Below are 115343 nucleotides of genomic sequence, written 5' to 3'. Positions count from 1 at the left end.
CTTCTCTCCAAACTACTTCTTTCATTCGGTAAAACTATTCTAAAAAGGAAGCTCGTCTTGCACCTAGCCCTTATTGGCTTTTTGGGAAAATATGGTATAATAGAGTTAATTTTGGTGGATGGAGTTGAGTTTTGAGAAAAAACTATCGCGTCAAGAGCGAAAAAGATTTCAAGGCGATTTTTAAAGCTGGGCAGAATTTTGCCAATCGAAAGTTTGTCGTTTATAAATTAGAAAAAGAACAGCGCCATTTTCGAGTGGGGATTTCAGTCAGTAAAAAGCTGGGCAATGCAGTTGTCCGTAATAGTATCAAAAGAAAGATTCGTCATGTCTTGATTCAGCATCGGGCAGACTTGACCAAGGATGACTTTGTTGTTATTGCTCGTAAGGGAGTTGAAACTCTAGACTACCATCAAGTGGAACAAAATTTATTGCATGTCTTAAAAGTTGCAAAAATTTATCAGGAAGGATTTGTTTGTGAAAAAGAAGAATAAGATAGGATTTCTTTTAGCGGCTTCGCTGCTTATTTTGACGGCTTGTGGCACCAGCGAAGTGACCGCTAATTCAAGTGATTTTTGGGAGAAATTAGTTTATTTCTTTGCGGAGATGATTCAATTCTTGTCCTTTAATGGAAGTACAGGGATCGGGATTATTCTTTTTACCTTGATTATTCGGACAGTCTTGTTGCCAGTCTTTCAATTTCAGACGACCTCATCCCGAAAGATGCAGGAAGTTCAGCCTCATATCAAGAAGCTTCAGGAAAAATATCCAGGCAAGGATATGGATAGTAAGACCGCTTTAGCAGAGGAAACCAGCAAGCTTTACAAGGAAATGGGTGTCAATCCCTATGCCGCTTTTCTTCCCTTATTTATCCAAATGCCAGTTCTTTTGGCACTTTTCCAAGCTCTGACACGGGTTGAATTTCTGAAAACAGGTCACTTCCTCTGGCTCAATCTAGGAGCAACAGATCCGACCTTTATTCTTCCGTTGTTGGCGGCTCTCTTTACTTTCTTTAGCACTTGGCTATCCAATAAAGCCTTGCCAGAAAAAAATGGTGGAACGGCAGTGATGACCTACCTGATGCCAGTATTGATTTTCTTCTTTGCGGTGTATGCAGCCAGCGGGGTTGCTCTTTACTGGACAGTCTCCAACGCCTATCAAGTTGGTCAGACCTTGCTTTTGAGCAATCCTTTTAAGATCATTGCTGAACGTGAAGCGAAGGCAAAGGCGGAGCGCCAATTGGAAATGAAGAAAAAACGTGCCCTTCAAAAAGCACAGAAAAAGAAAAAGTAAAAAGGAGGACTCTTGCAGATGGTTATTTTTACAGGAGCAAGTGTTGAAGAAGCGATTCAAAATGGACTAAAAACGCTGGATATCCCACGAATGAGAGCACATATTACCGTTGTTTCGCGTGAAAAGAAAGGTTTTCTCGGTTTATTTGGCAAGAAGCCTGCGCAGGTAGATGTGGAGCCGATTGCTGAAACGACTGTGGCCAAAGCCAACCAACAGGCGGTAAAAGGAGTTCCTGAGGAAATCAATGCGCAAAACGAGCCGGTACAAAGTGTTAGTGAAGCAACAGTCGACTTGGGACGAGTGGTGACGGCTATCAAGAAGGCCGAAGGCGAAGGTGAAGCTGTTTCAGAAAAAGTCAAGGCTGAAATTCTTAAAAATGATAAAGATGCCAGTACCATTCTGGAAGAAACAGGTGCAATTGATTTCTTAAAGACCAGTCAAGCGGTTGATGAAGCACAGACTCAGAAAGACTCAGAGGAAGATAGCTCTTTAGCAGAAGTGGCACCTAGTCAGCAAGAGCCAGCTGAGTCATCCTTCTTTGACTTGGGTATCCAAGTTGAGGATGATTGTGATATTGAGGAAGTTGTCGCAAGTGTGACCACATATGTGCAAAAGATTGTGGATGAAATGGATGTTGAAGCGACTCTTTCTAGCAGCCACAATCGCCGGACAATCAATATGCAAATTGATACGAATGAGCCAGGGCGCGTGATTGGTTACCACGGTAAAGTCTTGAAAGCCTTGCAGCTGTTAGCTCAGAATTATCTTTACAATCAATATTCCAAGAGCTTCTACATTTCTATCAACGTGAATGACTATGTGGAGCATCGTGCAGAAGTTTTGCAAAGCTATGCGCAAAAATTGGCTCAGCGTGCTCTAGAAGATCGTCGCAGCCAACATACGGATCCTATGTCCAATAGTGAGCGTAAAATCATCCACCGGATCATCTCAAGAATTGATGGTGTGACTAGCTATTCAGAAGGCGATGAGCCTAACCGCTACGTTGTTGTAGATATTGATTCGGAATAAATCTTAACCAGCTGCTCAGCTGGTTTTTAGATACAGAAAGGAGAAAATTCTATGTCACTTTTTCCAGCTATTGAGTCGTTTTTGACTGTTCAAGGAAGTAAATACATTTCACCAGACAAGGCAGGGGAACTGCGAGAGACAATGTTGGATTTGAAAGCTAGAGGTCAGGCCGCTCGGCAGGAGTTTGCGAACTTGGTCCGAGACTTTCAGGCTCTCTATCCTAAGCTGAGTCTGGAGCGGACCAGCAATTGGATGAATCAGGCTCAGATTTTACGCCCACATTTTTGGAATTATCTAAGAGGCTATGGGGAAATCACAGAGCCCATGTTCGCTCTGCGCTTGTATGGAACTGCAGAAGATTTCGGAGTGTCGCTGGAGGTGAGCTTCATGGAGCGCAAGAAAGATGAGCACAGCCTCAGCAAGCAAAATCGGGTGCTGAATCTGCCCATTCAACCGCCAGCTTATTATTTTGCCCAGAAAGATGGTGTGAGTCAACGCTTCGAGGCTACTGAGGCAAATAGGCAGCATCTAAGCCAGCAGGTGGCTACAGGATTAGTCCGCAAGGTTTTGATCAAATATGATGTCAATCTTTCCGAGGCTAGAAGCCAGCAGGAAGTTCTGTCGGAGCTTGAGCAGGCTATGACTGCCTTGATTCCCTTCTATGAAGCGACACGATTTGAATGATTTCGTTTCCAAAAAGAAACAATTCGTCCAATACTATTGACAAACAGGAGAGAATCCGATAGAATAGTAAGGTATGTTTAGTAACTGATCACTTTATAGCCGGCTAAACGAATACAAAATCTATGAGGAGGTATTCATCGTGAAACGTACTTATCAACCAAGTAAACTTCGTCGTGCGCGCAAACACGGATTCCGTAACCGTATGTCAACTAAAAACGGTCGTCGCGTATTGGCAGCTCGTCGTCGTAAAGGACGCAAAGTTTTGGCTGCATAATCCAAACGATTACCATAAAGAAACCAGTGGAGACTCGAGACCGCTGGTTTTTCTATTGCTCTTGTAAAACGAGCTTGTATGGTTTAAATATGGCTAGTAGTGCTATGAAGAAATGAGACTCAGAGAGTCCGTGCCGGATAGGAACTTTACATGAAATGGAAGGTAAACGGGCTAGTCTAGGTGGTTTCTAGGTGTATCTTATCTAGTTTGAATAAAAGAAAAGAGAGTGGGACAGAAATCGGTAATTGGTTAGAATTCGATTTCGTCGTCCCACCTCCGCACAGTTGAGTAGGGCTATAAAAGCTGATGCAATCAGCGTAATAGAGCCCACTCAACCGCTGCGTCTTGCTCGACAATCCAAAGACAATTGAGAGGCTAGGACTTTTGTCCCAGCCTCTTTTTGATAATTATATTGGCATGTAAGTATGCTCTCTATCAAGCGGCTAAGAGCAGAGGATAGAGATAGCAGAGCAGCGTGAAACTAATAAGGGCGTAGAAGATACCGATTCGGATCGCTTGGATGGGCTTGTAGAAACGAATCAGGGTCAGAATACACCAGACCAGTAGAACGAGGATAAACCAAGCGGAGATCAGGCGCAATGGCGTTGGACCATAAAGATAGATATAGATGCCAAAGAGTTTCCAGCCGGCAAGCAAGGCCAGTAAAAATGCGAAAATAAAGAGGACAGTGCTGGCTAATCGAGTGCCTTTCTGATCCCAGAGAGGTTTTTGGGCCAGCAAATAAAAGGCGGCTAGGACAGCGAAATTTAGAAGTGATACTCGAACAAGTTGCCAGAAGCCAGCAATAGCTACGGTTGAGGCATTTTGTGGAGAAATAGTTTGGAGGCTAGTACCAGCACTAAGGAGTTTGCTTAATTCTCCTAAACCAACGAGGAAAAAGAGAGCGTAGGTCAGGCAGAGACTACCGATGATGATATAGGCTGTAAAAGCAGGGAACATCCGCAGTGGCTGAATTTTATTTTGGAAGCTTTGGTAGGTAACTTTGATATTTTTGGGATTCAATAAGCCACCAACAATCAGACTGTAGAGATAAAGGCCGATAGGTAGGGCCAAAAAGATGCGAAAAGCGATAGCGTCTGTATCAAGATTTGAAAAGATCAAGTCAAAGAAAAGATGCAAGGCATCAGCTGTATCACTAAAGAAAAGAGCGAATCGATCAGAGACTTGGCTAAGTTGTGACCAAACGAAGAAGACAAGCATACCAGCAATAAGAAGGCTACTTGCTATCATCGTACTTTGGACTGCTTTTTTAGAAGAATCGCTGTCTTCAGTAGTTGTATCTGAAATCTTGTCTCTCAGAGCAAAGACCTGAAGACCAGCGAAAAAGTTTCTAAAAGGTAGAATGACAAAGGCCTGAATGCTATCGTACCAAACCATGATCCCCAAGCGACCTTGATTGAGCCAACCCGTCCGTGACAGGATATAAAAAGAAAAGGAGATGTGGAGAGTCAAAGCTTGAAAAATCTCTAATTGCGGGTGAAAGCCCCAGATACTGAGTGCCAGTGCCTGAGTCAGGCTGAGAATCAGGAAAAGATTGGACTCGAGCCCGGCAGAGGCATCCTTTTCGATTTGAGGCAAGCTTGTCGGCGTTTTTCTTACTAACCACTCGGTCAGGCTAATTAGACCAATCGCAATAGGAAAAAAGTAAATGGTCTTGTTGCCGTCGATGGCAACTGTATAAAAGTAGGCCAAAAAATAGAGAATGAGAGAGCTGATTCTAAAATTCTTCTGTTCCTTTATGTTTAAAGCTGTGAAGATGTTTTTTCGTTCTTGGTCTTTTTCAAAGGGAAGATAGGGTTGCCCCGTCATCTGTTCTTGTGATGGTGTCTCCATGTTTATTCCTCCTCGGTTTCATCTGTGATATATTCAAGAATATCGCCGGGCTGGCAGTCCAATTCCCGACAAAGGGCATTAAGTGTTGAAAAGCGTATTGCCTTGGCTCGGTTATTTTTCAAGATGGACAAGTTGGCAGGGGTGAGGTCAATCAATTCTGCTAAGCGTCCAGCACTAATCCGTTTTTGAGCCATGACAAGGTCTAAATTTATCTGAATCATAGTCCCTCCTAAATCGTGTAGTCTACTTCTTCTTGCAGCTCAATTGCCTTGCCAAAAGCATTGCGGATGACCCGAATAATCAAGGTTAAAATGCAGCAAGAAACGGCTACGAGGAGCATGGGCATATAGACTGTCAAGCCCATAAAGAAAGAAATGAGGGCGACCATTCCAACTTCCCAGCCCAGATAGCGCATATACTGTACATTCTGTCTGATAAAGACCTGATTTTTCCCGATGCGGCTGAGGAGCCGATAGAGATGAACGATACAGGTCAGAGCCAGGCAGCCCAAGACATAGCCTAGGAGCAACAATATCCAATAGCGGCTTTCTCCCTGAAAGAAAGGGGAGGGAAATTCAATGACTAGGCTGACTACCCAAGGTCCGATGGCTATCAGGACAATGGAAGCAATAAATAAAATGCTGAGGCTGATTTTTGTAAGCACAATGCTTATATCTTCAGCTGTTTTTTGTCTTGTCTTTGACATGGATTCCTCCAAATAATTTCTATTTTTATTTACTATATCACAAAATATATCGATAATCAATAACAAAATATCGAAAAATAATAAAAAATTATCAAAAAACAGTAAAACTGTTTTTGATAGGCGCTGAAAAAATAACAAATACCCGCTGAAGTAGGCGGAGAGAAAGTAAAGCACTTGCCCCTTTATCTGACTTTTTTGGTATAATGAAAGGCAGGAAATACAAGGAAGTAAAGCATGAAAATTTTTGATACACACACGCATTTAAATGTGGAAGAATTTGCTGGTCAAGAGGCAGAAGAGCTTCGGTTGGCTGCAGAAATGGGCGTTAGCAATATGAATGTCGTCGGTTTTGACCGGCCGACCATCGAGCGCGCCTTGGAGTTGGCCGACAGTTATGAGCAGATTTATGCTACGATTGGCTGGCATCCGACGGAAGCAGGGACTTATGATGATGCGGTGGAAGCCTATCTGCTGGATAAGCTTGGTCATCTAAAAGTGGTGGCTCTAGGTGAGATTGGGCTGGATTATCACTGGATGACAGCGCCTAAGGAAGTGCAAGAGCGAGTATTTCGTCGACAAATCCAGCTGTCGAAAGAGTTAGATCTGCCCTTTGTCGTCCACACGCGCGACGCTTTAGAAGACACCTATGCGATTATCAAGAGTGAGGGTGTAGGCCCTCGTGGCGGTATCATGCACTCTTATTCGGGTTCTTTGGAAATGGCAGAGCGCTTTATCGAGCTGGGGATGATGATTTCCTTTTCTGGAGTCGTCACCTTTAAAAAAGCGACGGATATTCAGGAGGCTGCGCAGAACCTGCCTTTTGACAAAATCCTCGTCGAGACGGATGCACCTTACCTAGCGCCTGTTCCTATGCGTGGCCGAGAAAACAAAACAGCCTATACCCGCTATGTTGTGGAAAAAATTGCGGAGCTGCGTGGGCTGACGGTCGAAGAAGTAGCGCAAGCGACCTATGAAAATGCAAAGAAGGTGTTTGGGCTTGATTGAAAAGATAAAAATCCCCCAAGTGGTCGTTGTGGAAGGGCGTGATGACACAGCCAATCTCAAGCGCTATTTTGATGTTGAGACCTATGAAACTAGAGGTTCTGCCATTAGCGATGCAGATATCGAGCGGATTCGCCGCCTGCAGGACTTGCATGGAGTCATTGTCTTTACAGACCCTGATTTCAACGGCGAGCGGATTCGCCGTCTGATTATGACGGAAATTCCCGCTGTCCAACATGCCTTTCTAAAGCGTGACGAAGCAGCTCCCAAGTCCAAGACCAAAGGACGCTCGCTAGGTATTGAGCACGCTAGCTTTGAAGACTTAAAAACAGCCCTCGCTGGGGTAACCATCCATTTTGAGTCAAGCAGTGATTTTGATGTGACAAAGAATGACCTCATGCGGCTAGGATTGCTCCTAGGAAGCGACAGCCGTCAGCGTCGGGAGTATCTAGGAGAAGAGCTTCGTATCGGTTATTCTAACGGCAAGCAGCTACTCAAGCGGCTGGAACTGTTTGGCGTGACTTTGGCGGAAGTGGAAGAAGTGATGCTCAAGTATTCGGTCTAACGGAGTAAGAAATGAAAAAAGTAATTATTACGGGCGGCAATAGTGGGATTGGCTATCAGGCTGCGAAACAGTTGGCTGAAAAGGATTGGTCAGTGACTTTGTTTTGTCGGCGAAAAGAAGCTGCTGAGCAAGCCTGTGAAAAAATCCGTCAACAAACAGGAAATCCGCATGTAGATTATATCTTGGTTGATTTATCTGATATGAAAAGTGTCAGGCAAGCGGTAGAACAGTATATCCAAAAAGAAGAGACTTTAGATGTTTTAATTAACAATGCGGCTGATTTTGATTTATCGGTCAAAAAGCCGATTCTTACCAAAGACGGATTGGAAAAACAATTTGCGACCAATGTGGGCGCTCCGTACTTACTTTCTTCTTTATTGAAAGACTTGTTGGAAAAGTCTGAGAATGGTCGAATTATTAATATTTCTTCTCAAGGGCTGATACTCTATCCTTTCATGAAACTTGATTTTGAAAATTTATCTGGTCAAAAACATTACAGTCCTGCCAAGACCTATTATCAAAATAAACTGGCCTTGTTGATGCTGTCGCTTTATATGCAGAAACATTGGAAAGGTATCAAGGTTCAGGCAATCCGTGTGACCAATGTCAAAGTTGATATGCGTCGCTATGATCACCTCAGCGCTTTTATGAAAAATCTGTATAAAATTAAGTCGAGATTTTCGATTAGTCCTGAAGAAATGGCAAAAGTCTATACAGCCTTATCTATAGAGGATGGCTATGAGGGATTTTTGTATGACGAGAAATGTAAAGAAGTTAAGGCTAATGCATTTGCTTACGAGGAAGCGGAGCAGAAAAAACTCTACACCTTGCTAGGGCAAATGACCTCCTTAAAAGATAATGAATAAATAATTAGAAAAGAGAAAAGATGCGTATTGCAGATTATAGTGTGACCCGTGCCATTCTGGAGCGACACGGTTTCACCTTTAAAAAATCCTTCGGTCAGAATTTCCTGACGGATACCAACATCCTCCAGAAGATTGTGGATACAGCTGAGATTGACAAAAATGTCAATGTTATCGAGATTGGTCCTGGTATTGGGGCTTTAACGGAGTTTTTGGCAGAAAGTGCTGCAGAAGTTATGGCCTTTGAGATTGATGATCGACTGGTGCCGATTTTGGCGGATACTCTGCGCGATTTTGACAATGTGACTGTGGTCAATCAGGATATTCTCAAGGTTGATCTGGCTCAGTACATAGCAGAGTTTAAGAATCCTGACCTGCCTATCAAAGTGGTGGCAAACTTGCCCTACTACATTACGACGCCGATTCTCATACATTTGATTGAGAGCGGGATTCCTTTTAGTGAGTTTGTCGTGATGATGCAGAGGGAAGTGGCGGATCGAATTTCAGCTCAGCCGAATACCAAGGCTTACGGCAGTTTGTCGATTGCGGTCCAGTATTACATGACGGCCAAGGTTGCCTTTATCGTGCCGCGGACAGTCTTTGTGCCAGCGCCAAATGTGGATTCGGCCATTCTCAAGATGGTACGCAGAGACCAGCCAGCAGTTGAAGTCCAAGACGAGAAATTCTTTTTCAAGGTTTCCAAGGCTAGCTTTGTCCACCGTCGCAAGACGCTCTGGAACAATCTGACCAGTCATTTTGGGAAGTCAGAGGAGACCAAGGCTAAGCTAACAGCTGCTTTAGAGCAAGCTGAATTGTCTCCAAGTGTCAGGGGAGAAGCCTTGACTTTGGCAGATTTTGCCCGTCTGGCGGATGCCTTGAAGGAACAAGGATTATAAGATTTGAAAACCAGCCCTTTTTGAAAAAGGCTGGTTTTTCTGAAAGAAATCGCAAGACGGTTTCATGATTTTTCAAAAGAAAAACTCTTGTCAACTTGGACAAGAGTTCCTGTTCGATGCGGAGGAAGGGATTTGAACCCTCACACCCGTACGGGCACATGCGCCTGAAGCATGCGTGTCTGCCGTTCCACCACCTCCGCTTGCTTTTTATTATAACATATTTTTTAAAAATGGCAAGAGAAAATGGCAAGTTTTGGCTGGGGCAGGCACAGGTAAATAGTGGTATATAGAGGCTTTTGAAAGCTAATTGTAGAAATTAAAAGTGGCTATCAAAGTCTAAGCAGTGATTGTTTGCAAGTGTATGTTCATTTATTCGATAGCTTGCGGATAGAGGGATTCTTGCTCTTTTGAAGTATCTTTCAGGATAAAGATGGCCCATAACAGCGCCAAGATGAAGAGAACTAAGCCCGGAATACCTCCTTCGGGGCCAAATTGACCGCCAGTAATGAAGGTACGGTTAGAAGTTGTGAAGTACATCAAGGAAGATTCGCTGTCATATCCACTGACGTGGAAGCCATACACATTTCCCATAATGAAATTCCAAGCAAAGCGGAAGCCACAAGGTCCCCAGATATTTCCACGCTTCATGGCATAGACAGCGGTGAATAGTCCGAAAATAAACAGGTGAAGTGTCGAAAGCCAAGATGCCCCGTTATTGTCCAAATGGAAATAAGAGAACATGGTTGAAGCAATCAGAATCGCTAAATAGGCATTTTTGTGGTAGGAGATGATTGGTACCAACCATCCGCGGATATAAATTTCTTCCGCAGCTGTTTGCAAAATATAGCCGATGAGAACTAACATCCAGGAAACAAGGAAAGGCAGACTAAATTGAATACGGTCAAATTTGGCATCTCCTGTGATAAAGAAGACTACTAGAACGGTCGTAATCATGATGGCACCAACCAAGACACCTTTTGTAAATTCTGATAGTCCATTTCCCTTGGAGAATCCCATGGTCCGTATCGGCCGCTTTTCAATGAACCTGACCCAAAGGGAAGAAGGCAATGATAGTGTAAAGGAAAGACAAAAGGTCTAAAATATTCCACCAGTCTGGGATCCAACTTTGTTTGTCTAAAAAGAAATCAGTTGAGGCCTTCCTAATCGGAGACATGTACTGGGTGATGTAGTAGAGGATAAAGGGAGATAGAAACCAAGGGGTTAAAAATTTCCCCTTTTTTACGTTGGAAATGAGCGGATTGCTCTTTGATAGAAATGAAAGGCTCATAAATAACCTCCATACCTAGCATGGAGCATCCAAGTAGTCAGAACTTCCTTCTAGGATAAGAGGAACTTCCGCATCATAGGATGTTCCAGTAAAAAAGCAGATGGACAAGAAACCAGTAAATGCTCACCTTCCTTTCTAATCGGTCTTGCCCCTCTTCAAAATAAAGTAGTAAGCATTTGGTACTTATCATATATATTATAATACTTTTAGAAAGCGCTTGTAATATCATATTTTTATTTTACAAAAAATCTTATGAGGAATAATTTTCCGCCTTTACTATCAAACTGGCAAGCTAAATTCATCATTTTTTGATATAATAATTGTATTAACTTTAAAGGAGCAGTCTTGCAAGGAATAATTATCAAAGCCTTGGCTGGCTTTTATTATGTAGAGTCAGATGGGCAGGTGTATCAGACGAGAGCGCGTGGAAATTTCCGTAAAAAAGGTCAGACGCCTTATGTTGGCGACCATGTCGAATTTTCAGCGGACAAGGATTCTGAAGGCTACATTTTAAAAATAGCCGAGCGTAAAAATAGTTTGGTGCGGCCACCTATTGTCAACATTGATCAGGCAGTTGTCATCATGAGTGCCAAGGAGCCGGACTTCAATGCTAATCTCTTGGATCGTTTTTTGGTGCTTTTAGAGCATAAGCGGATCCATCCTATTATCTACATCAGCAAGTTAGACCTGCTTGAAGATGAGCAGAGCTTGGATGTCTATGTACAGGCCTATCAGGCCATCGGCTATGAAGTCGTTAAAACCACTGAGGAGTTACTGCCACTTCTGACAGGGAAAATCACTGTTTTTATGGGTCAGACTGGTGTTGGGAAATCCACCCTGCTCAATAAAATTGCACCAAACTTGCAATTAGAAACAGGAGAAATTTCTGAAAGTCTGGGTCGTGGTCGCCATACGACACGGGCGGTCAGCTTTTATAACCTGAATGGCGGAAAAATTGCGGACACTCCGGGCTTTTCTTCTCTGGATTATGAGGTGGACAAGGCAGAAGACCTGAACGCCGCCTTTCCAGAAATTGCCGAAATCAGTCGGGACTGCAAATTCCGCACTTGTACCCATACGCACGAGCCGGCTTGTGCTGTCAAACCAGCCGTAGAAGCCGAGCTAATTGCTGCTTTTCGTTTTGAAAATTACCTGCAATTTCTCAGTGAAATCGAGAACCGTCGTGAAACCTATAAAAAGACAGCTAAAAAACTTCCTAAATAGAGAAAGGAACTATCATGAAAACATTTAAAATCGCTCCCTCTGTTCTGAGTGCGGACTATGCTAATTTTGAGACCGAGTTGAAAAAGCTAGAAGCTAGCGGGGCAGAGTATGCCCATTTGGATGTCATGGATGGCCATTTTGTCCCTAATATTAGCTTTGGTGCTGGTGTCGTAGCCAGTATGCGTCCCCACAGCAAGATGGTTTTTGATTGTCATCTCATGGTGTCCAATCCTGAGCATCATATTGAGGAATTTGCTCGGGCAGGTGCAGATATTATCAGCATCCATGTGGAAGCAACGCCGCATATTCATGGAGCTTTGCAGAAGATTCGTGCAGCAGGTGTCAAGCCTAGTGTTGTTATCAATCCTGGAACACCGGTTGAAGCGATAAAAAATGTCTTGAATTTAGTGGATCAGGTCTTAGTGATGACAGTCAATCCAGGTTTTGGCGGTCAGGCTTTTCTGCCCGAAACCATGGGTAAGATTCGTGAACTGGTCGCTCTGCGAGAGACCAATCAGCTGAACTTTGATATTGAAGTGGACGGTGGGATTGACGATAAGACGATTCAGATGGCTAGAGAAGCTGGCGCCAATATTTTTGTGGCCGGTAGCTATGTCTTCAAAGGTGATGTCAGCCATCAAGTTCAGACTTTGAGGGATGCGTTAGATGCCTAGAATTGCTCTGTTTGCTGGCGGTGATTTGATTGCGGTCAATCGGGATTTTGATCTTTTTGTCGGAGTTGATCGTGGTGCCTTTTATTTGCTAAAGCAGGGCTTGCCTCTGGACTTAGCGGTTGGCGATTTTGATTCTGTTTCCGATGAAGAATTGCTGCGCATAAAAGCTGGCGCCAAGGAAGTCATTCAGGCTCAGCCTGAAAAGGATGATACGGACTTAGAATTGGCTGTTCTGGCTTGCTTTGAGCGCTATCCAAATGCTTATCTGACGATTTTCGGCGCCTTTGGCGGTCGTCTAGATCATGCTCTGGCCAATGTTTTTTTGCCCAGCAATGATAAAATCGCTCCCTATATGGAGCAGCTGATCTTAGTAGATGCCCAGAATTGCATTCGCTATGTGCCCTCTGGCCGTCATGAAATCAAGCCAGTGGAAGGCATGGACTATCTGGCCTTTCTGCCGACAGAGGATGTTCCGTTGACGATTGAAGGAGCTAAATATCCTTTAAATGAAACGAATTTTTTCTTTAAAAAAGTCTATGCTTCTAACGAATTTATAGATAGACCTGTATTTTTATCCTTTGACAGGGGTTATACGGTTGTTATTTACAGTAAAGATAGGAGTTGATATGGAGTATATCATTATCATCCTGCTTATCATCAATCTGGTCTTTCTCTATTTCTTCTGGCAGAGACAGGGACAGCAGGAGCAGGCGATCAGAGTCTTGCTAGAAGAACAGGAGGATCACTTGTCCGACCAGCTGGATTACCGCTTTGAGCAAGAAAGACAGCAGGAGGCTCTTCGGCAAAAAGAGCTGGAACTTGTTCTGGGCGATCGGTTAGCCGAAGTTCGAACAGATTTGCACCTCCATTTGACGGATTTGCGTACCGAAATGGCGGATAGTTTCAGTAAAAATCGAGACAAGACCGATGAGCGGATGCGTCAGATTCAGGAGTCCAATGATCTGCGACTGGAGCAGATGCGTCAGACCGTTGAGGAAAAATTGGAGAAGACTTTGCAGAGTCGCCTGCAAACCTCCTTTGAAACGGTGTCCAAGCAGCTAGAATCTGTTAATCGTGGTTTAGGAGAGATGCAGACAGTGGCTCGGGATGTCGGCAGTCTCAATAAGGTTCTTTCCAATACCAAGACCCGCGGCATTATGGGCGAGCTTCAGCTGGGACAAATTATCGAAGACATCATGACCCCCAGCCAGTATGAGCGGGAATTTGCCACAGTGGCAGGTTCTAGTGAGCGCGTGGAGTATGCTATCAAATTGCCGGGACAGACGGAGCAGGACTATGTCTACCTGCCCATCGATTCCAAGTTTCCTCTGGCGGATTACTACCGCTTGGAAGAGGCTTACGAGTCTGGTAATAAGGAAGAAATTGAACTTTACCGTAAGTCGCTATTGGCTAGCGTCAAGCGCTTTGCCAAGGATATTAAGAGTAAATATCTGGCTCCGCCAGCTACGACGAATTTTGGGATTATGTTTTTGCCAACGGAGGGACTCTATTCCGAAGTGGTTCGCAATCCAGAGTTTTTCGACGGTTTGCGGCGAGATGAGCAGATTGTCGTAGCTGGACCGTCTACCTTGTCAGCCCTGCTCAACTCTCTCTCAGTTGGCTTTAAAACCCTAAACATCCAGCGTAGCGCAGATGACATCAGCAAGGTTCTGGGCAGTGTCAAGCTGGAATTCAATAAGTTTGGCGGTATTCTAGCCAAGGCTCAGAAACATCTGAAGAACGCTTCTGGCAGCATTGATGAGCTACTGACTCGACGAACCAATGCCATTGAAAGAACGCTGCGGCATATTGAATTGTCTGACCAAGACCTTCATTTACACTTGCTCGATATTCCAGATGAAAGGGAAGACTATGAAAATTAATCAAATGAAAAAAGATGAGATGTTTGAAGGCTTTTATCTGATTAAGTCAGCCGAAGTCCGACAGACTAGAGCTGGGAAGAATTACCTCGCCTTCACTTTCCAAGATGACACTGGAGTGATTGAAGGGAAATTATGGGATGCCCAGCCCCATAATGTGGCGGAATTTACAGCGGGGAAAGTCGTTCACATGCAAGGACGCCGCGAGGTCTACAATAACACCCCTCAGGTTAATCAGTTGACCCTGCGCCTGCCAAAGGCCGGCGAGCCCAACAATCCTGCTGATTTTAAAGAAAAACCACCCGTTGACCAAAAAGAACTGCGGGAATATTTGGCACAAATGATTTTCAAGATTGAAAATCAAGTCTGGCAAAGGGTTGTACGCTCTCTTTACAGTAAATATGATAAGGAATTCTATTCCTACCCAGCAGCGAAAACCAATCATCATGCTTTTGAATCGGGGCTTGCTTTTCATACAGCTACCATGGTCAAACTAGCAGATGCGATTGGTGACATCTATCCTCAGCTCAATAAGAGTCTTCTTTTTGCGGGAATCATGCTGCACGACTTGGCCAAAGTCATTGAGCTGAGTGGCCCAGAAAATACGGAATATACCGTGCGAGGCAATTTGATTGGGCATATTGCACTGATTGATGAGGAACTGACCAAAACACTGGCTGAGCTGAAAATCGATGATACGAAAGAAGATGTCATCGTTTTGCGCCACGTTCTTCTTAGTCACCACGGTCTCCTCGAATACGGCAGTCCCGTTCGTCCAAAGATTATTGAGGCCGAAATCCTACACATGATTGACAATCTGGATGCCGAAATGATGATGATGACCACGGCTCTGTCTCTCGTTGCTCCGGGAGAAATGACCAATAAAATATTCGCATTGGAAAATCGTTCCTTCTATAAACCAAAAATTGATAAGTGAAATACGAAAAATGGGCATTATATTTAGTATAATGTTCGTTTTTTTGATATAGTATGATATAATGAAAAAAATAAAATAAATATTCATGGAAATCACTCCAAACTTTGAAATCGAAAGAATTGAATTACTGCTCTATGCGAGAAGAGCTAGGTTCTCAGATTAGTTTGTGGCTGATTTTGATGGAGTCGAATTGGTGAAAAAATGAAATTAAGAAGAAGTGAGCGCATGGTGGTTATTTCCAATTACTTGATTAACCATCCTTACCAATTAACAAGTTTAAACACATTTGCAGAGAAATATGAGTCTGCCAAGTCTTCTATTTCAGAAGACATCGTGATTATCAAACGTGCCTTTGAAGAAATCGAAATTGGTACGATTGAGACAATTACCGGTGCTGGGGGAGGTGTCGTCTTTACTCCTTCCATTTCAGAAAAGGAGGCCAAGGCTATCGTTCAAGACCTCCGCGATCAGCTGTCTGAGAGTAATCGAATCCTGCCTGGCGGCTATATCTACTTGTCAGATTTACTCAGTACACCATCTATTCTCAATAATATTGGCCGCATTATTGCCAAAGCTTTTAAAGATCAAAAGATTGATGCCGTTATGACAGTGGCGACCAAGGGTGTTCCCTTGGCCAATGCTGTCGCTAATGTCTTGAATGTTCCCTTTGTCATTGTCCGTCGCGATTTGAAAATCACTGAGGGCTCTACGGTCAGTGTCAACTATGTCTCTGGCTCTAGCGGAGATCGAATTGAGAAAATGTTTCTCTCAAAACGTAGCCTAAAGGCTGGAAGTCGAGTGCTGATTGTCGATGACTTTCTAAAGGGAGGTGGAACAGTTAATGGGATGATTAGCCTTCTGTCCGAGTTTGATTCGGAATTAGCAGGAGTAGCGGTCTTTGCGGACAATGCGCAAGCCAATCGCGATCATCTAGAATACAAATCACTGTTAAAGGTGACCAATATCGACGTTAAATCAAATACGATTGATGTTGAAATTGGGAATATATTTGATTAACTTTAGGAAAGAATTATGAGAAATATTTTTGATAAATTAGAGAGAGCTTCTAACCTTGTTCGTTTAGGGATCCTGGCAATAATGCTGCTTATCTTGGTTTCTGGACTTATATTTTTAAAACCAGCTCAGAAGAATACGGGCTCCGCCAAAACAGTTAGTTACAGTAGACGTTCAAGCTCCAGTAAAGCTAGTTCTACTAAGAAAACATCGTCAGAAGATAATACGATTCAGGATGCTGAAGTAGCTGTTAAAAAGTTAGAAGAAGAGCGTACCGATGAAAGTGTGACTCAAGCACAAGCAGCGGTTGACAAGGTAAAAGATGAGGAAGCCAAAGCTAAGTTCCAAGGTCGAATTCAAGCCGTAAAAGATGCAATGAAGACACCTGAGGAATCCACTGAACCTGATTCAGACCAGCAGCAGTCGTTCTCTCCTACGCCTGTTGCGCCAGTTTATCGAACACCTGCCATCTCCATCGAACCACGAATACAGCCACAAGAAAGTTCGACTCCTGCACCATCCTCTAGTCCAGAAGTTACCCCAAGTCCATCTTCGGAGATACCAAGCCCGTCTTCAGATACTTCGGGCGCCTCTTCAAATACGGTGGTTCCTTCCCAGACTTCAAGTGAAAAATAGAATTGAATACATATTTTGATTAGTATTTAAGTGTTTATCAACAATCTGTTGTAGCATATTTTCAGATCTTTAAGATGATAATAATCAAGCAAAAGGTTGATTAAGAAGTGAAGATAAGTCAAAAATTAAGAAAACCTATTGACGAGGATATGCTTCTGTGTTACAATGATAAACGGTACTTTTTACTTTTGGTCTCTCAAAAGTGTACAGAGACGTGCTGACAAATGTTGCAAAAGTACACACAGATGGTAGCTGTCACCAAGTGTATCATCACCAAAATTAAAAAAATACAGGAGAATGTAGATGCCTACAATTAACCAATTGGTTCGCAAACCGCGTAAATCAAAAGTAGAAAAATCTAAATCACCAGCTTTGAACGTTGGTTACAACAGCCACAAAAAAGTTCAAACAAACGTATCTTCACCACAAAAACGTGGTGTTGCAACTCGTGTCGGAACTATGACACCTAAGAAGCCTAACTCAGCCCTTCGTAAATTTGCCCGTGTACGTTTGAGCAACTTGATCGAAGTTACAGCTTACATCCCAGGTATCGGACACAACTTGCAAGAGCACAGCGTGGTGCTTCTTCGTGGTGGACGTGTAAAAGACCTTCCAGGGGTACGTTACCATATCGTTCGTGGTGCACTTGATACAGCAGGTGTTACTGACCGTAAGCAAGGCCGTTCTAAATACGGTACTAAGCGTCCAAAAGCATAAAGAAAGGGGATAAAGATAAATGAGTCGTAAAAACCGTGCGCCTAAGCGCGAAGTATTGCCAGATCCGCTTTACAATTCACAATTAGTTACTCGTCTTATCAACCGCGTTATGCTTGATGGTAAGCGTGGTACAGCAGCTTCTATCGTTTACGGAGCTTTTGAGCAAATCAAAGAAGCTACCGGAAATGATGCACTTGAAGTATTTGAAACAGCGATGGAAAACATCATGCCTGTTCTTGAAGTACGTGCACGCCGTGTCGGTGGTTCAAACTACCAAGTACCGGTTGAAGTTCGTCCAGAACGTCGTACTACACTTGGACTTCGTTGGTTGGTAACAATTTCACGTGGTCGTGGTGAACACACTATGCAAGATCGTCTTGCAAAAGAAATCATGGATGCTGCTAACAACACTGGTGCAGCAGTTAAGAAACGCGAAGATACTCACCGTATGGCTGAAGCTAACCGTGCCTTCGCACACTTCCGTTGGTAAGAATAAGATACTACGAGCTTTTAGCCCGAGTATCATTCAACTTACCATTTCGTAAGTTGAAACCAACAAAAAACAAGATAAACATTGAGAACGGGTAGGTCCTGCCTATCCGTTTTTTCTAAATAATGTTATAATAGATTGTAAAATAAAAAAATAGGAGAAACTAACCTCATGGCACGCGAATTTTCACTTGAAAAAACTCGTAATATCGGTATCATGGCTCACGTCGATGCTGGTAAGACAACTACAACTGAGCGTATCCTTTACTATACTGGTAAAATCCACAAAATCGGTGAAACTCACGAAGGTGCGTCACAAATGGACTGGATGGAGCAAGAGCAAGAACGTGGTATCACTATCACATCTGCTGCGACAACAGCTCAATGGAACAACCACCGCGTAAACATCATCGACACACCAGGACACGTGGACTTCACAATCGAAGTACAACGCTCTCTTCGTGTATTGGATGGTGCGGTTACCGTTCTTGACTCACAATCAGGTGTTGAGCCTCAAACTGAAACAGTTTGGCGCCAAGCAACTGAGTACGGAGTTCCACGTATCGTATTTGCCAACAAAATGGACAAAATCGGTGCTGACTTCCTTTACTCAGTAAGCACACTTCACGACCGTCTTCAAGCAAATGCTCATCCAATTCAATTGCCAATCGGTGCTGAAGATGACTTCCGTGGTATCATTGACTTGATCAAGATGAAAGCTGAAATCTATACTAACGACCTTGGTACAGATATCCTTGAAGAAGATATTCCAGCTGAATACCTTGAACAAGCACAAGAATATCGTGAAAAATTGGTGGAAGCTGTTGCTGAAACTGATGAAGAATTGATGATGAAATACCTTGAAGGTGAAGAAATCACTAACGAAGAATTGAAAGCTGGTATCCGTAAGGCAACTATCAACGTTGAATTCTTCCCAGTATTGTGTGGTTCTGCCTTCAAGAACAAAGGTGTTCAATTGATGCTTGATGCGGTTATTGACTACCTTCCAAGCCCACTAGACATCCCAGCGATCAAAGGTATCAACCCAGATACAGACGAAGAAGAAACTCGTCCAGCATCTGACGAAGAGCCATTTGCAGCTCTTGCCTTCAAGATCATGACTGACCCATTCGTAGGTCGTTTGACATTCTTCCGTGTTTACTCAGGTGTACTTCAATCTGGTTCTTACGTAATGAACACTTCTAAAGGTAAACGTGAACGTATCGGACGTCTTGTGCAATTGCATGCTAATAGTCGTCAAGAAATTGAAACCGTTTATGCTGGGGATATTGCAGCTGCTATTGGTTTGAAAGATACGACAACTGGTGACTCATTGACAGATGAAAAAGCTAAAATCATCCTTGAGTCAATCAACGTTCCAGAACCAGTTATCCAATTGATGGTTGAGCCAAAATCTAAAGCAGACCAAGATAAGATGGGTATTGCCCTTCAAAAATTGGCTGAAGAAGATCCAACATTCCGCGTTGAAACAAACGTTGAAACTGGTGAAACAGTTATCTCTGGTATGGGTGAGCTTCACCTTGATGTCCTTGTTGACCGTATGCGTCGTGAGTTCAAAGTTGAAGCAAACGTAGGTGCTCCTCAAGTATCTTACCGTGAAACATTCCGCGCTTCTACTCAAGCACGTGGATTCTTCAAACGCCAGTCTGGTGGTAAAGGTCAATTCGGTGATGTATGGATTGAATTTACTCCAAACGAAGAAGGAAAAGGTTTCGAGTTTGAAAATGCTATCGTCGGTGGTGTGGTTCCTCGTGAATTCATCCCAGCGGTTGAAAAAGGTTTGATTGAGTCAATGGCAAATGGTGTCCTTGCTGGCTACCCAATCGTTGACGTGAAAGCTAAACTTTACGATGGTTCATACCACGATGTCGACTCATCTGAAACAGCCTTCAAGGTTGCGGCTTCACTTGCTTTGAAAGAAGCTGCTAAGACTGCACAACCAGCTATCCTTGAGCCAATGATGCTTGTAACCATCACTGTTCCTGAAGAAAACCTTGGTGATGTTATGGGTCACGTAACAGCTCGTCGTGGACGTGTTGACGGTATGGAAGCACATGGTAACAGCCAAATCGTTCGTGCTTATGTTCCACTTGCTGAAATGTTTGGTTATGCGACTGTCCTTCGTTCTGCAACACAAGGACGTGGTACCTTCATGATGGTATTTGACCACTACGAAGATGTACCTAAGTCAGTACAAGAAGAAATCATTAAGAAACACCGTGGTGAATAATTCACTACATGACGCTCGCTTCTAGCGAGCGTTTTTTCTTTTTGGAATTGAAATATGAAATTTATGAAAAATATCGAAAATACATGAAAGAAAATTTGTTACTTGTTAATAATAATGAAATCAGTTGCAATTTTGCTCAATAAGGTATATAATAGATATGTTGAAAGGTGATTTGTAGTGATTCAAGTTACTCTTTTCACATAAAATTTTTTTTGATTTTCATAAGGAGGAAATCACTAATGGTAGTTAAAGTTGGTATTAACGGTTTCGGTCGTATCGGTCGTCTTGCTTTCCGTCGTATCCAAAACGTAGAAGGTGTTGAAGTTACTCGCATCAACGACCTTACAGATCCAGTTATGCTTGCACACTTGTTGAAATACGACACAACTCAAGGTCGTTTCGATGGTACTGTTGAAGTTAAAGAAGGTGGATTCGAAGTTAACGGTAAATTCGTTAAAGTTTCTGCTGAACGTGACCCAGAACAAATTGATTGGGCTACTGACGGTGTAGAAATCGTTCTTGAAGCAACTGGTTTCTTTGCTAAGAAAGATGCTGCTGAAAAACACCTTAAAGGTGGAGCTAAGAAAGTTGTTATCACTGCTCCTGGTGGAAACGATGTTAAAACAATCGTATTTAACACTAACCACGACGTTCTTGATGGTACTGAAACAGTTATCTCAGGTGCTTCATGTACTACAAACTGTTTGGCTCCAATGGCTAAAGCACTTCAAGACAACTTCGGTGTTGTTGAAGGATTGATGACTACTATCCACGCTTACACTGGTGACCAAATGATCCTTGACGGACCACACCGTGGTGGTGACCTTCGTCGTGCTCGCGCTGGTGCTGCTAACATCGTTCCTAACTCAACTGGTGCTGCTAAGGCTATCGGTCTTGTAATCCCAGAATTGAATGGTAAACTTGATGGTTCTGCACAACGCGTTCCAACTCCAACTGGATCAGTTACTGAGTTGGTAGCAGTTCTTGAAAAGAACGTTACTGTTGATGAAGTAAATGCAGCTATGAAAGCAGCAGCTAACGAATCATACGGTTACACAGAAGATCCAATCGTATCTTCAGATATCGTAGGTATGTCTTACGGTTCATTGTTCGACGCAACTCAAACTAAAGTTCTTGATGTTGACGGTAAACAATTGGTTAAAGTTGTATCATGGTACGACAACGAAATGTCTTACACTGCACAACTTGTACGTACTCTTGAATACTTTGCAAAAATCGCTAAATAATTCAATTGTATGAAGAAGAGATCCGAATGGATCTCTTTTTTTGTTTTGTGGAACAGCTTGAAGGAATGGCTATTGGAAATCAACTCGTTCATCTAGCAGCACTAGCATTTATCAGAAAAATGAGAATCGTGTAGTCTTTCATCTATCTTTGATTGGAGAAAAGGAAAAGCCATGAATTTTTGCTATCACTTTTGTAGATTTTGTGATATAATTAACACGTATAAAAAAAGAAGGAGTCATATCTAATGGCAAAATTGACTGTTAAAGACGTTGAATTGAAAGGGAAAAAAGTTCTCGTTCGTGTTGATTTCAACGTTCCTGTAAAAGATGGCGTGATTACTAACGACAACCGTATCACTGCAGCACTTCCAACTATCAAGTACATCCTTGAACAAGGTGGACGTGCAATCCTCTTCTCTCACCTTGGACGTGTAAAAGAAGAAGCTGACAAAGAAGGTAAATCACTTGCTCCTGTAGCTGCTGATTTGGCTACTAAATTGGGTCAAGAAGTTAAATTTATCCCAGGCGTTACACGTGGTGCTGAATTGGAAGCAGCTGTTAACGCTCTTGAAGATGGACAAGTTCTCTTGGTTGAAAACACTCGTTTCGAAGATGTTGATGGCAAGAAAGAATCTAAAAATGATCCTGAACTTGGTAAATACTGGGCATCACTTGGAGATGGTATCTTCGTAAACGATGCATTCGGTACAGCTCACCGTGCACACGCATCTAATGTTGGTATCTCAGCAAACGTTGAAAAAGCTGTTGCTGGATTCCTTCTTGAAAACGAAATTGCCTACATCCAAGAAGCAGTTGAAGCTCCAGAACGCCCATTCGTAGCCATTCTTGGTGGTTCAAAAGTTTCAGACAAGATCGGTGTTATCGAAAACTTGCTTGAAAAAGCTGATAAAGTCCTTATCGGTGGTGGTATGACTTACACATTCTACAAAGCGCAAGGTATCGAAATCGGTAACTCACTTGTAGAAGAAGACAAATTGGATGTTGCTAAAGCTCTTCTTGAAAAAGCAAACGGCAAATTGATCTTACCAGTTGACTCAAAAGAAGCAAACGCATTTGCAGACTACACTGAAGTGAAAGATACTGAAGGTGAAGCAGTAGATCCAGGCTTCCTTGGTTTGGATATCGGTCCTAAATCTATCGCTAAATTTGACGAAGCCTTGACTGATGCGAAAACAGTTGTATGGAACGGACCAATGGGTGTGTTTGAAAACCCTGACTTCCAAGCTGGTACAATCGGTGTGATGGACGCTATCGTGAAACAACCAGGCGTGAAATCAATCATCGGTGGTGGTGACTCAGCTGCCGCAGCCATCAACCTTGGTCGTGCAGACAAGTTCTCATGGATTAGTACGGGCGGAGGCGCTTCTATGGAGCTTCTTGAAGGTAAAGTATTGCCAGGTTTGGCTGCACTTACAGAAAAATAATTTCAGCCCGTTAGTCTCTACAAAATCCTGATTTTGTAGAAAAAGGAACAAAACTGAAACGTTAACGAAAAGGTGGCTATGTCACCTTTTTGTGTAGTGGAGGTATTTGTGACGCGGTGGTGGTGCCTCAATGGAACTCCTTGAAGGTAAAGTTCTTCCAGGGCTTGCAGCTTTGACTGAAAAATAATCTTTGAAACGGAAAGAGTTGGGTAACCAACTCTTTTTCTTTTGTCCTTGTAGGCTTCTGAGGAAATGGATTTTTGGCTTCTATTTTCCTAATGAGTAATCAATAATGGGAAATATAGTTAGAAATACAGTAGAAGCTGGCTATGCATCCTTGTAGGATATAGACAATAAACTCGATGGACAGAGCCTTTTTGTTAGAAAATATGTTAGAATAAAGATAGTTTACTTTTAAAAAGGAAAAAGCATGAGCTATTTTAGTAAGTATAAATTCGATAAATCAAAATTTCGCTTGGGTATGAGGACGATGAAAACAGGGATAGCAGTCTTTATTGTCCTACTTATTTTTGGTATGTTTGGCTGGAAGGGGCTCCAAATTGGGGCTTTGACAGCGGTGTTTAGCCTTCGAGAAGATTTTGATAAAAGTGTTCATTTCGGAACTTCTCGTATTTTAGGAAATAGTGTCGGGGGCTTTTATGCCTTGCTATTCTATCTGTTGGGAAATTTATTGAACGGCCAATTTTGGGTGACCTTAGTATTTGTGCCAATCTGTACGATGCTGACGATCATGACCAATGTTGCTATGAACAATAAGGCTGGGGTGATTGGTGGTGTTTCAGCTATGCTGATTATCACTCTCTCCATTAGTCCGGAAGATACTATTTTATACGTTTTTGCTAGAGTTTTTGAAACCTTTATGGGGGTCTTTGTCGCAATAGTTGTAAATTCGGATGTGGATAGAATTAAGAATTTCTTTAAGTCTATAAATTAAAATGTGTAAGAAAATCTCACATTGATTGTTGACATACAAAAAAAATTAGTTATAATAGTGCATAGAGAGGAAAAAAATGAAGGAAAAAGAGTTTCGCCGAAATATGGCAGTCTTTCCCATAGGTAGCGTTATGAAGTTGACGGACTTATCTGCCCGTCAGATTCGATATTATGAGGAGCAAAACCTCATCACTCCCCTTCGGAATGAGGGCAATCGCCGAATGTATTCCCTGAATGATATGGACCGACTTTTGGAAATTAAGGATTATATTTCTGAAGGTTATAATATCGCTGCTATCAAAAAGAAATATGCTGAGCGTGAAGCTAAATCCCACAAAACGATTAGCGAAAAGGAAGTCCGTCGGGCTCTCCACAATGATATTTTACAGCAAGGTCGTTTTGGCTCTTCTCTGCCAACCTTTGGTCACATGCGTCGGCCATAAACTATTTTTTAAAACTATAAGGAGTTACCCATGCCCATTACAGCAGCTGATATTCGTCGCGAAGTAAAAGAAAAAAACGTCACTTTCATCCGTCTGATGTTCTCTGATATTTTGGGAACCATGAAAAACGTTGAAATTCCAGCAACGGATGAGCAGCTTGAAAAGGTCTTATCAAATAAGGCTATGTTTGACGGTTCGTCTATCGAGGGATTTGTTCGGATTAATGAATCTGATATGTATCTTTATCCTGATTTGGATACTTGGACAGTTTTTCCTTGGGGAGATGAAAATGGCAGTGTAGCAGGCTTGATCTGTGATGTTTATACGACAGAACATGTTCCCTTTGCAGGAGATCCTCGTAGTAACCTTAAGCGAGCTCTCAAACATATGGAAGCACTGGGCTTCAAGTCTTTCAATCTTGGTCCTGAGCCAGAATTTTTCCTTTTCAAATTGGATGAAAATGGTGATCCGACACTGGAAGTGAATGACAAGGGTGGCTATTTTGACTTGGCGCCGACGGACTTGGCAGACAATACTCGTCGGGAAATCGTCAATGTCCTGACCAAGATGGGCTTTGAAGTAGAAGCTAGCCACCACGAGGTGGCAGTCGGTCAGCACGAGATTGACTTTAAGTATGATGAAGTGCTTCGCGCTTGTGATAAGATTCAGATTTTCAAGTTGGTGGTGAAAACCATCGCTCGTAAGCACGGTCTCTATGCGACTTTCATGGCTAAGCCCAAGTTTGGTATTGCTGGTTCTGGTATGCACTGCAATATGTCCCTCTTTGACCAAGATGGAAATAATGCGTTTTATGATCCAGAGGATCCAAAAGGAATGCAGTTGTCTGAGACAGCCTATTATTTCTTGGGCGGTTTGATTAAGCATGCCTATAACTATACAGCTATCATGAATCCGACGGTCAACTCTTATAAACGTTTGGTGCCTGGCTTTGAAGCGCCAGTTTACATCGCTTGGGCTGGGCAAAATCGCTCACCTTTGGTTCGAGTACCGGCATCGCGCGGCATGGGAACTCGCTTGGAGTTGCGTTCAGTAGACCCTATGGCTAATCCTTATATCGCTATGGCAGTGCTCCTAGAAGTGGGACTGCATGGAGTGGAAAATAAAATCGAAGCGCCAGCTCCAATCGAGGAAAATATCTATGTGATGACAGCTGAAGAGCGTAAGGAAGCCGGTATTACTGATCTGCCATCTACCCTCCACAATGCCCTTAAGGCTTTAACTGAAGATGAGGTCGTCAAGGCAGCTTTGGGTAACCATATTTACACTAGCTTTGTTGAAGCCAAACGTATTGAATGGGCTAGCTATGCAACCTTCGTTTCCCAATGGGAAATCGATAATTATTTGGACTTATATTAATGAATTCTAGAACAGGGCTTGAAAAAGTCCTGTTTTTGTATGGAAACAAGATATTTTCAGTTTTTAAATGTTGTATTTCCAATCTTTTTCATGTTTTTTAGTCTGCAATGTACGGGGAATACTTGTAAAATATATTTAAAAGTGATAAACTTAAAGCATAAAAGCACGAAAGGCGAATAATAAAATGTCAAACAAGTTGTTATATTCGGGAAAAGCAAAGGATATTTTTGCGACAGAAGATGAGCAGGTGATTTTGTCCCGCTACAAGGATCAGGCGACTGCTTTTAACGGTGTCAAGAAGGAGCAGATTGCGGGCAAGGGAGTGTTAAATAATCAGATTTCAGCCTTTATCTTTGAAAAGTTGAACGCTGCCGGTGTAGCAACGCATTTTATCGAGAAAATCTCAGATACAGATCAGCTCAATAAAAAAGTTGATATCATTCCTTTGGAAGTTGTGCTCCGCAACTATACAGCTGGTTCCTTTTCAAAACGTTTCGGTGTGGAAGAAGGAATCGAGCTGGAAGAGCCGATCGTTGAATTTTACTATAAAAATGATGATTTGGATGATCCCTTTATCAATGATGAGCATGTGAAATTCCTTAAAATTGCGGATGACCAGCAGATTGCTTACTTGAAGGAAGAAACGCGTCGTATCAATGAGCTCTTGAAAGCCTGGTTTGCTGAGATTGGCCTCAAATTGATTGACTTTAAGCTAGAGTTCGGTTTTGACAAGGATGGCAAGATTATCTTGGCAGACGAATTTTCACCAGACAACTGCCGCTTGTGGGATGCGGATGGCAACCACATGGACAAGGATGTTTTCCGTCGTGGCTTAGGTGAATTAACAGATGTTTACGAAGTTGTTTGGGAAAAGTTGCAGGAATTGAAATAACAACCTAAAGGCTGTTTGGGAATATTGCAAGAGCTGAAATAAAGGAATAAGAATTGATGGATAAACGTATTTTTGTTGAAAAAAAAGCTGATTTTCAGGTCAAATCAGAGAGTTTGGTAAGAGAGCTCCAGCATAATTTGGGATTATCAACCTTGAAAAGTATTCGTATCGTGCAGGTTTATGATGTCTTTGATTTGGCAGAGGACTTGTTTGCGCCTGCAGAGAAGCACATCTTCTCTGAGCAGGTGACAGACCATGTCTTGGACGAAGCAGCTGTGCAAGCGGATCTTGCTAACTATGCTTTCTTTGCTATTGAAAGCCTGCCAGGGCAGTTTGACCAACGTGCAGCTTCCTCTCAAGAAGCCTTGCTTTTGCTGGGAAGTTCGAGTGATGTGACAGTCAACACGGCTCAACTTTACCTGGTCAATAAAGATATTGATGCAATTGAGTTGGAAGCGGTCAAGAACTACTTGCTCAATCCAGTTGATTCTCGTTTCAAGGACATCACGACAGGGATTGCCAAGCAGGAATTTTCAGAGTCAGACAAGACCATTCCGAAATTGACTTTCTTTGAAAGCTATACGGCAGAAGACTTTGCTCGCTACAAGGCCGAACAAGGCATGGCCATGGAAGTGGATGATTTGCTCTTTATCCAAGATTACTTCAAGTCAATCGGGCGTGTGCCAACTGAGACGGAACTCAAGGTTTTGGACACTTATTGGTCTGACCACTGCCGTCACACGACTTTTGAGACAGAGTTGAAACACATTGATTTCTCAGCTTCTAAATTCCAAAAGCAATTGCAGGCGACTTATGAAAAGTATATTGCCATGCGTGATGAACTAGGCCGGTCTGAAAAACCTCAAACCTTGATGGATATGGCGACTATTTTTGGTCGTTATGAGCGTGCTAATGGGCGTTTGGACGATATGGAAGTGTCTGACGAAATCAATGCTTGCTCAGTTGAAATTGAAGTGGATGTTGATGGTGTGAAAGAGCCGTGGCTTCTTATGTTCAAAAACGAAACCCACAACCACCCAACGGAAATTGAGCCATTTGGTGGCGCGGCTACTTGTATTGGTGGCGCCATTCGTGACCCGTTGTCAGGCCGATCATACGTTTACCAAGCCATGCGTATCTCAGGTGCTGGTGACATTACAGCACCGATTTCGGAAACGCGTGCTGGTAAATTGCCACAACAAGTCATTTCTAAGACAGCGGCTCATGGTTATTCTTCATATGGGAATCAAATTGGTCTGGCGACGACTTACGTTCGTGAGTATTTCCACCCAGGCTTTGTAGCCAAACGCATGGAGCTTGGTGCCGTTGTCGGTGCGGCTCCCAAGGGCAACGTTGTCCGTGAAAAACCGGAAGCGGGCGATGTGATTATCCTCCTTGGTGGTAAGACTGGCCGTGATGGTGTTGGTGGTGCGACAGGGTCTTCTAAGGTTCAAACAGTTGAGTCTGTAGAGACTGCTGGAGCTGAGGTTCAAAAAGGGAATGCCATCGAAGAACGCAAGATTCAACGTCTTTTCCGTAATGGCGATGTCACTCGTCTTATCAAGAAGTCTAATGACTTTGGAGCAGGTGGTGTCTGTGTGGCCATTGGTGAATTGGCAGATGGTCTTGAAATCGACCTCAACAAGGTTCCTCTTAAATACCAAGGATTGAACGGTACAGAAATTGCTATCTCTGAATCTCAAGAACGGATGGCTGTGGTGGTTCGTCCTGAGGATGTAGATGCCTTCATTGCGGAATGTAACAAAGAGAATATTGATGCTGTTGTGGTTGCGACAGTGACTGAAAAACCAAATCTAGTCATGCACTGGAATGGTGAGACAATCGTGGACTTGGAGCGTCGTTTCCTTGATACCAACGGTGTGCGTGTGGTTGTCGATGCTGAGGTAGTGGACAAGGATGTCAAACTTCCAGAAGAGCGCAAGACAAGTGCTGAAACCCTCGAAGCAGATACTCTTGCGGTTCTATCTGACTTGAACCATGCAAGTCAAAAAGGTTTGCAGACCATTTTTGATAGTTCAGTTGGTCGTTCTACGGTCAATCACCCGCTTGGCGGTCGCTACCAACTCACACCAACTGAAGCTTCTGTTCAGAAATTGCCAGTTCAGCACGGTGTAACTCACACTGCGTCAGTCATGGCTCAAGGATTCAATCCATATGTGGCAGAATGGTCTCCATACCATGGTGCTGCTTATGCGGTTATCGAAGCGACTGCTCGTTTGGTAGCTGCTGGTGCCAACTGGTCCAAGGCTCGTTTCTCTTACCAAGAGTATTTCGAGCGTATGGACAAACAGGCAGAGCGTTTTGGTCAGCCAGTAGCAGCTCTCCTAGGCTCTATCGAAGCACAAATCCAACTTGGCTTGCCATCGATCGGTGGGAAGGACTCTATGTCTGGTACCTTTGAAGAATTGACCGTACCACCAACCTTGGTCGCCTTTGGGGTGACAACAGCAGATAGCCGTAAGGTGCTCTCTCCTGAGTTCAAAGCTGCGGGTGAAAATATCTATTACATCCCAGGTCCAGCCCTCTCTGCAGAGATTGATTTTGACTTGATTAAGCAAAACTTTGCTCAGTTTGAAGCTATTCAAAAGGCACACAAAGTGACGGCGGCTTCAGCTGTTAAATATGGTGGTGTCCTTGAAAGCTTGGCTCTTGCTACCTTTGGAAATCATATCGGTGCAGAGGTGACCTTGCTTGAACTTGAAACAGCCTTGACAGCTCAATTAGGCGGATTTGTCTTCACATCTCCTCAAGAAATCGCTGGAGTGGAGAAGATTGGACAAACAAGCGCAGACTTTGCTCTCCTTGTCAACGGCGTGAAGCTAGATGGACACAAGCTTGACAGTGCTTTCCAAGGAAAACTGGAAGAAGTCTATCCAACTGAATTTGCACAAGCCAAAGAATTGGCAGAAGTGCCAGCTGTCGCTTCTAAGGCAGTCATCAAAGCCAAGGAAACCATTGAAAAACCTGTGGTTTACATCCCAGTCTTCCCAGGAACCAACTCAGAATATGACTCAGCCAAGGCCTTTGAAAAAGAAGGTGCAGAGGTTAACTTGGTGCCATTTGTGACCTTGAATGAAGAGGCCATTGTCAATTCAGTTGAAACCATGGTTGACAATATTGGCAAGGCTAACATCCTCTTCTTTGCAGGTGGCTTCTCAGCTGCGGATGAGCCGGATGGATCAGCCAAGTTTATTGTCAATATCCTTCTTAATGAAAAAGTGCGTGCAGCCATTGATAGCTTTATCGCTCGTGGTGGCTTAATTATTGGTATCTGTAATGGATTCCAGGCCTTGGTCAAATCAGGTCTTCTTCCATACGGGAACTTCGAGGATGCCAATAGTGCTAGTCCAACCCTTTTCTACAATGATGCCAACCAACACGTGGCCAAGATGGTGGAAACGCGAATTGCCAATACCAACTCGCCATGGTTGGCTGGAGTGCAAGTGGGTGATATCCATGCTATTCCTGTTTCGCACGGTGAAGGGAAGTTTGTTGTGACGGCTGAGGAATTTGCGGAGCTCCGTGATAATGGACAAATCTTTAGCCAATACGTTGACTTTGACGGCAAACCAAGCATGGACTCTAAGTACAATCCGAATGGTTCTGTTAATGCCATCGAAGGAATTACTAGCAAGAACGGTCAAATTATCGGTAAAATGGGACACTCAGAACGTTATGAAGACGGTCTCTTCCAAAATATTCCAGGAAATAAAGACCAGCACCTGTTCGCGTCAGCTGTGCGTTATTTCACAGGGAAATAAAAGGTATAAAAAATGACATACGAAGTAAAATCTCTTAATGAAGAATGTGGTGTTTTCGGTATTTGGGGACATCCAGATGCTGCTAAAATGACCTATTTTGGGCTCCACAGTCTTCAGCACCGTGGTCAGGAGGGGGCAGGGATCCTCTCCAATGATCAGGGGCAATTGAAACGCCATCGTGATATGGGGCTTCTATCAGAAGTTTTCAAAAATCCTACCAAATTGGACAAACTGACAGGAACTGCTGCCATCGGTCATGTGCGCTATGCGACCGCAGGAGAGGCTTCTGTAGATAACATCCAGCCTTTCATTTTTCGCTTTCATGATATGCAATTTGGACTTGCCCATAATGGCAATCTGACCAATGCCGAATCACTCAAGAAAGAATTGGAACAAAGAGGTGCTATTTTCAGTTCAACTTCCGATTCAGAAATCTTGGCTCATCTCATTCGTCGGAGTCACAATCCGAACTTGATGGGCAAAATAAAGGAGGCGCTCAGTCTTGTCAAAGGTGGCTTTGCTTATATCTTGCTGTTTGAGGACAAGTTGATTGCAGCCCTTGATCCTAATGGCTTCCGTCCGCTTTCTATTGGGAAAATGGCCAACGGAGCGGTGGTTGTTTCCTCTGAAACCTGTGCTTTTGAAGTCATTGGTGCCGAGTGGATTCGTGATGTGAAACCAGGAGAGATTGTAATCGTGGATGACAATGGGATTCAGTACGATAGCTATACGAATGATACCCAGTTGGCGATTTGCTCTATGGAGTATATCTACTTTGCCCGTCCTGACTCTAATATCCATGGTGTCAACGTCCATACAGCTCGCAAACGTATGGGGGCTCAATTAGCGCGTGAATTCAAGCATGAAGCAGATATCGTGGTTGGTGTGCCTAATTCCTCACTCAGCGCAGCTATGGGGTTTGCGGAAGAATCTGGTCTGCCAAATGAAATGGGGCTGATTAAAAATCAATACACGCAACGCACCTTTATCCAACCGACTCAAGAATTGAGAGAGCAAGGGGTGCGGATGAAACTGTCTGCTGTTTCAGGCGTTGTCAAAGGTAAACGTGTGGTCATGATTGATGATTCCATTGTTCGCGGGACAACTTCTCGCCGTATCGTTCAGCTTTTGAAAGAAGCAGGTGCGTCCGAGGTTCACGTTGCTATTGGAAGTCCTGCGCTAGCTTATCCATGTTTCTACGGGATTGATATTCAGACGCGTCAGGAGCTGATTGCTGCCAATCATACGGTCGAAGAAACACGCCAAATCATTGGTGCAGATAGCCTGACCTATCTTTCGATTGATGGCTTGATTAACTCTATAGGCATCGAAACAGATGCGCCAAATGGCGGTCTCTGTGTCGCTTACTTTGACGGCGACTACCCAACTCCTCTCTACGACTATGAAGAAGACTATCGTAGAAGTTTGGATGAGAAGACCAGTTTTTACAAATAGGCGGATGACGATTCTTCATTAAAGAAAAGGAATAAACAAATGACAAATAAGAATGCTTATGCCCAATCGGGTGTGGATGTTGAAGCGGGTTATGAAGTTGTTGAACGAATCAAAAAGCATGTGGCACGTACGGAACGTGCAGGTGTCATGGGAGCTCTAGGTGGCTTTGGTGGCATGTTTGACCTTTCAAAAACAGGTGTCAAAGAGCCCGTCTTGATCTCAGGGACTGATGGTGTCGGAACCAAGCTCATGCTGGCTATCAAGTACGACAAGCACGATACCATCGGTCAGGACTGTGTGGCCATGTGTGTTAATGACATCATCGCTGCAGGTGCGGAGCCTCTTTACTTCCTTGACTACGTTGCGACTGGTAAGAATGAACCAGCTAAGTTAGAACAAGTGGTTGCTGGTGTGGCAGAAGGTTGTGTGCAGGCAGGCGCTGCTCTCATCGGTGGGGAAACGGCTGAAATGCCTGGTATGTATGGCGCAGATGACTACGATCTGGCTGGTTTTGCAGTCGGTGTGGCTGAAAAATCTCAAATCATTGACGGCTCAAAGGTGGCAGAAGGAGATGTTCTTCTCGGACTTGCTTCGAGTGGCATTCACTCCAATGGTTACTCACTCGTGCGTCGTGTCTTTGCAGACTACACAGGTGAAGAGGTCTTGCCAGAATTGGAAGGCAAGAAACTCAAGGAAGTCCTTCTTGAGCCGACTCGTATCTATGTCAAGGCTGTCTTACCACTCATCAAGGAAGGGTTGGTCAACGGTATTGCTCACATTACAGGTGGTGGCTTTATTGAGAATGTTCCTCGTATGTTTGCAGCTGACTTGGCTGCTGAGATTGAAGAAAGCAAAGTTCCAGTGCTTCCGATTTTTAAAGCCCTTGAAAAATACGGTCAGATCAAGCATGAAGAAATGTTTGAAATCTTCAATATGGGTGTGGGACTCATGCTGGCAGTCAAACCTGAAAATGTAGGCCGTATCAAGGAATTGATGGATGAACCAGTCTATGAAATTGGTCGCATCGTCAAGAAAGAAAACGAAAGTGTCATCATCAAATGAAAAAAATAGCGGTTTTTGCCTCTGGTAACGGCTCAAATTTTCAGGTGATTGCGGAAGAATTTCCAGTGGAGTTTGCCTTTTCAGACCATCGTGACGCCTATGTGCTAGAGCGTGCAGAAAAGCTCGGCGTCCTGTCCTATGCTTTTGAACTCAAGGAGTTTGAGAACAAGGCAGACTACGAAGCAGCCCTCGTCGAGCTTTTGGAAGAACACCAGATTGACTTGGTTTGCCTCGCCGGCTACATGAAAATCGTTGGGCCAACCTTATTGGAGGCTTATGAAGATCGAATCATCAACATTCATCCAGCCTACCTGCCAGAATTTCCAGGTGCTCATGGGATTGAGGATGCTTGGAATGCTGGTGTCGCTGAGAGTGGCGTGACCATTCACTGGGTGGACTCTGGTGTGGATACAGGCAAGGTTATCAAACAGGTGCGCGTGACACGTTTGGCTGATGATACCATCGAAAACTTTGAAGCCCGCATTCATGAAGCAGAGTACAAGCTGTATCCAGAGGTTCTGGATAGCTTGGGAGTTGCACGAAAATAAGAAGGAAATCATAGCTGATTTTGTGGCAAGGATTAAAAGTCATCTGCTAAGGAGAAATTTATGGGGTTGTTTGATTTTTTTAAGAAGAAATCTTCTGATGAAGAGAAGTCAACTAAAGATGAAGACAAGATTGTTATTAAAGTTGAAAATACAGATGATAGCGCTCCAGGATGGGAAGCGATTGAGGCAGAATTTAATCGTTTATACCCTGATCAGCCCAGTCCTCTTCATTATGGAACAGTTATCAAGTATATGCTAGGCGGTCCAGATCCACTTGATGGCATCAGTATTTACGATGCAGGAGATTTTTGGCATTTTGTGAGTTATGGTTTGTCAGAATTATATATCAAAGAAAGTGAAGATTCTGAATACAGTGGTTATGGGATTGAATTAACGTTTAAGTTAAAGAAATCAAATAATGACGAAGAAGAAATTAAAAATGGCTGTGGTTTGCTACAGTATGTGGCAAGATATATTTTTAAAACGGGTAAAGTGGTTTTGCCAGAAGAATACATCTATACCAAGCAAACGGTAGGAATTGATGCCCAACAGAAATCTAATTTGACAGGGTTCTTGACTGCTGCTGATGATTTAGCCAAGACTCTAGATACTCCGCATGGAAAAGTGGAATTTATAACCTTAATTGGTGCGACAGACGCCGAACTGCGAAGTATTTATGAAAGTGAGACAAGTAAGCTGGAGGTTAGGAAATTGTTGCAAGAACTTGGAGATCAGCTTACAGACTATGATCGCCAGTCTTTAGTTTAAATGATGTGAAAGCACCTCTTGATACAATGAAAGGAAAAAACATGACTAAACGCGCCTTAATCAGCGTCTCAGACAAAGCGGGCATTGTTGAATTTGCCCAAGAACTCAAAAAACTCGGTTGGGATATTATCTCGACAGGTGGGACAAAGGTTGCCCTTGATAATGCTGGGGTGGAGACCATTGCGATCGATGATGTGACTGGTTTCCCAGAAATGATGGACGGTCGTGTTAAGACTCTCCACCCAAATATCCACGGTGGTCTCCTCGCTCGTCGTGACCTCGATAGTCACCTAGAGGCTGCTAAGGACAATAAGATCGAATTGATTGACCTTGTTGTGGTAAACCTTTACCCTTTTAAAGAAACCATCCTTAAACCAGATGTGACTTACGCGGATGCGGTGGAGAACATTGATATTGGTGGTCCATCTATGCTTCGTTCAGCAGCGAAAAACCACGCTAGCGTCACGGTTGTGGTAGACCCTGCTGACTACGCTGTTGTGCTTGACGAATTGGCAGTCAACGGCGAAACAAGTTATGAAACTCGCCAACGTTTAGCAGCTAAGGTTTTCCGTCACACAGCGGCTTATGATGCCTTGATCGCAGAATACTTCACAGCGCAAGTGGGTGAAGCAAAGCCTGAAAAACTAACCTTGACTTATGATCTCAAGCAAGCTATGCGCTATGGGGAAAATCCTCAACAGGATGCGGATTTCTATCAAAAAGCTTTGCCGACTGACTATTCGATTGCATCAGCGAAACAACTCAACGGTAAAGAATTGTCCTTTAATAATATCCGCGATGCGGATGCAGCTATCCGCATTATCCGTGATTTCAAAGATCGTCCAACCGTTGTAGCATTGAAACATATGAATCCATGTGGAATTGGTCAAGCTGACGACATCGAGACTGCTTGGGATTACGCTTATGAGTCTGATCCAGTATCAATTTTTGGTGGGATTGTCGTTCTCAACCGTGAGGTGGATGCTGAAACAGCTGAGAAGATGCACGGCGTTTTCCTTGAAATCATCATCGCACCGAGCTATACAGATGAAGCACTAGCCATTTTGACCAACAAAAAGAAAAACTTGCGTATCCTTGCCTTGCCATTCGACGCTCAAGAGGCCAGTGAAGTGGAAGCTGAGTACACAGGCGTGGTCGGTGGACTCCTCGTGCAAAACCAAGACGTGGTCAAAGAGAGCCCAGCTGACTGGCAAGTGGTGACCAAACGCCAGCCAACCGAGACAGAAGCAACTGCTCTTGAATTTGCTTGGAAGGCTATCAAGTACGTCAAATCAAACGGGATCATCGTGACCAATGACCACATGACACTTGGTGTTGGCCCAGGACAAACCAACCGTGTGGCCTCTGTTCGTATTGCGATTGAACAAGCTAAAGACCGTCTTGACGGCGCCGTCCTTGCTTCTGATGCCTTCTTCCCATTTGCGGATAACGTGGAAGAAATCGCCAAAGCAGGAATTAAGGCCATCATCCAACCTGGAGGCTCAGTCCGTGACCAAGAATCCATCGAAGCAGCGGACAAATATGGCTTGACCATGGTCTTCACAGGCGTGAGACATTTTAGACATTAAGGAGATTTATATTGGAGAAAATGGTTAGGTGTTTTCTCCATTTTTTGCGCAAAAAAAACTCCCAAAAGAATGAATATATCATCTTTTGGGAGTTGATGTTTAAAAGGGCTTAACAGAATTAGAAAGAAAGTCCACTTTGGAAAGCGCTGAGTTTTTGCTTAGCTACTTCGTTGATTTGATCGATAGCAGCATTGATAGCTTGGCTAGTCAGATCAGATAGAGTTTCCATATCTTCTGGGTCTACGATAGCAGGCTGAAAGTCAATTTTGACAACCTTTTTATCACCAGTAAGAGTTGCTACAACTAAATCTTGGCTAGATTTTCCAACAAATTCAGTTGCGGCTAATTCTGCTTGAGCAATGTCCATTTCTTTTTTAAGTTTTTGGGCTTGCTTCATCATGTTTTGCATATTCATCATAAGATTTTCTTTCCTTTCTCTCGCAAGGGCTGAGCCCCTTAGTAATCTTCACTCTTCAATTATATCATTTTTTAGAAAAGTGGCAAGAAGAACATTTCTAGAAGGTTTGACAAAGATTTAGCCTTTATAGTAGAATGGTCATGAATCTATATCCCAAGGAGAAGATAACTTGAAAAATAAGAAGATAAAAGCTTTGCTGTTGGTGGTGCTCTCATCCCTCTTCATCCTAATCGGCTGTAGTGGTAGCCCTAAAATTCAGGGGAAATGGAATGTTCAGGATGTTAGAGGAGAACAAACGACCATTGAAATAAAAGAGAAAACCATCATTATCAACGAAGAAGAGTATAAGTATACTCAAAATGCTGTTGGTTTTAAAAATGGGGTGAGTTATTATGGCTTGACTCGGAAAGATAATGGCAAATTATTTTCTATCGTCTTTCCTGAGAAAGATAAAAATGTTGCTATTATGCTAATTCCTGATTCCTGATTCAGACGAGGATTATCTCACAGGCAGTATGCTCTTTGCTATGAACCGCAAGGAAAAGCCAGATTATAAAAAATATGCAGAAAAATATTTTAATCTACAATAAAAGAAAAAGGCGCTGAATTTCAGCGTCTTTTAGGTTTTATGACAGTGATGCCATGATCGGCAAGTCTAGACTAGACTGCCCTAGATCTACCGTCAGCTCATAGTCTGTCTTATCACGGACGGTGTGCTCAAAGTCAGTGGTGTAGAGGACGAGGCGTAGTTGGTCGCCTTTTTTCATCTTGTAGATAGTTGGTTGCAGTTCAAAGCTACATTCCATCCATTGGCCAGGAATGACTTCTTCGACCGTCAGCAAATCTGTCCGATTTTGCAGGTTGAGGAAGCCTTTGGTGATGACACGGTGTGGCGTTTCGGCAAAAGGCAACTCAACTAGATTGTCCAGCATATAGTAGCGGCCATTGTCCATGACTCGAGGCTCAAGCGGTGTCGGAATTGGAGTGAGGCGTTTGGCTGGTCCAAAGTCCAGTAGCTGGGCAGAAATCAGCCCCTTATCGGTGCTGGATTTAAGGCGCAGTTTGAGCTGGGTGGCTCCGTTGAGGAAGAGGTCGTCTTCCAAAGTCCAATCCAGAGTAATCTGGTTGACCTTACCGTCAAAAAGTTCGTTTTTAAAGCTTTGGTAGTTTTTGGCAAAACGATTGTAGTCTTCTTCTGAATACTGGTTTTGAATCTCTTGAGTGCCTTTACCTAGATGGAAATGAGCGTAGTGCTCTTGTCCACCAAAGTCTTCCAGAGTTAGCCAATTTTGAGCTTGGCTGTTGTCCTGCCAGATGACTGGTGGTAGTTCAAAGTCTGAAGCATGGCCCAGCAGTTTCTTGCTGAGAAGGGCATTCATGGCTTCGCGGAAGTCGATGGACTGCCAGTTGTTCATGTAAACATGGGCACCATTGTGGAAGAAGAGGTGCTTTTTGATGTGAGCTGGCAGAGCTCGGAACATATTATAGACATGGAAGGACTTGACATTCCAGTCTTGAGATCCATGGGTGAAGACGACTTCGGCCTTGACCTTATCTGCATGGAGTAGGTAGTTGCGGTCATGCCAAAATTGATTGTAATCTCCGGTTTGCCTGTCTAGGTCTTTGCGCTGTTGCTCCAGGCTTTGCTGATAAGCATCATTATGACGCAGGTAGTCACCAGCCCTCAGATTGCGGGAATAGGTCAGTTCAGTCAGGGATTCAAAGTCTTCTCCTGGGTAGCCGCCTGGACTTGTGACGAGGCCATTTTCGCGGTAGTAGTTGTACCAAGAAGAAATCCCAGCTTCGGCGATGATGACTTCCAATCCATCTACACCAGTTGTCGCCAATCCATTGGACATGGTGCCCAGATAGGAAATGCCTGTCGTAGCTACTTTTCCGTTGGACCAAGTGGCCTTGATTTCCCGCTGGCGGGTGTGGTCGGTGAAGGCTCTGCAGCGGCCGTTGAGCCAGTCGATGACATTCTTGTAGGCCTCGATCTGCTGATAGTCGCCGCTGGTCATTAGGCCCTGAGAATCTTTAGTTCCTACGCCAGACATGTAGAGATTAGCAAAGCCGCGGGGCAGCAAGTAGTCATTGAGCGTGTAAGTGCCGATATGACCCAATTTTTCCTCGGCTTCAGAGACTTCTTGGGCAGGGACTGGCGAATCCAGCTGGAGCAATTTGAGCTCAGGATCTTGTACTGTGATTTGATGTGGCTCTTTTTTTACTAAGTCCACATTCATATTATGGAGAGCCTTATCGCTGGCAGGGTCGTTGGTTCCCTGATGATAAGGAGAAGCGGTCATGACCGCGGGGATTTGCCCTTGGTAACGAGGACGGATAATGCTGACTTTGACCAGATCTGGCAGGCCATCTCCATCAGTATCAACTCGGCTTTCCACATAAACCACCTCGCGGATGGCATCGTAGCTGGTAAAAGTTGCCAAGCTCTTGCCATTGAAGTAGTGGTAGGTATTGTCCTCAGGAATCAAACCCTCGCTGACTAGCTTATCAACTAAGAGGTTACCATTTTTTGTCCGAGTGTTGAGCAGCTGGTAGAGGTTTTCTAGCAGATCGCCGTAAACGATAGGGAAGTTACTTTCTGTTCGGAATTTCTCAAGATCGGTGAAATCAACAAAAGGTACAAAGTCTAAGAGCTGAAAGGCAGTCATATAGAAGACCTCAGCTGTCAGTTCGCGGTCTGACTCGAAGAAGGTCAACAAGTCAGTTTCGCTATCAGCGGCCCAAGCTCGAAGCAAGTAGTCAGTATCCTGATAGAGAAAGAAACAGCGTCGTAGAAAGTTTTGGAGATTGTCTTTGTCAGAAAGGTGCGGCTCATAGATGAAGCCCAACTCGGCTAATTCTTGGCGCATAGTGTCTGGATTTGTCTTGCTATAACTATACTGATTGAAGCGCATATTTTTCCCTCTTTTTCTGGTTTTTATTAAAATGACCTTTACATTATCCATTATACTTGATAAAATATAGATTGTCTAAAAAATTTTAAAGGAGAAATTAGATGGATTTCAGTTGGGCTATTAAATATGCCACGGAATTTTTAGGGACAGCTATCCTTATTATTTTGGGGAATGGTGCTGTTGCCAATGTTGAATTAAAAGGAACTAAAGGTCATCAAAGTGGCTGGTTGGTCATTGCTGTTGGTTACGGTATGGGGGTTATGATTCCAGCTTTGATGTTTGGAAATACCTCAGGTAACCACATCAACCCTGCCTTCACTTTAGCACTTGCGATTAGTGGTTACTTCCCATGGGCGCATGTAGCACCTTACATTCTTGCTCAAGTTTTGGGTGCTATCTTCGGACAGGCTTTGGTCGTAGCGACACACCGCCCTTACTACTTGAAAACAGAAAATCCAAACAATATCTTGGGTACTTTCTCAACCATTTCAAGTCTAGATCACGGAACACCTGAATCTCGTAAAGCAGCAACAATCAATGGTTTTATCAATGAGTTTGTTGGTTCCTTTGTTCTTTTCTTTGCAGCGATGGGCATGACTAAACTTCACTTCGGTGCGGAATTGAAGGTTCTTATCGAGAAGAATGTACAACAACAAGCTCTTCAAGCAGCTCAAGCAGGTCAAAAAGTAGCAGAATCAGATGTTCAAAGTCTTATTCACAATACATTTGCACAAGCAACAAATGGTTCATCTGCTGTCGCTCACTTGGCACTTGGTTTCCTTGTCATGGCTTTGGTAACTTCACTTGGAGGTCCTACTGGACCAGGTCTTAACCCAGCCCGTGACCTCGGACCTCGTATCTTGCACTTTATCTTGCCAAAATCAATCCTTGGTGAACACAAGGGCGATTCAAAATGGTGGTATTCTTGGGTACCGGTTGTGGCACCAATTGCGGCTGGTATTGCAGCAGTAGCTTTGTTTAAAGCGATTTACGGATAATATCTATCGAAAGACTGAGAGAAATCTCGGTCTTTTTTTGTTGGCTTCTGACTAATAGAAAAATGCGATTTGCTTTATATTTTTGGTCTGTTAGATTAGGATAGTGGAAATGTTCTGAAAATTGTTGGTTTGCGCATAATTTCTTGTCAAAAAAATGAAAATTTATTACAATAAAATAGTTTGGAGGAAGTTATGAGTGTGAATCATGTTGCAAGAATCGTTCCAGTAATAAAAGTAAATAATCGGAACCTAAATCAAGATTTCTATAGCAAAACGCTAGGGATGAAATCCCTATTAGAAGAAGGGGCCCAGTTGTCTTTGGGTGATCAAACTAAAACAGAAAGATTGATTTTAGAAGAATCTCCAAGCATGCGCTCTCGTCGAGTTAAAGGGGCAAAGAAATTGGCTCGCTTAGTGATCAAGGTGACAAAAGCGTCAGAAATTGAGGCTTTGTTGGCTCAAGGGCTTGAAGTTGACAGTTTATATCGTGGGGAAAAAGGTTATGCATTTGAAGCGACTTCCCCAGAAGGCGATCGCCTCTTGCTCCACGCGGAAGAGGATCTGAGTAGCTTACAACCAGTCCAAGAAACTCCTGCATTTGAAGGGCAGGACGACTTTATCGGCTTGAGTCAATTTGATGTGGAAAAGATTGAGCTTCGTGTCCCAGATTCACAAGCTGTCAAGGCTTTCTATCAGCCAGTGAGCAATGTCTTGGATTTCCTAGATGTGCAGGAAGACCAAGGAGAAGATTTGCAAGCTGATAATACGAAAACTTGGGATCTGGCTATGCTCAAATGTTTGGTGACGGACTTTGATGTGGAAAAATTGTCATCGATTTTTGCGACACAGGAATTTTTTGTACCTAAATCTAAAAAATTCTTAGTCAGCCAAGATCAAAGTAATATTGAACTATGGTTTGAGCAACTATGACCCAGCGGATTTTAGAAAAGATCGATCAGCAGCTTGCTGCGGGGCTTTATCCTGGGGCTAGTTTGTCTCTTTATCGTGATGGACACTGGCAGAGTTTTTATCTAGGCTTGACAGATCCAGCCAATCAATCAGTAACGCGAGCAGGTCTGCTTTATGATCTGGCCAGTGTCAGTAAGGTGGTTGGCGTAGGGACCTTGGTGGCATTTCTGCTTCAGAGTGGCGACTTAGATATCGATGCACCTTTGCGGCGATATTATCCAGCTTTTCATGATGATCGGGTGACCCTGCGCCAGCTTTTGACCCATACCTCTGGGCTCGATCCCTTTATTCCCAATCGGGATAGGCTCAATGCTCAAGAATTAAAGGCAGCCCTCAATAGCTTGACAGTGCTGGATGACAAAAGCTTCCATTATACAGATGTTAATTTTCTCCTGCTGGGCTTTATGCTGGAGGAGCTGTACGGGGAAGCTTTGGATAAGTTATTTGAAGACAAGATTTTTAAGCCGTGGTCGATGCGGAAAACTAGCTTTGGACCAGTAGCTTCTGCGGTGCCAACTGTTCGTGGTGTTGAAGCAGGGGTGGTTCATGATCCCAAAGCGCGTGTCCTAGGTCATCATGCCGGTAGTGCTGGACTTTTTTCAAGACTTGAGGATTTGCAGATCTTTTTAGAGCATTATTTGCGGGATGAATTTGCAGAGAAATTGAGCCAAAACTTTGCTCTAGAGCCGGGCAAGACACGCAGTCTAGCTTGGAATTTGGAAGGGGAATGGCTGGATCATACTGGCTATACGGGGACTTTTATCATGTACAATCGGGCGGAACAGAAAGCCGTAATCTTTCTTTCCAATCGCACCTATGAAAAGGATGAACGTGCTCAGTGGATTTTAGACCGCAATGAACTGATGGATCTAATCAGAAGAGAGTGGTAGCTTTCTCCCTACCGAAGCCAAAGGTCCGTCGCTGATGATAAAATAGGATAGAACTCCGGCTTTTGCTTGGAGTTTTTGACTGCTTAACGTGACTTTGTCAGTTAAGATGGGAAAAGATCGCTTTTTTTCCAAAAGTATATTAAAATATAGAAGATAGAAGGAAGAAATAGAGAGAAAGTATGACAAAAGAGAAGGGTGTCGGCAGGGCACATAGCAAGATTATTCTGATGGGGGAGCATTCGGTGGTCTATGGCTATCCAGCCTTGGCTTTGCCTCTCAATAATATCGAAGTGACTTGTCAGGTATTTCCTTCTGAGAAGCCTTGGACTCTCTATGAGGAAGATACCTTGTCCATGGCTGTTTTTGCCTGTCTGGAGCACTTAGGGAAGCAAGGTGCTCAGATTCGTTGCCAGGTGAATTCCATGGTGCCAGAAAAACGAGGCATGGGTTCATCTGCAGCTGTCAGCATTGCAGCCATTCGTGCGGTTTTTGACTACTTTGAAGAATCCTTGGACCATGAAACGCTGGAAATTCTGGCCAATCGAGCAGAAATGATTGCCCATATGAATCCAAGCGGTCTGGATGCCAAGACCTGTCTTAGTGATGTAGCTATCAAGTTTATTCGTAATGTCGGATTTTCAGAGATTGAGCTAGATTTGGGCGCTTATCTGCTGATTGCGGATACGGGCATTCACGGACACACGCGGGAAGCCATCAAAAAGGTGGAAAGCTTGGGTCAGGAGGCTCTGCCCCTCTTACAGGAGTTGGGAAATCTGACGAAAATTGTTGAAAAGGCGATCCATCTCAAAGATTTGCTGACCATGGGTCAGGCTATGACTAAGGCTCACGGCAAACTAGCTCAGTTGGGAGTTTCTTGCCAGCTATCTGATGACTTGGTCGAGCTGGCGCTTGAAAATGGGGCTCTTGGAGCCAAAATGAGTGGCGGTGGTCTAGGTGGCTGCGTGATTGTGCTAATAAAAGAAAAGAAAGAGGCGGAAGACCTAGCCCGTCTTTTGAGAGAGAAAGGAGCCAGCAACATATGGATAGAAAGTCTGTAAGTGTCAAGTCTTACGCCAATATTGCCATTGTCAAGTATTGGGGCAAGGCGGATGCCGAGCGGATGATTCCTGCTACTAGTAGTATTTCCTTGACTTTAGAGAATATGTATACCCAAACCCAGTTAAGTCCACTTCCTGCTGAGGCTGCTGGCGATGAATTTTATATCGATGGGCAATTGCAAAGCCCAGAAGAGCATACTAAGGTCAGTCGGATTATTGATCGCTTTCGGACGGAGCCAAGTGATTGGGTTCGGATTGATACCAGTAACAATATGCCGACAGCTGCAGGTTTATCCTCTAGTTCCAGCGGCTTATCTGCCTTGGTCAAGGCTTGTGATGCTTATTTTAAAACTCATTACAATACCGAGGAGCTGGCCCAGTTGGCTAAGTTTGCTTCAGGTTCGTCAGCCCGCTCCTTTTTTGGTCCTTTGGCAGCATGGGACAAGGATAGCGGAGCAATTTACCCTGTGCAAACCGACCTTAAGCTGGCCATGATTATGTTGGTGCTTCATGATGAGAAAAAGCCGATTTCTAGTCGACTTGGAATGCAGCTCTGTGCCGAAACGTCCAAAAATTTTCAAGCTTGGATTGACCAGTCAGCACAGGACTATCAGGATATGCTGGCTTACTTAAAGGATAATGATTTTGAGAAAGTTGGGCAGTTGACCGAGGAAAATGCCCTGCGGATGCATGCAACGACCGAGACGGCCACGCCTCCATTTACTTATCTGACAGAGGAAAGCTATGCTGCGATGGACTTTGTTCGCCAGCTCCGAGGCCAGGGACATCGTTGTTATTTCACTATGGATGCTGGTCCCAATATCAAGGTTCTCTGTCTTGAAAAGGACTTGGAAGACTTGGTGCCCCTCTTTGAGAATCAGTACCGTCTGATTGTCTCCAAAACGAAGGAATTGCCTGATGGAAACTAAGATGCAAGTCCAGACCTGCGGAAAGCTCTATCTAGCCGGAGAATACGCTGTCCTGATTCCTGGTCATGCGGCTTTGATTAAGAATATCCCGATCTATATGCGGGCAGAGATTGAGGCGGCGGATAGTTATGAGCTGGATTCAGATCTCTTTAGCCACAAAGCCAGTCTAGCGCCAGACGCGGACTATGGCTTGATTCAAGAGACCATTCAGTTGATGAACGACTATCTCAGCTTGCTGCAAATACCATCGCATCCTTTTGCTTTGACTATCAGAGGAAAAATGGAGAAAGACGGGCGCAAGTTTGGGATGGGTTCCAGTGGCAGCGTGGTTGTCTTGACGATCAAGGCTATGGCCGCTTTTTATCAACTGAAACTAAGCTCTGACCTCCTCTTTAGACTAGCTGCAGTAGTGCTTCTCAAGCGGGGGGATAATGGCTCCATGGGAGATCTGGCCTGCATTGCTTATGAACAACTGGTTTATTATCGTTCTTTTGATCGGATGGCAATCCGCCAGCGATTGGTCGACACAAATCTGTTAGAGATTTTGAAGCACGACTGGGGCTATGAAATCAAACCAATCCATCCTAGTTTGACCTGTGATTTCTTGGTGGGTTGGACGAGAGAACCGGCTATTTCGAGTGACCTTGTCAAGCAGGTTAAGTTGAGTTTGAACGAAGACTTCCTGACTCAAACCCAGCTTCAGGTGGACAGTCTGAAAGAAGCTCTTTTGTCGGCTGATAAGATAGCTGTAAAAGATAGCCTATTGACTGCCAGTCAGTTATTAGATAGCCTCAGTCCGCTGATTTATACGGAGAAATTACAGGCCTTAAGAGAGGCGAGTCAAGGCTTGGATTGTGTCGCTAAAAGCAGTGGAGCTGGCGGTGGAGACTGTGGTTTCGCTTTGTCTTTTGCTGCCGAAGATAGTCAAATATTGATCCAACGCTGGCAAGAAGCTGGTCTGGAATTACTCTACCAAGAAAGGATGGGTGCTCATGAGCCAAAGCCGTAAAGATGATCATATTAACTACGCCCTAGAACAGCCCCTTGGCTACAATAGCTTTGATGATATAGAATTAATCCATCGCTCTTTGCCAGCCTATGATTTGGACGAGATTGACTTATCCACTCACTTCGCCGGGCGTGACTGGGATTTTCCCTTTTATATCAATGCCATGACAGGTGGAAGTCCAAAAGGGCGAGAAATCAATGAAAAACTGGCTAAAGTTGCCGAAGCCTGTGGCATCCTCTTTGTGACAGGTTCCTACAGTGCTGCTCTGAAAAATCCAGATGATGATTCTTATGCTGTGGCAAAGGATAAGCCTAATCTACTCTTGGCCAGCAATATCGGACTTGACAAACCAGTAGCAGCAGGCTTGCAGGCGGTGTCGGATTTGAAACCTTTGTTTCTCCAGCTACATGTCAATATCATGCAGGAATTGCTAATGCCGGAGGGAGAGCGGACTTTCAGAACTTGGAAGCAGCATCTGGAAGCCTATGGAAAAGATTTTCCAGTCCCCCTTGTCCTCAAGGAAGTAGGCTTTGGCATGGATCGGAAAACGATTGAGGAAGCTCAGGCACTAGGGATTTCAACCTTTGATATTTCTGGTCGTGGTGGAACGAGCTTTGCCTATATTGAAAATCAGCGGAGCGGTCAGCGAGACTACCTCAACGGTTGGGGGCAGACCACAGCTCAGGCCTTACTGGCAGCCCAAGACTGGGTGGACAAGGTGGAGTTGCTGGCAAGTGGTGGTATTCGCCATCCTCTAGACATGGTTAAAGCCTTGGTTCTGGGTGCTAAAGCAGTCGGTCTTTCTCGGACGATGTTAGACTTGGTCGAAAAACACTCAGTCGAAGAGGTCATTGCTATTGTAAATGGCTGGAAAGAAGACTTACGGCTGTTGATGTGTGCCCTGTCCTGCCGCAACCTTCAAGAATTAACATCCGTCCCCTATCTGCTCTACGGTCGCTTAAAAGAAGGAGCCGAGCAGGTGCAATAAATCACTAGCTTATGTGCTTTGTCTAGTTGATAAAATGCTTTAGCAAATCATTCAAGGAAAAGCGAAATTTATTCTTGCTATTTGTTGGAAAATCTAGTATAATTATTATTTGTGAGTGAACCTCACTTACCCCTTGCAGCGTCTTGGGGTCATTAGACCAAAAGGAGGAACATATCAATGGCTAAATACGAAATTCTTTATATTATTCGTCCAAACATTGAAGAAGAAGCTAAAAACGCTTTGGTAGCACGCTTTGACTCTATCTTGACTGACAACGGTGCAACTGTTGTTGAATCAAAAGACTGGGAAAAACGTCGTCTTGCATACGAAATCCAAGATTTCCGTGAAGGACTTTACCACATCGTTAACGTTGAAGCAAACGACGATGCAGCTCTTAAAGAGTTTGACCGTCTTTCAAAAATCAACGCTGACATTCTTCGTCACATGATCGTCAAACTTGACGCTTAAGAAGGTAAATTATGATTAATAACGTTGTACTTGTGGGACGTATGACCCGTGATGCTGAACTTCGCTATACACCGCAAAACCAAGCGGTCGCAACCTTTACTCTGGCTGTTAATCGCAACTTTAAAAATCAAAGTGGTGAGCGTGAAGCGGACTTTATCAATGTTGTTATCTGGCGTCAGCAGGCAGAAAATCTTGCTAATTGGGCCAAAAAAGGCGCTTTGATCGGAATTACTGGTCGCATTCAGACTCGTAACTATGACAATCAGCAAGGCCAGCGTGTCTATGTCACAGAAGTCGTTGCAGACAACTTCCAGCTTCTGGAAAGTCGTGCAAGCCGTGAAGGGCAGCCTTCAGCTGGCTTTGGTGGCGGTGGCTTCGGTGGAAATTCTGCACCAAGCTATGGTAATGCTGACTCATTCAACCAAGTACCAAACTTTTCTCGTGATGAAAGCCCATTCGGCAATTCAAACCCGATGGACATCTCAGACGATGATTTACCATTCTAAATAATGGACAAAACTAGAACTATAATATAAAGGAGAATAACATGGCTCAACAACGTCGTGGCGGATTCAAACGCCGTAAAAAAGTTGATTACATCGCAGCAAACAAGATTGAATATGTTGATTACAAAGATACTGAGCTTCTTAGCCGTTTCGTTTCAGAACGTGGGAAAATCCTTCCTCGTCGTGTAACAGGAACTTCAGCTAAAAACCAACGTAAAGTAACAACAGCTATCAAACGCGCTCGCGTAATGGCTTTGATGCCTTTCGTAAATGAAGACTAATATGAATCCCTGCTTCTAGCAGGGATTTTTGCTGTCTTGATGATAGGAAGGGCCAGTGCTATAATAGAAGAAACTATCAAGATATGGGAGGCTTGCCATGACAGAAGAACTAGCCATCAGAAAGATGCTTTTTGAGGATATTGAAGGCTTATCGAATGCTTTTATCCAGCAAGGCTGGCCTGGTCGGAGAGAGATTTTAAAAAACTACTTTCTGGAGCAAGAGGCGGGTGAGCGCCAAGTTTTGGTGGCGGTTGTTGGGGAATTTTTGGCTGGCTACATTACAGTCATCCCATTGGCAAAGCATGGGCCTTTTGCTGGTCTTTATCCTGAGTTAACGGATTTTAATGTTTTTGAAAGTTTCCAAAGGCGAGGAATTGGGACAGCTTTATTGGACAAAGCAGAGCAAGTAGCACAGTATTATTCAGATGTGGTTAGCTTGGGCGTTGGGCTGCATAAAGGCTATGGTCCAGCACAACGACTATATGTAGGTCGCGGTTATATGCCAGATGGGTCAGGAGTTTGGTTTCAAAATCAGCCACTCACGCCCTATGCTTCGTGCGAGAATAACGATGACTTGGTCTTATATTTTTCAAAAAGGGCAAAATAAAAGAGGTTGCAAAACCTCTTTTTTATGCTGCTTAATATTTCGCTGGTCCCATAGCCGCACTCTTGATATTGAAGCGCTTCTTGAGGTAGAAACGGAGTGCTAGGGTGATCCCTCCGATTATGGCAACGACAATGTTTGACAAATGTGGGTTGAGAGAGTCGGGCAGTAGGCTAGAACCAACGATTGAAAGGGTCCAAAGAGCAATAGCTACTAGCATGATAAGGATAGATTTGAGTAGATGTGGTCGTTGGCTACGGTCAGTGTCTGGTCCGTAAAAACGGTAAACGAAATGATAGAGGGCGTAGAAAGCGAGACCACCGACAATACTACCAAAGACAAGTGTCGTCATGCCGTAAACAGACGGTCGAGAAGATGCCAAATTGACGATGGAAGTCAGAACGGTGAAGAAACCGAAAATGAAGAGGACGGAATCCAGCATCATCCATTTTGGATCATCGTTTTGTTTTGGATGCTCGGCGTCATAGCGCTCCTTAGCAGTGAGAGAAGAGGCCCAGTAAGTTGGTGCACCGTAGAGAGCACGGGCAGGAATGCCCTTGGCCTGATTTTCTAAAATGTTTGGAATGATTTCTTCTAAGATTGCTTTTACTTCTTCATCGGATTTGCCATCTTTGAGGAGTTGGTGAGTGGCGATGTGGAGAAATTCCTTATTTTTCTTAGTTAGTTTGTCTGATACTACTTGTGACATAAGAGTCCTTTCTGGTGGTTAGAATAATTTTTTATGGAAGAGGTAGAGGGTCAGAGAGCCACTCAGAGCAAAGGCGATAAACATGATAATCCAGAAGGCATGTGGCTCGCCATTTAGAGGTAGTTCATTATCTTTGAAGTTCATCCCATAGGCTGAGAAGAGCATGGTCGGGATGGACATGACAACGGTTACCAAAGCCAGTGTCTTCATGACATTATTCTGGTTGTTGGAAATAATGGAAGCAAAAGTATCTGTCATGCTGTGGAGGATATTTCCATAAATATCAGCCATCTCGATGGCCTGCTGGGTCTCAATCAGGGTATCTTCCAGCAAATCCTCATCTTCCAAGTATTTCTTGATATTGCTAGTAGAGCTGGTTAGTTTTTTAATCACGCGCTCATTTGTCTTGAGGGAGGCTTTGAAATAGACGATGGTCTTTTCCAGCTCCATGAGCTCAATCAGTTCTTCATTTCGAGTCGACTGGTGCAATTGGCTCTCAATCTGTTCGCTCTTGCGGTCAATGGAACGCAGGGCTGTCAGATATAGCTCGGCATTGCGGTAGAGAATCTGAAAGATAAAACGTGACCGCATGAAAGTATAAAAGTTACGCAAGCGACGGTGGATAAAGATATCCAGCAGGGGCAGCTTTTCCAAGCAAGTCGTGATGATAGCTTCTTCTGTGATGATAATACCAAGCGGGATAGTAACATAGTAAGTCTGGTTATTCCGCTCCTCAGTGATAGGCACGTCTACGATGATCAGTGTGTACTCATCCTCGATAGTGACCCGAGACATTTCCTCGGCATCGAGTGGTGCTCGTAGGTCAGCTATGTCAATGCCAAAGGCGTTTGCGATTTCTAAAGATTCATTTTGGGAAGGATTGACCATATTTATCCAAGTTCCTGATTCAAGTGTATCAATCTCCTTAAACTCGGTTGTTGTTGATAAAAATACTTGCTTCATATCTCCTCCTAGAATCGTTTATAAGCACCGTCTTATTATACTACAAATTCTAGTCTTTTGGGCAAAAGTTTGCAGAAAAATTTGCTATAATAGAAGAAGTTTAAAGGTAAAGTGTGGAAGAGATGCAAGATAAAATTGTGATTCATGGAGCGCGAGCTCATAATTTAAAAAATATTGATGTAGAAATCCCCCGAGACAAGCTGGTCGTGGTAACAGGTCTGTCTGGTTCGGGCAAGTCCAGTCTGGCTTTTGACACCCTTTACGCTGAGGGACAACGCCGTTACGTTGAGAGCCTATCGGCCTATGCTCGGCAGTTTTTGGGCAACATGGAAAAGCCAGATGTGGACTCGATTGATGGTCTCAGCCCGGCTATTTCCATTGACCAGAAGACGACCAGTAAAAATCCGCGCTCAACAGTGGGAACTGCCACTGAAATCAATGATTACCTGCGCCTGCTCTATGCTCGTGTTGGAACGCCCTACTGTGTCAATGGACATGGAGCGATTAAGGCCTCGTCTGTTGAGCAGATTGTCGACAAGGTTTTAGAATTGCCAGAGCGTCAGCGGCTGCAGATTTTAGCGCCAGTCATTCGCAAGAAAAAGGGACAGCATAAGACCGTTTTTGATAAGATTCAGAAAGACGGTTATGTCCGGGTGCGCGTGGATGGCAATGTCTACGATGTAACAGAATTGCCAGAGCTTTCTAAGAGCAAGCAGCATGATATTGAAGTCGTGGTGGATAGAATTGTCATCAAGGAAGGGGTGCGCAGCCGTCTCTTTGACTCGGTCGAAGCAGCTCTACGGATTGCTGAGGGTTATGTGGTGATTGATACCATGGACGGTCAAGAGCTGCTCTTTTCTGAGCACTATGCCTGCCCAGTCTGTGGCTTTACGGTGCCAGAGCTAGAGCCACGCCTCTTTTCTTTCAATGCGCCTTTTGGCTCCTGTCCGGACTGTGATGGTCTGGGGGTTAAGCTGGAAGTGGATCTAGATGTGGTTGTGCCAGAAGCTGGCAAGACCTTGCGCGAAGGAGCGCTAGCACCTTGGAATCCCATCTCCTCCAACTACTATCCACAGATGCTGGAGCAGGCCATGGCAGCCTTTGACATTGATATGGACAAGCCTTTTGAGGAGCTGACGGAGGAAGAGAAGCAGCTGATTTTCTTTGGCTCAGATGGGCGGGAGTTCCATTTCCATTATGAAAATGAATTTGGAGGCGTGCGCGATATTGACATTCCTTTTGAGGGGGTTGTCACCAATATCAACCGTCGCTACCATGAAACCAATAGTGATTTTACTCGGACGCAGATGCGGGCTTATATGAATGAGCTAACTTGTGCAGCTTGTCATGGTTATCGACTCAGTCCCCAGGCCTTGTCTGTCAAGGTTGGCGGTGAAGATGGCTTGCATATCGGTGAGATTTCAGACTTGTCTATTGCAGATCATTTGGTCCAGTTGGACAAGCTTAGCTTGACTGACAACGAAGCTACGATTGCGCGTCCTATTCTTAAAGAAATTCATGACCGACTGACCTTCCTCAATAACGTTGGTCTTAATTACCTGACTTTGTCTCGCTCGGCTGGGACTCTATCAGGAGGCGAGAGCCAGCGGATTCGCTTGGCAACTCAGATTGGCTCGAACTTGAGTGGCGTCCTCTATATCTTGGACGAGCCCTCTATTGGCTTGCACCAGCGTGATAATGACCGCCTGATTGCCAGCCTCAAGAAGATGCGCGACCTAGGCAATACCCTCATCGTTGTTGAGCACGACGAGGACACCATGAGAGAGGCGGACTGGCTGATTGATGTGGGACCAGGAGCCGGTGTTTTCGGCGGTGAAATCGTCGCAGCCGGCACTCCGACGCAAGTGGCTAAGAACAAAAAATCCATCACAGGCCAATACCTGTCAGGTAAACGTGAAATCCCAGTACCATTGGACCGCCGTGTAGGCAATGGCCGCTTTATCGAAGTGACAGGGGCTAAGGAGAATAACTTGCAGAATATCTCAGCTAAATTCCCCTTGGGCAAATTTATCGCTGTGACAGGAGTTTCTGGATCCGGTAAGTCAACGCTGGTCAACTCTATTCTTAAAAAAGCCATTGCTCAAAAACTTAACCGCAACTCTGCCAAACCAGGTAAGTTCAAGAAAATCAGTGGCATTGAGCATGTGGACCGCTTGATTGATATTGACCAAAGCCCGATTGGCCGGACACCGCGTTCGAATCCAGCTACCTATACTGGAGTTTTTGACGATATTCGCGATCTGTTTGCCAAGACCAATGAAGCCAAGATTCGCGGCTACAAGAAGGGCCGTTTCAGCTTTAACGTCAAGGGCGGTCGCTGTGAGGCCTGCTCGGGTGATGGGATTATCAAGATTGAGATGCACTTCCTACCTGACGTCTATGTGGCCTGTGAGGTCTGCCACGGCACTCGCTATAATAGTGAGACTCTGGAAGTCCACTACAAGGAGAAGAATATCGCTCAGGTTCTGGACATGACGGTCAATGATGCGGTAGAGTTCTTTCAGCATATTCCGAAAATTGCCCGTAAACTCCAGACCATCAAGGACGTGGGACTAGGCTATGTGACTCTAGGGCAGCCAGCCACGACCTTGTCAGGTGGTGAAGCCCAGCGGATGAAGCTGGCCAGCGAACTTCACAAGCGCTCGACTGGTAAGTCCTTCTATATCTTGGATGAGCCGACGACAGGGCTTCATACAGAGGATATTGCTCGTTTGCTCAAGGTTTTAGCTCGCTTCGTGGACGATGGCAATACAGTCCTCGTCATTGAGCACAATCTGGACGTTATCAAGACAGCTGACCATATCATCGACCTAGGCCCAGAAGGCGGTGTCGGTGGTGGTACGATTATTGCGACGGGTACACCAGAAGAGGTTGCAGCCAATCCAGCCAGCTACACTGGCCGGTATTTGAAAGGTAAGCTGAAATAAGATTTTTATTGTTCTAAAACACAAATCCCTCACTAGGCTAACCTAATGAGGGATTTTAACTTATAGTTATGAGGGAAGTAGGGCATAGCTATCGCAGCAACCTACTAGATATTTTAGAATGTTTTCTCTTTGTCACGAACGACCAGTAAGTCCACTTTCGCGTGGCGAAGGATATACTCAGATGATGAGCCGACTAGGAGGCGTTCAAAGGCATTGAGACCGGTAGCTCCGACCATAATCAAATCAACCTTGTGTTCGTCAGGAATGTCAGTTGACAGGAGGGTTTTGGGATTGCCCAATTCAATGACGATATCAACGTATTTGACCCCTGCTTTTTGCGCCTTTTCCTTGTATTCTGTCATCAACTTTTGTGCTTCTTCTTGGAGGTCTTCGTAGACCTCAGCGTCAAAGGTTGAGACGCTTTGGAGAGCCCGTGTATCAATCACATGAGCAATTGTCAAACGAGAAGCATTTCTCAGCGCTACATTAACTCCTTTTTCAAAAGCGAGTTCTGCTTCGCGAGAGCCGTCAACAGCGACCATGATATTTTCATATTTTTGTTGAGTCATAAAGCTACCTCCATCTTTTGTCGAATCCTAGATTCGAGCTTCTTAATATCTTCACTTATATTGTAAACCTTTTCAGAAAAAAAGTAAAGCTGCAAATGAAATTCAGAAATCAAGTGAAATTATTGTGATGGATACGTGTATTTTCCTAAGTTATAAGATATATTTTAATTCAAACGAGCTTTCCCAAATTCTTCCTGATTGTCAATCTTTTTTTCTGGTGGTATAATAAAATCATTCAGATGAATTGAGGAAAATAGGATGAAAGAATTTAATAAGTCCAGCAAACTGGAGCATGTAGCCTATGATATTCGTGGACCGGTTTTGGATGAAGCGATGCGGATGCGGGCTAATGGAGAAAAAATTCTCCGCCTGAACACAGGAAATCCAGCCGAATTTGGTTTCACTGCTCCAGACGAGGTCATTCATGATTTGATTATGAATGCGCGTGATAGTGAGGGGTACTCTGATTCTAAGGGGATTTTCTCAGCCCGTAAGGCCATTATGCAGTATTGTCAGCTCAGAAATTTCCCTAATGTTGATATCGATGATATTTATCTTGGAAATGGAGTCAGCGAGCTGATTGTTATGTCTATGCAGGGACTCTTGGATGATGGAGATGAGGTCCTAGTACCAATGCCGGACTATCCGCTCTGGACAGCTGCAGTTAGTCTGGCTGGTGGGAATGCGGTTCATTATGTCTGTGATGAGCAGGCAGAATGGTATCCAGATATTGACGACATCAAGTCAAAAATCACTTCTAATACTAAGGCTATCATTATTATCAATCCTAACAATCCAACGGGAGCACTTTATCCTAAGGAACTTTTGCTAGAAATTGTGGAAATTGCTCGTCAGAACAATCTTATCATCTTTGCGGATGAAATTTATGACCGCATGGTGATGGATGGACATGCGCATACGCCTGTAGCTAGTCTGGCTCCTGATGTTTTCTGTGTTAGTATGAATGGTCTGTCTAAGTCTCACCGTATCGCTGGCTTCCGAGTTGGCTGGATGGTGCTATCTGGTCCTAAGCGGCACGTTAAAGGCTATATCGAAGGCCTTAATATGCTTTCCAATATGCGCTTGTGCTCTAACGTATTGGCCCAGCAGGTTGTGCAAACATCGCTTGGAGGTCACCAGTCGGTGGATGAATTGCTTTTGCCAGGCGGTCGTATCTATGAACAAAGAAACTTCATTTACAATGCTATTCAAGATATTCCAGGTTTGTCTGCAGTCAAACCTAAGGCGGGTCTTTACATCTTCCCGAAAATTGATCGGGAAATGTACCGTATCGATGATGATGAGCAGTTTGTCTTGGATTTCCTCAAGCAGGAAAAAGTCCTTCTTGTCCATGGACGAGGCTTTAACTGGAAGGATCCAGATCATTTCCGAATCGTTTATCTGCCTCGGGTAGATGAGCTGGCTCAGATCCAAGAAAAAATGACACGCTTCCTACGCCAATACCGTAGATAAGCATAAAATACAAGTCATAAACCGTTTAAAACAAATTCGTCTTAGAATTGTTTTAAATGGTTTTTTTGATGAAGTGATTTTTTTCGCTATCATTAAATTCTGAATCTTTCAGAATTGTAGCGAATTTTTTTTCAATACACAATTTTCAGATAATTATTGAAAATTTTGGTCGATTATGATACAATCAAGGGGACTAAATACGAGGTAAATGTATGGCAAAACTATTAGAAAAAACAAGGAAGATTACTTCTATCTTGAAACGTTCAGAAGAGCAGCTTCAGGAGGAACTTCCTTACAATGCGATCACTCGCCAGCTTGCTGATATTATTCATTGCAATGCCTGCATCATCAACAGCAAGGGCCGTCTCTTGGGCTATTTCATGCGCTACAAGACAAATAATGATCGTGTAGAAGCCTTTTTCCAAGACAAGACATTCCCCAAAGAATATGTCCAAGAAGCAAACATGGTGTATGAGACGGAGGCTAATCTGCCTGTAACTCACGATTTGACCATTTTCCCAGTGGAAACCAAGGATGAATTTCCAGATGGCCTGACTACCATTGCTCCCATTCATGTTTCAGGAATTCGCTTGGGCTCGCTGATTATCTGGCGCAATGATAAAGAATTTTTGGATGATGACTTGATTCTGGTTGAGATTGCCAGCACAGTGGTCGGTATCCAGCTGCTTAATTTCCAGCGGGAAGAGGACGAGAAGAACATCCGTCGTCGGACAGCTGTGACCATGGCGGTCAATACTTTGTCTTACTCAGAGTTACGGGCTGTTTCAGCTATTCTAGGCGAGCTCAATGGCAATGAAGGACAACTGACGGCTTCTGTTATTGCTGACCGCATCGGGATTACCCGTTCAGTGATTGTCAATGCCTTGCGTAAGCTGGAAAGTGCGGGGATTATTGAAAGCCGCTCGCTGGGGATGAAGGGAACTTATCTGAAAGTACTGATTCCAGATGTTTTTGAGGAAATTAAAAAGAGGGATTACTAATGGCTAAAGCACTGATTTCCATTGATTATACAGTTGATTTTGTTGCAGATGAGGGCAAGTTGACCGCAGGAGCGCCAGCTCAGGCAATTTCTGAAGCCATTGCTCAAGTGACCGAGGCAGCTTTTGATCGAGGCGACTATATCTTCTTTGCTATTGATGCCCACGATGAAAATGATGTCTTTCACCCAGAAAGCAAGCTGTTTCCGCCTCACAATATAAAGGGAACGAGCGGTCGCAATCTTTATGGGCCCTTAGCGGATTTTTATGACAAGCATCAAGCGGACTCTCGGGTTTTTTGGATGGATAAACGCCATTATTCTGCCTTTTCCGGTACGGATTTAGATATTCGATTGCGGGAAAGAAAGGTAGATACGGTCATTTTGACTGGAGTCTTGACAGATATTTGCGTCCTGCATACGGCGATTGATGCCTATAATCTTGGTTACCAGATTCAGGTGGTGGAGCCGGCTGTGGCTTCTTTGTCAGAGGAAAATCACAAATTTGCCTTAAATCACTTGCAAAATGTTCTGGGTTCGACTATAATAAATACAATTTAAAAGTAAAAGAGAAGCAGAGTAGGCTTGCTGACTTGCACAGAGAGTGCTGATAGCTGAGAGCAGCACCAAGAAAGCAAAAACCGAAGAACATGTTTCATAATCTTTTGTGTGACCAAGCACAAACGCCGCTCACGTTACGAGCGCAGAGGCTGCCTTTTAAGGCGGCGAATAACAGTGGTACCACGGCTTTCGTCTGTTTCATAGACGGAGGCCCTTTTCTTTTGCCGCGATTCAAGTAAAGGAGATGGAAGAACGTGGTAATATCCTGAACAACAGGGCGAAGCTACAAATTGATGTGAGAGGGAAAGAACATGAAAGAAATTTTTATCGGAAACTACGGTTTAGAGCAGGTCGGACAGACCATGACCGCAACTGGCTGGGTAGCCAATATCCGCAATCACGGCAAGCTAGCCTTTATTGAATTGCGGGACCGTGAGGGCTTGCTTCAGGTCTTCGTTGGCGGTGAGATTGAAGATTTTGCAAAGCTAGAAGACATTGGCAAAGAGGATGTCATTGCAGTGACAGGCCAAGTCGTTCAGCGTGAAGAGCGTTTTGTCAACAAGGCCATCAAGTCTGGTCAGGTCGAGTTGAGGGCAGAGAAGATTGAGGTTATTGCTAGCAGCAAGGTCTTACCTTTTGAGTTGGACCAGCATGCCCATACAGGGGAAGACCTGCGCCAGAAATACCGCTACCTGGACTTGCGTCGTGAGAAGATGACACATAACCTCAAACTTCGTCATCAGGTCACCTCAACCATTCGAGAATATTTGAATGGTTTGGACTTTTTGGAAGTGGAGACGCCGTATCTGACCAAGTCAACACCTGAAGGTGCTAGAGATTTCCTGGTGCCTAGTCGGATCTTTAAAAATCAATTCTACGCGCTGCCACAGAGCCCGCAGATGCTCAAGCAGTTGCTGATGGGAGCTGGCCTTGAGCGCTACTATCAGATTGTTCGTTGTTTCCGTGACGAAGACTTGCGGGGCGATCGTCAGCCAGAGTTTACTCAGGTAGATTTGGAGCTGAGTTTTGCAAGCGAAGAAGAAATCCGAGCTCTGGTTGAAGCTATGCTCAAGGCTGTTGTCAAGAAAACTCATGGTTTAGAGTTGACAGAAGATTTTCCGACTATCAGCTATGATGAGGCTATGAGCCGCTTTGGTTCTGATAAGCCAGATACACGCTTTGGTTTAGAGTTGAAGAGTTTGACGGATTTGTGCCAGTCCAATGATTCGCTCCTCATCAAGAAAGTCTTGGATAATCAAGAAGAGGTGATGGGAATTTGTGTGCCAGAAGCGGCTAGTGCTTTTAGCAAGAAACAGCTGAGCCACTACTATCAGGAAATGAAGGAGTTTGGCTGCAGTCGTTTTGCTAGTCTAAAGGTTGAAAATGGCCAATTGGTTGGGGATTTGGCTAGTACCTTTGAAGCTGAGAGTCAGGAGTTACTGACACGTTTTGAGGCCAAGGATGGAGACTTGATTCTGCTAGTCATGGCCAAGAAGCGTCGTGCTCAGGAAGCTTTGGGACATCTGCGCCTAGAAGTCGCAAAAACTTTGGATTTGATTGACCCAAGCCTGCTTCATTTCCTCTGGGTTGTGGATTGGCCGCTGTTGGAGTGGAATGAAGACCAAAACCGCTATCAAGCCATGCACCATCCTTTCACACAGGGCGTTTTTGAAGAAGGTCAGGAGCCAGATCAATACCGCAGCCATGCCTACGACATCGTCTTGAATGGCTATGAAATTGGTGGGGGGAGTCTACGGATTCATGATCGGAAGGCTCAGGAAGCGATGTTTGAGCTATTGGGCATGGGCCGAGAAGACTATGAGCGGGACTTTGGTTTCTTCCTAGAAGCTTTGGAGTACGGCTTCCCACCACACGGCGGCTTGGCTCTGGGCTTGGATCGCTTGGTTATGATTTTGGCTGGGGAAGAAAATATCCGCCAAGTCATTGCTTTTCCGAAAAATGGTACTGGCTTTGATCCTATGCTGGAAAGCCCAAGTTTGGTGGATCAAAGACAGCTCAAAGAACTGCATTTGGAATTGAAGAATTAGCCGGAAATATGGTAAAATGAAATGATGCGAATTCCTGAAGAAATCAGGAAGAAGTTAAAGAAAGAGGTCACAGCTACGAGAGCTTGGTGCCTCTATCTTAGCAAAACAATGCGAGTTAAATACCTCGAAAACAAAGATCTTTCTTAGATTTATCGTTTTCGGTCGGTATTCAGGCTCGCCTATCTTATGAAAGGAATCAGAGATGAAGATTACTCAAGAAGAAGTAAGTCACGTTGCAAAACTGTCAAAACTGGCTTTTTCACCAGAAGAGACAGATGAGTTTGCGACAACCTTGTCTAAAATTGTCGACATGGTCGAATTGCTCAATGAAGTGGATACGGAGGGTGTGCCTTTCACTTCCAATGTGGCAGCTAACATCAACTATATGCGAGAAGATGTGGCTCAGCCGGGCTGGAACCGAGAAGAGCTTTTCCAAAATGTACCTGAAAAAGAGCGGGGCTACATCAAAGTACCTGCCATCCTAGATGACGGAGGAGATGACTAATGACTTTTAATCACAAGACCATTGAAGAGCTGCATGATTTGCTGGTCAAGAAAGAAATTTCTGCAGTAGAGTTAACTCAGGCAACTTTGGCAGACATCAAAGAACGTGAAGCTGCCGTGGACAGTTTCATCACTATCAGCGAAGAGGAAGCATTGGCTCAGGCAGCAGCTCTGGATGCTAAGGGCATTGATGCTGATAATCTTATGAGCGGAATTCCGCTAGCGGTTAAGGACAATATCTCAACCAAGGGAATCTTGACGACGGCTGCATCTAAAATGCTCTACAACTATAAGCCGATTTTCGATGCAACCAGTGTAGAGAAGCTCTACGGTAAGGATATGATTATCGTTGGGAAGACCAACATGGACGAGTTCGCCATGGGGGGATCCAGCGAAAACTCTTACTTTAAGACGACTAAGAATGCTTGGGACAGCAGCAAGGTTCCTGGTGGGTCATCTGGTGGATCAGCGACAGCGGTTGCCTCTGGTCAGGTTCGTCTGTCACTGGGTTCAGATACGGGTGGCTCCATTCGTCAGCCTGCTTCCTTTAACGGTGTAGTCGGCCTCAAACCAACTTACGGACGGGTTTCTCGTTTTGGTCTCATTGCTTTTGGTTCTTCTTTAGATCAGATTGGGCCTTTCTCTCAGACGGTTAAGGAAAATGCCCAGCTTCTGAATGTTATTTCTGGTAATGATCCTAAAGATTCTACATCATCACAAGAAGCAGTGCCAGACTTTACTAGCAAGATTGGCCAAGACATCAAGGGCATGAAGATTGCCCTGCCTAAGGAATACATGGGTGAGGGAATTGACAGCAAGGTCAAGGAAACGATTCTGGCAGCAGCCAAGCACTTGGAAAGCCTAGGTGCGATTGTTGAAGAAGTTAGCCTGCCCCACAGCAAGTACGGCGTGGCTGTTTACTATATCATTGCTTCCTCTGAAGCCAGCTCTAACCTGCAGCGCTTTGACGGTATTCGCTATGGCTACCGCGCAGAAGGCATTGAAAATCTAGAAGATGTCTATGTCAAATCTCGCAGTGAAGGCTTTGGTGAAGAGGTGAAACGCCGCATCATGCTGGGTACTTTCAGCTTGTCATCTGGTTACTACGATGCCTACTTCAAGAAAGCTGGTCAGGTTCGGACCTTGATTATGCAAGATTTTGCTAAGGTTTTTGAAAAATATGATTTGATCTTAGGTCCAACTGCACCAACGGTTGCTTATGATTTGGGTAGTCAAAACCAAGATCCAGTGGCCATGTATCTGGCTGACCTTTTGACCATTCCAGTCAATCTGGCTGGCCTGCCGGGCATTTCAATCCCAGCCGGCTTTGCAGATGGTCTTCCTGTCGGCTTGCAGCTGATTGGTAACCACTTTGATGAAGCAACCATCTATCAGGCAGCCGCAGCGTTTGAAGCGACGACTGACTACCACAAACAGCAGCCAGTTATCTTTGGAGGTGAAAAATAATGAACTTTGAAACAGTTATCGGACTGGAAGTCCATGTTGAATTGAAGACCAATTCAAAAATTTTCTCACCGGCTCCAGCTCACTTCGGTGAAGATCCAAATGCCAACACCAATATCATCGACTGGTCCTTCCCAGGTGTCCTGCCTGTTATGAACAAGGGTGTCATTGACTATGGAATCAAAGCTGCTCTGGCTTTGAACATGGATATTCACCAGAAAATGCACTTTGACCGCAAGAATTACTTCTATCCGGACAATCCAAAAGCCTATCAAATTTCTCAGTTTGATGAGCCGATTGGCTACAATGGCTGGATTGAGATTGAGCTAGAAGATGGCACGACCAAGAAAATCCGTATCGAGCGAGCCCACTTGGAAGAAGATGCTGGAAAGAATACCCACGGCAGCGATGGCTACTCTTATGTGGACCTCAACCGTCAAGGGGTGCCTCTGATTGAGATTGTCTCGGAAGCAGATATGCGCAGTCCAGAAGAAGCTTATGCCTATCTGACTGCCCTCAAGGAAATCATCCAGTACACGGGTATTTCGGATGTCAAGATGGAAGAAGGTTCCATGCGGGTCGACGCCAATATTTCCATCCGTCCTTACGGTCAGGAAGAATTTGGCACCAAGACTGAGCTGAAAAACCTCAACTCCTTCAACTTTGTCCGGAAGGGTCTAGCATTTGAGGAAAAACGCCAAGCGGAAATCCTACGCAGCGGTGGTCAAATCCGTCAGGAAACCCGTCGTTATGATGAAGCAACTGGGGAAACTCTGCTTATGCGGGTGAAGGAAGGTTCAGCGGACTACCGTTACTTCCCAGAGCCTGATTTGCCTATCTTTGAGATTGAAGATGCTTGGATTGAGCAAGTACGCAGCAATCTGCCAGCCTTTCCAAAAGAGCGCCGTGCCAAGTATGTGGGCGATTACGGCCTGTCTGACTACGATGCCAAGCAGCTGACCGCGACCAAGGCTGTGTCAGACTTCTTTGAAGTAGCTGTTGCTGCAGGTGGAGACGCTAAGGCTGTCTCTAACTGGCTCCAAGGAGAAGTGGCTCAATACCTCAATGCTGAAGGCAAGACTATTTCTGAGATTGAGCTGACGCCTGAGAACCTGACTGAGATGATTGCACTGATTGCAGACGGAACGATTTCCTCTAAGATTGCTAAGAAGGTCTTTGTCCATCTAGCTAAAAACGGTGGCTCTGCTAAAGAGTATGTACAGAAAGCAGGCTTGATCCAAATTTCAGACCCTGCTCAACTTCTTCCTATTATCCAGCAAGTCTTTGCGGATAATGAAAAAGCCATCAATGACTATAAGGGCGGCAACAAGAATGCAGCCAAGTCCTTGATTGGTCAGCTCATGAAGGCTACCAAGGGCCAAGCCAACCCACAAGTAGCACAAAAACTGCTCAATGAAGAGTTGGAGAAATTATAGAAATAAGTAGAAAACCAGTCGTGAGGCTGGTTTTCGCCTTTTATTTGAAGAGAACTTATGGTAAAATAGGTAAAAAATAAAGGAGTCCTTATGTCAGAAATTAAAGTAAAACGCGGAACAGGCTTTGTAGGGATCATTGGGAATTTTCCAATTTTAATCAATGGCCAAAAGGTTGGTACAATCCAGAATGGCGACGAGGCGGCCTTTCCTATTGAGGGGGAAGAAGCTGTCGTTCGTGTAGGAGCTGCTCCTATGAGAACCAAGCCAGTGACAGTTAAAGCAGGGCAAACCTTGCTGGTTGAAACAAATTTTACTAATTTTTCTATCTGTCTAGGAGTTTTGTTGCTCGGCCTGTTCTTTGGTGGTCTAGTGCGTGCAATTCTCTTAATTCTTTATATTGTTTTAATGTTTCTTCTGCCTTTTTACTCAGCTAGGATTGAAGAATAAACTGAAGAATTTTTGTTGATAGGCTGGGTTAAAATAAAGGGGTTTCTGATGCTAAAATTTATCAATACGCGTGCTACCGGTATGGTTGGAGTTGCCCAAAATGTTGCGGTATATCTAAATGGTCAACTTGTGGATAAACTTGCGAATGATGAAAGTAAAACGCTGACTTTTGAGGGAGACAGTGCTGAACTACAGGTTGGACAAAGTTTTATGAAATCGCATAAGATTCAAATGAAAGATGGCCAGAAAGTACTCGTTACAGCTTCTGGAATGCGGGCTATGCTAGGGGTTATTGGGCATATCTTAGGTTTGCCTTATTTACTTCTTGAGATAGAGGATTAAACATCTTTAAGCTCAGCTAAATCATAAAAAATCAGTCAAAACAGACTGATTTTTCTTTATGGTTTATGTTATAATGATCAAAGCTAACAGAAAGAGGTTTGAGATGTCAAAAGTTTTAAGGGGGACCCTTTATACCTTGGCTGCGGGGATTGCCTGGGGCTTATCGGGAACAAGTGGTCAATATCTGATGGAGCATGGTTTTTCGGCACTGAGCTTGACCAATGTGCGCTTGTTGCTAGCGGGTTTGGTTTTGATGATGTTGGCTTATGCGACAAATAAAGACTCTTTTAAAGAGATTTGGAAAGACAAGAGCTCTCTGTTACACATTTTACTTTTTGCAGTCTTAGGCTTGTTCATCAATCAATATGCTTATCTAGCGGCCATTCATGAGACGAATGCAGGAACAGCAACGGTTTTACAGTATCTCTGTCCTGTTGGTGTTTTGGCATACACTTGTATCAAAGACAGAGTAGCACCGACTGTGGCTCAGATTTGTTCAATGATTCTAGCTATAGGTGGAACCTTTCTGATTGCGACCCACGGTCAGGTCAATCAGCTCTCGATGACACCAAAAGGCTTATTTTTAGGTATTTTCTCAGCTTTTACTTATGCACTTTATATTCTTTTGCCGATTGGGCTCATTAAAAAGTGGGGAAGCATGCTGATAATCGGGATTGGGATGACCATTGCAGGTGTCTTGCTCCTTCCTTTCAGCGGTATTTTCCAGCATCAGTGGCAATTCCGTTTAGATATCCTTTTAGCCTTGGTCGGCATCATTGTCATCGGGACAATCTTTGCTTACACCGTCTTTTTGAAGGGAACAAGCTTGGTTGGTCCTGTCAAATCTAGTCTCTTGGCTTCAATAGAGCCAATTTCAGCGGTCTTCTTTGCTTTTGTCATTATGAATGAACGATTTTATCTGCTTGATTTTGTAGGTATGGGCATGATTTTGCTAGCTGTCCTGTTGATATCTGTCAAAGACCTAATCTTGGAAAAGAAAAAAGGTTTATTATAAGCAAGAAAGAATAAGGAAAGACCTGGCTCCATATAGAGCTAGGTCCTTGTTGTTTACTTATTCGGTTTATTCATCGCTTTCTGAGTTGCCAAAGAATGCTTTATACAAAGCACGGATGGCTTCTTTTTCTTGGTTCTTATTGACAACAAACATGATAGAAACTTCACTGGAACCTTGTGACATCATTTGGATATTGATTTTGTTGTCAGAAAGAGCTCTAGTCGCAGTAGCAGTTACCCCGATATGACTTTTCATTTTTTCGCCGACAATCATGATGATAGAAAGATCATGCTCAATCTCAGCGTAGTCTACTTCTGCCTTTTGTACAAGTTGGCGCAGAATTTCTTCTTCTTTGATTGGAGTTAATTCACGTTCGCGAAGAATGATGGAAAGATCATCGATTCCTGTTGGCATATGCTCCCAACCGATATTTAGATCTTCCAAAATCTGAAGCGCCTTTCGGCCAAATCCAACTTCTCGGTTCATGAGATACTTGGACATGTTAATGCTTACGAAGCCAGAGTCGCCAGCGATTCCTACAACAGGAGGATGATCTTCGCTATGTTTATGGACGATGCGCGTACCAGGGTGTTCTGGATTGTTGGTATTTTTGATAACGAGTGGAATTTTTCCGCGATAGGCTGGAAGCAGGGCTTCATCGTGAAGGACAGTAAAACCTGCATAGGCTAATTCTCGCATTTCACGGTAAGTAAGCTCAGCGATAGAGCGTGGCTTATGAATAATCCCAGGATGAGCAGCAAAGATGCCGTCCACATCAGTGAAGTTTTCATAGACGTCAGCTTTGACACCAGCTGCAATAATTGATCCTGTAATATCTGACCCGCCACGAGAAAAAGTACAGATCTGTCCATCTTGAGTGACACCAAAGAAGCCAGGGATGACAAGGACTTCATCGGAATGAATTAGTTCTTCCAATTTATCATAGCTTGAAGGAAGGATCCGAGCATTTCCTGGTTCGCTTGAAACCACTAGTCCAGCTTCTCTAGGATGGACGTAGCGAGCCGGAATGCCATTGTGGTTAAAGTAAGCTGCGATGAGCTTAGCATTGTTGTTTTCACCAGCTGCTAGGAAAGTATCGTAAAGAAATTCATTATTTTCAATTGGCAGAGTAGCTAGGGAGATGATGCTCTTAGAGATTTTTTCAATAATTGCAGATTTCAGGCCTAGCTCAGAAACCATATCGGAGTAGCGTTTAATAATCCAATTTTGCTCCTTGGAGACATCATTTCCTGCAATATACTGGCGATAATACTTAATCAGGGCATCGGTGACTTTTGTATCCTGGTCATCTCTTTTTCCTGGTGCAGAAACGACAACGAAGCGACGCTCAGCATCAGACTTTACAATATGTAAGACTTTTTCTAATTGTGAAGCAGAAGCAAGTGAACTTCCGCCAAATTTTACAACTTTCATAGAAACTCCTAAACATGATTTAGGAAAAATTATAACAAAATTCTGAAAATTTTGCAAATCTATCAGAAGCACTGCTTTACGTAAATTTGTTTCAAAAATAAGCAAAAAACGAATATAAAATCAAATTTTCCAGTTTTTGTTTTCTTTCTTACATCTTTTATGCTAGAATAAATGTAATTTGACTATCAAATTATTTAATTATGAAATAAAATGACTGTAATTACCCAGTCTAGAATGGAGTTAGAATGACTTTTAATGGTATTCTTTATAAGGTAGTTGATGAAGTGGCGACTATTACCTTCAATCGTCCTGAAGTTTCAAATGGTTTCAATATCCCTATGTGTGAGGAGATTTTAGAAGCGATTGAGCTAGCCGCAAATGATAAGGCAGTGAAGTTTCTAGTGATCAATGCCAATGGGAAGGTATTTTCTGTCGGTGGCGACCTAGCTGAGATGCAAAGAGCTGTCAGTGCTGACGATATTCAATCCTTGGTAAAAATTGCAGAGCTGGTCAATGACATTTCCTTTGCCATGAAACAACTACCCAAGCCAGTTATCATGAGTGTGGATGGCCCTGTTGCTGGTGCAGCTGCCAATATGGTCGTGGCTGCAGATTTCTGCATTGCGACGGAAAAATCTCGATTCATTCAAGCTTTTGTGGGAGTGGGCTTAGCGCCAGATGCCGGTGGGCTTTATCTTCTGACTCGGGCAATTGGTGTGACTCGGGCGACTCATTTGGTCATGACGGGAGATGCCTTGACTGCTGAGAAGGCTCTGGATTATGGTTTGCTTTATAAGGTCTGTGAAGCAGAAAAACTGGAAAAAACAACGGAACAGTTGCTGAAGAAGCTAAAACGCGGCTCGCTGAATTCTTACAGAGCTATGAAAGAAATGGTCTGGAAGAGTTTATTTAGCGGTTGGAAAGAGTATGCAGAGCTGGAGTTGGCTTTGCAGAAATCCCTGGCTTTCACAGAGGACTTTAAAGAAGGCGTTCAGGCTTATACTGAGAAGCGTCGTCCACAATTCACAGGTAAGTAAGGATTTGTAGGATAAGAAAATTGTTTGAAAATCAAATAAATTTTCAAAAGGACTTGCAAATTATTTTGAGATCTGATAAAATTTGAATGTCAAAGTATTTATGAAGGAGGTGTTGGTTTGAATTATCAATTAGTCAATGATTATTTAACATCCATTTTTAATAATGTTTTGGTTATTGAAGAGTCCAGCCTCCGAGGCAGTCAATTTAAAGACGTCTCCATTAAAGAAATGCACACTATTGATGTTATTGGTACCATGCCTAATGCGACTCCAAGCGATATTTCAAAGGAATTGTTAGTCACTTTGGGGACTGTCACAACCAGCTTGAATAACTTGGAGCGTAAAGGGTATATCGAGCGTCGCCGTTCATCCATTGACCGTCGTGTAGTTCATCTGAGTTTGACTAAGAAGGGGAGGCTCTTGTATCGCCTTCATAAACGATTCCACAATCGCATGGTCATGCAAGTAGTGGAAGGAATGTCCTCAGAAGAAAAAAATGCAATGCAAAAAGGTTTGCAGAACTTGTATAATTTTTTAGAGGAGTTGAAATAATGAACTATGCAAGAATTACTCAAGTAGCTCATTATGCTCCAGAGCAGATTGTCACAAATGATGATCTGGCTAAGATGATGGATACAAGTGATGAATGGATCTCAAGTCGTACGGGTATCAAACAGCGACATTTATCTCGGACTGAGTCAACCAGTGCTTTAGCTACAAAAGTTGCTGAGCAATTACTGGAAAAGGCCCAACTGTCTGCTGATCAGCTTGATTTTATCATTGTTGCGACGATCACTCCGGATTCTATGATGCCGTCAACTGCAGCTAGAGTGCAGGCCAATATTGGAGCTACCAAGGCTTTTGCTTTTGACTTGACGGCAGCTTGCAGTGGCTTTATCTTTGCCTTATCAACTGGAGAAAAGTTCATTTCCTCTGGTCGCTATCAAAGAGGTTTGGTCATCGGTAGCGAAACGCTTTCGAAAGTCGTTGATTGGTCGGATCGTGCGACGTCAGTCTTATTTGGTGATGGGGCTGGGGGAGTCTTGCTTGAAGCGGCAGAAAAGCAGCATTTTTGGGCTGAAAGTCAGTTTACTGATGGCTTGAGAGGTCAGAGTTTGACTTGTGGTGGACTTGGTTTGTCCTCTCCATTTTCGGAAAAGCAAGTTGATGATCGCTATTTGAAAATGGAAGGCCGAGCAATCTTTGATTTCGCTATTCGTGATGTGGCACAGTCTATCAAAAATACCATTGAAGAGAGTCCATTTTCAGTGGAGGAGCTTGATTATCTGCTCTTGCATCAGGCCAATATCCGAATTTTAGATAAAATGGCTAAGAAACTCGGAGTTTCTCGGGAAAAACTACCTGCTAATATGATGGAATATGGCAATACTAGTGCAGCTAGCATCCCGATTTTATTATCTGAGTGTGTCCAACAGGACTTGATTAAGCTAAACGGAGATCAGACTATTTTATTGTCAGGTTTCGGTGGAGGTTTGACATGGGGCACGCTTATTGTTACAATTTAGTTAATCATGTGGAAACACATAGATAAAAAATATATTTTTTAAAGGAGTCTATCCATGGCAGTATTTGAAAAAGTACAAGAAATTATCGTTGAGGAACTTGGTAAAGAGCCATCAGAAGTTACACTTGAGTCAACTTTCGATGATCTTGAAGCAGATTCATTGGATTTGTTCCAAGTAATTTCAGAAATCGAAGATGCATTTGACATCCAAATCGAAACTGAAGAAGGCTTGAAAACAGTTGGTGACTTGGTTACCTACGTAGAAGAAAAAACAAAATAATAAAGATTTGAGAGTATCGCAAGATATTCTCTCTTGTTTAGGTAATAGTTTGAATTTCAAAGTAAAAAGGTTGCTATCTAGCGGTTTGGGCTCAAGCTATTACTTAAGCAATGATTAGAGGAAGGTATTATGCAAACACGAATTACAGAATTATTAGATATTAAATATCCTATTTTCCAAGGTGGTATGGCTTGGGTCGCAGATGGTGACTTGGCTGGTGCTGTTTCAAAGGCTGGTGGTCTTGGGATCATCGGTGGTGGAAATGCGCCTAAGGAAGTGGTGAAATCCAATATTGATAAGATTAAGTCTTTGACGGATCGTCCTTTCGGCGTCAATATCATGCTTTTGTCGCCTTTTGTAGATGACATCGTGGATTTGGTGATCGAAGAGGGTGTAAAAGTGGTAACGACTGGTGCGGGCAATCCAAGCAAGTACATGGCTCGTTTCCATGAAGCAGGTATTACTGTGATTCCTGTTGTACCAAGTGTGGCTTTGGCTAAACGGATGGAAAAAATCGGAGCAGATGCCGTCATTGCTGAAGGAATGGAAGCTGGTGGTCACATCGGTAAGTTAACAACCATGACCTTGGTTCGTCAGGTTGTAGAAGCAGTTAACATTCCAGTTATTGCGGCTGGTGGTATTGCGGATGGATCTGGTGCTGCGGCTGGCTTTATGTTAGGAGCAGAAGCGGTTCAGGTCGGAACACGCTTCGTTGTAGCTAAGGAATCTAATGCCCATCAAAATTATAAAGATATGATTTTGAAAGCTCGTGATATCGATACGACAATTTCTGCTCAACACTTCGGTCATGCGGTTCGTGCGCTCAAGAATAAGCTGACTCGCGATTTTGAAAAGGCTGAAAAAGAAGCCTTCAAGCAAGAAAATCCAGACTTGACTGTTTTTGAAAATCTGGGTGCTGGTGCTCTGGCCAATGCAGTTGTCCGTGGCGATGTGGAAAATGGTTCCGTCATGTCTGGTCAGATTGCAGGCTTGGTCAGCAAGGAAGAAACCGTCGAAGAAATCCTCAAGGATATCTATTATGGCGCTGCTGAGAAGATTCAGCAAGAAGCAAAACGTTGGGCAGGAGTAACTAGAAATGACTAAGACAGCCTTTCTATTTGCTGGTCAGGGAGCCCAATATCTGGGAATGGCTCGTGACCTCTATGAGCAGTATGATGTGGTTAAGGCAACTTTTGAGGAAGCAAATCAAGTTCTGGGCTATGATGTTCGGGCATTGATTGACCAAGATGAAGAAAAACTCAACCAAACTCGCTATACTCAACCAGCAATTTTGACAACTTCTCTTGCTATTTATCGCCTGCTGGCTGAAAAAGGAATCCAACCTGATATGGTAGCTGGTCTTTCTCTGGGCGAATACTCTGCCTTGGTAGCTGCTGGCGCGCTGGACTTCAAAACAGCGGTGGCTCTAGTCGCAAAACGTGGAGCTTTCATGGAAGAAGCAGCTCCTGCTGGTTCTGGAAAGATGGTTGCGGTCCTAAATGCGGACGTATCTCTTATCGAGGAAGCTTGCCAGACGGCTAGTCAGCTAGGAGTCGTCTCTCCTGCCAACTACAATACTCCAGGTCAAATCGTCATTGGAGGAGATGTGGCAGCGGTGGATAAAGTGGTGGAACTCCTCAAAGAAGCAGGTGTGAAACGCTTGATTCCGCTAAACGTTTCTGGTCCGTTCCATACAGCTCTCTTGAAACCAGCCAGTGAGCAATTAGCTCAGGTTTTGGCTGAAACAGAATTTGCTGATTTTCAGCTTCCGCTAGTGGGCAATACAGAGGCGGATATCATGGAAACTGGCAGAATTAAGGAATTGTTAACTCGTCAGGTTATGGAGCCGGTTCGTTTCTACGATAGTATCGCTAAAATGCAGGAAGCTGGTGTGACTGAGTTTATCGAGATTGGTCCAGGGAAAGTATTGTCTGGCTTTCTGAAAAAAATTGATAAATCAGCAGTTGTTTATCATGTTGAAAGTGTGGAGACTTTGACAGCCCTAATGGAAAAATAATGGGGAATACCAATGGAATTAAAGAATAAAAATGTTTTTATTACTGGCTCTAGCCGTGGGATTGGTCTGGCTATTGCCCATAAGTTTGCAAGTGCGGGTGCCAATATTGTTTTGAATGGGCGTGGTCAAATTTCAGACGAAGTTTTGGCTGAGTTTGCTGGCTATCCGGTCAAAGTCGTGGCTATTTCAGGCGATGTGTCTGATGGTACTGATGCTAAGCGAATGATTGAAGAGGCGATTGCAGCTTTGGGCTCTGTAGATGTCTTAGTCAATAATGCTGGAATTACCCGCGATAAGATTATGCTCAAGATGACAGAGGAAGACTTCGAGCAAGTGCTGAAGGTCAATCTGACTGGAGCCTTCAATATGACGCAAGCTGTCTTGAAACCAATGACCAAGGCTCGTCAGGGAGCAATCATCAACCTATCAAGTGTTGTCGGCTTGACAGGCAATGTTGGTCAGGCCAACTATGCAGCCTCTAAAGCTGGCTTGATTGGATTTTCTAAGTCGGTTGCTCGTGAGGTAGCTGGACGCAATATTCGTGTCAATGTGATTGCCCCAGGCTTTATCGAATCGGATATGACGGACGGGCTTTCTGAAAAAATCAAAGAAGCTTCTCTGGCTCAAATCCCAATGAAACGGTTCGGCAATACCGAAGAAGTAGCGGATGTTGCCCTATTCTTAGCAGGTCAGGAATACCTTACTGGTCAGGTCATCGCGATTGATGGCGGACTGACAATGCAGTAATTGCATGCATTTGGATTTGACAGTTTACCAATTATCATAAAGGAGTTCACTATGAAACTAAATCGAGTTGTTGTAACAGGTTATGGCTTAACCTCTCCCATCGGAAATACACCAGAAGAATTTTGGAATAGTTTAAAAGAAGGTAAGATTGGGATTGGTCCCATCACCAAGTTTGATCACAGCGATTTTGCTGTTCATAATGCGGCAGAGGTCCAAGACTTTCCTTTTGATAAATACTTTATCAAGAAAGACACCAATCGTTTTGACAATTATTCTCTGTATGCCTTATATGCAGCTCAAGAAGCGGTAACAAATGCGAATCTTGATGTAGAAGCAATTGACAAAGATCGCTTTGGTGTCATCGTGGCTTCTGGTATCGGTGGTATCAAGGAAATCGAAGATCAAGTTATCCGTTTGCATGAAAAAGGTCCAAAACGCGTTAAGCCAATGACTCTTCCAAAAGCTTTGCCAAATATGGCTTCAGGGAATGTTGCTATGCGCTTCGGAGCAAACGGGATTTGTAAATCAATCAATACAGCTTGTGCCTCATCAAATGATGCCATTGGAGATGCTTTCCGCTCTATCAAGTTTGGCTTCCAAGATGTCATGTTAGTTGGTGGATCAGAAGCGTCTATCACTCCATTTGCCATTGCTGGTTTCCAAGCTTTGACTGCCCTATCAACTACAGAAGATCCAACTCGTGCTTCTATTCCATTTGACAAAGACCGTAATGGCTTTGTCATGGGAGAAGGTTCTGGTATGTTGGTGCTTGAAAGTCTGGAACACGCTGAAAAACGAGGAGCGACTATCTTGGCTGAAGTAGTTGGCTACGGTAATACCTGTGATGCTTACCACATGACTTCACCTCATCCAGAAGGTCAAGGTGCCATCAAGGCAATCAAATTGGCTTTGGAAGAGGCAGAGATTTCTCCAGAGCAAGTGGCTTATGTCAATGCCCACGGTACTTCAACTCCTGCTAATGAAAAAGGAGAAAGTGGTGCTATCGTAGCTGTTCTTGGTAAAGAAGTACCTGTATCTTCAACCAAGTCATTCACAGGACACTTGCTTGGGGCTGCAGGAGCGGTAGAAGCAATCGCTACCATCGAAGCTATGCGCCATAACTTTGTACCAAAAACAGCCGGAACAAGTGAATTGTCAGACTATATTGAAGCGAACGTTGTTTATGGACAAGGTTTGGAGCAAGAAATTCCTTATGCGATTTCTAATACATTTGGTTTTGGCGGTCACAATGCTGTTCTGGCATTCAAGCGTTGGGAGGGCTAGATGAATATCAATGAAATTAAAGACTTGATGGCTCAGTTCGACCAATCAAGCCTACGTGAATTTTCTTATAAAAATCAAAGTGATGAGCTGACTTTCAGTAAGAATGAAAGTTCTGCCGCAGTCGCAGCAACTCCATCAGTCAGTGCAGCTCCTGTTGTAGTTCCAGTGCGGCCAGCAAGTGCACCTGTATCTGAGACAGTTTCCCAAGCAGCTCCAACTGCAGCACCTGAGGTGGCTCCAGAGGCCCCGACACCAGCTGCTGAGGGTGATGTTGTGGAAAGTCCCTTGGTTGGCGTGGCTTACTTAGCTGCAGGTCCAGATAAACCAGCTTTTGTCAGTGTAGGAGACCAAGTTAAAAAAGGTCAAACTCTGATGATTATTGAAGCCATGAAGGTCATGAATGAAGTTCCAGCACCAAAAGATGGTCTGATTACAGAAATTCTGGTTCAGAATGAAGAAATGGTTGAGTTTGGGAAAGGGCTGGTACGCATCAAATGATTGATATCAATGCAATAAAAGAGGCGCTTCCGCATCGCTATCCTATGCTTTTGGTGGATCGTGTATTGGAAGTCAGCGAAGATGAGATTGTCGCTCTGAAAAATGTGACGATCAACGAGCCATTCTTTAACGGACATTTCCCTCAGTATCCAGTTATGCCAGGTGTCTTGATCATGGAGGCACTGGCTCAAACGGCTGGTGTACTGGAATTGTCTAAAGAAGAAAATAAGGGCAAGCTGGTCTTCTATGCTGGCATGGACAAGGTTAAGTTCAAGAAGCAAGTTGTGCCAGGCGACCAGCTGATTATGACGGCTAAGTTTGTCAAGCGCCGCGGAACCATTGCAGTGGTGGAGGCCAAGGCTGAAGTTGATGGCAAACTTGCAGCAAGCGGAACCTTGACCTTTGCGATTGGTCAATAAGAAAGAGGAGATTTCACCATGTTTCGTAAAATTTTAATTGCTAACCGTGGGGAAATTGCGGTCAGAATTATTCGTGCAGCCCGCGAACTGGGAATTGATACTGTCGCTGTTTATTCAACGGCTGATAAGGAAGCGCTCCATACTTTACTGGCTGATGAGGCCGTCTGCATCGGGCCAGCCAAGTCTACAGATTCTTATCTGAATATGAACGCTGTCCTGTCTGCTGCTGTTCTGACAGGTGCGGAAGCCATTCATCCTGGTTTTGGTTTTTTGAGCGAAAACTCTAAATTTGCGACTATGTGCGAAGAAGTCGGCATTAAGTTTATTGGACCTTCAGGTGCTGTCATGGACTTGATGGGGGACAAGATCAATGCGCGGGCTCAGATGATTAAGGCCAAAGTGCCAGTTATCCCGGGTTCTGATGGGGAAGTCCATACCTCTGAAGAAGCCTTGGAAGTCGCCGAAAAGATTGGTTATCCAGTCATGCTTAAAGCTTCTGCTGGCGGCGGCGGCAAGGGTATTCGTAAGGTTGAAAAGCCTGAGGATTTAGTAGCGGCCTTTGAGTCTGCTTCTAGTGAAGCCAAAGCGGCCTTTGGTAATGGTGCCATGTATATGGAGCGAGTTATCTATCCAGCGCGCCATATTGAAGTGCAGATTTTAGCAGATCAGCAGGGGCATGTGGTCCACTTGGGCGAGCGGGATTGTTCTTTGCAGCGGAATAATCAGAAGGTGCTGGAAGAAAGTCCGTCTGTGGCGATTGGGAAAACCCTGCGCCAGCAGATTGGGGAAGCGGCTGTTCGGGCTGCTGAGTCTGTCGGCTATGAAAATGCTGGAACGATTGAATTTCTGCTGGATGAAGCCAAGGGTGAATTCTACTTTATGGAGATGAATACTCGGGTGCAGGTAGAGCATCCAGTGACTGAGTTTGTTACCGGTGTGGATATTGTTAAAGAGCAGATTAAGATTGCAGATGGTCAAGAGCTGTCCTTTAGTCAAGAAGATGTTGAGATTCGAGGACATGCGATTGAGTGTCGGATCAATGCTGAAAATCCAGCCTTTAACTTTGCACCGAGCCCAGGAAAGATTTCCAATCTTTATCTGCCAAGTGGCGGAGTGGGACTGCGTGTGGATTCGGCGGTCTATCCTGGCTACACCATTCCTCCTTACTATGACAGCATGATTGCCAAAATCATCGTTCACGGGGAAAATCGCTTTGATGCCCTGATGAAGATGCAACGGGCTCTCTATGAGCTAGAAATCGACGGTGTTGTGACCAATAGCAATTTCCAGCTGGATTTGATTTCAGATCCTAATGTGATTGCTGGTGATTATGATACAGCTTTTCTCATGGAGAAGTTCCTTCCGGCTTATCAAGAGAAAAAATAGATGACAAGGAGTGATTCTGTTTGAAAGAAGCAGAATCACTCTACAATTTGATGAAGGAGTAAGCAATGCCTTTGTTTTCAAAAAAGGATAAATATATTCGGATCAATCCTAATCGTTCCTCACGTGCCTTGCCTCAGCCCAAACCAGAAGTTCCAGATGAGCTTTTTTCCAAGTGTCCAGGTTGTAAGCATACCATTTATCAAAAGGATTTGGGGGCAGAGCGTGTCTGTCCAAGCTGTGGCTATACTTTTCGGATTTCAGCTTTTGAGCGCCTGAGTTTGACGGTGGATCAAGAAAGCTTTGAGGAATTGTTCACTGGTATTGAGACGACAGATCCCTTGCGTTTTCCAAATTATCGAGAAAAACTGGCGGAGACACGGGCAAAGACTGGCCTAGATGAGGCCGTTTTGACGGGGACAGCTAGTATCAAAGGACAAAAAACAGCCCTTGGGATTATGGATTCCAACTTTATCATGGCTTCAATGGGAACGGTTGTCGGTGAAAAGATTACCCGCCTCTTTGAGTATGCGACAGAGTATAAGCTGCCAGTCGTCCTCTTTACGGCTTCTGGCGGTGCCCGCATGCAGGAGGGGATCATGAGCTTGATGCAAATGGCTAAAACTTCTGCTGCTGTGCAACGTCATTCAAAGGCTGGTCTTTTTTACCTGACCGTTTTGACAGATCCGACTACAGGCGGTGTCACAGCCTCTTTTGCTATGGAGGGCGATATTATCTTGGCGGAAGCGCAGGCCTTGGTAGGCTTTGCCGGTCGCCGGGTTATTGAGTCTACTGTACGGGAAAAATTGCCAGATGACTTCCAAAAGGCAGAATTTTTGCTGGAGCATGGCTTTGTTGATGCGATTGTAAAACGTGGTGAATTGCGGGATCGGATTGCTACTCTCTTGAGCTTTCATGGAGGTGACCAATGACAAAAATCAGTCAGATTATAAAAGCGGCGCGTGATCAGTCCCGTTTGACGGCTCTAGATTTTGCCCAAGGAATTTTTGATGATTTTGTGGAATTGCACGGAGATCGTGGTTTTCGTGATGATGGTGCTGTCATTGGCGGTATCGGAACATTAAATGGTCAGCCGATCACAGTGGTCGGTATTCAAAAAGGTCGCAATTTGCAAGACAATCTGCGACGAAACTTTGGACAACCTCATCCTGAAGGCTATCGTAAGGCCTTGCGTCTCATGAAACAGGCTGAGAAATTTGGCCGTCCAGTCGTGACCTTTATCAATACGGCTGGTGCCTATCCTGGCGTCGGTGCTGAAGAGCGCGGACAGGGTGAGGCAATTGCCTGTAATCTCATGGAAATGAGCGATCTGCAAGTGCCCATTATTGCCATTATCATCGGCGAGGGTGGCTCTGGTGGGGCGCTAGCCTTGGCAGTTGCTGACAAGGTCTGGATGCTGGAAAACTCTATGTATGCCATTCTCAGTCCTGAAGGCTTTGCTTCGATTTTATGGAAGGATGGCAGCCGAGCAATGGAGGCGGCTGAGATGATGAAAATCACCTCGCATGAGCTTTTGCAGATGGGTGTCGTTGAGAAGGTCATCCCCGAACGCGGCTTTAATAAAAATGAGCTCCTAGCTGCAGTCAAGCAAGAGATCAGTACTGAACTAGCGGAACTTTCTAAACTTTCCCTTGACCAACTCTTAGAAGAGCGTTATCAACGTTTTAGAAAATATTAGCCAGAAGCCTTAGGGCTTCTTTTTCATGCTTGAGAGAGGTATGGAGGCAGTTAAGGCAGGTAATATATTTAGGTTTGACATGTAGCAATATATTCTCTTTATAGAGGCCATATAAAATATATATTATACAAGTCATTGGTCCTATGTTAAGATAGTTTCTAATTAAAAGAAATGAGGTTTCATATGTCAGAATTTACTATCCATACGATTGAGTCTGCACCAGCTGAGGTGAAAGAGGCTTTAGAAACTGTTCAAAAAGATAACGGTGGCTACATTCCTAATCTTATCGGTCTTTTGGCCAATGCACCAACGGCTTTGGAAACTTATCGGACGGTTGGAGCTATCAATCGCCGTAACAGCCTGACACCGACTGAGCGCGAAGTAGTGCAGATTACGGCTGCAGTTACTAATGGTTGTGCTTTCTGTGTGGCGGGTCATACAGCTTTTTCAATCAAGCAGATTCAAATGAATGATGATCTTTTGGAGGCTCTGCGCAATCGTACTCCGATTGATACAGATCCGAAGCTAGATACACTTGCTAAATTTACCATTGCTGTTATCAATACCAAGGGACGGGTCGGAGATGAGGCTTTGTCAGACTTCCTAGAAGCGGGCTATACACATGAGAATGCTCTGGATGTAGTTCTAGGTGTCAGCCTTGCGACCCTCTGCAATTATGCCAATAATCTGGCCAACACACCAATTAATCCAGAATTGCAGCCTTATGCCTAGTCTTTGAGGAGGTGAGAAGGGCTTTGTAGAACGACCCATTCTTTTTCATTGCCTACAAGTCAAGCAAGAAAGCAGTGCTGAACTAACAGGACTTTCTAAAATTTCTCTGGACTAACTCTTGGAAGAATGTTGTCAATACTTTAAGAAATGAAAAATTGTAAAATATAGTGCAATAAAAACTTACAGAACTTCAAACAGTGTGAACCATAAATAACTACATCAACAGGTAACCAAGGAGATTCTATGAGCTACTATCATCTTACCTTTGAATAAATTTTCTATCTAACCTTTTGGGGTTATAGAATATTCAAAATTTTTCATAAAACATTGACAAAAACCGAATATTATTTTAAAATAATAGAAAATTTAGAATAAACACCGAATGAAGTTTTTCAGAAATAAGTGTTTGAGCCTTATGACTGTGAAATGGACGGAACTCTGGAGAGACCATGATTGGCACCGAAGGGGCAAGGCAGGCAACTGCTCAAACTCTCAGGTAAAAGGACAGAGCAAGGGAAGGACAGGAAAGGGTCATTCTCAGGCATCCAGAGTACATGTGTAAACATGTACTTTTCTTTTTCTCGGTGTGGAAAAGGAGCAGAAGATTTATGTTGAAATTGCTGAATCAAATTGATTCTCTGGTCTGGGGGCCTCCCCTCTTGATTTTATTAGTTGGAACAGGGCTTTATCTGACACTTCGTCTGAGGTTGCTACAGATTTCGCGCCTTTCTCGCGCCTTTCGCTTAATTTTTGTTTCCGGTGAGGATCATCATGGAGATGTGTCTAGCTTTGCAGCTCTTTGTACAGCATTGGCAGCCACGGTTGGCACGGGGAATATTATCGGTGTAGCGACTGCCATAAAAGTTGGTGGACCGGGCGCCTTATTTTGGATGTGGCTAGCAGCTTTCTTTGGAATGGCAACCAAGTATGCCGAAGGCCTCTTGGCTATCAAGTACCGGCGCAAGGATGCTCATGGAGCCATGGCGGGCGGTCCCATGCACTATATCTTACTAGGAATGGGCGAGAAGTGGCGTCCGCTGGCTATCTTCTTTGCTGTAGCAGGTGTATTGGTGGCTCTTTTAGGGATTGGGACCTTCACACAGGTGAATTCCATTACAGAAGCTATGCAGAATACGATTCAGTTGCCTCCAGCTGTGACTGCCTCTATCTTGGCTATTTTGGTGGCTCTAGTTATTTTTAGCGGTATTCAGTCGATTGCTCGAGTGTCGACCAAAGTTGTGCCTTTTATGGCGGCTATTTATATCTTGGGGACTGTGACTGTATTAGCAGTCAATCTAGATCGTTTGCTGCCAACTCTTCAGCTAGTCTTTAGTTCTGCCTTTAGTCAGACGGCTGCTGTTGGTGGCTTTGCTGGTGCAACCATCCAGATGGCGATTCAAAATGGGGTTGCACGCGGAGTATTCTCCAATGAATCTGGTTTAGGATCAGCACCCATTGCTGCGGCGGCAGCCAAGACCAAGGAGCCTGTCGAACAAGGATTGATTTCTATGACGGGAACCTTTATCGATACTCTGATTATTTGTAGTCTGACAGGTCTAACAATTTTAATCACAGGTGTCTGGGATGGTAATCTTAACGGCGTGTCCTTGACTCAGGCAGCCTTTGCGACTGTCTTTGCCAATTTTGGTCCAATCCTTCTATCCGTTTTTCTAGTTCTGTTTGCTTTTACCACTATTTTAGGCTGGAACTACTACGGTGAGCGCTGCTTTGAGTTCCTTTTTGGTGTTAAATATATTCGCTTGTACCGAATTATCTTTGTTGCTATGGTGCTCTTAGGGGGCTTTATTGAGCTAGAAGCAGTTTGGGTCATTGCCGATATTGTCAATGCCTTGATGGCCTTGCCAAATCTGATTGCTCTCTTGGCCTTATCTCCTGTCATTATTGCTGAAACCAAAAAGTATTTTGACAAGAAGGGCTGAGTTCTCATTTGTTTGATTTTTGAAAGAAGGTTACCTTGCTAAAGCTGCTTTGTCAGCTTTAGTTTTTTTATGGGCGAGAAATCTCTCGTCTTTTGTTATTGCCCAAAACATGGTATAATGAAGTATTAAGATTCTAGGAGGAAATGACATGCGTTGTCCCAAATGTGGTGGAAGCAAATCAAGTGTGGTTGACAGCCGGCAGGCAGAAGATGGAAATACAATCCGTCGCCGCCGTGAATGCGAGGAATGCCAGCATCGTTTTACAACTTATGAGCGCGTGGAAGAAAGAACCCTAGTCGTTGTCAAAAAAGATGGAACGCGTGAGCAGTTTTCTCGGGATAAGATATTTAATGGAATCATCCGCTCCGCTCAGAAGCGTCCAGTCTCAAGTGACGAGATCGAAGAATTGGTCAATCGGATTGAGCAAAAACTTCGCAGTCAGAGCGAAAATGAAATTGCCAGCGAATATATTGGCTCTCTGGTCATGGATGAGCTGGCCGAGCTGGATGAAATTACCTATGTCCGTTTTGCCAGTGTTTATCGGAGTTTTAAGGATGTTGGCGAGTTGGAAAGCCTTTTGAAGCAGATTACCAAGGGTTCTAAGAAGAAAAAGGAAAAATAATGGCTTATGAAACCAAATGATCATTTTTCTTTCTTGTCTAATAACCAGGTCAGTCAAGATATGAGCGGACTGACCCGTTATTATCTACCTATTGTGGGCAAGGATGCAGTCGCGCTTTATCTTTATCTGGTTTCTTTTTGGGATAATGGAACTCAGCAGCGACTTTTCAGCCATATTTTAAATCATCTTGACTTTGGTATGGAAGCGTTGGAGAGGAGCTTGGAGCGCCTATCAGCTATTGGGTTGCTAGAGCTTTTCCAGACGGAGACGGGATTTTTCATCCGACTCTATCCAACCTTGTCCGCTGAGGACTTCTTTGCTCACCATGTGTACAGTAGTCTTTTGGAGAAAAAGATTGGTCAGGCGGCGGTAGATAAGCTACGACCGGAAAATCCAGCTGGGCAAAAGATCGGTGCTTCTTTTAGCCAGATCTATGGCATGGAAGAAGTCAGTCCGATGAGAGACAGTCGCCAGAATGATTTTGACTTGACGCATTTTAAACAGAGAATGGCTCAGGATGGCTTGCGTTTTGCAGATGAAAAATCGGATCTCTTGGACTTGTTTGCTATTGCGGAGCAGAAGAAATGGACTTGGTACGAGACTTATGTCTTAGCGCGTGAAACGGCTGTGTCACATGTGATTTCGACGAAACGGATGCAGCAAAAGATTCAGCAAAGACCAGTTTCGGGAGATTTTTCTCCACAAGAGCAGTCTATTATCCGTGAGGCTAAAAGCAAGCAGCCCTTGTTCTTTTTGGCAGAAATCAAGAAAACCCGTCAAGCGGCCATTACGCGTAGTGAACGGAAGCTGATTCAGGATTTGGCAGAGATGGGACTGTTGGATGAAGTTATCAATATCATCCTGCTACTGACTTTTAACAAGGTGGATTCAGCCAACCTCAATGAGAAGTATGCCCTCAAGGTGGCCAATGACTTTTCTTATCAAAAGGTGACCTCGGCTGAAGAGGCAGTCCTGAAAATCCGTGAGCGCAACCAGCAGACGAACAGTCGTCCTGCGCAAGTCAGCCCAGCTTCTGCTAAAAGCAATGTGCCGAACTGGAGTCAGCCGGATTACAAGAATGAAACCAGCTTAGAAAAACAAGCGGAACTAGAAGAACAAAAAAGAAGACTTTTAGCGAGACTGGAAGAGGGAGGCGATTAAATGGAAAAAATAGGACAGGCAATGCCTCATATGAATAAGGTGAAGCAGTTTGATTATCAAAAATTGGTCCAACAGATTTTAGCAGATCCAGATATCGCTGCCTTTATCAGTCGAGAACAACTGTCTCCAACTGAAATTCAGCGGAGCATTTCTAAGTTCAATCAATACATTACCGAACGAGATCGTTTCCTGCTAGAAGATCAGAACTATACTGCTAAGGGTTATAAGCCAATTTTGGTGAAAAATGAAGGCTATGCGGATGTTGCCTATGAAGAGACGCCTGAGTTGATTGAGCAGGAGAGACAGGAGGCGATTAGAAGCCGTCTCAACCTTATCAATCTGCCAGTCAGTCTAAAAGAGGCTAGTTTGGCCAAAGTGGATTTAGACGATATTGGTCGTTACAAGGCTTTTGAGCTCTTGACCAGTTTTGTTGCGGATTTTCCGCATTATCAGAAGGCTGTCTATCTCTACGGAGATTTTGGCGTGGGTAAGAGCTACATGATGGCTGCGCTGGCGCATGATTTGTCAGAAAAACGCAGTGTCTCAACGACTCTGCTTCACTATCCGAGCTTTGTTTTGGATGTTAAGAATGCTATCAGCTCTGGTTTGGTCAAGGACAAGATTGACCAGGTCAAGACAGCTCAAGTGCTGATTTTGGACGATATCGGTGCAGAGCAGTCTAGTCCCTGGATGCGGGATGAGATTTTGCAGGTCATTCTCCAGCACCGCATGCAGGAAAATCTGCCAACTTTCTTTACTTCTAACTTTAGTTTTGCAGATTTGGAGCGTCACTTTGCTAATTCTAAGAATGGCGATGAGACCTGGCAAGCCAAGCGGGTTATGGAGCGGATTAAGTTTCTGGCTCAAGAAGTGCATCTAGAAGGAGAGAACCGTCGATGAATGAAACAATTAACTTGATGAAGGCTCATACGTCTGTTCGGCGCTTTACGGAAGAGCAGATTTCAGCTGAAGAACTACGCGCCATTATCGATGCTGGACGTGCTGCTTCCAGTTGGAAGAATTTCCAGTCCTATTCGATCATTGTGGTGCGCAGTAAAGAGAAAAAAGAAGCCCTCTTTGATTTAGTTCCGCAGAAAGCAATTCTTCAGGCTTCAGCATTTTTGCTCTTTGTAGGAGACCTCAATCGTGCTCAAAAGGGCGTTCAATTGCACACGGATGGTTTTTACCCTGAAGGAACCGAAAATATTCTCATTAGCTCGGTAGATGCTGCTTTGGCAGGGCAAAATACCCTCTTAGCAGCTGAAAGTCTGGGTTATGGCGGCGTTATTATTGGTTTAGTCCGCTATGAAGCTTCAAAAATTGCCCAGCTCTTTAATCTGCCAGACTATACTTATCCAGTTTTTGGTATGGCTTTAGGAAAACCCAATCAAAACCATGCTGTCAAGCCACGCCTACCGTATGAAGCGGTGGTCTTTGAGGAAGAATACTGCGAGCAACTCAGCTCTGTCATTGAGGCTTATGACCATGTGCAGGCTGAGTATGCTGGTGAGAGAGCACAGGATACTTGGAGCCAGCGTTTGGCAGCCCAATTTGGTCAGGAGCCGAATCAAGCGATTGACCAACTATTCAAAGAAAAGAAATTAGAAAAATAAGGCGGAGCTCAGCTCGGTCCTAAAGAATGAAAGAGGAAAAACATGGCTTTACCAACTATTGCCATTGTCGGCCGTCCCAATGTCGGCAAGTCAACGCTATTTAACCGGATTGCGGGTGAGCGGATTTCCATTGTGGAAGACGTGGAAGGGGTTACTCGTGACCGCATCTATGCGACGGCAGATTGGCTGAATCGTAAGTTTAGTATTATTGATACAGGCGGAATTGACGATGTTGATGCGCCTTTTATGGAGCAAATCAAGCACCAAGCTGAGATTGCTATGGACGAGGCTGATGTTATCGTTTTTGTCGTGTCTGGCAAGGAAGGTATCACGGATGCGGACGAGTATGTCGCTCGCATGCTCTATAAGACCCACAAGCCGATTATCTTGGCGGTTAATAAAGTGGATAATCCCGAAATGCGCAATGAAATCTATGATTTCTATGCTCTGGGCTTGGGCGATCCATTTCCAGTATCTTCTGTCCATGGGATTGGTACAGGGGATGTTCTAGACGCTATCGTTGAAAATCTTCCACATGAGGAAGTGGTTGAAAATCCTGATATGATTAAGTTTAGCTTGATTGGCCGTCCTAATGTCGGCAAGTCTAGCTTGATCAATGCCATCTTGGGCGAGGATCGGGTCATTGCCAGTCCAGTGGCTGGTACCACGCGCGATGCTATTGATACGGTCTTTACGGATAGTGAAGGTCAGGAATTTACCATGATCGATACGGCTGGTATGCGCAAGTCGGGCAAGGTATATGAAAATACGGAGAAATACTCTGTTATGCGGGCTATGCGGGCGATTGATCGCTCAGATGTCGTTCTGATGGTGCTGAATGCTGAAGAAGGAATTCGTGAGTACGACAAGCGAATCGCTGGCTTCGCCCATGAAGCAGGAAAAGGAATGATCATCGTCGTCAATAAGTGGGATACGCTGGAAAAAGACAACCATACCATGAAAGACTGGGAAGAAGATATCCGCGACCAGTTCCAGTACTTGTCTTATGCGCCGATTATCTTCGTCTCTGCCCTAACCAAGCAGCGTCTCCATAAGCTGCCAGACATGATTAAGCAAATCAGTCAGAGTCAGAATACCCGAATTCCATCAGCGGTACTCAATGATGTCATCATGGATGCTATCGCGATTAATCCGACGCCGACTGACAAGGGCAAGCGTCTCAAGATTTTCTATGCGACTCAGGTAGCAACCAAACCGCCAACCTTTGTCATCTTTGTCAACGAAGAAGAGCTTATGCACTTCTCTTACCTGCGTTTCTTAGAAAATCAAATCCGCAAGGCCTTTGTCTTTGAAGGAACACCGATTCACTTGATTGCAAGGAAGCGGAAGTAGGACTTGCTTCGGACTGTTTATAAAGAAAAAAACAAGAGCGATTTCAGGGAATTCATGGGCGGATGCTTATCCTTAAAACCCTAAACTTGCTAGCTCAAAATTTGGAATAGACTGATGAGGGAAACTGAATTGGAAAATTGGGTTTCTCTCATTTTTTGATGATGAGCTTTCTCCGTCTCAGGTCGGATTTGAGCTTAAAAAATGGTTTTTAAAAGAGTTTTAGCCTTAATTATGGTAAAATAATGTCTGAATACTATTAGCTATCAAATGAATTGAATGAGGTCTTTATGATGAAAATCGGAATCGATCAAATCGGTTTTGCGACTAGCAATTATGTTTTGAAATTAGATCATCTGGCTGAGGAGCGGGGCATTGATCCCGACAAGCTCAGCAAGGGATTATTGATGAAGGAGATCAGTATTGCTCCTTTAACTGAGGACATTGTCACTTTGGGTGCGACAGCGGCTGAGCAAATCTTGACTGTCGAGGACAAGAAGGTCATTGATATGGTCATTGTTGCAACAGAGTCTAGCATCGACCAAAGCAAGGCAGCTTCGGTCTTTATTCATGGTCTTTTGGGCATTCAGCCCTTTGCTCGTAGCTTTGAAATTAAAGAGGCTTGCTATGGAGCAACTGCTGCTCTAGACTATGCCAAGCTGCATATCAGACAATATCCAGAAAGCAAGGTCTTGGTTATCGCTAGCGACATTGCCAAATATGGGAAAGAGACGCCAGGCGAGCCGACTCAAGGTGCAGGCGCTGTCGCTATGGTGATCAGTCAAAATCCACGCATCCTTGAATTCAATGAAGATAATGTGGCTCAGACTCGTGATATTATGGATTTCTGGCGTCCAAATTATTCGACGACTCCTTACGTCAATGGTGTTTACTCAACCCAGCAGTACCTGGATTGCCTCAAGACAACTTGGAACGAATACCAAAAGCGTCATGGTTTAGCTTTGGGAGACTTTGCAGCGGTTTGTTTCCATCTCCCCTATCCCAAATTGGCGCTGAAGGGGCTGAATAAAATTATGGATAAAAACTTGTCTCAGGAGGAGCAAAAAGGCCTGCAAGAAAACTTTGACAAGTCTATTCTCTATAGCCAAAAGGTCGGAAACATCTATACAGGCTCCCTCTTTTTAGGGCTCTTGTCTCTCTTAGAAAACTCTGAGAATCTTAAGGCTGGTGATAAGATTGCCCTCTTTAGTTATGGTAGTGGTGCTGTGGCTGAGATTTTTAGTGCCAATCTGGTAGAAGGTTATGAAGAACAGCTGACGACTCATCGTTTGGAAAAATTAAATCAACGTCAAGAACTGACGGTTGCTGCTTATGAAGAGCTTTTCTTTGCAGAAGCCCAGCTGGATGAAAACGGCTCAGCTGTTTTTTCTGACTACGATGACCAAGTTTACGCCTTGGTTCAAATCGATCAACACCAGCGCAAGTATATCAAAGTTGAGAAATCATCATGAAAATAAATTGGACCGGATTTTCTAAAAAAACGCCTGCAGAGCGACTAGAGTTTCTGAAAGCCCATGAGCTACTCCAGGCTGAGAATTGGCAAAATCTTGCTAATCAAAGCCATTTGCCGCTGGAGACAGCCAATCAAATGAGTGAAAATGTGCTTTCTGTTTTGGCTTTGCCTTATTCGATTGCACCGGACTTTCTCATAGATGGGCAGGTTTATCAGGTACCTTTTGCAACAGAGGAGCCCTCTGTCGTTGCTGCTGCTAGTTTTGCAGCAAAAATCATTCAGCGCAACGGCGGTTTCAAGACCAAGATTCATAATCGGCAGATGGTTGGACAGGTCGCACTCTATGATGTGCCCGATGTAGCTAAAGCCTTAGAGCAAATCCAAAATGAGAAGTCAGCTTTATTAGAATTGGCAAATCAAGCCCATCCTTCCATCGTCAAGCGAGGAGGTGGGGCGCGTGATTTGAGAACGGATTTCCTGGAGGGAGAGACGGACTTTCTAGTTGTCTACCTTGTCGTGGACACTCAGGAAGCCATGGGTGCCAATATCCTTAATACAATGCTAGAAGCCCTAAAAGAACGGTTAGAGGAGTTAACAGGTGGACAGAGCTTGATGGCCATCCTGTCTAACTATGCGACTGAAGCGCTTGTAACAGCCTCTTGTGAAATTGATTTCCACTCACTCAGTCGAGACAAGGCAGAAGCTGAACGAACTGCTCAAAGAATCGCTTTAGCTAGTCAGTTTGCAAAGCAGGATCCTTATCGGGCCAGCACGCATAATAAAGGCATTTTCAACGGCATTGATGCAGTTCTTTTGGCGACCGGAAATGACTGGCGCGCCATTGAAGCAGGGGCTCATGCCTATGCTGTTCGCGATGGCCGTTATCAAGGATTGAGTAACTGGAAGGCCAATCTAGAGGAAAAAAAACTCTATGGCCAGTTGACTCTACCCATGCCGGTTGCGGCCAAGGGAGGCTCCATTGGGCTTAATCCAATGGTTGTCGCCAGTTTTGATTTATTGGGGCAACCGACAGCCAAAGAATTAGCTTCGATTATCGCTTCTGTTGGCTTAGTGCAAAATTTTGCAGCTTTAAGAGCGCTGGTGACTACGGGAATTCAGGCTGGTCACATGAAGCTCCAAGCTAAATCCCTAGCTTTATTGGCCGGTGCTCAGGAAGATGAGATTGCTACTGTCGTTGCAGAACTTCTTAAAGAGAAGCAATTTAATCAGGCAAAAGCTAAGGAAATTCTAACTAAAATTCGTAAAGAAAAATGAGTCAATATGTATTGACTCATTTTTTATAGTGAAGAGGATGTTTTTTAAGGTAGCTGTAAATCTTTAAGACAACCGTCCCGCTAGCCATGCCGATAGAGATGACCAAGGCTAGGATGACGACCAAAGTAGCATTGACCATAGCATGACTGTAATCACCTGTCACAAAGAAGGCAGTTGTCCGATAGGAAATGTAACCAGGCACTAGAGGAGCTAGAATGGCCAAAATAAAGACAACAGCTGGCGTTCTGTAGATGATGCTGAGGATTTGGCTGGCACAGGAACCAATAATAGCAGCCACGAAGGTTGCAATGATAACATTAGTCGGTCCCTTGAGTAGAAGATAGAGTAGCCAAGTAGCCATTCCTAAAACTCCGCCAGGAATCAGCATACTACGCTGGACATTTAGAACGATTAGAAAAGTGATGATAGCCAGTAGGCTGGCCAGAGCTTGTAGTAAGAAAGTCAAGATTGTCATAGGCTTATTTCATAAGAATGAGGGCGACAGAGGTGCCGGCGCCGAGAGCAAGGGTAATGAGGAGTGATTCAAAGAGTTTGCTCATCCCAGAGTTGATATGGTTGGTCATGATATCTCTAACTGAGTTGGTCAGAGCGATCCCTGGGACGAAGGGCATGACAGCTCCTGCGATGATCAAGTCTGCTGTTGAATCGAAACCTGAGTAGCGAGCCCAAATCTGGGCCAACAATCCGAAGACGAAAGCTCCAGCAAAGGCCGAAACAAAAGGAATTCGAATATATTTATCGACATAAAGGGAGAAAGAGAAGCCAAATAGAGTCGCGATACCGGCTCCAAGAGCATCGTAGAAATTTCCACCAAACATGATAGAAAAGAAAGGAGCACTGAGTGTAGCTGCTGTAATGAGTTCTCTCTTGCTATAGGGAACTCCTTTTGTTTTAAGAGCCTTTAGCTGTTCAAGAGCTTCTTCCAAATTGATTGCTCCACTGACTAATTGCCGAGAAACTTGATTGACATCGCAGACTTTCTCGATATTGTAGTTCATATGGATATTTCGCTTCATTCGAGAAATATTAGTGTTTTCAATTGAAAAGAATATGGCAACGGGCATGGCTAAGGCATTACAGTCCATGATGCCTTGCGAATGGGCAATCCGGATCATGGTGTCTTCGACCCGATAAATCTCTGAGCCGCTTTGTAATAGCAAGGTCCCAGCTAGCATGATAACATCAACGGCCAGATTAAGATTTTTTTCATCTGTAGACATTTTCTCAGCCATTATATCCCCTTTTTCATTTCACAATAACTCTATTATAACACAAATGCTCAAAGCTATCTCTCCAAAGCAAAAGAAAACCAGCTGAAAATCAGCTGGTTTTACAATTAGGAAAGAGGCTTAGCTAAGTGCGTCATCCATAGAAAGAACTTCGTGGAAGACACGTTGTGTCAATTCAGTTTTTTGTTCTGGAGTGAGGTATTTAGTGTTTACACAGTATCCAGAGATACGTACGATAACGTCTTCACCAGACATGATCTTGTCGTAAACATCTTGCAAGTCCATAACGTTCAAGTTAACGTGTTGTCCACCGTTTTCGAAGTAACCATCAAGAATTGTTACCAAGTTGTCCACTTGTTCGTCACGAGTCTTACCAAGAGCACGAGGTGAAACTTGAGTTGTCAATGAGATACCGTCAGCTGCGTAACCAAAGTCAAGGCTCGCAAGTGAGTTCAAGTTTTGCAACCAGCCACCTTTCGCTTTGTTAGATGGGTTAGCACCTGGTGAGAAGAATTCAAGTTTAGACAAGTTCACAGAACCATCTTCGTTGAGGTAGACACCTTTGTGGACTGGTGAGTTACCAGTTTGTTTAGAGTAAGCAACGTTAGATGTGATGGTCAAAAGTGATACTGTAGCTTCCGCGTCTTTGTAAAGTTTGTGGCTACGTAGACGAGTTGTATAAGCTTCGATCAACCATTCTGCCAATTCGTTTGAACGTGGGTCATCTTCACCCCAACGTGGGTATTCACCGATTGTTTCGTAATCGTAGATGTAGCCATTTTCGTCACGGATTGGTTTAACTGTAGCGTACTTGATAGCTGACAATGTGTCAACAGTGTTAGCGAATCCGCAGATACCGAATCCCATGTTAGCACGTTGTTTAGTTGGCAAGAAGGCCATTTGAACCGCTTCGTAGTTGTATTTGTCAGTCATGTAGTGGATGATGTTCAAAGCATCTACATAAGTGTCAGTCAACCAGTCAAGAGATTTTTCAAAGTTCGCTTTAACTGATTCAAATTCAAGAACTTCGTCACGGATAGGATCGATGTCAAATACTTTGTAGTCTTTGTGAACATCGTCGTAACCACCGTTCAAACCAGTAAGAAGGGCTTTAAGAACGTTCACACGAGCACCGAAGTACTGGATGTTGTGACGTTGATCTTCGTTTTCTGGGTCAAGTGGTGACACACAGCATGAGATACAGCTCATTTCTCCGTATCCGTCTTTAGCCATTGTTGTTACACCTTCGTATTGGATAGAAGAGTGTTTGTGGCTCATATGCATACAGTAGCGACGGAATGAGTATGGAAGTTTGTCAGTCCAGAGAACTGTCAAGTTTGGCTCTGGAGAGTTACCGATATTGTCAAGAGTGTTCAAGAAACGGTAGTCCATCTTCGTAACACGGTGACGACCGTCGTTACCCATACCAGCCATAGAAGTTGTGATGAAGGTTGGGTCACCTGAGTACAATTGGTCATAAGCTTTTGTACGAGCAAATTTAACTGTACGAAGTTTCATAACGAAATCATCAACAAATTCTTGGATTTCTGATTCAGTAAATGTACCACGAGCAAGGTCACGTTCTGCAAAGATATCCAATACGATTGGCACACGGCCTAGGGATGTAGCAGCACCGTTGATCACACGGCAGACAGCCATAAAGGCGATGTTAACCCATTGGATTGCTTCTTTAACGTTCATCGCTGGTTTGCGAACGTCAACACCGTAAAGGTCACCCAAGCGAACGACTTGTTGCAATGCTTGATATTGAAGGTTTACTTCTTCACGAAGACGGATTGTTTCTTCGTCGATTTCTTTAATTGCATTCCAGTCGTTTACTTTTTCTTGCATCAAATAGTCTGCACCGTAAAGAGCAAGACGTGCGTAAACACCGATGATACGTCCACGTGAGTAAGCATCTGGAAGACCAGTTACAGTATGGGCGTGACGAGCGCGACGGATGTTTGAAGTATAAGCACGGAAAATACCGTCGTTAACAGTTGTCACATATTTTGTGAAAATTTCGTGAACAGCTGGATCAGGTTCATAACCATTTTCCTTCAAAGTTGTTTCAGCCATACGGATACCACCTTTTGGCATGAAGTTCAATTTGAAGAGTTCATCGTTTTGAATACCGTAAATTAGTTCGTTATCTCTGTCGATATAACCAGCAGGGATATCTGCAATAGATGTTGGACGAGTGTCCATTGGGAAACGAGTTTCTTCGTAGTGAGCTTTTGTTTCTTCTACGATTTTCTTGATGTGGAGTGAGCGCTCAGTAGGACCTGCCAAGAAGCTTTCATCTCCATCATAAGGTGTGTAGTTGGCTTGAACGAAGCGAGAAACACTTGCTTTCTCTTTCCAGTCTTCACCTTTGAAGCCTTCCCAAGCTTTGTCAAAAATATCTTGAGCTTCCACAACTGTTTTAACAACCATTAGATTTTCCTCTTTATTCTAGCAACAATAAACTGTTACATTTATAATTAAAGTATATCATAAGGTAATCGGTTTCACAAACGAATTTCGGTGCTAAAAGAGGCTTTCTTTTATAATACAGATTGATATTTTATCGTAAACTGTTTTATAATTTTGAAAATGGTAAATGAAAATAGTAGAAAGAAGCTGATAAGTTGAATTATTTTGTACTTGTTTTGAACGTTACTATGGAGAAAAGTGTCCAATACTGAAATTCCTATTTTAATACTTTGTCTATGTACCTCAGAAAGTGTCTTATATTTTCCGGTCTTGCTTTTGAATAAAAATCCTTTGAAACTTGCTTTAAAAATGATAAAATTTGCTAAAGAGCTATTCTAACTTATAGGAGACGGCATGCTAATTTTTCCGCTAATTAATGACACATCGCGAAAGATCATTCATATTGATATGGATGCTTTTTTTGCTTCGGTCGAAGAGCGGGACAATCCTAAGCTCAAGGGAAAGCCTGTGATTATAGGTAGTGATCCGCGTCAGACGGGTGGACGTGGTGTGGTTTCGACTTGTAATTATGAAGCCAGAAAGTTCGGAGTTCATTCAGCTATGAGTTCCAAGGAAGCCTATGAGCGGTGCCCGCAGGGGATTTTTATCTGGGGAAATTATGAAAAATATCAAACAGTTGGTTTGCAGATTCGAGAGATTTTCAAGCGCTACACGGATAAAATTGAGCCCATGAGTATAGATGAGGCTTATCTGGATGTGACGGAAAATAAGTTGGGTATCAAATCTGCAGTCAAAATTGCCAAGCTGATCCAGCACGATATCTGGAATGAATTGCAGCTGACGGCTTCGGCAGGCGTTTCTTATAATAAGTTTCTAGCCAAGATTGCCAGTGATTATGAGAAGCCGCACGGTCTGACAGTCATCCTGCCTAAAGAGGCTGAGGCTTTTTTGGCATCTATGGACATTGCTAAGTTTCATGGGGTGGGCAAGAAGAGTGTCGAGAAACTGCATGATATGGGGGTCTATACTGGTGCGGATCTGCTCAAAATACCAGAAATGACCTTGATTGATAAGTTCGGCCGCTTTGGCTTTGATCTCTACCGGAAAGCGCGTGGCATCAGCAATAGTCCGGTCAAGTCCAATCGTATTCGCAAGTCTATCGGTAAGGAGCGAACCTATGCCAAATTGCTCCATGGCGAGGAGGATATAAAAAAAGAACTATCTCGCTTGGCAGCTAAGGTCGCTCTCAGCTTAGAGAAACACCAGAAAGCTGGCAAGACGGTTGTCCTCAAAATCCGCTATGCTGACTTTTCAACCCTAACCAAAAGGAGAACCTTGGAGCAAGAAACGAGGGAAGTCGAAGTGATTGAGCGGGTTAGTCATGAAATCTATGACAGCCTGGAAGAGCAGCCGCGAGGCGTTCGCTTGTTAGGACTGACAGTGACAGGGTTTGGATAAGATAGAAAAGAGTCTGAGGCAATTTGTCCCAGACTCTATTTTTATAGGAAATAATTGATAAGGTACTCTGTAAACTTTTATGACAGCTTCAAAGGTAGACCTAGGCATCTGTTTCTATTTGGTTGTCATTGCTAAATATACTGTTGATATCTTCCTTAGTCAGTCCGATTAGAGGATCGATTGTTAGGATATTTTCATCAGTCAAGATATAGTTTTCCACAGGAGGCTTGTTATTGTCCACAGGAATGTGGATAATTTCTTGAGGGGATTCTACATCTCCAAAGCGCTCAATCAGATAGGTTTTGCGGGCTGTTCCAGTATTCTTTACAGCGTAGTCAAAGGCTGACTTTTCCCCAAGTAAGATCAGTTTGCTCTTGGCTCGGGTAATCGCGGTGTAGACCAGATTGCGCTGGAGCATGCGGTGGCTGCTTCGGGTAATGGGAAGGATGACCACGGGAAACTCGCTACCTTGAGACTTGTGGATGCTCATGGCATAGGCTAGGCGAATTTTGTACCATTCGCTGCGCTGATAGCTAATCTCGTTTCCGTCAAAGTTGATGGTTAATTCGTCCTGCTTGGACTCGGTGTACTTAGCTGGCAGCAGGTCGACGATGTAGCCCAAGTCACCGTTAAAGACATTGCTTTCAGCATCATTGACGAGGTGGATGACCCGATCTCCCTGTCGATATTGGCAGTCAGGTGCCTCAAAGGTCAGCTGGTCTTTTTCCACAGGATTGATGAGATTTTGCATGAGGCTGTTGATCTGGTCAATGCCGGCCTGTCCGCGGTACATGGGAGCCAGCACTTGCACATCCTGAGCTGGGATCCCGCTGCGAATAGCTGCGCTGGCAATTCGTTCAATCATGGGGGGGATGTGTTCATTTCGGGCTTCGAAATAGGAACGATCCGCTTTTTTCTCAGTAAAATCTGCGGGTAGCAGTCCCTTTTGGATTTGACTAGCCAAGGTGACAATGGTCGAATCTTGGCTCTGACGGTAAATTTTTTCCAGCTTGGTTTGGGGAATGCTCGGTATTTGCAATAGGTCAGCTAATACCTGACCAGGACTGACAGAGGGCAACTGCTCCGCATCACCAACCAAGAGTAATTTGGTATTTGAGGAAATGTTGCTGAGGAGCTGGTTGGCCAGCCAGGTATCTACCATGGAGAACTCGTCCACGATGATAAAGTCAGCATCCAGATAATCATCCAAATGACTGGTATCATCATCTCCAGTCATACCGAGATGTCGGTGAATCGTAGCGCTGGGCAGGCCAGTCAGCTCGTTCATACGGCGAGCAGCTCGACCAGTCGGTGCAGCCAAAAGAATGGGCAGATCTGTTTTCTTTTTCAAATCTAAGTCTCGAAGCTGACTGTAGACGGCGATGATACCATTGATAACGGTTGTTTTTCCTGTTCCTGGTCCACCCGTCAGGATAAAGACTTTTTGCGTGATAGCGTCGAAAATGGCTTGCTTCTGAATCTGATCATAGTGGATGCCTAAGTCATCTTCAGCTTGGCTGATGGCATTGAGGATTTTTTCGTCTTCAAAGCGATCCTGATGGCCTTTTTCCAAGAGGCGGACCAGATTGCTGCGGATACCTTCCTCGGCAAAGAAGAGGCTGTTTTCAAAAATCTTGGTCTCAATATTTTGGACTTTGTCTTCTTCAATCAGGTGAGCCAATTCATTGGCTACTAGATTGGGGTCTAGCTCTACTTGGCGCGAACTCTCCAGAAGCTCAATAGTATGAGCCAATAGGTCTCTAGCTTCCAAATAGGTATCTCCAGTTTCCATACATTGGGTCAGGAGGGTATGAATCAAGCCAGCCCGAAAACGCTCAGGAGCATCACTTTCAATTCCCAACTGCTGGGCCAGCTGGTCAGCGATTCTAAAACCGATACCTTGGATATCTTCAACCAATCGGTAGGGATACTGCTCGACGATTTCCAGCGTTTCTTCCTTGTAGGTTTCCTGAATCTGAAAGGCTAGTTTGTTGGGAATGCCGTAGGCGGCCAGTTTAGCTAAGACCAGCTCTGTTCCATAGTTGAGTTGCAGTTTGGCCACAAAGGCTTCTCGGTTCTTGGCAGAAAGGCCAGTGATTTCTTTAAGTTTTTCTGGCTCAGCTAAAATCTTGTCAATGGTTTCGTCCCCATAGAGTTCCACTATTTTTTGAGCTGTCTTAACCCCGATACCCTTAAAGTGGTCACTGGAAAAATATTTAACCAGCCCCTTGCTAGTTGGTTTTGCCCTCTCGTAGCGGGAAATTTTTAGCTGCTGTCCGTACTTTGGATGTTGAACTAGGTTTCCCCAAAATGTATAATCCTCGCCTTCGATAATATCGGCCATGGTTCCGGTCACGATAATCTCAAAATCATCAAAATCTTCACAATCCATGTCTTGGATATCCAAGAGGAGGATTCGAAAGAAGTTGCTAGGATTTTCAAAAATGATGCGCTCAATAGTGCCTGAAAAATAAAATTCTGTCATTGTTTCTATATGTGCTCTTTAAAAAGCAAACCCAGCTGAGTAGTCAACTGAGTTTGGATGGGGTATACTCTTAAGTATTAGTAAGTCTTGAAAGGTAGGATTGGCCAGATGCGGAATTTAGCTTCGCCTTGAATCTGACTGGATTTAAAGGCACCTACTTGACGGCTATCCTTAGACACGATACGATCGTCACCTAAAAGCAGGTACTCGTCATCTAGGAGCTTGATGGTAAAGACTGGGCTACCTTCTTTGTCCACTGTAAAGGCTTGGGCTTGAGAGGCTAGCTTGCGGAAGAAAGTTCCGTTGTCCGTGTAATCCTTGCCCACATAGGTAGACTGGAGCTTGTCCTTTTGGAATTTCTTGATGTAATCTGTTAAATAAGGTTCATCAGTCTTCTTACCATTGATATAGAGGGTGTCGTTTTCGTACTGAATGGAATCGCCCGGAAGGCCAATCACTCGCTTGACAACTTCTTTCTTTTTGCCATCGTCATCCTTTTCGGAGGCTACAACAATATCGAAACGGTCAATAGACTGGTGTTTCAAAACCATCAAATACTCACCATTGGCTAAGGTTGGATCCATAGAGTGGCCGTCTACCTTGACAGGTGCCCAGAGCAGCCAGCGAGTGAGTAAGATGACGGAGACAATCAGGGTAAAGACTCCCCACTCCTTGAGGAAGGCATGGAAGTCAAAGCGTTTGTTTTTCATAGTCTACCTTTCTAAGAGCTTTTTAGCTTTTTCTGTATTTTTAAAATGAAGTTTAGCGGTATGCTGGAGGCCAGCCATTCCATAGGCTTGGAGGATCTGGCAAGCAACTTGATCACTCTTACTCCCAGCCCCGCTCGGAAGAGTATAACCAAGCTCTTGACTCAGATTTTCCAGATTTTCCAGAAAGAGATCGCGAGCGATAATGGAGCTAACGGCGACAGCTAGAAACTTCCCTTCAGCTTTTTCAATGAGGCTAATGGGATTTGGGAAATGATTCTTCTCATTTTTCAGGTATTTGTCATAATTCTGCTGACTGGTAAAGGCATCAATGACGATTTTTTCTGGTGTCAACCCTTTTTGCAACAGCAGATAAATGGCTTGATTGTGAAGAGCCACTTTGACAGATACGGCATTGTAACCAGAGACAATCACTTCGTTATATTTTTCTGGTGACAAGAGCAGAGCCTGATGTTGGATTTCTTTTTTCAAAATAGGTGCTAGCTGCCGAATCTTAAGGTCGGTCAAGGTCTTTGAGTCGCCCACGCCCAGATTACGCAGGAAAGTGTGTTGTTCTGGGCTGACAAAGGAAGCAACAACTGCTAAACCACCAAAGTAAGAGCCATTTCCGACCTCATCAGTACCGATAAGGGAAATGTTCTGATCGGTCTTGCTTGTTTCCTCGGCTTGATGGCCGAAAAAAGTAGCATAGTGACCAGCTTTTTCTCCTTGGAAAAGAACCTTACCAGAAGTATAGATGCTGACAGTTGCCTGGTTCAATTTCAGTAGATATTGGATATACTGATTTTTACTGGGCACAAGCTTGTCTCGATATTTCTGGACAAAAGCCTGAATTTCTTCTTGTTTAGGACTTAAAGTTATACTTTCCATAGCCCCTATTGTACCACAAAATGAAACTAGGGAGAATGGGAAAAAGAGGATATTTCAAATATTATAAAAAAATTACATATTTTTCTTCCAAACATGACATAAATGTCATGTTGAACCCGATAGGGTTGTTGTATAATATAGGTGTTGAAGCGATGTTTGAATAAAACTGACCACAAACAATATATTAACAAGGTTAAAAAAGCCTTGTAAAAAAAGGAGAACACATATGGAAAACTTTGCTATGATGGACAACCAATTCGCTGCGTTGACTGAAGAAGAAATGATGATGATCGACGGTGGATGGGCATTCTACGGTATCCCTGTTGATATTTTCACAGTATCATTGGCTATTTTGGGTGGCTCATTGGTTTCAGGTTTCTTAGTAGGACTTTTCAACTAATTTAATATTTCAAATAGAAGAAGGTGAATTTTATGAACAAAGATTTTAAATCATTAGATCAAAAATTTATGCCTCTTACTGAAGCTGAATTGGTTGAAGTAGAAGGTGGATGGGTCGGTGGTGACCTTGTACGTGCCGTATTTGATATCGGTCGTGAAGTTGGTCGCACTGTACGTGGACTTGCTATTCGTGCATATGGTCGTATTCGTTCTAGAATTGGATCACGTTCTGGCTCTAGCAATCGTGGTGGCGCTAACAACGGTGGTGCTGCAAGCCCAGACGTTTTTAACTAATATTTTGTGTTTCGACATAGAGCCTCTTGTTCGTCTTGATTTGGACAAGAGGCTTTTTAGTGTAAAAGTTACTTTATGTCTGTTTTTTAAGTAATTTTATGTTTACATGGAGTAAAACGACTGATACCATTGGAAAAATACGCCACATTAGTGTATGATAGAGATATCTATTTTTTGCTTGTTATGAAAGTTCTCCTTCCTAATTTATACTTGTTTTTTGCTGGAGAGAACCGCTATGGATAAAGTTGACAAGCAGTTTGTGTTGAATAGTATGTTTACTAATTAGGAGTTTTTATGCGAGGGTTGCCCTCCATAAAAGCAAACTTACACTTTTGTGTGAATAAAGGAGTTTGTATGAGATTTACAAAGCGTCATTATAGGGCTCAAGTTGACGCGAGAGATTGTGGTGTAGCAGCGCTAGCCATGATATATGGTTATTATGGTTCCTATTATTCTTTGGCTAGTTTGCGTGAAATGGCCAAGACAACTTTAAGAGGAACAACTGCTTTTGGGCTAGTGAAGGTTTCGGAAGAGTTAGGTTTTGAAACACGAGCCTTTAAAGCGGATATGTCTTTATTTGACATGAAGGGGATCGTTTATCCTTTTATCGCCCATGTTATCAAAGACAAGAAATTGCTTCACTATTATGTTGTGACTGGGCACGATAAACATTCGGTTTATATTGCGGATCCAGATCCGGCTGTTAAAATGACCAAACTTTCTAAGGAACAGTTTGCGCAAGAGTGGACAGGTGTCTCTATTTTCATAGCCCCAGCGCCAGAATATAGACCGCACAAGGAAAAGAAAAACGGTCTCTGGTCTTTTGTTCCAATTTTAATGAAACAAAAGGGACTGATTGCCAATATCGTTATCGCAACGATGCTGGTGACGATCATCAATATCGTGGGCTCTTACTACATGCAGGGGATTATTGATACTTACGTACCGAATCAGATGAGGAATACCTTAGGAATTATTTCTCTCGGTCTAATAGTCGTCTACATTTTGCAACAGGTCCTAACTTATGCTCAGAGCTATCTGCTTCTTATTTTGGGACAACGCCTTTCGATTGATGTGATTTTGTCCTATATCAAGCATGTCTTTCATCTACCCATGTCTTTTTTCGCTACGAGAAGGACAGGGGAAATCGTATCGCGCTTCAACGATGCCAATAGTATCATTGATGCCTTGGCTAGTACTATTCTGTCCATCTTCTTGGATGTGTCTATCGTTGTCGTCATGGCGGTTGTTTTGTTCTCGCAAAACTTTTACTTATTCTTTATCAGTTTGCTCTCGCTGCCGATCTATATCGTCGTGATTTTCGCTTTCATGAAGCCATTTGAAAAAATGAATCGCGATACGATGGAATCCAATGCCATTCTGTCTTCTTCTATTATCGAAGATATCAATGGTATTGAGACGATCAAATCCTTGACAAGTGAAGATTTCCGCTATCAAAAGATTGATAGAGAATTTGTGGATTATTTGAAGAAATCATTCGCTTATAGTCGGATGGAGAATATCCAAATTGGCTTGAAGAAGACAGCTCAGCTCTTGCTGAATGTTGCAATCCTTTGGATGGGAGCCCTTTTGGTAATGGACAATAAAATGACCTTGGGGCAGCTGATTACTTATAATACTTTGCTGGTTTATTTCACAAATCCGCTGGAGAACATTATCAATTTACAGACTAAGCTTCAGACTGCACAAGTTGCCAATAATCGCTTGAACGAGGTTTATCTGGTTGACTCTGAATTTATGGATAAAAAAGCGATCCGTGATTTGAGCATGACTAAGGGTGACATTGAGTTGAGAAATGTCAGCTATAAGTATGGCTATGGACGAAATGTCCTGTCGGATATTAACTTGACCATTGAAAGAGGCAGTAAGGTGGCCTTTGTCGGAATTTCTGGTTCTGGAAAGACGACCCTTGCTAAGATGATTGTGAATTTCTATGATCCGAACGAGGGAGAAATTCTGGTTAATAATATCAACCTCAATCAGATTGACAAGCATGTTTTGCGGCGTCATATCAATTACTTGCCACAACAGCCTTATGTTTTTAATGGTACCATCTTGGAGAATGTTCTCCTAGGTGCCAAGCCTGGAACGACTCAGAAAGAGATCATTCGAGCGCTGGAAATTGCGGAAATTCGTGAAGATATTGAACGGATGCCTTTGAATTACCAAACAGAATTGACATCAGATGGTTCAGGGATTTCAGGTGGTCAGCGTCAGCGCTTGGCCTTGGCTCGGGCTCTTTTGACCGATGCTCCTGTTTTGATTCTCGATGAGGCGACCAGCAACTTGGATATCTTGACAGAGAAAAAGATTATTGACAATCTCTTGGAGTTGGACAAGACCATCATTTTCATTGCCCATCGATTGACCATTGCGGAGCGATCTGAAAAAGTGGTTGTTCTGGACAAGGGTGAAATCGTGGAGCAAGGAACGCATGAAGAGTTGGTTGCTCAGGATGGCTTCTATGCTCATCTGGTGAATAGTTAGAAAGGAGAAAGAAGATGGAAGAACATTACTTAGAGAGTGCCGAATTTTATAACCGTAGATATTCTAGCTTTTCTGTGCGCGTGATTTTACCGACTTTCTTCTTGTTGATTTTTGTGGTCTTATTCTCCCTCTTTGCTAAAAAAGAAATCACTATTACTTCAGGTGCTTCTATTGAACCTAGCAAGATTCTAGCTAACATCCAATCAACCAGTAACAATGCTATTGTCACTAATAATTTGAAGGAAAACAAGGTTGTTAAAAAAGGGGATCTTTTAGTTCAGTATAAGTCTGATAGTGAAAATACTCAAAAAGAAACCTTCTCCTCTCAAGTAGAAAGCTTGAAGGAGCAAAAACGTCAGTTGGAGCTGCTGCAAGAAAGTCTGAAGACGGGAACTAGCCAGTTTTCAGGAGAGGATCGCTTCGGCTATGAGCAAGCATTTAATGATTACAAGAATCAAGCAGCGAGTATCCGTAGTAATACCGAGCAGCAAAATTCGACCATTGCTTCTCAAAATTCAGCAGCTAGCAATTCACAGGCAGAACTGGGGAATTTGATCAATGAAACAAATGCCAAATTAGCAGATTACCAGACTCTTAGAAATGCTATCCAAAATGGGACAAGTGTTCCTTCGACTAATGCTGGCTATAGCATCTATCAAGCTTATGAGACACAAGCTGCTGCAGATAGTCAAGGTCAGCTAAAGAGTCAGGTTCTTTCGCAAATTGATAGTCAGATTTCTCAGTTTGAATCAGCTCTTGCAGGTTATCGAGTGCAGTATGCGGGCTCTGGTGCTCAGCAGGCTTATTCTGGGAGCTTGGATAGTCAGCTTGAGTCTTTGAAAGCTCAGCAGTTGACTAAAGTTGGTCAAGAATTGACGGCCTTGAATCAAAAGATTTTAGAAGTTGAAAACAATCTCAAGGTACAAGGTGGTATCACTCAAAAGGGCATGATCGCAGCAACTGAAGATGGTATTCTCCACCTAAATCCTGAAACAGCAGGAGCGAATCTGGTTCCCGAAGGGAAGTTGCTGGCTCAGTTGTATCCTGTTTTGACCAAGGAAAAAAAGGTCGTTATCACAACCTATGTGACCTCAAAAGATGTGGCTAGTCTGAAAAAAGGTGAGACTTTGCGTTTCACTGCAATGGATGGAAATAATAAAGAATTTGTTCTCAAATCTAAAATTTCAAACATTGACAACAATGCGACGAAAACGGAAAAAGGCAATTTCTTTAAGGTGGAAGCTGAAATAAGCTTAACGGATGCCCAAGCCAAGAAGATACGTTACGGTATTGAAGGTCGTGCAGTAGTCATCACAGGAAGCAAAACCTACTTTGACTATTACTTGGATCAATTCTTGAGAAGAGACTAAAGAAAGAATGTTTAATAAGTCTTGATTGAAGTTCTTATCTCGCAAATATGAAAAAACCATGGTTGTGCCATGGTTTGTACGGATTCCTAAAAGATAGAGGAATTGTTACCCCTTTGTTGACTAAATGAGGATCCCGTTTTATTTGGCGATTTATCAAATAAAAAATCGAAGCCGAAAGGCTTCTTTTTATACTTGTTTTTTAATGTTTTGTGTGATATTATATTTTAAGAAACAAATGTTGCGCAACGATTGTATCTAAAAGGAGTTTCCATGCCACCTAAAAATAAATTTACTCGTGATGAAATTATCCAAGCAGCTCTAGGGATTGTCAGGGAAGACGGTTTAGCTGGTTTGACGGCTCGTTCTCTAGCGGAACGATTACAGTCTAGTTCCAAGGTTATTTTCGGTCAGTTTGAAAATATGGAGGATCTAAGTCATTCGGTTGTTCGGGCGGCTGAATTCGTTCTGGTCCAATATATCCGTTCGGCTTTGGAGCGAGCCAAGCCTTTCAGAGCAGTTGGTATGGCCTATATCCTTTTTGCCAGTCAGGAACCTCAGCTCTTTAAAATTCTCTATCTAAATCCTCACAAGCACCCCATTGAGTCTTTCAAAGACTTTTTACCTCAGAAAGACCATAGTTATCAGCAGATATTAGAGTCGATTGTGGAGGATTATCCTATGTCCATAGAGAGTGCAGAGTTTGTCTATCAGCATTTATTTATCTATTCTCATGGTTTGGCTAGCATGATAGCATCAGGTATTTATTCTTTTAGTCAGGAGGAAGTGACAGAACGTTTAACGCAAGTATTTACTGCCCTCTTAAAGGAAATGAAAGGAAAGCAAGAATGATTAGATTAAAGGGAATTCGTAAGTCCTACAATGGAAGAGAAGTTTTAAAAGGGATCGACTTAGAGATTGCTGCCCAAGATTACTTGGTCATTTTGGGAGCTTCTGGATCTGGAAAGTCAACCTTACTCAACGTTTTATCAGGCCTAGAAAAACCAGACAGTGGTCATGTATACTATGGTGAGGAAGATCTATCCCAGCTGACAGAAGCTCAATTGACGGCTTTTCGTCGAGCGAAGATTGCCTTTATTTTTCAGCAGTATTTCTTACTTCCAAATCTTACAGTGGAGCAAAATGTCAAAATGGGAGCCAACCTAGCAGGCAATCAAGATTACGTCCGTATTTTAGAGGCTTTAGGTTTAGGTGATAAACTTCAGCATTATCCAAGTCAACTGTCAGGCGGTGAGCAGCAGCGGGTGGCTATTGCACGAGCCCTAGCTAAAAGACCGAATGTCCTCTTTTTGGACGAGCCGACAGGAGCCTTGGACGAAGCAACAGGTCGTCAGATTCTAGCCTATATTTCAAGTTTTCGAGAGGAGCTAGGTTTTACACTGGTCATGGTGACCCACAATGCAAATATTGCTCAGATGGCTAAGACCATTGTCCATATCAATAGCGGTCAGATTCAAAGCTTAGAGACAAATAGTCAGCCCAAGACGGCCTATGAGATTGGATGGTAAGCTATGTTTTCAATAAAAGATTTGTATAGATTAGTCGTTGTATCAATTATTAGCTTTTGTGCGGTCTTTGTGACCAATCTCTTCCTAAATTTTTATCTGGATATCCGTTTACTAGATCAAACAAATTGGTTGCCTGAGATTCGAGCTGTTTACGATGCTCAAGTTGCGATTTCTTGGTTAATTGCATCCATTAGCGGAGCTGTTTTATCCCTAACATCGATACTCCTTCTCTTCTTTTACATTCGGCAATTTATTGACCAGCATAAGCCAGAATTAGGAGTTTTAAAAGCTCTGGGCTATAAAAACTGGGAAATTGCTCGAAAGTTTTGGCTTTTTAGTCTTCCAATTGGTTTGGGAACAGGCACTGGCTACTTCTCTTCGTTTGTCATGATGCCACATTTTTATCAGTTGCGTAATCAAAGCGGAGTTTTGCCTGAAATTACCATTCAGCAACATTGGTCCCTTTTCCTGTTTCTTGTTGTCTTGCCGACTCTTGCCTTTGCTACTTTAGCCGTTCTCTACGCTAGTTATTGTCTACGCTTGCCTGCTTTAGACTTGCTCAAGCGGGTCAGCCCTAGTCGAAAGTCACCAAAAAGGAAAACAGTAAAGCAAATAAGGAAAGACCGCCCCTTTTTAAAAGACCTTTCTGCCAGCCTGCTCTGGTCTAGAAAATTATTAATATTCTTTGTCATTTTCGGTTCGATGTGCTTTTCAGCTATGATTCAGCTATCATTTGGTATGAAAGAATTGACAGATGAGACCATTCAGATCATGATGATGTCAATCGGTACTGTCCTGTCAGTGGCAATCCTCTATCTGTCTCTGGGAGTACTCCTGCAGGAAAATCAAGAAACCCTAGCTATTATGAAGGTTTTTGGTTATAGCAGAAATGAGTGCCATAAGAGTTTATTTGCTCCTTATCGTATTCTTGCTTTTTTGGGCTTTGTCTTAGGAACGGGCTATCAATACGGGATTATGCAGCTTTTACTCAGATTGATGGAAAAATCAATAGCTCAGAAAGTTGACTATGATTTTGATTTTGGAGTCTGCCTGATGACTTTGCTAGTTTTTGTCTTAGTCTATGAAGGTTTAATCTATTTATCCAACAGGAGGCTAGATCAACTGACTATTAAGCAGGTCATGTTGGGAGAATAAAGAAAAAAATGAAGTGGTACTGTTCACTTCATTCTTTTTTGCTGATGATATGCTGGATACCTGTTTGGAGGTGCTGGAGGATATGTGTAATTTCCTTTGGAAATACTTTATAGTTTTCCAAGTCTGTCAGGGGAATCCAGTAGACTTGTTCTTGGTTATGCTGGTAGTGAAATTGCTTGCCGTGAGATTTCATCAGATAATAGAAGCAAATCTCATGACAGTCTAGTCCTTTGAGGATGCCAGTTGAGTTGGAAAATAAATTTTCATGAACAAAAGCCAGCTTTTCAATCTCATACCTTTGTCCTGTTTCTTCGAAAACTTCTCGCTGGACAGCTTCTTTGGTGGTCTCTCCAAATCTGACCGCCCCTCCCACTGAATAGAAATAGTCTTCGCTAGAAGAAGCCATGACACAGAGGGCTTCCTCCTCAATGATGAGTGCAGCAGCCCGATAGCGAAATCGCTCCTGCCCTTGGGTATAAGAAATATCCTTTGCCATAGTACCCTCCTTGCATTTTTTAGTTTACTTGATTTAGAGCTTCCTGTCAACACTTTCTGTACCCGGACAGTTGTATTCTTTCTTTCTTGCGACAGGCTTTTTTTCCTGTTAAAATAATGACATGACTCGTTATAAAGCCCTTATTTCCTATGACGGACATGACTTTGCTGGCTTTCAGCGCCAGCCTCATGCTCGGAGCGTTCAGGAAGAAATCGAAAAAACTTTAACTCGTATCAACAAAGGTCAGCCCATTGTCATCCACGGAGCTGGTCGGACCGACAGCGGCGTTCATGCGCTTGGGCAGGTCATTCACTTTGACCTCCCGTCAGCTAGTGATGAAGAAAAGCTACGTTTTGCCTTGGATACCCAGACGCCAGAAGATATTGATGTCATTTCTGTGGAGGAAGTGACGGAAGATTTTCATGCCCGTTACAAGCCGCACAGTAAGACCTATGAGTTTCTGGTAGATATTGGTCGGCCCAAAAATCCGATGATGCGCCACTATGCGACCCACTACCCTTATCCTTTGGAGCTTCCTCTAATGGAGCAGGCCATTAAAGCCTTGGAGGGAACGCACGATTTTACAGGTTTTACAGCCTCGGGTACCAGTGTGGAAAATAAGGTTCGTACGATTACAAAGGCCAGCCTGACTTTTGATGCGCAACGCAATTTTCTAGTCTTTACTTTTTCTGGCAATGGCTTTCTCTATAAGCAAATCCGCAACATGGTGGGAACCCTGCTCAAGATTGGAAATAAGCGGATGCCAGTAAACCAAATCGAACGGATTTTAGAAGAAAAGGATCGGCAGCTAGCTGGCCCAACCGCAGCACCTAATGGTCTTTATCTAAAGGAGATTATCTATGAAGAATAAGCTGATTTTAGCCCTCTCTGGCAATGATATTTTTAGTGGTGGTGGTCTTCATGCAGACCTGGCTACTTATACGGTCCATGGCCTGCATGGCTTTGTCGCAGTGACTTGCTTGACTGCGATGACGGACAAGGGCTTTGAAGTCCTTCCGACGGATGAGCAGGTCTTTGCGCAGCAACTCTCCTCGCTCAAAGATGTGCCGTTTTCGGCTATCAAGCTGGGCTTGTTACCGACGGTTGTCATTGCAGACCAGGCTCTGGAATTCATCAAAAAGCAAGCGGGCATACCAGTCGTGCTAGACCCTGTCCTAGTCTGCAAGGAAACCCATGATGTGGAAGTTTCGGCCCTCCGAGATGAATTGATCAAATTTTTCCCTTATACGACCATTATCACGCCCAATCTACCAGAAGCAGAGATCCTGACCCAGTCGGATATCAAGACTTTGGATGATCTCAAGGCTGCGGCTGTGACTCTCCATGAACTGGGAGCTCAAAATGTCGTGATCAAGGGAGGAAATCGTTTTAGCCAAGATCAGGCTATAGATTTGTTTTATGATGGCAAAGACTTTGTGTTGTTGGAAAGTCCTGTTTTACCAAATAATAATACAGGAGCAGGCTGTACCTTTGCTTCTAGCATAGCTAGTCAGCTTTTGGCAGGTCAATCCCCTCTTGAAGCCGTCAACTATTCAAAAGATTTTGTTTACCGCGCTATCCAGCGCTCAGATCAGTATGGAGTTATTCAATATGAAAAATAATCAGACAAGAAAAATCGCTTTGCTGGCTGTCATTACAGCCCTATCCATTGTTTTGGGGAATTTTTTCAAAATCCCGACGCCAACTGGCTTTCTGACCTTGCTAGATGCAGGGATTTACTTTACCGCATTTTATTTTGGTCGTAAGGAAGGAGCCTTGGTTGGGGGCTTATCCGGTCTCTTGATTGACCTAGTGGCCGGCTATCCTCAGTGGATGGTCTTTAGCCTCATCTGCCATGGCCTTCAAGGCTACTTTGCTGGTTTTACTGGAAAGCAGCGTTATATTGGTTTGCTCTTGGCCGGACTTGCCATGGTCGGTGGCTATGCTCTCTTTGGCAGCATTTTGAGTGGACCGGGTGCAGCTATCGCAGCGATTTGGGGCAATGTCATGCAAAATATTTTTGGCTTGGTGGTCGGCTATGCCCTTTATAGAGCCTTTCCCCTTGTCTTGAAAAGAGCCCTTCAGCCAGAGTAAGTGAGGTAAGAGATGGATTTAGAGAAGCTTGAAAAGGAGACCAGACAGATCGCCACAGATGTCTTGGACAAGGCGGGTTTGGTCAAGGGAAATATTTTTGTCCTAGGTCTATCTTCTAGTGAAGTCATGGGGGGACACATTGGCCAGCACTCCAGTAGGGAAGTCGGTCAGGTCATTGTCAAGACCTTGTTAGATATTCTGCAAGCTCGGGGGATTTACTTGGCCGTTCAAGGCTGTGAGCATCTCAACCGTGCCTTGGTCGTGGAGCGAGAATTGGCAGAAAAGAAAGACCTAGAAATTGTCAATGTCCTGCCCAGTCTACATGCAGGCGGGAGTGGCCAGCTAGCAGCTTTTGACTATATGAAAGATCCTGTGGAGGTTGAATTCATTACAGCTCATGCTGGCTTGGATGTGGGGGATACATCAATCGGAATGCATGTCAAGCATGTTCAGGTTCCGATTCGCCCTCAGCTACGCAGTTTAGGTCAGGCTCACGTTACTGCCCTTGCCAGTCGTCCCAAGTTGATTGGCGGAGCTAGAGCGTCTTATATTGAGGATAGAATTCGAAAATCTTAGTAGAAGAAGAGAAGAGGCTGGGACAAAAGTCCTAGCCTCTCAATTATCTTTGGATTGTCGAGCAAGACGCAGTGGTTGAGTGGGCTCTACTAGGCTGATTTCATCAGCTTTTACCGCCCTACTCAACTGTGCGGAGGTAGGACGACGAAATCGAATTCTAACGAATGACCGATTTTTGTCCCACTCTCTTTTCCCAAATGGTAGACTTTACCAGTCGATTCTCGTGCTGGCGAGGGAGATAAACCCACAGTGATAGGAGAATATTGTCTGCTAAGAGCTGGGGAAATGGTCAAAAAAGAGCAAAATGTGGCTTGGGTTTTGGCTTATGAAAGGGGAAAAAGGCGAAAAATAAAAGGTGTCGCTTGAAAAAACTGCTACTTATGTTATAATGGATTGTATGCAAAAAATTTGAAGGAGAACTGACAGAATGTCTGTATCATTTGAAAACAAAGAAACAAATCGTGGAGTATTGACTTTTACTATCGGTCAAGACCAAATCAAACCTGCTTTGGATCGTGCTTTTAATGCAGTTAAGAAAAATATCGCTGTACCAGGTTTCCGTAAAGGTCATATTCCTCGTCCAGTCTTCAACCAACGTTTTGGTGAAGAGTCACTTTATCAAGATGTCTTGAATGCATTGCTTCCAGCAGCTTATGAAGCAGCTGTGAAAGAAGCTGGTCTTGAAGTGGTTGCACAACCAAAAATTGATGTAACTTCAATGGAAAAAGGCCAAGACTGGGTCATCACTGCTGATGTTGTGACAAAACCTGAAGTGAAATTGGGTGCTTACAAAGACCTTGAAGTATCTGTAGAAGTTTCTAAGGAAGTGACTGATGCTGAAGTTGATGAGCGCATTGAGCGTGAACGCAACAACTTGGCTGAATTGGTTCTGAAAGATGGAGCAGCAGCTGAAGGTGATACAGTTGTCATCGACTTTGTTGGTTCTGTTGACGGTGTTGAATTTGACGGCGGAAAAGGCGATAACTTCTCACTTGGACTTGGTTCAGGTCAATTCATCCCAGGCTTCGAAGACCAATTGGTTGGTCACTCAGCTGGTGAAACAGTAGACGTTGTTGTAACCTTCCCAGAAGACTACCAAGCAGCTGACCTTGCTGGTAAAGAAGCAAAATTCGTTACAACAATCCATGAAGTTAAAGAAAAAGAAGTTCCAGCTCTTGATGATGAACTTGCAAAAGACATCGACGAAGAAGTTGAAACTCTTGCTGAATTGAAAGAAAAATACCGTAAAGAATTAGCAGAAGCCAAAGAAGCAGCTTACAACGATGCAGTTGAAGCAGCAGCGATTGACCTTGCAGTAGAAAATGCAGAAATCGTTGACCTTCCAGAAGAAATGATTCACGAAGAAGTTCATCGCGCTGTGAACGAATTCCTCGGCAACATGCAACGTCAAGGTATCTCTCCTGATATGTACTTCCAAATCACTGGTACAACTCAAGAAGACCTTCACAAACAATATGAAGCAGATGCTGCAGCACGCACTAAGACGAACCTTGTTGTAGAAGCAGTTGCGAAAGCAGAAGGCTTTGAAGCGAGCGCTGAAGAAGTTGAAGCAGAAATCACTTCATTGGCAACAGACTACAACATGGAAGCAGACCGCGTTCGCCAATTGCTTTCAGAAGAAATGCTTAAACATGATATCGCTGTTAAGAAAGCAGTTGAAGTCATCACAAGCACTGCTAAAGTAAAATAATAGCTTCCAGTCAGCCTCAGTGGATGACAAATGCAAGCACAAGAGAGAACGATTTGTTCTCTCTTTTTTTGATGTTGGAGAGGTCGTTTCGAAATATGAACTGTTCAAGAAGATGCGGACAACCTAGGCCTCGGCTGGTCACTTTTCCTATAGTTTCTTGGTAATCTAGGTCTCGGCTGGTCACTTTTCCTATAGATTCATGGCAACTTAGGCCTCGGTCGGTCACTTTCCTTTAGTTTTTAAGGTAAATGATACTTGAGATAGCTATTGGACAAAAGTAAGTATCTGACGAGGGGTGATTTCTTTCTATTTGGAAACTAGCTAGCAGAACTGGCTAGTTTAGCTGGTTTCTAAGTCTCAAATAAGGAATTATTTCAAAATACTGTAAAACTTTTTGAGAGTGGGGCGTTAGCTGTATCTACTGGTAAAGCACTGATAGACTACTACAAAAACGATTATATGGCCTTATCGCTTATCAGAATGCCTTGGGAGATATTTTTGGAAATGACAACCCCAATAGTGCAGGATTAGCACAGTATATCCCGTCGGACAATAGCAATCGGACAAAAGACTTGTTGAATAAATTTGCTAGAGCAGTCGATGAGCTGAATTACAAGAGATTGATGGAAGATCCTGAGTTTGTAAAACAAAGAGTGGATGGAGCAATCACCTTCTTAAAATCTGATTACCTAGACGACAATATGGATGCAATACTTTAAGCAAGTGTGTAGAGGGGAGCAATCCCCTTTTGTTAATTAAGTTAATGGTTTAGGATCACTCCGATAATTTGTAGTAGGGTGCAATTTACAAAACAAACAAATACTACATATTAGACGGTTTAAATGTTAAAAAAGCTAGATATATCAAGGATTTAAGTAAGTAGAGCGTTCCAAAAAAGGGTTAGGTAAGGGTGAGGTTGAATATTTAAAAATACTAAGTTTTTACCAAGGTACAGATAGTTTTTAGAGTCGTAGAACGGTAAGGTTTTGGTTAGGTATCTTAGTTTTCCAAGAGTGAGGTTTTGGTTAGGTAGTGGCAAAAAATATACCTGACAAATGGCAGGGTTATGTGTGTTGAACTCCGAGCGAACGCCGAGAAAGTGGGATATATTCCCCTATCATTTATCAAGCAGATAAGAGCAATAATAAGTCACCTTAACACCCTGAGAAATGACAAGCAGATAAGGATGACAATAAGCCTTTTTAATTGCATGCAGAATAACAAGGAAATAAGGGAGATAAAAACGTCCCTTAATTGCCTATCAAACCATAAGGAGATACGGGGGCTATCCCTTACCTACGAACTTGAAGCTAGAGCGAACATAGAAAAATAGAAAAAGAACCAAGACACTCTCTGCCCTGGCTAAAATCACAATAAGATTATTATATCATAAAAGGAGCGTCAGCATGACACCAGAGCAGGTAAAAGAAAAACTAGAGGGCGCTAAGTGGATCAATAAAGAAATAGAAGGCTTATATTTGGAGCTTGCAGCTTTAGAAAGTGGTATTATCAAAAAGCAAGAACTGAGCACTACTAGAGTACAAACATGCAGGGTAAATACAGCAGAGAATAACCTTATAAGCGTTCTAAAACTAAAAGAGGACACTTTACAGAGAATTGAGCGACTTACTGAAGAGAGAATGGAAATATCTAGGCTGATCGATAAGCTAGCCAATCCGCTTGAGCGTTCTGTTCTCAGGTTGTTTTACTTGAATATTCTTGACGTTTGGCAGGTTGCTGAGGAAATAGTTGTATCTACAGCCTCGGTATATCGAGTAAGGCAAAAAGCTATAGAACACTTAACAGGTATAGTAAATGGGGATTGATTTAACCTTAGCACAGAGACTAGTTCGTATAGGGCACCCTAGGCTTTATATTTGCCCCTATTTCGCTTTGTTTCGTACTGGACGACTTAAATCATTACGGATAAACTAAAAGCCCTTAGAAACGAATCTGGGGGCTTTTGTGATATAAAAAAATAAAGGTGACCCACCGCCTCCACAGCAAGCTGCTTCATGGGCGTTAGACCACCTTTACCTTAACTTGATTATAACTCAAAAAAATTTCTAGTACAAGTATAATCTGAGGTTAGCAATTATAAAAATAGAGGTGTCCCACCTCCTACTGCAGAATGAACTGTTTCAATGGGAGATGGAAAACCTCAAAGAAGTTTTAGAAAAAAGTAGAAGCAATAAAAGCTGAGATACCCAAAAGAATTAATAAGCAGAAATAAAAAGAATGTCTCATAAAAAGATGTCTCCATTTGTGTTTGCACCCTTTATCACATGACATACAGTTCCCGAATTCTTTACCTGTAATTCGGGCAATCCAAAGTAATAACGAATACATCAAAGTTAAAATCGCAATCATCATTAAACTAGATACTGTAATGATTTTTGATAGATCCATTGTTTGAAGATCATCACCAACATCAAATACTGCTCTCGCTATTTCAATACCACCGAACATAACGAATACAAATGCAGAAAACACTCCTAAAATAGCAATGAAGTCAGTATAGATTCCAGATTTCATATCTCTAACTTCTTTAATCCTAGTTGTTATATGAACTATATCTGAATTCATCTTGTTCATCGATTCCTTTGAAGTTTTAATTTGCTCTTCAACTTCTGTAATTAAAGGACGAAATTCCTTTACAAAAAGATGTAATTCCGATACAGTATCTTGGGCTTGCTTTGAATTTTTTAATATATATTCTCTTTGAACTTGAGAGAGAGTAATTCGTCTTGATTTTATCTAAATTTTTTGACAAAATTTCTTTTGTTTCATTAGGACTTCCATCTAAAATAAGGCGGATGTTTTCGTTTAAAACCTCATTATCCTCATCACTATTCTCATTTTTATATACATAGTCTGCAATATCATTATAAGGTATTGTGAGAGCACTATCAGAGAACATTTGTCGAAATACTTCTAAGACTTTTTGTTTATCATCATCTCCTAGTTCCGATAAATTTTTACCTAATAATATTTTTATTAATATTGCTGTGTTTCCCATAGTTTAGCCTCTGGGTGATTAGTAAAGTAAGTTTTAATTTCTTCATTAGTATATTTGATACCTTGAATACCATGCATGATGTGATTTTCGTCTTTTTTCCATGGATCATGGGTATGAGTAATATCTACAAGTTGAAAAGCACTTAAATTTGAAAGTTTATCAACAGTGTCTTCAATAATATAAGTATTGCTAATCTTATTTCTATTGTATTCTTCTATTTTAATATCTGTGAGATTGGCAAAAGAATCGGTACTAAATTCAATGTACTCATTTACTATATCACTACTTGGTATAGTAAATGCCCCAAATCTTTTATATTCATGATATACGCTAGGAACAACAGGACCATACTTCCACTTTTCCATTTTCTCTGAAAATAGTTCGACATCATTTTCAACGATATTTCTTACATTTACGAAGTATAATAATTTCTGCAATTTTAAATTATTGATTTCATAATTTTTGTTATTTGAATATTCAATTATATAATTTGCCACAAATAATGCGTTTTCCATCACCCATACCTCCTTTTATTCTATTATACCATATGTGTCAATCACTACATTTTGAGAGAGCTTGAAAAATGAACACAATATATTGTAGAATATATACACTCGGATTTTCCTAAGAGATTTTGTCTTATATTATGGCTTTACTTCTTATATTATTTTTTAGTTGAGGAGTAGGCAACTATATTGAGATTATTAGCAATGATGTTAAGAATAATGCCGATCTTTTCAAATTGATTTGATGTCGTTCTGCTGATTATACTTAGTAAGTGAGTTGTTTACCAAGTCTACTAGATATCTGCCAAATCCTCTAGCAGTATAATCATAGAAAGCTTCATCAGATTCAAAAGTATTTTTGAAAGATGCTTATTACTAGAATGGAGACAGATAAAACTTTAGCTGTTATCCCTCCTAGAGAATATGAAAGAATAAAAAAAGCACGTTTGACCGTGCTAGTTTCTTGCCTGCTGAACTCATCATTTTAAGTCCTTTTTTGTTACCCTTTATGTTTTCTCAACTTATTTTAATTTAATAGTTTTTGAGAAAATCAAGTTAGATTTAGAGCAGGCTTAGGCCTGTTTTTCTGTACCTAATCACTGCAAGACAACAAAAACAAATAGGATAACGAAAAGTAGTTTTTAGCTGATTGCTGAGAAATGCTAGGCTGTCATAGGGAGATATTTAGCTTTTAGACAGATTTTTTTGGGGAGCTTGTGATATACTGTTAGTATGGAAAAAAATGATATTGTCTACGGCGTGCATGCTGTGACCGAGGCCTTGATGGCCAATACGGGAAATAAACTTTACATTCAGGACGACTTGCGTGGCAAAAACGTGAGCAAGCTGAAAGATTTGGCGGCAGAAAAGAAGGTTTCTATCTCTTGGACACCCAAGAAAACCTTGCAGGAGATGACGGATGGAGCCGTTCACCAAGGCTTTGTCTTGCGGGTATCGGAGTTTGCCTATGCAGATTTGGCGGATATTTTGAAAAAAGCGGAGCAGGAAGAGAATCCTCTGCTGTTGATTTTGGATGGCTTGACAGATCCGCATAATCTGGGCTCTATCTTGCGCACGGCTGACGCGACCAATGTGACTGGAGTGATCATTCCCAAGCACCGAGCAGTCGGCGTGACACCAGTTGTGGCTAAGACTTCTACAGGCGCTATCGAGCACATTCCTATTGCCCGTGTGACCAATCTCAGCCAGACTCTGGACAAGCTCAAGGAAGCTGGCTTCTGGATTTTTGGGACGGATATGCAGGGGACGCCAGTTCATAAGTGGAATACGGCAGGCAAGCTAGCCCTCATCATCGGCAACGAAGGCAAGGGGATTTCCAGCAACATTAAGAAGCAGGTGGACGAAATGCTGACCATTCCTATGAATGGTCATGTCCAAAGCCTCAACGCCAGCGTCGCAGCGGCCATTCTCATGTATGAAGTCTTTAGAAATCGGGTGGGCTAATGCAAGTACTAGGAAGCTATCTGTTAGAAAAATATCAAACAGAAAAGTTTGAGCCGATCATTTATGATATTTACCATAATAAAAGAGAAGATAATTATTGCTTTTGCTTTGAAATCACTGAGGAAGCAGATCAGTATCCCTTAGAGGACTTATTGACCCAATATTCCTTGAATTGCACGGATTTATACGGTCAAGAAAGTCAGGTAAATGGCACTTTGAAATATCTGGTTGAGGTAGAAACCTTATCCACTGATAAGGCGGATTTGATCAGCATTCTCAATTTTTCTACAATTTTAAATAAAGAGATTGTGAATTATGTAAAAGGAAAATATGAGTGCCTTGCTGAAAAGAGGTGTATGAGTTCCTTTTATATGGGGAACCAAAAAGTGGAAGTTCCTGTGCTTGCTTACCGAAGTGATAACTCTGGGATGGTTTCTTTTCAAAATAAATATCCAGAGGTGCAATTATCAAATTTATTTTTAGAAGATAAAAAATATGATGTTGAGTGTTTAGATGGGGAATGGACCTGTATTGAATTACTTGATGGTAAGGCAAACTTGATTTTAAAAGCTTCACACGATGAATATTTCCAATATATTTTTGATTTGAAAGGTTTTCAAGGTGTCAGTCCTGTTCTAGACTGACCGAGCGAAATAGCTTTCCTAAAAAGCAAGAAATTTCTAATAGCTAGTCCCGGCATGTTGGTAGGAAAATCACCAGGAATAGCCCGCTTATGTTCATGGAGAAGCCTTCTCTGTGGCAACTAAAAAATGATGGAGAAAAAAGATGACCTTTAAAATTTTAACGGATTCGACGGCAGATTTGCCAGAAAGCTGGACTCAGGAACATGATGTGCAGGTTCTGGGCTTGACCATTCAGTTGGATGGCCAAACCTACGAGACTGTCGGACCGGATAAGCTGACCAGTGAGCAGCTTTTAGCCAAGATGGAGTCGGGCAGCAAGCCGACTACCAGCCAGATCAATGTTGGCCAATTTGAAGATGTTTTCCGCCAGTATGCTCAGGAGGGCACAGCAGTTCTCTATGTGGCTTTTGCTTCCGCCCTGTCTGGTACCTATCAAAGTGCAGTCATGGCGCGGGAGATGGTCTTAGAGGATTATCCTGAGGCAATCATTACAATCCTTGATACCAAGGCGGCTTCGATGGGTGAAGGGCTCTTGGTTATGAAGGCTGTAGAAGCTAGAGCGGCAGGTCAGAGCCTAGAGCAGACGGTAGCTTTGCTTCAAAGTCTAGTGCCTAGAGTAAAGACCTATTTCTTAGTAGATGACCTCAATCACCTTATGCGGGGTGGCCGCATTTCCAAGGCAGCGGCTCTCATGGGAAGCTTGGTCAATATCAAGCCCATTATCGCAGTCACAGCTGATGGAAGTCTGGATTCGGTCGCTAAGGTGCGAGGTAAGAAGAAGGCGCAGGCTGAGGTAGTTCGGATGACTCTAGAGACCATTTCTGAGTCACTTGTAGTCATTGCCTATGCAGGCGAAAAAGAAGTCGCTGAAAATGTCAAGGAGCAACTTTTAGCTTCTGGGCAGGTCACAGAAGTCCTTATCCTGCCTCTTGGTCCGGTTATTTCGACGCATACTGGCCCAGGGACTCTAGGACTCTTTAGCATTGGCAGTGAACTTTCAGACTAAATGGAAATGAAATCGTTATTTTATAAATAATTGCATCAAATATATTGACTTTTGGTTAGAAAATTTGGTATGATAGTAGGCGGTATTGTTTACCCCATTTGTAAGGCCCCGGAACCTTTCAAATAACCCGCGGACCGGAACATCCGCCCTGTAAACAAAAACGATATTCATATAGGAGAAATCATGAACAAAACAACATACATGGCTAAGCCAGGTGAAGTTGAACGCAAATGGTATGTAGTAGACGCTACTGATGTACCTCTTGGACGCCTTTCTGCAGTTGTAGCAAGCGTACTTCGTGGAAAAAACAAACCAACATTCACACCACACACTGATACAGGTGACTTCGTAATCGTTATCAACGCTGAAAAAGTTAAATTGACTGGTAAAAAAGCAACTGATAAAGTTTACTACACTCACTCAATGTACCCAGGTGGTTTGAAGTCTATCACTGCTGGTGAACTTCGCTCTAAGAACGCTGTTCGTTTGATCGAAAAATCAGTTAAAGGTATGCTTCCACACAATACTCTTGGTCGCGCTCAAGGTATGAAGTTGAAAGTATTTGTAGGCGCTGAGCACACTCACGCTGCACAACAACCAGAAGTTCTTGATATTTCAGGACTTATCTAAGGAAAGGAACAATAAAGTATGTCACAAGCACAATATTCAGGTACTGGACGTCGTAAAAACGCTGTTGCACGCGTTCGCCTTGTTCCAGGAACTGGTAAAATCACTGTAAACAAAAAAGATGTTGAAGAGTACATCCCACACGCTGACCTTCGTTTGGTTATCAACCAACCATTCGCAGTTACTTCAACTGTTGGTCAATACGACGTTTTCGTAAACGTTGATGGTGGTGGCTACGCTGGTCAATCAGGCGCTATCCGTCACGGTATCGCTCGTGCCCTTCTTCAAGTAGACCCAGATTTCCGCGATTCATTGAAACGCGCAGGCCTTCTTACTCGTGATGCTCGTATGGTAGAACGTAAGAAACCAGGTCTTAAGAAAGCTCGTAAAGCATCACAATTTAGTAAACGTTAAAACTTATTTACACTTATTGAAAGCATTTCGTATCAAAAATACGGGATGCTTTTTCTGTTCACCCCAAATATTTGAACCTTGAATTTCCTTTAATACGTTCCGTTACGACTGTTGGCTTTAAAATAATTAGCTTTATCGTAAGGCTCATACCCTAAAAAGGCTGATAACTCTGCTTGAAGCAGATCGTTCATAACTGTTTCAAGGGATGAACGAAAAAATCCATCAATATCTTGCTTTTGGGCTAAGAAGTTAAGTAGTTCTGTGGTAAACTGAGTCATAGGAATAAACCTCGTTCTAGTAATGTTTCGTAACTCTACTATAACGGATTTCTTCCTTTTTGTGTTTACACAACTTATTTTACACTACCAAAAGAACTTTAGCTATTGGGTATGCAAGCTAAAGTTCTTGGCTCTATAATTTCTGTAGTAGGTAAAGCCACCATAGGAATTATAGAGTCTATTTTGTTGTAG

The 115343-nt window shown here is 43.4% G+C and carries 116 protein-coding genes, 1 tRNA gene, 2 pseudogenes and 1 riboswitch; of the genes and pseudogenes, 96 read left to right on the top strand and 23 right to left on the bottom strand.

Going from position 1 to position 115343, the window contains the following annotated elements:
• The first annotated feature begins 131 nt into the window (after positions 1-131).
• The 5 genes from rnpA (at position 132) to rpmH (ending at position 3277) form a co-directional block, all read left to right on the top strand.
• Positions 132-491: a ribonuclease P protein component gene (gene rnpA, locus O3651_RS03200; RefSeq protein WP_045500481.1), complete on the top strand. Its 360-nt coding sequence runs from the start codon at positions 132-134 to the stop codon at positions 489-491.
• The gene (locus tag O3651_RS03195) at positions 475-1290 is read left to right on the top strand and encodes a YidC/Oxa1 family membrane protein insertase (protein ID WP_371609546.1); all 816 of its coding nucleotides are present in this window, start codon (positions 475-477) and stop codon (positions 1288-1290) included. The genes rnpA and O3651_RS03195 overlap by 17 nt, the downstream gene beginning before the upstream one ends.
• Before the next feature lie 18 nt (positions 1291-1308).
• Positions 1309-2319 carry an RNA-binding cell elongation regulator Jag/EloR gene (jag, locus tag O3651_RS03190; RefSeq protein WP_371609545.1) on the top strand — a complete coding sequence of 337 codons (1011 nt, stop codon included), beginning with the start codon at positions 1309-1311 and terminating at the stop codon, positions 2317-2319.
• A gap of 51 nt (positions 2320-2370) precedes the next feature.
• Entirely contained in the window at positions 2371-3003 is a 633-nt protein-coding gene (locus tag O3651_RS03185) for a ribonuclease P (protein WP_125446000.1), read from the top strand.
• Positions 3004-3142: 139 nt separating this feature from the next.
• A complete protein-coding gene (gene rpmH, locus O3651_RS03180; RefSeq protein ID WP_000831905.1) occupies positions 3143-3277 on the top strand; it encodes a 50S ribosomal protein L34 in 135 nt (44 codons plus the stop codon).
• Between the two features lie 435 nt (positions 3278-3712).
• On the opposite strand, the gene O3651_RS03175 is transcribed toward rpmH, so the two are convergent.
• From O3651_RS03175 to O3651_RS03165, 3 genes are read right to left on the bottom strand one after another with little or no spacing between them, the layout of a single operon-like run.
• A complete protein-coding gene (locus O3651_RS03175) occupies positions 3713-5131 on the bottom strand; it encodes a DUF4153 domain-containing protein (RefSeq protein WP_371609544.1) in 1419 nt (472 codons plus the stop codon).
• Positions 5132-5133: 2 nt separating this feature from the next.
• On the bottom strand, positions 5134-5352 hold the full coding sequence (locus O3651_RS03170; RefSeq protein ID WP_005591644.1) for a helix-turn-helix transcriptional regulator: 219 nt from the start codon (positions 5350-5352) through the stop codon (positions 5134-5136).
• Between the two features lie 8 nt (positions 5353-5360).
• Complete coding sequence (locus O3651_RS03165) at positions 5361-5837, bottom strand: DUF2975 domain-containing protein (protein ID WP_041826919.1); 477 nt, start codon at positions 5835-5837, stop codon at positions 5361-5363.
• 234 nt (positions 5838-6071) lie between these two features.
• Between O3651_RS03165 and O3651_RS03160 the strand changes: the two genes are divergently transcribed.
• Genes O3651_RS03160 through rsmA form a run of 4 tightly spaced genes read left to right on the top strand, consistent with a single transcriptional unit; the run spans position 6072 to position 9163 of the window.
• Positions 6072-6842, top strand: a complete 771-nt coding sequence (locus O3651_RS03160) for a TatD family hydrolase (RefSeq protein WP_371609543.1) — start codon at positions 6072-6074, stop codon at positions 6840-6842.
• Positions 6808-7404 (top strand): ribonuclease M5, encoded by a 597-nt coding sequence (gene rnmV, locus O3651_RS03155; protein ID WP_371609542.1) that lies wholly within the window; start codon positions 6808-6810, stop codon positions 7402-7404. Before O3651_RS03160 ends, rnmV begins: the two co-directional genes overlap by 35 nt.
• An 11-nt stretch (positions 7405-7415) precedes the next feature.
• A complete protein-coding gene (locus O3651_RS03150; protein WP_371609541.1) occupies positions 7416-8270 on the top strand; it encodes an SDR family NAD(P)-dependent oxidoreductase in 855 nt (284 codons plus the stop codon).
• 20 nt (positions 8271-8290) lie between these two features.
• Positions 8291-9163 carry a 16S rRNA (adenine(1518)-N(6)/adenine(1519)-N(6))-dimethyltransferase RsmA gene (rsmA, locus tag O3651_RS03145; RefSeq protein ID WP_371609540.1) on the top strand — a complete coding sequence of 291 codons (873 nt, stop codon included), beginning with the start codon at positions 8291-8293 and terminating at the stop codon, positions 9161-9163.
• A gap of 117 nt (positions 9164-9280) precedes the next feature.
• Here the strand turns inward: rsmA and O3651_RS03140 are convergent.
• From O3651_RS03140 to O3651_RS03130, 3 genes are all read right to left on the bottom strand, one after another.
• A tRNA-Leu gene (locus tag O3651_RS03140) sits at positions 9281-9363 on the bottom strand.
• A gap of 169 nt (positions 9364-9532) precedes the next feature.
• The gene (locus O3651_RS03135) at positions 9533-10180 is read right to left on the bottom strand and encodes a lysostaphin resistance A-like protein (RefSeq protein ID WP_371609539.1); all 648 of its coding nucleotides are present in this window, start codon (positions 10178-10180) and stop codon (positions 9533-9535) included.
• 19 nt (positions 10181-10199) lie between these two features.
• Positions 10200-10451, bottom strand: a complete 252-nt coding sequence (locus O3651_RS03130; RefSeq protein WP_268731629.1) for a hypothetical protein — start codon at positions 10449-10451, stop codon at positions 10200-10202.
• Positions 10452-10796: 345 nt separating this feature from the next.
• Between O3651_RS03130 and rsgA the strand changes: the two genes are divergently transcribed.
• From rsgA to purH, 22 genes are all read left to right on the top strand, one after another.
• Positions 10797-11675 carry a ribosome small subunit-dependent GTPase A gene (gene rsgA / locus O3651_RS03125; RefSeq protein WP_268731630.1) on the top strand — a complete coding sequence of 293 codons (879 nt, stop codon included), beginning with the start codon at positions 10797-10799 and terminating at the stop codon, positions 11673-11675.
• Positions 11676-11689: 14 nt separating this feature from the next.
• Positions 11690-12349 carry a ribulose-phosphate 3-epimerase gene (rpe, locus tag O3651_RS03120; protein WP_268731631.1) on the top strand — a complete coding sequence of 220 codons (660 nt, stop codon included), beginning with the start codon at positions 11690-11692 and terminating at the stop codon, positions 12347-12349.
• The gene (locus O3651_RS03115) at positions 12342-12974 is read left to right on the top strand and encodes a thiamine diphosphokinase (protein ID WP_125383398.1); all 633 of its coding nucleotides are present in this window, start codon (positions 12342-12344) and stop codon (positions 12972-12974) included. Before rpe ends, O3651_RS03115 begins: the two co-directional genes overlap by 8 nt.
• Before the next feature lies 1 nt (position 12975).
• Positions 12976-14232 (top strand): DNA recombination protein RmuC, encoded by a 1257-nt coding sequence (locus O3651_RS03110; protein ID WP_268731632.1) that lies wholly within the window; start codon positions 12976-12978, stop codon positions 14230-14232.
• Positions 14222-15166 carry a 3'-5' exoribonuclease YhaM family protein gene (locus O3651_RS03105; protein ID WP_268731633.1) on the top strand — a complete coding sequence of 315 codons (945 nt, stop codon included), beginning with the start codon at positions 14222-14224 and terminating at the stop codon, positions 15164-15166. Before O3651_RS03110 ends, O3651_RS03105 begins: the two co-directional genes overlap by 11 nt.
• Positions 15167-15367: 201 nt before the next feature.
• Complete coding sequence (purR, locus tag O3651_RS03100) at positions 15368-16183, top strand: pur operon repressor (protein WP_005591656.1); 816 nt, start codon at positions 15368-15370, stop codon at positions 16181-16183.
• A gap of 15 nt (positions 16184-16198) precedes the next feature.
• Complete coding sequence (locus O3651_RS03095) at positions 16199-16816, top strand: hypothetical protein (RefSeq protein ID WP_125371182.1); 618 nt, start codon at positions 16199-16201, stop codon at positions 16814-16816.
• Positions 16817-17119: 303 nt separating this feature from the next.
• Positions 17120-17533 carry a 30S ribosomal protein S12 gene (rpsL, locus tag O3651_RS03090; RefSeq protein ID WP_005591658.1) on the top strand — a complete coding sequence of 138 codons (414 nt, stop codon included), beginning with the start codon at positions 17120-17122 and terminating at the stop codon, positions 17531-17533.
• A gap of 19 nt (positions 17534-17552) precedes the next feature.
• Complete coding sequence (rpsG, locus tag O3651_RS03085; protein WP_005591659.1) at positions 17553-18023, top strand: 30S ribosomal protein S7; 471 nt, start codon at positions 17553-17555, stop codon at positions 18021-18023.
• Between the two features lie 171 nt (positions 18024-18194).
• A complete protein-coding gene (fusA, locus tag O3651_RS03080; RefSeq protein WP_371609538.1) occupies positions 18195-20273 on the top strand; it encodes an elongation factor G in 2079 nt (692 codons plus the stop codon).
• 239 nt (positions 20274-20512) lie between these two features.
• Entirely contained in the window at positions 20513-21520 is a 1008-nt protein-coding gene (gap, locus tag O3651_RS03075; protein ID WP_005591661.1) for a type I glyceraldehyde-3-phosphate dehydrogenase, read from the top strand.
• A 245-nt stretch (positions 21521-21765) separates the two neighbouring features.
• The gene (gene pgk / locus O3651_RS03070; protein WP_371609537.1) at positions 21766-22965 is read left to right on the top strand and encodes a phosphoglycerate kinase; all 1200 of its coding nucleotides are present in this window, start codon (positions 21766-21768) and stop codon (positions 22963-22965) included.
• A gap of 430 nt (positions 22966-23395) precedes the next feature.
• On the top strand, positions 23396-23920 hold the full coding sequence (locus O3651_RS03065; RefSeq protein WP_005591664.1) for an aromatic acid exporter family protein: 525 nt from the start codon (positions 23396-23398) through the stop codon (positions 23918-23920).
• A gap of 76 nt (positions 23921-23996) precedes the next feature.
• Positions 23997-24362 carry a MerR family transcriptional regulator gene (locus O3651_RS03060; RefSeq protein ID WP_005591665.1) on the top strand — a complete coding sequence of 122 codons (366 nt, stop codon included), beginning with the start codon at positions 23997-23999 and terminating at the stop codon, positions 24360-24362.
• Between the two features lie 30 nt (positions 24363-24392).
• Positions 24393-25739, top strand: coding sequence for a type I glutamate--ammonia ligase (glnA, locus tag O3651_RS03055; protein WP_005591666.1), 1347 nt, complete (start codon positions 24393-24395; stop codon positions 25737-25739).
• A 184-nt stretch (positions 25740-25923) separates the two neighbouring features.
• Entirely contained in the window at positions 25924-26631 is a 708-nt protein-coding gene (gene purC, locus O3651_RS03050; RefSeq protein WP_005591667.1) for a phosphoribosylaminoimidazolesuccinocarboxamide synthase, read from the top strand.
• Between the two features lie 56 nt (positions 26632-26687).
• A complete protein-coding gene (locus O3651_RS03045) occupies positions 26688-30413 on the top strand; it encodes a phosphoribosylformylglycinamidine synthase (RefSeq protein ID WP_371609536.1) in 3726 nt (1241 codons plus the stop codon).
• Between the two features lie 12 nt (positions 30414-30425).
• On the top strand, positions 30426-31868 hold the full coding sequence (gene purF, locus O3651_RS03040; RefSeq protein WP_371609535.1) for an amidophosphoribosyltransferase: 1443 nt from the start codon (positions 30426-30428) through the stop codon (positions 31866-31868).
• Between the two features lie 39 nt (positions 31869-31907).
• Positions 31908-32930, top strand: a complete 1023-nt coding sequence (gene purM, locus O3651_RS03035) for a phosphoribosylformylglycinamidine cyclo-ligase (protein ID WP_371609534.1) — start codon at positions 31908-31910, stop codon at positions 32928-32930.
• Positions 32927-33478, top strand: a complete 552-nt coding sequence (purN, locus tag O3651_RS03030; RefSeq protein WP_371609533.1) for a phosphoribosylglycinamide formyltransferase — start codon at positions 32927-32929, stop codon at positions 33476-33478. Before purM ends, purN begins: the two co-directional genes overlap by 4 nt.
• A 60-nt stretch (positions 33479-33538) precedes the next feature.
• Positions 33539-34246, top strand: coding sequence for a suppressor of fused domain protein (locus tag O3651_RS03025; RefSeq protein ID WP_371609532.1), 708 nt, complete (start codon positions 33539-33541; stop codon positions 34244-34246).
• Positions 34247-34287: 41 nt separating this feature from the next.
• Complete coding sequence (purH, locus tag O3651_RS03020) at positions 34288-35835, top strand: bifunctional phosphoribosylaminoimidazolecarboxamide formyltransferase/IMP cyclohydrolase (protein WP_371609531.1); 1548 nt, start codon at positions 34288-34290, stop codon at positions 35833-35835.
• Positions 35836-35953: 118 nt separating this feature from the next.
• On the opposite strand, the gene O3651_RS03015 is transcribed toward purH, so the two are convergent.
• The gene (locus O3651_RS03015) at positions 35954-36253 is read right to left on the bottom strand and encodes a YbaB/EbfC family nucleoid-associated protein (RefSeq protein WP_015605798.1); all 300 of its coding nucleotides are present in this window, start codon (positions 36251-36253) and stop codon (positions 35954-35956) included.
• A 169-nt stretch (positions 36254-36422) separates the two neighbouring features.
• On the opposite strand from O3651_RS03015, the pseudogene O3651_RS03010 reads away from it, so the two are divergent.
• Positions 36423-36843: pseudogene (locus O3651_RS03010) on the top strand (glycosyltransferase).
• A gap of 36 nt (positions 36844-36879) precedes the next feature.
• Here the strand turns inward: O3651_RS03010 and O3651_RS03005 are convergent.
• Positions 36880-39171, bottom strand: a complete 2292-nt coding sequence (locus O3651_RS03005) for a Xaa-Pro dipeptidyl-peptidase (RefSeq protein WP_371609530.1) — start codon at positions 39169-39171, stop codon at positions 36880-36882.
• A 101-nt stretch (positions 39172-39272) separates the two neighbouring features.
• Between O3651_RS03005 and gla the strand changes: the two genes are divergently transcribed.
• The 11 genes from gla to O3651_RS02950 all read left to right on the top strand — a co-directional run bounded on the left by gla (position 39273) and on the right by O3651_RS02950 (position 47874).
• Positions 39273-40169: an aquaglyceroporin Gla gene (gla, locus tag O3651_RS03000; protein WP_048764115.1), complete on the top strand. Its 897-nt coding sequence runs from the start codon at positions 39273-39275 to the stop codon at positions 40167-40169.
• Between the two features lie 192 nt (positions 40170-40361).
• Positions 40362-41099 (top strand): CppA N-terminal domain-containing protein, encoded by a 738-nt coding sequence (locus tag O3651_RS02995; protein ID WP_371609529.1) that lies wholly within the window; start codon positions 40362-40364, stop codon positions 41097-41099.
• Positions 41096-42028 carry a serine hydrolase domain-containing protein gene (locus O3651_RS02990; protein WP_371609528.1) on the top strand — a complete coding sequence of 311 codons (933 nt, stop codon included), beginning with the start codon at positions 41096-41098 and terminating at the stop codon, positions 42026-42028. The genes O3651_RS02995 and O3651_RS02990 overlap by 4 nt, the downstream gene beginning before the upstream one ends.
• A gap of 179 nt (positions 42029-42207) precedes the next feature.
• On the top strand, positions 42208-43086 hold the full coding sequence (gene mvk / locus O3651_RS02985) for a mevalonate kinase (protein WP_371609527.1): 879 nt from the start codon (positions 42208-42210) through the stop codon (positions 43084-43086).
• The gene (gene mvaD, locus O3651_RS02980; RefSeq protein WP_371609526.1) at positions 43068-44015 is read left to right on the top strand and encodes a diphosphomevalonate decarboxylase; all 948 of its coding nucleotides are present in this window, start codon (positions 43068-43070) and stop codon (positions 44013-44015) included. The genes mvk and mvaD overlap by 19 nt, the downstream gene beginning before the upstream one ends.
• Positions 44005-45024 (top strand): phosphomevalonate kinase, encoded by a 1020-nt coding sequence (locus O3651_RS02975; protein ID WP_371609525.1) that lies wholly within the window; start codon positions 44005-44007, stop codon positions 45022-45024. Before mvaD ends, O3651_RS02975 begins: the two co-directional genes overlap by 11 nt.
• Complete coding sequence (gene fni / locus O3651_RS02970) at positions 45008-46012, top strand: type 2 isopentenyl-diphosphate Delta-isomerase (protein ID WP_371609524.1); 1005 nt, start codon at positions 45008-45010, stop codon at positions 46010-46012. Before O3651_RS02975 ends, fni begins: the two co-directional genes overlap by 17 nt.
• A 177-nt stretch (positions 46013-46189) precedes the next feature.
• Complete coding sequence (gene rpsF / locus O3651_RS02965; protein WP_002896497.1) at positions 46190-46480, top strand: 30S ribosomal protein S6; 291 nt, start codon at positions 46190-46192, stop codon at positions 46478-46480.
• 11 nt (positions 46481-46491) lie between these two features.
• Positions 46492-46986 (top strand): single-stranded DNA-binding protein, encoded by a 495-nt coding sequence (locus O3651_RS02960; protein WP_005591685.1) that lies wholly within the window; start codon positions 46492-46494, stop codon positions 46984-46986.
• Positions 46987-47027: 41 nt separating this feature from the next.
• The gene (rpsR, locus tag O3651_RS02955; RefSeq protein ID WP_000068664.1) at positions 47028-47267 is read left to right on the top strand and encodes a 30S ribosomal protein S18; all 240 of its coding nucleotides are present in this window, start codon (positions 47028-47030) and stop codon (positions 47265-47267) included.
• A 97-nt stretch (positions 47268-47364) separates the two neighbouring features.
• Positions 47365-47874: a GNAT family N-acetyltransferase gene (locus O3651_RS02950; RefSeq protein WP_371609523.1), complete on the top strand. Its 510-nt coding sequence runs from the start codon at positions 47365-47367 to the stop codon at positions 47872-47874.
• A 31-nt stretch (positions 47875-47905) separates the two neighbouring features.
• Here the strand turns inward: O3651_RS02950 and O3651_RS02945 are convergent, their stop codons facing one another.
• On the bottom strand, positions 47906-48580 hold the full coding sequence (locus tag O3651_RS02945; RefSeq protein WP_371609522.1) for a DUF1129 domain-containing protein: 675 nt from the start codon (positions 48578-48580) through the stop codon (positions 47906-47908).
• A gap of 18 nt (positions 48581-48598) precedes the next feature.
• Positions 48599-49543, bottom strand: a complete 945-nt coding sequence (locus tag O3651_RS02940) for a magnesium transporter CorA family protein (protein ID WP_045500579.1) — start codon at positions 49541-49543, stop codon at positions 48599-48601.
• Positions 49544-49665: 122 nt separating this feature from the next.
• Between O3651_RS02940 and uvrA the strand changes: the two genes are divergently transcribed.
• Positions 49666-52491 (top strand): excinuclease ABC subunit UvrA, encoded by a 2826-nt coding sequence (gene uvrA, locus O3651_RS02935; RefSeq protein WP_371609521.1) that lies wholly within the window; start codon positions 49666-49668, stop codon positions 52489-52491.
• A 113-nt stretch (positions 52492-52604) separates the two neighbouring features.
• On the opposite strand, the gene O3651_RS02930 is transcribed toward uvrA, so the two are convergent.
• Entirely contained in the window at positions 52605-53060 is a 456-nt protein-coding gene (locus O3651_RS02930; protein ID WP_048763464.1) for a universal stress protein, read from the bottom strand.
• A gap of 258 nt (positions 53061-53318) precedes the next feature.
• Between O3651_RS02930 and O3651_RS02925 the strand changes: the two genes are divergently transcribed.
• The 10 genes from O3651_RS02925 (at position 53319) to O3651_RS02880 (ending at position 63347) form a co-directional block, all read left to right on the top strand.
• Positions 53319-54533: a pyridoxal phosphate-dependent aminotransferase gene (locus tag O3651_RS02925; RefSeq protein ID WP_371609520.1), complete on the top strand. Its 1215-nt coding sequence runs from the start codon at positions 53319-53321 to the stop codon at positions 54531-54533.
• A gap of 212 nt (positions 54534-54745) precedes the next feature.
• Positions 54746-55534 (top strand): GTP-sensing pleiotropic transcriptional regulator CodY, encoded by a 789-nt coding sequence (gene codY, locus O3651_RS02920; protein ID WP_005591692.1) that lies wholly within the window; start codon positions 54746-54748, stop codon positions 55532-55534.
• A complete protein-coding gene (locus tag O3651_RS02915; RefSeq protein ID WP_371609519.1) occupies positions 55534-56091 on the top strand; it encodes a cysteine hydrolase family protein in 558 nt (185 codons plus the stop codon). Before codY ends, O3651_RS02915 begins: the two co-directional genes overlap by 1 nt.
• Positions 56092-56402: 311 nt before the next feature.
• Positions 56403-58139 (top strand): aspartate--tRNA ligase, encoded by a 1737-nt coding sequence (aspS, locus tag O3651_RS02910; protein WP_371609518.1) that lies wholly within the window; start codon positions 56403-56405, stop codon positions 58137-58139.
• Positions 58140-58341: 202 nt separating this feature from the next.
• Entirely contained in the window at positions 58342-58644 is a 303-nt protein-coding gene (gatC, locus tag O3651_RS02905; RefSeq protein WP_371609517.1) for an Asp-tRNA(Asn)/Glu-tRNA(Gln) amidotransferase subunit GatC, read from the top strand.
• Positions 58644-60110 (top strand): Asp-tRNA(Asn)/Glu-tRNA(Gln) amidotransferase subunit GatA, encoded by a 1467-nt coding sequence (gene gatA, locus O3651_RS02900; RefSeq protein ID WP_062003963.1) that lies wholly within the window; start codon positions 58644-58646, stop codon positions 60108-60110. Before gatC ends, gatA begins: the two co-directional genes overlap by 1 nt.
• On the top strand, positions 60110-61543 hold the full coding sequence (gatB, locus tag O3651_RS02895) for an Asp-tRNA(Asn)/Glu-tRNA(Gln) amidotransferase subunit GatB (RefSeq protein ID WP_371609516.1): 1434 nt from the start codon (positions 60110-60112) through the stop codon (positions 61541-61543). Before gatA ends, gatB begins: the two co-directional genes overlap by 1 nt.
• Before the next feature lie 90 nt (positions 61544-61633).
• Positions 61634-61990 carry a hypothetical protein gene (locus tag O3651_RS02890; protein WP_048763482.1) on the top strand — a complete coding sequence of 119 codons (357 nt, stop codon included), beginning with the start codon at positions 61634-61636 and terminating at the stop codon, positions 61988-61990.
• 48 nt (positions 61991-62038) lie between these two features.
• The gene (locus O3651_RS02885) at positions 62039-62332 is read left to right on the top strand and encodes a hypothetical protein (protein WP_311164676.1); all 294 of its coding nucleotides are present in this window, start codon (positions 62039-62041) and stop codon (positions 62330-62332) included.
• Between the two features lie 103 nt (positions 62333-62435).
• Positions 62436-63347, top strand: coding sequence for an EamA family transporter (locus O3651_RS02880; RefSeq protein ID WP_311164677.1), 912 nt, complete (start codon positions 62436-62438; stop codon positions 63345-63347).
• A 66-nt stretch (positions 63348-63413) separates the two neighbouring features.
• Here the strand turns inward: O3651_RS02880 and O3651_RS02875 are convergent, their stop codons facing one another.
• Positions 63414-64781 (bottom strand): aspartate kinase, encoded by a 1368-nt coding sequence (locus O3651_RS02875; RefSeq protein ID WP_311164678.1) that lies wholly within the window; start codon positions 64779-64781, stop codon positions 63414-63416.
• A gap of 245 nt (positions 64782-65026) precedes the next feature.
• Here O3651_RS02875 and O3651_RS02870 point away from each other — a divergent pair, with 245 nt between their 5' ends.
• The 22 genes from O3651_RS02870 (at position 65027) to O3651_RS02765 (ending at position 85837) form a co-directional block, all read left to right on the top strand.
• Entirely contained in the window at positions 65027-65818 is a 792-nt protein-coding gene (locus tag O3651_RS02870) for an enoyl-CoA hydratase (RefSeq protein WP_371609515.1), read from the top strand.
• Between the two features lie 117 nt (positions 65819-65935).
• Positions 65936-66370: a MarR family winged helix-turn-helix transcriptional regulator gene (locus O3651_RS02865; protein ID WP_045500607.1), complete on the top strand. Its 435-nt coding sequence runs from the start codon at positions 65936-65938 to the stop codon at positions 66368-66370.
• Entirely contained in the window at positions 66370-67344 is a 975-nt protein-coding gene (locus O3651_RS02860) for a beta-ketoacyl-ACP synthase III (protein ID WP_371609514.1), read from the top strand. The genes O3651_RS02865 and O3651_RS02860 overlap by 1 nt, the downstream gene beginning before the upstream one ends.
• Before the next feature lie 54 nt (positions 67345-67398).
• A complete protein-coding gene (locus O3651_RS02855; RefSeq protein WP_371609513.1) occupies positions 67399-67623 on the top strand; it encodes an acyl carrier protein in 225 nt (74 codons plus the stop codon).
• 129 nt (positions 67624-67752) lie between these two features.
• On the top strand, positions 67753-68727 hold the full coding sequence (fabK, locus tag O3651_RS02850; protein ID WP_371609512.1) for an enoyl-[acyl-carrier-protein] reductase FabK: 975 nt from the start codon (positions 67753-67755) through the stop codon (positions 68725-68727).
• Positions 68720-69640, top strand: coding sequence for an ACP S-malonyltransferase (gene fabD / locus O3651_RS02845; protein WP_371609511.1), 921 nt, complete (start codon positions 68720-68722; stop codon positions 69638-69640). Before fabK ends, fabD begins: the two co-directional genes overlap by 8 nt.
• 12 nt (positions 69641-69652) lie before the next feature.
• Positions 69653-70387, top strand: coding sequence for a 3-oxoacyl-[acyl-carrier-protein] reductase (gene fabG / locus O3651_RS02840; RefSeq protein WP_371609510.1), 735 nt, complete (start codon positions 69653-69655; stop codon positions 70385-70387).
• Positions 70388-70438: 51 nt separating this feature from the next.
• Complete coding sequence (gene fabF, locus O3651_RS02835; RefSeq protein WP_045500616.1) at positions 70439-71671, top strand: beta-ketoacyl-ACP synthase II; 1233 nt, start codon at positions 70439-70441, stop codon at positions 71669-71671.
• Positions 71672-72169, top strand: a complete 498-nt coding sequence (gene accB / locus O3651_RS02830) for an acetyl-CoA carboxylase biotin carboxyl carrier protein (RefSeq protein WP_371609509.1) — start codon at positions 71672-71674, stop codon at positions 72167-72169. It abuts the gene before it with no gap.
• Positions 72166-72588: a 3-hydroxyacyl-ACP dehydratase FabZ gene (gene fabZ / locus O3651_RS02825; RefSeq protein WP_008809611.1), complete on the top strand. Its 423-nt coding sequence runs from the start codon at positions 72166-72168 to the stop codon at positions 72586-72588. The genes accB and fabZ overlap by 4 nt, the downstream gene beginning before the upstream one ends.
• Positions 72589-72606: 18 nt before the next feature.
• A complete protein-coding gene (locus O3651_RS02820) occupies positions 72607-73974 on the top strand; it encodes an acetyl-CoA carboxylase biotin carboxylase subunit (protein ID WP_371609508.1) in 1368 nt (455 codons plus the stop codon).
• Between the two features lie 65 nt (positions 73975-74039).
• Positions 74040-74903: an acetyl-CoA carboxylase, carboxyltransferase subunit beta gene (accD, locus tag O3651_RS02815; RefSeq protein ID WP_371609507.1), complete on the top strand. Its 864-nt coding sequence runs from the start codon at positions 74040-74042 to the stop codon at positions 74901-74903.
• Complete coding sequence (locus O3651_RS02810) at positions 74900-75670, top strand: acetyl-CoA carboxylase carboxyl transferase subunit alpha (protein WP_148887006.1); 771 nt, start codon at positions 74900-74902, stop codon at positions 75668-75670. Before accD ends, O3651_RS02810 begins: the two co-directional genes overlap by 4 nt.
• 183 nt (positions 75671-75853) lie before the next feature.
• Positions 75854-76402 (top strand): carboxymuconolactone decarboxylase family protein, encoded by a 549-nt coding sequence (locus tag O3651_RS02805; RefSeq protein WP_371609506.1) that lies wholly within the window; start codon positions 75854-75856, stop codon positions 76400-76402.
• A 428-nt stretch (positions 76403-76830) separates the two neighbouring features.
• Positions 76831-76920: riboswitch (glycine riboswitch) on the top strand.
• A 90-nt stretch (positions 76921-77010) separates the two neighbouring features.
• Positions 77011-78342, top strand: coding sequence for an alanine/glycine:cation symporter family protein (locus O3651_RS02800; RefSeq protein ID WP_371609505.1), 1332 nt, complete (start codon positions 77011-77013; stop codon positions 78340-78342).
• Positions 78343-78490: 148 nt separating this feature from the next.
• Positions 78491-78964 carry a transcriptional regulator NrdR gene (gene nrdR, locus O3651_RS02795; RefSeq protein ID WP_005591110.1) on the top strand — a complete coding sequence of 158 codons (474 nt, stop codon included), beginning with the start codon at positions 78491-78493 and terminating at the stop codon, positions 78962-78964.
• A 6-nt stretch (positions 78965-78970) separates the two neighbouring features.
• Entirely contained in the window at positions 78971-80125 is a 1155-nt protein-coding gene (locus tag O3651_RS02790; RefSeq protein ID WP_371609504.1) for a DNA helicase, read from the top strand.
• The gene (gene dnaI / locus O3651_RS02785; RefSeq protein ID WP_371609503.1) at positions 80126-81025 is read left to right on the top strand and encodes a primosomal protein DnaI; all 900 of its coding nucleotides are present in this window, start codon (positions 80126-80128) and stop codon (positions 81023-81025) included.
• Entirely contained in the window at positions 81022-81738 is a 717-nt protein-coding gene (locus O3651_RS02780; RefSeq protein WP_371609502.1) for an NADPH-dependent oxidoreductase, read from the top strand. The genes dnaI and O3651_RS02780 overlap by 4 nt, the downstream gene beginning before the upstream one ends.
• Before the next feature lie 42 nt (positions 81739-81780).
• Positions 81781-83091, top strand: a complete 1311-nt coding sequence (gene der / locus O3651_RS02775; RefSeq protein ID WP_048765864.1) for a ribosome biogenesis GTPase Der — start codon at positions 81781-81783, stop codon at positions 83089-83091.
• Between the two features lie 290 nt (positions 83092-83381).
• Complete coding sequence (locus tag O3651_RS02770; protein WP_371609589.1) at positions 83382-84560, top strand: hydroxymethylglutaryl-CoA synthase; 1179 nt, start codon at positions 83382-83384, stop codon at positions 84558-84560.
• The gene (locus O3651_RS02765) at positions 84557-85837 is read left to right on the top strand and encodes a hydroxymethylglutaryl-CoA reductase, degradative (RefSeq protein ID WP_371609501.1); all 1281 of its coding nucleotides are present in this window, start codon (positions 84557-84559) and stop codon (positions 85835-85837) included. Before O3651_RS02770 ends, O3651_RS02765 begins: the two co-directional genes overlap by 4 nt.
• A 16-nt stretch (positions 85838-85853) precedes the next feature.
• Here the strand turns inward: O3651_RS02765 and O3651_RS02760 are convergent, their stop codons facing one another.
• The 3 genes from O3651_RS02760 to pflB form a co-directional block, all read right to left on the bottom strand.
• On the bottom strand, positions 85854-86312 hold the full coding sequence (locus O3651_RS02760) for a threonine/serine exporter family protein (protein ID WP_045498515.1): 459 nt from the start codon (positions 86310-86312) through the stop codon (positions 85854-85856).
• Between the two features lie 4 nt (positions 86313-86316).
• Positions 86317-87090, bottom strand: coding sequence for a threonine/serine exporter family protein (locus O3651_RS02755; RefSeq protein WP_187422031.1), 774 nt, complete (start codon positions 87088-87090; stop codon positions 86317-86319).
• Between the two features lie 117 nt (positions 87091-87207).
• Positions 87208-89523 carry a formate C-acetyltransferase gene (pflB, locus tag O3651_RS02750; protein ID WP_005591101.1) on the bottom strand — a complete coding sequence of 772 codons (2316 nt, stop codon included), beginning with the start codon at positions 89521-89523 and terminating at the stop codon, positions 87208-87210.
• Between the two features lie 393 nt (positions 89524-89916).
• Between pflB and dinB the strand changes: the two genes are divergently transcribed.
• Positions 89917-90981: a DNA polymerase IV gene (gene dinB / locus O3651_RS02745; RefSeq protein WP_371609500.1), complete on the top strand. Its 1065-nt coding sequence runs from the start codon at positions 89917-89919 to the stop codon at positions 90979-90981.
• 100 nt (positions 90982-91081) lie between these two features.
• Here the strand turns inward: dinB and O3651_RS02740 are convergent, their stop codons facing one another.
• The 3 genes from O3651_RS02740 to rnhC all read right to left on the bottom strand — a co-directional run bounded on the left by O3651_RS02740 (position 91082) and on the right by rnhC (position 95064).
• On the bottom strand, positions 91082-93466 hold the full coding sequence (locus O3651_RS02740) for an ATP-dependent RecD-like DNA helicase (protein WP_371609499.1): 2385 nt from the start codon (positions 93464-93466) through the stop codon (positions 91082-91084).
• A 77-nt stretch (positions 93467-93543) separates the two neighbouring features.
• Positions 93544-94176 (bottom strand): signal peptidase I, encoded by a 633-nt coding sequence (lepB, locus tag O3651_RS02735; protein ID WP_371609498.1) that lies wholly within the window; start codon positions 94174-94176, stop codon positions 93544-93546.
• Between the two features lie 3 nt (positions 94177-94179).
• Positions 94180-95064, bottom strand: coding sequence for a ribonuclease HIII (gene rnhC / locus O3651_RS02730; RefSeq protein ID WP_371609497.1), 885 nt, complete (start codon positions 95062-95064; stop codon positions 94180-94182).
• Positions 95065-95290: 226 nt separating this feature from the next.
• Between rnhC and O3651_RS02725 the strand changes: the two genes are divergently transcribed.
• The 7 genes from O3651_RS02725 to O3651_RS02695 all read left to right on the top strand — a co-directional run bounded on the left by O3651_RS02725 (position 95291) and on the right by O3651_RS02695 (position 102316).
• Complete coding sequence (locus O3651_RS02725) at positions 95291-95464, top strand: Blp family class II bacteriocin (RefSeq protein ID WP_125371132.1); 174 nt, start codon at positions 95291-95293, stop codon at positions 95462-95464.
• Between the two features lie 68 nt (positions 95465-95532).
• Positions 95533-95757: a hypothetical protein gene (locus tag O3651_RS02720; RefSeq protein ID WP_223367933.1), complete on the top strand. Its 225-nt coding sequence runs from the start codon at positions 95533-95535 to the stop codon at positions 95755-95757.
• A gap of 354 nt (positions 95758-96111) precedes the next feature.
• Positions 96112-98265: a peptide cleavage/export ABC transporter ComA gene (comA, locus tag O3651_RS02715; protein ID WP_048765893.1), complete on the top strand. Its 2154-nt coding sequence runs from the start codon at positions 96112-96114 to the stop codon at positions 98263-98265.
• A 14-nt stretch (positions 98266-98279) separates the two neighbouring features.
• On the top strand, positions 98280-99635 hold the full coding sequence (locus tag O3651_RS02710; protein WP_371609496.1) for a bacteriocin secretion accessory protein: 1356 nt from the start codon (positions 98280-98282) through the stop codon (positions 99633-99635).
• A gap of 270 nt (positions 99636-99905) precedes the next feature.
• The gene (locus O3651_RS02705) at positions 99906-100484 is read left to right on the top strand and encodes a TetR/AcrR family transcriptional regulator (protein ID WP_371609495.1); all 579 of its coding nucleotides are present in this window, start codon (positions 99906-99908) and stop codon (positions 100482-100484) included.
• Entirely contained in the window at positions 100481-101161 is a 681-nt protein-coding gene (locus O3651_RS02700; RefSeq protein WP_371609494.1) for an ABC transporter ATP-binding protein, read from the top strand. Before O3651_RS02705 ends, O3651_RS02700 begins: the two co-directional genes overlap by 4 nt.
• Before the next feature lie 3 nt (positions 101162-101164).
• Positions 101165-102316 (top strand): FtsX-like permease family protein, encoded by a 1152-nt coding sequence (locus O3651_RS02695; protein WP_371609493.1) that lies wholly within the window; start codon positions 101165-101167, stop codon positions 102314-102316.
• Positions 102317-102344: 28 nt separating this feature from the next.
• Here the strand turns inward: O3651_RS02695 and O3651_RS02690 are convergent, their stop codons facing one another.
• Positions 102345-102812 carry an NUDIX hydrolase gene (locus tag O3651_RS02690; RefSeq protein ID WP_125372530.1) on the bottom strand — a complete coding sequence of 156 codons (468 nt, stop codon included), beginning with the start codon at positions 102810-102812 and terminating at the stop codon, positions 102345-102347.
• Positions 102813-102933: 121 nt separating this feature from the next.
• Between O3651_RS02690 and truA the strand changes: the two genes are divergently transcribed.
• The 7 genes from truA to O3651_RS02655 all read left to right on the top strand — a co-directional run bounded on the left by truA (position 102934) and on the right by O3651_RS02655 (position 109019).
• Positions 102934-103683: a tRNA pseudouridine(38-40) synthase TruA gene (gene truA / locus O3651_RS02685; protein ID WP_371609492.1), complete on the top strand. Its 750-nt coding sequence runs from the start codon at positions 102934-102936 to the stop codon at positions 103681-103683.
• A complete protein-coding gene (locus O3651_RS02680; protein ID WP_371609491.1) occupies positions 103673-104434 on the top strand; it encodes a bifunctional hydroxymethylpyrimidine kinase/phosphomethylpyrimidine kinase in 762 nt (253 codons plus the stop codon). Before truA ends, O3651_RS02680 begins: the two co-directional genes overlap by 11 nt.
• The gene (locus tag O3651_RS02675; RefSeq protein WP_015605737.1) at positions 104424-104906 is read left to right on the top strand and encodes an ECF transporter S component; all 483 of its coding nucleotides are present in this window, start codon (positions 104424-104426) and stop codon (positions 104904-104906) included. Before O3651_RS02680 ends, O3651_RS02675 begins: the two co-directional genes overlap by 11 nt.
• Positions 104907-104918: 12 nt before the next feature.
• Positions 104919-105482, top strand: a complete 564-nt coding sequence (locus O3651_RS02670; RefSeq protein WP_005591724.1) for a TIGR01440 family protein — start codon at positions 104919-104921, stop codon at positions 105480-105482.
• A gap of 427 nt (positions 105483-105909) precedes the next feature.
• A complete protein-coding gene (tig, locus tag O3651_RS02665) occupies positions 105910-107193 on the top strand; it encodes a trigger factor (protein ID WP_005591726.1) in 1284 nt (427 codons plus the stop codon).
• Between the two features lie 485 nt (positions 107194-107678).
• The gene (locus O3651_RS02660; RefSeq protein WP_371609490.1) at positions 107679-107912 is read left to right on the top strand and encodes a hypothetical protein; all 234 of its coding nucleotides are present in this window, start codon (positions 107679-107681) and stop codon (positions 107910-107912) included.
• 687 nt (positions 107913-108599) lie between these two features.
• Positions 108600-109019 (top strand): DUF1492 domain-containing protein, encoded by a 420-nt coding sequence (locus O3651_RS02655; protein WP_371609489.1) that lies wholly within the window; start codon positions 108600-108602, stop codon positions 109017-109019.
• 346 nt (positions 109020-109365) lie between these two features.
• Here the strand turns inward: O3651_RS02655 and O3651_RS02650 are convergent, their stop codons facing one another.
• Genes O3651_RS02650 through O3651_RS02640 form a run of 3 tightly spaced genes read right to left on the bottom strand, consistent with a single transcriptional unit; the run spans position 109366 to position 110727 of the window.
• Positions 109366-109788, bottom strand: coding sequence for a hypothetical protein (locus O3651_RS02650; RefSeq protein WP_371609488.1), 423 nt, complete (start codon positions 109786-109788; stop codon positions 109366-109368).
• Between the two features lie 28 nt (positions 109789-109816).
• A complete protein-coding gene (locus O3651_RS02645; protein ID WP_371609487.1) occupies positions 109817-110212 on the bottom strand; it encodes a hypothetical protein in 396 nt (131 codons plus the stop codon).
• Positions 110191-110727 (bottom strand): Panacea domain-containing protein, encoded by a 537-nt coding sequence (locus O3651_RS02640; protein ID WP_371609486.1) that lies wholly within the window; start codon positions 110725-110727, stop codon positions 110191-110193. The genes O3651_RS02645 and O3651_RS02640 overlap by 22 nt, the downstream gene beginning before the upstream one ends.
• 723 nt (positions 110728-111450) lie before the next feature.
• Between O3651_RS02640 and rlmB the strand changes: the two genes are divergently transcribed.
• From rlmB to rpsI, 5 genes are all read left to right on the top strand, one after another.
• Positions 111451-112182 (top strand): 23S rRNA (guanosine(2251)-2'-O)-methyltransferase RlmB, encoded by a 732-nt coding sequence (gene rlmB, locus O3651_RS02635; RefSeq protein WP_297665077.1) that lies wholly within the window; start codon positions 111451-111453, stop codon positions 112180-112182.
• The gene (locus tag O3651_RS02630) at positions 112182-112826 is read left to right on the top strand and encodes a hypothetical protein (RefSeq protein ID WP_371609485.1); all 645 of its coding nucleotides are present in this window, start codon (positions 112182-112184) and stop codon (positions 112824-112826) included. Before rlmB ends, O3651_RS02630 begins: the two co-directional genes overlap by 1 nt.
• 142 nt (positions 112827-112968) lie before the next feature.
• Entirely contained in the window at positions 112969-113832 is an 864-nt protein-coding gene (locus O3651_RS02625) for a DegV family protein (protein WP_371609484.1), read from the top strand.
• Between the two features lie 183 nt (positions 113833-114015).
• Complete coding sequence (gene rplM, locus O3651_RS02620) at positions 114016-114462, top strand: 50S ribosomal protein L13 (RefSeq protein ID WP_003026230.1); 447 nt, start codon at positions 114016-114018, stop codon at positions 114460-114462.
• Between the two features lie 18 nt (positions 114463-114480).
• The gene (gene rpsI / locus O3651_RS02615; protein ID WP_371609483.1) at positions 114481-114873 is read left to right on the top strand and encodes a 30S ribosomal protein S9; all 393 of its coding nucleotides are present in this window, start codon (positions 114481-114483) and stop codon (positions 114871-114873) included.
• Between the two features lie 92 nt (positions 114874-114965).
• Here rpsI and O3651_RS02610 read toward each other — a convergent pair.
• Positions 114966-115151 (bottom strand): annotated as a pseudogene (locus O3651_RS02610) (transposase); the annotation flags it as partial.
• Between the last annotated feature and the right edge of the window lie 192 nt (positions 115152-115343).

It is taken from the genome of Streptococcus sp. 27098_8_73 (genome assembly GCF_041432495.1).
Classification (GTDB): domain Bacteria; phylum Bacillota; class Bacilli; order Lactobacillales; family Streptococcaceae; genus Streptococcus.
This window is presented reverse-complemented; position numbering and strand designations above follow the sequence as displayed.

Coding starts and splice junctions, on each gene's coding strand:
- jag (WP_371609545.1), top strand. CDS start 1,309: ATGGTTATTTTTACAGGAGCAAGTGTTGAAGAAGCGATTCAAAATGGA.
- O3651_RS03185 (WP_125446000.1), top strand. CDS start 2,371: ATGTCACTTTTTCCAGCTATTGAGTCGTTTTTGACTGTTCAAGGAAGT.
- O3651_RS03175 (WP_371609544.1), bottom strand. CDS start 5,131: ATGGAGACACCATCACAAGAACAGATGACGGGGCAACCCTATCTTCCC.
- O3651_RS03170 (WP_005591644.1), bottom strand. CDS start 5,352: ATGATTCAGATAAATTTAGACCTTGTCATGGCTCAAAAACGGATTAGT.
- O3651_RS03165 (WP_041826919.1), bottom strand. CDS start 5,837: ATGTCAAAGACAAGACAAAAAACAGCTGAAGATATAAGCATTGTGCTT.
- O3651_RS03160 (WP_371609543.1), top strand. CDS start 6,072: ATGAAAATTTTTGATACACACACGCATTTAAATGTGGAAGAATTTGCT.
- rnmV (WP_371609542.1), top strand. CDS start 6,808: ATGAAAATGCAAAGAAGGTGTTTGGGCTTGATTGAAAAGATAAAAATC.
- O3651_RS03150 (WP_371609541.1), top strand. CDS start 7,416: ATGAAAAAAGTAATTATTACGGGCGGCAATAGTGGGATTGGCTATCAG.
- rsmA (WP_371609540.1), top strand. CDS start 8,291: ATGCGTATTGCAGATTATAGTGTGACCCGTGCCATTCTGGAGCGACAC.
- O3651_RS03135 (WP_371609539.1), bottom strand. CDS start 10,180: ATGGGATTCTCCAAGGGAAATGGACTATCAGAATTTACAAAAGGTGTC.
- O3651_RS03130 (WP_268731629.1), bottom strand. CDS start 10,451: ATGAGCCTTTCATTTCTATCAAAGAGCAATCCGCTCATTTCCAACGTA.
- rpe (WP_268731631.1), top strand. CDS start 11,690: ATGAAAACATTTAAAATCGCTCCCTCTGTTCTGAGTGCGGACTATGCT.
- O3651_RS03115 (WP_125383398.1), top strand. CDS start 12,342: ATGCCTAGAATTGCTCTGTTTGCTGGCGGTGATTTGATTGCGGTCAAT.
- O3651_RS03110 (WP_268731632.1), top strand. CDS start 12,976: ATGGAGTATATCATTATCATCCTGCTTATCATCAATCTGGTCTTTCTC.
- O3651_RS03105 (WP_268731633.1), top strand. CDS start 14,222: ATGAAAATTAATCAAATGAAAAAAGATGAGATGTTTGAAGGCTTTTAT.
- purR (WP_005591656.1), top strand. CDS start 15,368: ATGAAATTAAGAAGAAGTGAGCGCATGGTGGTTATTTCCAATTACTTG.
- O3651_RS03095 (WP_125371182.1), top strand. CDS start 16,199: ATGAGAAATATTTTTGATAAATTAGAGAGAGCTTCTAACCTTGTTCGT.
- rpsL (WP_005591658.1), top strand. CDS start 17,120: ATGCCTACAATTAACCAATTGGTTCGCAAACCGCGTAAATCAAAAGTA.
- rpsG (WP_005591659.1), top strand. CDS start 17,553: ATGAGTCGTAAAAACCGTGCGCCTAAGCGCGAAGTATTGCCAGATCCG.
- fusA (WP_371609538.1), top strand. CDS start 18,195: ATGGCACGCGAATTTTCACTTGAAAAAACTCGTAATATCGGTATCATG.
- gap (WP_005591661.1), top strand. CDS start 20,513: ATGGTAGTTAAAGTTGGTATTAACGGTTTCGGTCGTATCGGTCGTCTT.
- pgk (WP_371609537.1), top strand. CDS start 21,766: ATGGCAAAATTGACTGTTAAAGACGTTGAATTGAAAGGGAAAAAAGTT.
- O3651_RS03065 (WP_005591664.1), top strand. CDS start 23,396: ATGAGCTATTTTAGTAAGTATAAATTCGATAAATCAAAATTTCGCTTG.
- O3651_RS03060 (WP_005591665.1), top strand. CDS start 23,997: ATGAAGGAAAAAGAGTTTCGCCGAAATATGGCAGTCTTTCCCATAGGT.
- glnA (WP_005591666.1), top strand. CDS start 24,393: ATGCCCATTACAGCAGCTGATATTCGTCGCGAAGTAAAAGAAAAAAAC.
- purC (WP_005591667.1), top strand. CDS start 25,924: ATGTCAAACAAGTTGTTATATTCGGGAAAAGCAAAGGATATTTTTGCG.
- O3651_RS03045 (WP_371609536.1), top strand. CDS start 26,688: ATGGATAAACGTATTTTTGTTGAAAAAAAAGCTGATTTTCAGGTCAAA.
- purF (WP_371609535.1), top strand. CDS start 30,426: ATGACATACGAAGTAAAATCTCTTAATGAAGAATGTGGTGTTTTCGGT.
- purM (WP_371609534.1), top strand. CDS start 31,908: ATGACAAATAAGAATGCTTATGCCCAATCGGGTGTGGATGTTGAAGCG.
- purN (WP_371609533.1), top strand. CDS start 32,927: ATGAAAAAAATAGCGGTTTTTGCCTCTGGTAACGGCTCAAATTTTCAG.
- O3651_RS03025 (WP_371609532.1), top strand. CDS start 33,539: ATGGGGTTGTTTGATTTTTTTAAGAAGAAATCTTCTGATGAAGAGAAG.
- purH (WP_371609531.1), top strand. CDS start 34,288: ATGACTAAACGCGCCTTAATCAGCGTCTCAGACAAAGCGGGCATTGTT.
- O3651_RS03015 (WP_015605798.1), bottom strand. CDS start 36,253: ATGATGAATATGCAAAACATGATGAAGCAAGCCCAAAAACTTAAAAAA.
- O3651_RS03005 (WP_371609530.1), bottom strand. CDS start 39,171: ATGCGCTTCAATCAGTATAGTTATAGCAAGACAAATCCAGACACTATG.
- gla (WP_048764115.1), top strand. CDS start 39,273: ATGGATTTCAGTTGGGCTATTAAATATGCCACGGAATTTTTAGGGACA.
- O3651_RS02995 (WP_371609529.1), top strand. CDS start 40,362: ATGAGTGTGAATCATGTTGCAAGAATCGTTCCAGTAATAAAAGTAAAT.
- O3651_RS02990 (WP_371609528.1), top strand. CDS start 41,096: ATGACCCAGCGGATTTTAGAAAAGATCGATCAGCAGCTTGCTGCGGGG.
- mvk (WP_371609527.1), top strand. CDS start 42,208: ATGACAAAAGAGAAGGGTGTCGGCAGGGCACATAGCAAGATTATTCTG.
- mvaD (WP_371609526.1), top strand. CDS start 43,068: ATGGATAGAAAGTCTGTAAGTGTCAAGTCTTACGCCAATATTGCCATT.
- O3651_RS02975 (WP_371609525.1), top strand. CDS start 44,005: ATGGAAACTAAGATGCAAGTCCAGACCTGCGGAAAGCTCTATCTAGCC.
- fni (WP_371609524.1), top strand. CDS start 45,008: ATGAGCCAAAGCCGTAAAGATGATCATATTAACTACGCCCTAGAACAG.
- rpsF (WP_002896497.1), top strand. CDS start 46,190: ATGGCTAAATACGAAATTCTTTATATTATTCGTCCAAACATTGAAGAA.
- O3651_RS02960 (WP_005591685.1), top strand. CDS start 46,492: ATGATTAATAACGTTGTACTTGTGGGACGTATGACCCGTGATGCTGAA.
- rpsR (WP_000068664.1), top strand. CDS start 47,028: ATGGCTCAACAACGTCGTGGCGGATTCAAACGCCGTAAAAAAGTTGAT.
- O3651_RS02950 (WP_371609523.1), top strand. CDS start 47,365: ATGACAGAAGAACTAGCCATCAGAAAGATGCTTTTTGAGGATATTGAA.
- O3651_RS02945 (WP_371609522.1), bottom strand. CDS start 48,580: ATGTCACAAGTAGTATCAGACAAACTAACTAAGAAAAATAAGGAATTT.
- O3651_RS02940 (WP_045500579.1), bottom strand. CDS start 49,543: ATGAAGCAAGTATTTTTATCAACAACAACCGAGTTTAAGGAGATTGAT.
- uvrA (WP_371609521.1), top strand. CDS start 49,666: ATGCAAGATAAAATTGTGATTCATGGAGCGCGAGCTCATAATTTAAAA.
- O3651_RS02930 (WP_048763464.1), bottom strand. CDS start 53,060: ATGACTCAACAAAAATATGAAAATATCATGGTCGCTGTTGACGGCTCT.
- O3651_RS02925 (WP_371609520.1), top strand. CDS start 53,319: ATGAAAGAATTTAATAAGTCCAGCAAACTGGAGCATGTAGCCTATGAT.
- codY (WP_005591692.1), top strand. CDS start 54,746: ATGGCAAAACTATTAGAAAAAACAAGGAAGATTACTTCTATCTTGAAA.
- O3651_RS02915 (WP_371609519.1), top strand. CDS start 55,534: ATGGCTAAAGCACTGATTTCCATTGATTATACAGTTGATTTTGTTGCA.
- aspS (WP_371609518.1), top strand. CDS start 56,403: ATGAAAGAAATTTTTATCGGAAACTACGGTTTAGAGCAGGTCGGACAG.
- gatC (WP_371609517.1), top strand. CDS start 58,342: ATGAAGATTACTCAAGAAGAAGTAAGTCACGTTGCAAAACTGTCAAAA.
- gatA (WP_062003963.1), top strand. CDS start 58,644: ATGACTTTTAATCACAAGACCATTGAAGAGCTGCATGATTTGCTGGTC.
- gatB (WP_371609516.1), top strand. CDS start 60,110: ATGAACTTTGAAACAGTTATCGGACTGGAAGTCCATGTTGAATTGAAG.
- O3651_RS02890 (WP_048763482.1), top strand. CDS start 61,634: ATGTCAGAAATTAAAGTAAAACGCGGAACAGGCTTTGTAGGGATCATT.
- O3651_RS02885 (WP_311164676.1), top strand. CDS start 62,039: ATGCTAAAATTTATCAATACGCGTGCTACCGGTATGGTTGGAGTTGCC.
- O3651_RS02880 (WP_311164677.1), top strand. CDS start 62,436: ATGTCAAAAGTTTTAAGGGGGACCCTTTATACCTTGGCTGCGGGGATT.
- O3651_RS02875 (WP_311164678.1), bottom strand. CDS start 64,781: ATGAAAGTTGTAAAATTTGGCGGAAGTTCACTTGCTTCTGCTTCACAA.
- O3651_RS02870 (WP_371609515.1), top strand. CDS start 65,027: ATGACTTTTAATGGTATTCTTTATAAGGTAGTTGATGAAGTGGCGACT.
- O3651_RS02860 (WP_371609514.1), top strand. CDS start 66,370: ATGAACTATGCAAGAATTACTCAAGTAGCTCATTATGCTCCAGAGCAG.
- O3651_RS02855 (WP_371609513.1), top strand. CDS start 67,399: ATGGCAGTATTTGAAAAAGTACAAGAAATTATCGTTGAGGAACTTGGT.
- fabK (WP_371609512.1), top strand. CDS start 67,753: ATGCAAACACGAATTACAGAATTATTAGATATTAAATATCCTATTTTC.
- fabD (WP_371609511.1), top strand. CDS start 68,720: ATGACTAAGACAGCCTTTCTATTTGCTGGTCAGGGAGCCCAATATCTG.
- fabG (WP_371609510.1), top strand. CDS start 69,653: ATGGAATTAAAGAATAAAAATGTTTTTATTACTGGCTCTAGCCGTGGG.
- fabF (WP_045500616.1), top strand. CDS start 70,439: ATGAAACTAAATCGAGTTGTTGTAACAGGTTATGGCTTAACCTCTCCC.
- accB (WP_371609509.1), top strand. CDS start 71,672: ATGAATATCAATGAAATTAAAGACTTGATGGCTCAGTTCGACCAATCA.
- fabZ (WP_008809611.1), top strand. CDS start 72,166: ATGATTGATATCAATGCAATAAAAGAGGCGCTTCCGCATCGCTATCCT.
- O3651_RS02820 (WP_371609508.1), top strand. CDS start 72,607: ATGTTTCGTAAAATTTTAATTGCTAACCGTGGGGAAATTGCGGTCAGA.
- accD (WP_371609507.1), top strand. CDS start 74,040: ATGCCTTTGTTTTCAAAAAAGGATAAATATATTCGGATCAATCCTAAT.
- O3651_RS02810 (WP_148887006.1), top strand. CDS start 74,900: ATGACAAAAATCAGTCAGATTATAAAAGCGGCGCGTGATCAGTCCCGT.
- O3651_RS02805 (WP_371609506.1), top strand. CDS start 75,854: ATGTCAGAATTTACTATCCATACGATTGAGTCTGCACCAGCTGAGGTG.
- O3651_RS02800 (WP_371609505.1), top strand. CDS start 77,011: ATGTTGAAATTGCTGAATCAAATTGATTCTCTGGTCTGGGGGCCTCCC.
- nrdR (WP_005591110.1), top strand. CDS start 78,491: ATGCGTTGTCCCAAATGTGGTGGAAGCAAATCAAGTGTGGTTGACAGC.
- O3651_RS02790 (WP_371609504.1), top strand. CDS start 78,971: ATGAAACCAAATGATCATTTTTCTTTCTTGTCTAATAACCAGGTCAGT.
- dnaI (WP_371609503.1), top strand. CDS start 80,126: ATGGAAAAAATAGGACAGGCAATGCCTCATATGAATAAGGTGAAGCAG.
- O3651_RS02780 (WP_371609502.1), top strand. CDS start 81,022: ATGAATGAAACAATTAACTTGATGAAGGCTCATACGTCTGTTCGGCGC.
- der (WP_048765864.1), top strand. CDS start 81,781: ATGGCTTTACCAACTATTGCCATTGTCGGCCGTCCCAATGTCGGCAAG.
- O3651_RS02770 (WP_371609589.1), top strand. CDS start 83,382: ATGAAAATCGGAATCGATCAAATCGGTTTTGCGACTAGCAATTATGTT.
- O3651_RS02765 (WP_371609501.1), top strand. CDS start 84,557: ATGAAAATAAATTGGACCGGATTTTCTAAAAAAACGCCTGCAGAGCGA.
- O3651_RS02760 (WP_045498515.1), bottom strand. CDS start 86,312: ATGACAATCTTGACTTTCTTACTACAAGCTCTGGCCAGCCTACTGGCT.
- O3651_RS02755 (WP_187422031.1), bottom strand. CDS start 87,090: ATGGCTGAGAAAATGTCTACAGATGAAAAAAATCTTAATCTGGCCGTT.
- pflB (WP_005591101.1), bottom strand. CDS start 89,523: ATGGTTGTTAAAACAGTTGTGGAAGCTCAAGATATTTTTGACAAAGCT.
- dinB (WP_371609500.1), top strand. CDS start 89,917: ATGCTAATTTTTCCGCTAATTAATGACACATCGCGAAAGATCATTCAT.
- O3651_RS02740 (WP_371609499.1), bottom strand. CDS start 93,466: ATGACAGAATTTTATTTTTCAGGCACTATTGAGCGCATCATTTTTGAA.
- lepB (WP_371609498.1), bottom strand. CDS start 94,176: ATGAAAAACAAACGCTTTGACTTCCATGCCTTCCTCAAGGAGTGGGGA.
- rnhC (WP_371609497.1), bottom strand. CDS start 95,064: ATGGAAAGTATAACTTTAAGTCCTAAACAAGAAGAAATTCAGGCTTTT.
- O3651_RS02725 (WP_125371132.1), top strand. CDS start 95,291: ATGGAAAACTTTGCTATGATGGACAACCAATTCGCTGCGTTGACTGAA.
- O3651_RS02720 (WP_223367933.1), top strand. CDS start 95,533: ATGCCTCTTACTGAAGCTGAATTGGTTGAAGTAGAAGGTGGATGGGTC.
- comA (WP_048765893.1), top strand. CDS start 96,112: ATGAGATTTACAAAGCGTCATTATAGGGCTCAAGTTGACGCGAGAGAT.
- O3651_RS02710 (WP_371609496.1), top strand. CDS start 98,280: ATGGAAGAACATTACTTAGAGAGTGCCGAATTTTATAACCGTAGATAT.
- O3651_RS02705 (WP_371609495.1), top strand. CDS start 99,906: ATGCCACCTAAAAATAAATTTACTCGTGATGAAATTATCCAAGCAGCT.
- O3651_RS02700 (WP_371609494.1), top strand. CDS start 100,481: ATGATTAGATTAAAGGGAATTCGTAAGTCCTACAATGGAAGAGAAGTT.
- O3651_RS02695 (WP_371609493.1), top strand. CDS start 101,165: ATGTTTTCAATAAAAGATTTGTATAGATTAGTCGTTGTATCAATTATT.
- O3651_RS02690 (WP_125372530.1), bottom strand. CDS start 102,812: ATGGCAAAGGATATTTCTTATACCCAAGGGCAGGAGCGATTTCGCTAT.
- truA (WP_371609492.1), top strand. CDS start 102,934: ATGACTCGTTATAAAGCCCTTATTTCCTATGACGGACATGACTTTGCT.
- O3651_RS02680 (WP_371609491.1), top strand. CDS start 103,673: ATGAAGAATAAGCTGATTTTAGCCCTCTCTGGCAATGATATTTTTAGT.
- O3651_RS02675 (WP_015605737.1), top strand. CDS start 104,424: ATGAAAAATAATCAGACAAGAAAAATCGCTTTGCTGGCTGTCATTACA.
- O3651_RS02670 (WP_005591724.1), top strand. CDS start 104,919: ATGGATTTAGAGAAGCTTGAAAAGGAGACCAGACAGATCGCCACAGAT.
- tig (WP_005591726.1), top strand. CDS start 105,910: ATGTCTGTATCATTTGAAAACAAAGAAACAAATCGTGGAGTATTGACT.
- O3651_RS02655 (WP_371609489.1), top strand. CDS start 108,600: ATGACACCAGAGCAGGTAAAAGAAAAACTAGAGGGCGCTAAGTGGATC.
- O3651_RS02650 (WP_371609488.1), bottom strand. CDS start 109,788: ATGAACAAGATGAATTCAGATATAGTTCATATAACAACTAGGATTAAA.
- O3651_RS02645 (WP_371609487.1), bottom strand. CDS start 110,212: ATGGGAAACACAGCAATATTAATAAAAATATTATTAGGTAAAAATTTA.
- O3651_RS02640 (WP_371609486.1), bottom strand. CDS start 110,727: ATGGAAAACGCATTATTTGTGGCAAATTATATAATTGAATATTCAAAT.
- rlmB (WP_297665077.1), top strand. CDS start 111,451: ATGGAAAAAAATGATATTGTCTACGGCGTGCATGCTGTGACCGAGGCC.
- O3651_RS02630 (WP_371609485.1), top strand. CDS start 112,182: ATGCAAGTACTAGGAAGCTATCTGTTAGAAAAATATCAAACAGAAAAG.
- O3651_RS02625 (WP_371609484.1), top strand. CDS start 112,969: ATGACCTTTAAAATTTTAACGGATTCGACGGCAGATTTGCCAGAAAGC.
- rplM (WP_003026230.1), top strand. CDS start 114,016: ATGAACAAAACAACATACATGGCTAAGCCAGGTGAAGTTGAACGCAAA.
- rpsI (WP_371609483.1), top strand. CDS start 114,481: ATGTCACAAGCACAATATTCAGGTACTGGACGTCGTAAAAACGCTGTT.